This is a genomic window from Microbulbifer halophilus (genome assembly GCF_026183675.1).
GTDB lineage: Bacteria > Pseudomonadota > Gammaproteobacteria > Pseudomonadales > Cellvibrionaceae > Microbulbifer > Microbulbifer halophilus.
Map to the genome: position 1 here is coordinate 1 of NZ_JAPIVK010000011.1, position 115,343 is coordinate 115,343.

At 61.5% G+C, this 115,343-nt stretch carries 84 protein-coding genes and 1 pseudogene; 50 read left to right on the forward strand and 35 right to left on the reverse strand.

Going from position 1 to position 115,343, the window contains the following annotated elements; genetic code table 11:
• Positions 1–396, forward strand: a 396-nt coding sequence (locus tag OQE62_RS07460) for a transposase (protein ID WP_265721387.1), incomplete at its 5' end; no start/stop codon positions are given.
• 88 nt (positions 397–484) lie between these two features.
• Here OQE62_RS07460 and OQE62_RS07465 read toward each other — a convergent pair.
• The gene (locus OQE62_RS07465) at positions 485–733 is read right to left on the reverse strand and encodes a hypothetical protein (RefSeq protein ID WP_265721388.1); all 249 of its coding nucleotides are present in this window, start codon (positions 731–733) and stop codon (positions 485–487) included.
• Here OQE62_RS07465 and OQE62_RS07470 point away from each other — a divergent pair.
• The 6 genes and pseudogenes from OQE62_RS07470 (at position 733) to OQE62_RS07495 (ending at position 4,949) form a co-directional block, all read left to right on the forward strand.
• The gene (locus OQE62_RS07470) at positions 733–1,113 is read left to right on the forward strand and encodes a hypothetical protein (RefSeq protein WP_265721389.1); all 381 of its coding nucleotides are present in this window, start codon (positions 733–735) and stop codon (positions 1,111–1,113) included. The genes OQE62_RS07465 and OQE62_RS07470 overlap by 1 nt on opposite strands.
• Positions 1,068–1,265, forward strand: a pseudogene (locus tag OQE62_RS07475) (IS3 family transposase); the annotation flags it as partial. The gene OQE62_RS07470 and the pseudogene OQE62_RS07475, both read left to right, overlap by 46 nt.
• A 106-nt stretch (positions 1,266–1,371) precedes the next feature.
• Entirely contained in the window at positions 1,372–1,773 is a 402-nt protein-coding gene (locus tag OQE62_RS07480) for a TonB family protein (RefSeq protein ID WP_265721390.1), read from the forward strand.
• A gap of 427 nt (positions 1,774–2,200) precedes the next feature.
• Positions 2,201–2,557, forward strand: coding sequence for an MmcQ/YjbR family DNA-binding protein (locus tag OQE62_RS07485; RefSeq protein WP_265721391.1), 357 nt, complete (start codon positions 2,201–2,203; stop codon positions 2,555–2,557).
• A gap of 142 nt (positions 2,558–2,699) precedes the next feature.
• A complete protein-coding gene (locus OQE62_RS07490) occupies positions 2,700–4,145 on the forward strand; it encodes a catalase (RefSeq protein WP_265721392.1) in 1,446 nt (481 codons plus the stop codon).
• A 210-nt stretch (positions 4,146–4,355) separates the two neighbouring features.
• A complete protein-coding gene (locus OQE62_RS07495; protein ID WP_265721393.1) occupies positions 4,356–4,949 on the forward strand; it encodes an NUDIX domain-containing protein in 594 nt (197 codons plus the stop codon).
• Between the two features lie 13 nt (positions 4,950–4,962).
• Here the strand turns inward: OQE62_RS07495 and OQE62_RS07500 are convergent, their stop codons facing one another.
• Together OQE62_RS07500 and OQE62_RS07505 are read right to left on the reverse strand one after the other, a co-directional pair.
• Complete coding sequence (locus tag OQE62_RS07500; RefSeq protein ID WP_265721394.1) at positions 4,963–6,165, reverse strand: AGE family epimerase/isomerase; 1,203 nt, start codon at positions 6,163–6,165, stop codon at positions 4,963–4,965.
• A gap of 179 nt (positions 6,166–6,344) precedes the next feature.
• Complete coding sequence (locus OQE62_RS07505) at positions 6,345–7,340, reverse strand: LacI family DNA-binding transcriptional regulator (protein ID WP_265721395.1); 996 nt, start codon at positions 7,338–7,340, stop codon at positions 6,345–6,347.
• Positions 7,341–7,830: 490 nt separating this feature from the next.
• Between OQE62_RS07505 and OQE62_RS07510 the strand changes: the two genes are divergently transcribed.
• Genes OQE62_RS07510 through OQE62_RS07525 form a run of 4 tightly spaced genes read left to right on the forward strand, consistent with a single transcriptional unit; the run spans position 7,831 to position 13,827 of the window.
• Positions 7,831–9,711 (forward strand): sodium:solute symporter family protein, encoded by a 1,881-nt coding sequence (locus OQE62_RS07510; RefSeq protein WP_265721396.1) that lies wholly within the window; start codon positions 7,831–7,833, stop codon positions 9,709–9,711.
• Positions 9,712–9,754: 43 nt separating this feature from the next.
• Positions 9,755–10,930: a glycoside hydrolase family 130 protein gene (locus tag OQE62_RS07515; protein WP_265721397.1), complete on the forward strand. Its 1,176-nt coding sequence runs from the start codon at positions 9,755–9,757 to the stop codon at positions 10,928–10,930.
• Positions 10,931–10,951: 21 nt separating this feature from the next.
• Positions 10,952–12,232 carry an AGE family epimerase/isomerase gene (locus OQE62_RS07520; RefSeq protein ID WP_265721398.1) on the forward strand — a complete coding sequence of 427 codons (1,281 nt, stop codon included), beginning with the start codon at positions 10,952–10,954 and terminating at the stop codon, positions 12,230–12,232.
• Entirely contained in the window at positions 12,229–13,827 is a 1,599-nt protein-coding gene (locus OQE62_RS07525) for a glycoside hydrolase 5 family protein (RefSeq protein ID WP_265721399.1), read from the forward strand. The genes OQE62_RS07520 and OQE62_RS07525 overlap by 4 nt, the downstream gene beginning before the upstream one ends.
• A gap of 112 nt (positions 13,828–13,939) precedes the next feature.
• Here the strand turns inward: OQE62_RS07525 and OQE62_RS07530 are convergent, their stop codons facing one another.
• Positions 13,940–15,256: a glycoside hydrolase 5 family protein gene (locus tag OQE62_RS07530; protein WP_265721400.1), complete on the reverse strand. Its 1,317-nt coding sequence runs from the start codon at positions 15,254–15,256 to the stop codon at positions 13,940–13,942.
• Positions 15,257–15,687: 431 nt separating this feature from the next.
• Here OQE62_RS07530 and OQE62_RS07535 point away from each other — a divergent pair, with 431 nt between their 5' ends.
• A complete protein-coding gene (locus tag OQE62_RS07535; protein ID WP_265721401.1) occupies positions 15,688–18,600 on the forward strand; it encodes a TonB-dependent receptor in 2,913 nt (970 codons plus the stop codon).
• A 185-nt stretch (positions 18,601–18,785) separates the two neighbouring features.
• Positions 18,786–19,958, forward strand: coding sequence for a glycoside hydrolase family 27 protein (locus OQE62_RS07540; protein ID WP_377535896.1), 1,173 nt, complete (start codon positions 18,786–18,788; stop codon positions 19,956–19,958).
• A gap of 123 nt (positions 19,959–20,081) precedes the next feature.
• Here OQE62_RS07540 and OQE62_RS07545 read toward each other — a convergent pair whose 3' ends face one another.
• Positions 20,082–20,846 (reverse strand): DUF899 family protein, encoded by a 765-nt coding sequence (locus OQE62_RS07545; protein WP_265721403.1) that lies wholly within the window; start codon positions 20,844–20,846, stop codon positions 20,082–20,084.
• A 302-nt stretch (positions 20,847–21,148) separates the two neighbouring features.
• Positions 21,149–21,508 (reverse strand): hypothetical protein, encoded by a 360-nt coding sequence (locus tag OQE62_RS07550; RefSeq protein WP_265721404.1) that lies wholly within the window; start codon positions 21,506–21,508, stop codon positions 21,149–21,151.
• Between the two features lie 518 nt (positions 21,509–22,026).
• Here OQE62_RS07550 and OQE62_RS07555 point away from each other — a divergent pair.
• Positions 22,027–23,724: an outer membrane beta-barrel protein gene (locus OQE62_RS07555; RefSeq protein WP_265721405.1), complete on the forward strand. Its 1,698-nt coding sequence runs from the start codon at positions 22,027–22,029 to the stop codon at positions 23,722–23,724.
• A gap of 105 nt (positions 23,725–23,829) precedes the next feature.
• Positions 23,830–24,243, forward strand: coding sequence for a hypothetical protein (locus OQE62_RS07560; RefSeq protein WP_265721406.1), 414 nt, complete (start codon positions 23,830–23,832; stop codon positions 24,241–24,243).
• Between the two features lie 186 nt (positions 24,244–24,429).
• Here the strand turns inward: OQE62_RS07560 and OQE62_RS07565 are convergent, their stop codons facing one another.
• On the reverse strand, positions 24,430–26,313 hold the full coding sequence (locus OQE62_RS07565; protein ID WP_265721407.1) for an MFS transporter: 1,884 nt from the start codon (positions 26,311–26,313) through the stop codon (positions 24,430–24,432).
• A 76-nt stretch (positions 26,314–26,389) separates the two neighbouring features.
• Between OQE62_RS07565 and OQE62_RS07570 the strand changes: the two genes are divergently transcribed.
• Positions 26,390–27,487 carry a transporter substrate-binding domain-containing protein gene (locus tag OQE62_RS07570; RefSeq protein WP_265721408.1) on the forward strand — a complete coding sequence of 366 codons (1,098 nt, stop codon included), beginning with the start codon at positions 26,390–26,392 and terminating at the stop codon, positions 27,485–27,487.
• 166 nt (positions 27,488–27,653) lie between these two features.
• Here OQE62_RS07570 and OQE62_RS07575 read toward each other — a convergent pair whose 3' ends face one another.
• Positions 27,654–27,812 (reverse strand): putative zinc-binding metallopeptidase, encoded by a 159-nt coding sequence (locus OQE62_RS07575; protein WP_265721409.1) that lies wholly within the window; start codon positions 27,810–27,812, stop codon positions 27,654–27,656.
• A 144-nt stretch (positions 27,813–27,956) separates the two neighbouring features.
• Between OQE62_RS07575 and OQE62_RS07580 the strand changes: the two genes are divergently transcribed.
• Positions 27,957–28,505, forward strand: coding sequence for a sugar O-acetyltransferase (locus OQE62_RS07580; RefSeq protein WP_265721410.1), 549 nt, complete (start codon positions 27,957–27,959; stop codon positions 28,503–28,505).
• A gap of 144 nt (positions 28,506–28,649) precedes the next feature.
• Here OQE62_RS07580 and OQE62_RS07585 read toward each other — a convergent pair whose 3' ends face one another.
• Both OQE62_RS07585 and OQE62_RS07590 read right to left on the reverse strand, forming a co-directional pair.
• Complete coding sequence (locus OQE62_RS07585) at positions 28,650–30,725, reverse strand: M13 family metallopeptidase (protein WP_265721411.1); 2,076 nt, start codon at positions 30,723–30,725, stop codon at positions 28,650–28,652.
• Between the two features lie 151 nt (positions 30,726–30,876).
• Entirely contained in the window at positions 30,877–32,070 is a 1,194-nt protein-coding gene (locus tag OQE62_RS07590; RefSeq protein ID WP_265721412.1) for a TonB family protein, read from the reverse strand.
• 346 nt (positions 32,071–32,416) lie between these two features.
• Here OQE62_RS07590 and OQE62_RS07595 point away from each other — a divergent pair, with 346 nt between their 5' ends.
• The 4 genes from OQE62_RS07595 to OQE62_RS07610 all read left to right on the forward strand — a co-directional run bounded on the left by OQE62_RS07595 (position 32,417) and on the right by OQE62_RS07610 (position 38,583).
• Entirely contained in the window at positions 32,417–33,121 is a 705-nt protein-coding gene (locus OQE62_RS07595; RefSeq protein ID WP_265721413.1) for a Crp/Fnr family transcriptional regulator, read from the forward strand.
• A 382-nt stretch (positions 33,122–33,503) separates the two neighbouring features.
• Positions 33,504–34,688, forward strand: a complete 1,185-nt coding sequence (locus tag OQE62_RS07600; RefSeq protein ID WP_265721414.1) for an efflux RND transporter periplasmic adaptor subunit — start codon at positions 33,504–33,506, stop codon at positions 34,686–34,688.
• Entirely contained in the window at positions 34,685–37,852 is a 3,168-nt protein-coding gene (locus OQE62_RS07605) for an efflux RND transporter permease subunit (RefSeq protein ID WP_265721415.1), read from the forward strand. The genes OQE62_RS07600 and OQE62_RS07605 overlap by 4 nt, the downstream gene beginning before the upstream one ends.
• 125 nt (positions 37,853–37,977) lie before the next feature.
• Positions 37,978–38,583, forward strand: coding sequence for a hypothetical protein (locus tag OQE62_RS07610; RefSeq protein WP_265721416.1), 606 nt, complete (start codon positions 37,978–37,980; stop codon positions 38,581–38,583).
• An 81-nt stretch (positions 38,584–38,664) separates the two neighbouring features.
• On the opposite strand, the gene OQE62_RS07615 is transcribed toward OQE62_RS07610, so the two are convergent.
• From OQE62_RS07615 to OQE62_RS07630, 4 genes are all read right to left on the reverse strand, one after another.
• Complete coding sequence (locus tag OQE62_RS07615; protein WP_265721417.1) at positions 38,665–39,462, reverse strand: ABC transporter permease; 798 nt, start codon at positions 39,460–39,462, stop codon at positions 38,665–38,667.
• Complete coding sequence (locus OQE62_RS07620) at positions 39,459–40,064, reverse strand: ABC transporter ATP-binding protein (protein WP_265721418.1); 606 nt, start codon at positions 40,062–40,064, stop codon at positions 39,459–39,461. The genes OQE62_RS07615 and OQE62_RS07620 overlap by 4 nt, the downstream gene beginning before the upstream one ends.
• Before the next feature lie 13 nt (positions 40,065–40,077).
• Positions 40,078–40,530, reverse strand: a complete 453-nt coding sequence (locus OQE62_RS07625) for a DUF2214 family protein (RefSeq protein WP_265721419.1) — start codon at positions 40,528–40,530, stop codon at positions 40,078–40,080.
• A 94-nt stretch (positions 40,531–40,624) separates the two neighbouring features.
• The gene (locus OQE62_RS07630) at positions 40,625–41,305 is read right to left on the reverse strand and encodes an FMN-dependent NADH-azoreductase (RefSeq protein ID WP_265721420.1); all 681 of its coding nucleotides are present in this window, start codon (positions 41,303–41,305) and stop codon (positions 40,625–40,627) included.
• 116 nt (positions 41,306–41,421) lie between these two features.
• Between OQE62_RS07630 and OQE62_RS07635 the strand changes: the two genes are divergently transcribed.
• The 7 genes from OQE62_RS07635 (at position 41,422) to OQE62_RS07665 (ending at position 55,732) form a co-directional block, all read left to right on the forward strand.
• Entirely contained in the window at positions 41,422–42,315 is an 894-nt protein-coding gene (locus OQE62_RS07635) for a LysR substrate-binding domain-containing protein (protein ID WP_265721421.1), read from the forward strand.
• Positions 42,316–42,391: 76 nt separating this feature from the next.
• Positions 42,392–44,641: a DNA topoisomerase IV subunit A gene (gene parC / locus OQE62_RS07640; RefSeq protein ID WP_265721422.1), complete on the forward strand. Its 2,250-nt coding sequence runs from the start codon at positions 42,392–42,394 to the stop codon at positions 44,639–44,641.
• 315 nt (positions 44,642–44,956) lie between these two features.
• A complete protein-coding gene (locus OQE62_RS07645; RefSeq protein WP_265721423.1) occupies positions 44,957–45,388 on the forward strand; it encodes a MarR family winged helix-turn-helix transcriptional regulator in 432 nt (143 codons plus the stop codon).
• 23 nt (positions 45,389–45,411) lie between these two features.
• Positions 45,412–46,485, forward strand: a complete 1,074-nt coding sequence (locus tag OQE62_RS07650; RefSeq protein ID WP_265721424.1) for an HlyD family secretion protein — start codon at positions 45,412–45,414, stop codon at positions 46,483–46,485.
• A gap of 11 nt (positions 46,486–46,496) precedes the next feature.
• Positions 46,497–47,990 (forward strand): DHA2 family efflux MFS transporter permease subunit, encoded by a 1,494-nt coding sequence (locus tag OQE62_RS07655; RefSeq protein WP_265721425.1) that lies wholly within the window; start codon positions 46,497–46,499, stop codon positions 47,988–47,990.
• 1,024 nt (positions 47,991–49,014) lie between these two features.
• The gene (locus OQE62_RS07660; RefSeq protein WP_265721426.1) at positions 49,015–55,431 is read left to right on the forward strand and encodes an RHS repeat domain-containing protein; all 6,417 of its coding nucleotides are present in this window, start codon (positions 49,015–49,017) and stop codon (positions 55,429–55,431) included.
• Between the two features lie 10 nt (positions 55,432–55,441).
• Positions 55,442–55,732: a hypothetical protein gene (locus tag OQE62_RS07665; protein WP_265721427.1), complete on the forward strand. Its 291-nt coding sequence runs from the start codon at positions 55,442–55,444 to the stop codon at positions 55,730–55,732.
• 307 nt (positions 55,733–56,039) lie between these two features.
• Here OQE62_RS07665 and OQE62_RS07670 read toward each other — a convergent pair whose 3' ends face one another.
• The 6 genes from OQE62_RS07670 to OQE62_RS07695 form a co-directional block, all read right to left on the reverse strand.
• Positions 56,040–56,204, reverse strand: coding sequence for a hypothetical protein (locus OQE62_RS07670; protein WP_265721428.1), 165 nt, complete (start codon positions 56,202–56,204; stop codon positions 56,040–56,042).
• Between the two features lie 278 nt (positions 56,205–56,482).
• Positions 56,483–57,217, reverse strand: coding sequence for a hypothetical protein (locus OQE62_RS07675; protein WP_265721429.1), 735 nt, complete (start codon positions 57,215–57,217; stop codon positions 56,483–56,485).
• Positions 57,218–57,297: 80 nt separating this feature from the next.
• Positions 57,298–58,689, reverse strand: coding sequence for a carbohydrate-binding protein (locus tag OQE62_RS07680; protein ID WP_265721430.1), 1,392 nt, complete (start codon positions 58,687–58,689; stop codon positions 57,298–57,300).
• A 311-nt stretch (positions 58,690–59,000) separates the two neighbouring features.
• Complete coding sequence (locus tag OQE62_RS07685) at positions 59,001–59,417, reverse strand: DUF2147 domain-containing protein (RefSeq protein ID WP_265721431.1); 417 nt, start codon at positions 59,415–59,417, stop codon at positions 59,001–59,003.
• Positions 59,418–59,993: 576 nt separating this feature from the next.
• Positions 59,994–61,460 (reverse strand): protein adenylyltransferase SelO, encoded by a 1,467-nt coding sequence (locus OQE62_RS07690; RefSeq protein ID WP_265721432.1) that lies wholly within the window; start codon positions 61,458–61,460, stop codon positions 59,994–59,996.
• Positions 61,461–61,581: 121 nt separating this feature from the next.
• Complete coding sequence (locus tag OQE62_RS07695; RefSeq protein ID WP_265721433.1) at positions 61,582–63,066, reverse strand: Ppx/GppA phosphatase family protein; 1,485 nt, start codon at positions 63,064–63,066, stop codon at positions 61,582–61,584.
• Between the two features lie 99 nt (positions 63,067–63,165).
• On the opposite strand from OQE62_RS07695, the gene ppk1 reads away from it, so the two are divergent.
• The 8 genes from ppk1 (at position 63,166) to OQE62_RS07735 (ending at position 73,609) form a co-directional block, all read left to right on the forward strand.
• Positions 63,166–65,208 (forward strand): polyphosphate kinase 1, encoded by a 2,043-nt coding sequence (gene ppk1, locus OQE62_RS07700; RefSeq protein ID WP_265721434.1) that lies wholly within the window; start codon positions 63,166–63,168, stop codon positions 65,206–65,208.
• Positions 65,209–65,614: 406 nt separating this feature from the next.
• Complete coding sequence (locus OQE62_RS07705) at positions 65,615–66,049, forward strand: hypothetical protein (protein WP_265721435.1); 435 nt, start codon at positions 65,615–65,617, stop codon at positions 66,047–66,049.
• A gap of 187 nt (positions 66,050–66,236) precedes the next feature.
• Positions 66,237–66,806 carry a hypothetical protein gene (locus OQE62_RS07710; protein WP_265721436.1) on the forward strand — a complete coding sequence of 190 codons (570 nt, stop codon included), beginning with the start codon at positions 66,237–66,239 and terminating at the stop codon, positions 66,804–66,806.
• 49 nt (positions 66,807–66,855) lie between these two features.
• Complete coding sequence (locus tag OQE62_RS07715) at positions 66,856–67,278, forward strand: Tse2 family ADP-ribosyltransferase toxin (protein WP_265721437.1); 423 nt, start codon at positions 66,856–66,858, stop codon at positions 67,276–67,278.
• The gene (locus tag OQE62_RS07720; protein ID WP_265721438.1) at positions 67,268–67,480 is read left to right on the forward strand and encodes a hypothetical protein; all 213 of its coding nucleotides are present in this window, start codon (positions 67,268–67,270) and stop codon (positions 67,478–67,480) included. Before OQE62_RS07715 ends, OQE62_RS07720 begins: the two co-directional genes overlap by 11 nt.
• Before the next feature lie 586 nt (positions 67,481–68,066).
• Complete coding sequence (locus tag OQE62_RS07725; RefSeq protein ID WP_265721439.1) at positions 68,067–70,880, forward strand: TonB-dependent receptor; 2,814 nt, start codon at positions 68,067–68,069, stop codon at positions 70,878–70,880.
• A 269-nt stretch (positions 70,881–71,149) separates the two neighbouring features.
• Positions 71,150–72,589, forward strand: a complete 1,440-nt coding sequence (locus OQE62_RS07730; RefSeq protein ID WP_265721440.1) for an alkaline phosphatase PhoX — start codon at positions 71,150–71,152, stop codon at positions 72,587–72,589.
• A 150-nt stretch (positions 72,590–72,739) separates the two neighbouring features.
• Positions 72,740–73,609: an endonuclease/exonuclease/phosphatase family protein gene (locus tag OQE62_RS07735; RefSeq protein WP_265721441.1), complete on the forward strand. Its 870-nt coding sequence runs from the start codon at positions 72,740–72,742 to the stop codon at positions 73,607–73,609.
• 283 nt (positions 73,610–73,892) lie between these two features.
• Here OQE62_RS07735 and OQE62_RS07740 read toward each other — a convergent pair whose 3' ends face one another.
• Genes OQE62_RS07740 through OQE62_RS07750 form a run of 3 tightly spaced genes read right to left on the reverse strand, consistent with a single transcriptional unit; the run spans position 73,893 to position 78,289 of the window.
• Complete coding sequence (locus OQE62_RS07740; RefSeq protein WP_265721442.1) at positions 73,893–76,811, reverse strand: TonB-dependent receptor; 2,919 nt, start codon at positions 76,809–76,811, stop codon at positions 73,893–73,895.
• 3 nt (positions 76,812–76,814) lie between these two features.
• Positions 76,815–77,783 carry a FecR family protein gene (locus tag OQE62_RS07745; protein WP_265721443.1) on the reverse strand — a complete coding sequence of 323 codons (969 nt, stop codon included), beginning with the start codon at positions 77,781–77,783 and terminating at the stop codon, positions 76,815–76,817.
• A complete protein-coding gene (locus OQE62_RS07750; RefSeq protein WP_265721444.1) occupies positions 77,780–78,289 on the reverse strand; it encodes an RNA polymerase sigma factor in 510 nt (169 codons plus the stop codon). The genes OQE62_RS07745 and OQE62_RS07750 overlap by 4 nt, the downstream gene beginning before the upstream one ends.
• Before the next feature lie 481 nt (positions 78,290–78,770).
• Between OQE62_RS07750 and OQE62_RS19480 the strand changes: the two genes are divergently transcribed.
• On the forward strand, positions 78,771–79,181 hold the full coding sequence (locus OQE62_RS19480; RefSeq protein WP_449288959.1) for a GFA family protein: 411 nt from the start codon (positions 78,771–78,773) through the stop codon (positions 79,179–79,181).
• A gap of 181 nt (positions 79,182–79,362) precedes the next feature.
• On the opposite strand, the gene gcvA is transcribed toward OQE62_RS19480, so the two are convergent.
• On the reverse strand, positions 79,363–80,280 hold the full coding sequence (gene gcvA / locus OQE62_RS07755; RefSeq protein WP_265721445.1) for a transcriptional regulator GcvA: 918 nt from the start codon (positions 80,278–80,280) through the stop codon (positions 79,363–79,365).
• Between the two features lie 108 nt (positions 80,281–80,388).
• Here gcvA and OQE62_RS07760 point away from each other — a divergent pair, with 108 nt between their 5' ends.
• Entirely contained in the window at positions 80,389–81,489 is a 1,101-nt protein-coding gene (locus OQE62_RS07760; RefSeq protein WP_265721446.1) for a cellulase-like family protein, read from the forward strand.
• A gap of 48 nt (positions 81,490–81,537) precedes the next feature.
• Here the strand turns inward: OQE62_RS07760 and OQE62_RS07765 are convergent, their stop codons facing one another.
• Both OQE62_RS07765 and aceK read right to left on the reverse strand, forming a co-directional pair.
• Positions 81,538–82,092: a hypothetical protein gene (locus OQE62_RS07765; protein ID WP_265721447.1), complete on the reverse strand. Its 555-nt coding sequence runs from the start codon at positions 82,090–82,092 to the stop codon at positions 81,538–81,540.
• Between the two features lie 124 nt (positions 82,093–82,216).
• Positions 82,217–83,962: a bifunctional isocitrate dehydrogenase kinase/phosphatase gene (gene aceK / locus OQE62_RS07770; RefSeq protein WP_265721448.1), complete on the reverse strand. Its 1,746-nt coding sequence runs from the start codon at positions 83,960–83,962 to the stop codon at positions 82,217–82,219.
• A 102-nt stretch (positions 83,963–84,064) separates the two neighbouring features.
• Here aceK and OQE62_RS07775 point away from each other — a divergent pair, with 102 nt between their 5' ends.
• The 3 genes from OQE62_RS07775 to OQE62_RS07785 all read left to right on the forward strand — a co-directional run bounded on the left by OQE62_RS07775 (position 84,065) and on the right by OQE62_RS07785 (position 88,342).
• A complete protein-coding gene (locus OQE62_RS07775) occupies positions 84,065–84,673 on the forward strand; it encodes a MarC family protein (protein ID WP_265721449.1) in 609 nt (202 codons plus the stop codon).
• A gap of 109 nt (positions 84,674–84,782) precedes the next feature.
• A complete protein-coding gene (ybaL, locus tag OQE62_RS07780; RefSeq protein ID WP_265721450.1) occupies positions 84,783–86,495 on the forward strand; it encodes a YbaL family putative K(+) efflux transporter in 1,713 nt (570 codons plus the stop codon).
• A 230-nt stretch (positions 86,496–86,725) separates the two neighbouring features.
• The gene (locus OQE62_RS07785) at positions 86,726–88,342 is read left to right on the forward strand and encodes an MFS transporter (protein WP_265721451.1); all 1,617 of its coding nucleotides are present in this window, start codon (positions 86,726–86,728) and stop codon (positions 88,340–88,342) included.
• A gap of 11 nt (positions 88,343–88,353) precedes the next feature.
• Here OQE62_RS07785 and OQE62_RS07790 read toward each other — a convergent pair whose 3' ends face one another.
• Positions 88,354–88,698, reverse strand: a complete 345-nt coding sequence (locus OQE62_RS07790; RefSeq protein ID WP_265721452.1) for an antibiotic biosynthesis monooxygenase family protein — start codon at positions 88,696–88,698, stop codon at positions 88,354–88,356.
• Entirely contained in the window at positions 88,695–89,027 is a 333-nt protein-coding gene (locus OQE62_RS07795; RefSeq protein ID WP_265721453.1) for an NIPSNAP family protein, read from the reverse strand. Before OQE62_RS07795 ends, OQE62_RS07790 begins: the two co-directional genes overlap by 4 nt.
• Positions 89,028–89,106: 79 nt before the next feature.
• On the opposite strand from OQE62_RS07795, the gene OQE62_RS07800 reads away from it, so the two are divergent.
• Complete coding sequence (locus OQE62_RS07800) at positions 89,107–89,787, forward strand: ArsR/SmtB family transcription factor (protein WP_265721454.1); 681 nt, start codon at positions 89,107–89,109, stop codon at positions 89,785–89,787.
• Positions 89,788–90,369: 582 nt separating this feature from the next.
• Here OQE62_RS07800 and OQE62_RS07805 read toward each other — a convergent pair.
• A complete protein-coding gene (locus OQE62_RS07805) occupies positions 90,370–92,298 on the reverse strand; it encodes a PhoX family protein (protein WP_265721455.1) in 1,929 nt (642 codons plus the stop codon).
• 169 nt (positions 92,299–92,467) lie between these two features.
• Between OQE62_RS07805 and OQE62_RS07810 the strand changes: the two genes are divergently transcribed.
• A complete protein-coding gene (locus tag OQE62_RS07810; RefSeq protein WP_265721456.1) occupies positions 92,468–95,056 on the forward strand; it encodes a TonB-dependent receptor in 2,589 nt (862 codons plus the stop codon).
• 134 nt (positions 95,057–95,190) lie between these two features.
• Complete coding sequence (locus tag OQE62_RS07815) at positions 95,191–97,131, forward strand: phytase (RefSeq protein ID WP_265721457.1); 1,941 nt, start codon at positions 95,191–95,193, stop codon at positions 97,129–97,131.
• A gap of 203 nt (positions 97,132–97,334) precedes the next feature.
• On the opposite strand, the gene mnmH is transcribed toward OQE62_RS07815, so the two are convergent.
• Positions 97,335–98,426 (reverse strand): tRNA 2-selenouridine(34) synthase MnmH, encoded by a 1,092-nt coding sequence (gene mnmH, locus OQE62_RS07820; protein WP_265721458.1) that lies wholly within the window; start codon positions 98,424–98,426, stop codon positions 97,335–97,337.
• Between the two features lie 100 nt (positions 98,427–98,526).
• On the opposite strand from mnmH, the gene OQE62_RS07825 reads away from it, so the two are divergent.
• Positions 98,527–100,566 (forward strand): SLC13 family permease, encoded by a 2,040-nt coding sequence (locus OQE62_RS07825; RefSeq protein ID WP_265721459.1) that lies wholly within the window; start codon positions 98,527–98,529, stop codon positions 100,564–100,566.
• A 66-nt stretch (positions 100,567–100,632) separates the two neighbouring features.
• Here OQE62_RS07825 and OQE62_RS07830 read toward each other — a convergent pair whose 3' ends face one another.
• Positions 100,633–101,079: a CBS domain-containing protein gene (locus tag OQE62_RS07830; RefSeq protein WP_265721460.1), complete on the reverse strand. Its 447-nt coding sequence runs from the start codon at positions 101,077–101,079 to the stop codon at positions 100,633–100,635.
• A gap of 447 nt (positions 101,080–101,526) precedes the next feature.
• Between OQE62_RS07830 and OQE62_RS07835 the strand changes: the two genes are divergently transcribed.
• Complete coding sequence (locus tag OQE62_RS07835; protein WP_265721461.1) at positions 101,527–102,003, forward strand: hypothetical protein; 477 nt, start codon at positions 101,527–101,529, stop codon at positions 102,001–102,003.
• A 50-nt stretch (positions 102,004–102,053) separates the two neighbouring features.
• Here OQE62_RS07835 and cobB read toward each other — a convergent pair whose 3' ends face one another.
• A complete protein-coding gene (cobB, locus tag OQE62_RS07840; RefSeq protein ID WP_265721462.1) occupies positions 102,054–102,758 on the reverse strand; it encodes a Sir2 family NAD+-dependent deacetylase in 705 nt (234 codons plus the stop codon).
• Between the two features lie 146 nt (positions 102,759–102,904).
• On the reverse strand, positions 102,905–104,209 hold the full coding sequence (locus tag OQE62_RS07845) for an NAD(P)/FAD-dependent oxidoreductase (protein ID WP_265721463.1): 1,305 nt from the start codon (positions 104,207–104,209) through the stop codon (positions 102,905–102,907).
• A gap of 344 nt (positions 104,210–104,553) precedes the next feature.
• Between OQE62_RS07845 and OQE62_RS07850 the strand changes: the two genes are divergently transcribed.
• From OQE62_RS07850 to OQE62_RS07860, 3 genes are all read left to right on the forward strand, one after another.
• Positions 104,554–109,782, forward strand: a complete 5,229-nt coding sequence (locus OQE62_RS07850) for a DUF748 domain-containing protein (RefSeq protein ID WP_265721464.1) — start codon at positions 104,554–104,556, stop codon at positions 109,780–109,782.
• A gap of 118 nt (positions 109,783–109,900) precedes the next feature.
• Positions 109,901–111,847: an aconitate hydratase gene (locus OQE62_RS07855; RefSeq protein WP_265721465.1), complete on the forward strand. Its 1,947-nt coding sequence runs from the start codon at positions 109,901–109,903 to the stop codon at positions 111,845–111,847.
• 44 nt (positions 111,848–111,891) lie between these two features.
• Complete coding sequence (locus OQE62_RS07860; protein WP_265721466.1) at positions 111,892–112,809, forward strand: phosphoribulokinase; 918 nt, start codon at positions 111,892–111,894, stop codon at positions 112,807–112,809.
• A 93-nt stretch (positions 112,810–112,902) separates the two neighbouring features.
• Here the strand turns inward: OQE62_RS07860 and OQE62_RS07865 are convergent, their stop codons facing one another.
• Positions 112,903–113,664 carry a hypothetical protein gene (locus OQE62_RS07865; RefSeq protein WP_265721467.1) on the reverse strand — a complete coding sequence of 254 codons (762 nt, stop codon included), beginning with the start codon at positions 113,662–113,664 and terminating at the stop codon, positions 112,903–112,905.
• A 107-nt stretch (positions 113,665–113,771) separates the two neighbouring features.
• Here OQE62_RS07865 and OQE62_RS07870 point away from each other — a divergent pair, with 107 nt between their 5' ends.
• Positions 113,772–114,623 (forward strand): hypothetical protein, encoded by an 852-nt coding sequence (locus OQE62_RS07870; RefSeq protein ID WP_265721468.1) that lies wholly within the window; start codon positions 113,772–113,774, stop codon positions 114,621–114,623.
• Positions 114,624–114,692: 69 nt separating this feature from the next.
• On the opposite strand, the gene OQE62_RS07875 is transcribed toward OQE62_RS07870, so the two are convergent.
• On the reverse strand, positions 114,693–115,097 hold the full coding sequence (locus OQE62_RS07875) for a hypothetical protein (RefSeq protein WP_265721469.1): 405 nt from the start codon (positions 115,095–115,097) through the stop codon (positions 114,693–114,695).
• Between the last annotated feature and the right edge of the window lie 246 nt (positions 115,098–115,343).

Here is a 115,343-nt window from a genome sequence, read left to right on the forward strand (position 1 = left end):
TGGTTCAGGGGAGAATCCCGCAAAGCCAAAGGTAAAAGAACACTGGTTTTTGAAGGCAATCTGACCGATTGTCGCAGCTGTCACCTGAAAGACCAGTGCATGAGTAATCCAAGTGCCGCCGACACAAGGGAGGGGCACGGTCGCCAGGTATCGATTACAGCTACTAATGGCCACACCGCCACAGGCTGGATGAAGCGGCGTGTCGACAGCCAGGAAGGGAAATCGATCTACGGCCATCGTATGTCCGTGGTGGAACCAGTGTTCGGTAATACGGGAACCAATAAAGGTCTGAATCGGTTCTCGTTACGCGGCCGAGATAAAGTCCAGGGACAATGGCGGATGTTCTGCCTGATACACAATATTGAGAAATTGATGAATTATGGAGCGATTCAATGAGCTGACAGGCAATCGGCATCGTGAGCCAGTTTGCCGCGCTGACTGGATGACTATGTAAAAGGATTGTGTTTAAATCGATCAACAATGATCAATCGAGAATGTATCTGGAAGAGCTGTTTTCGAGAAATAGTTTTTCTACAGCCTCGTTCAGGCTGTAGAAAAACTCGAGTAATCCTGAAGCAGGTAAATTTTCCGTGCGGAGAGTGCCCTGAAATGCTTTTCGCAATGCAGAACTGGTCCAGAATTCACGTAGAATCGCGATTTTGGGTAAAATATGAACAGCAAGAAGAGGCCGGAGTTTTTCTACAGCCTCGTTAGCATCGACGTGAACTGCCAATGATCGTAAGTTTCTTCAAACGAATACCGCCTGCCATTTCAGTACCTGGCTTCTATATATTCTCGCTGGTCATTTACTTACTGCGTTTTTTACTTGGAACGGCTTTTGGCGCCTTAATTCTTTCAATTCTTTTGTACCAATATTTTCAGTGCTGTTCACAAATCACGCCTTTTAGTGTTGAAGGGTTATTTGACTGGTTTGCCCAACTTGACGCCGAGTACAAGGTTGCACTGTTTACGGCCAGTGTGACAGTTACAGGTTTTGTTGTTGCATTTCACACAGCTACTGCCAATTGGCGGAATCAAATGCTGGCTGAGCTAAAAATGCAAGCTGCCGGTGCACCGACAATGCGTATATGGAGTCATTCTTCCATAGCCTGAAAACCGAGCTGATACGTGGCAACTGCTTCGAGCGTGGAGCTGATTTGAGAGGATCATTGTCGGCATACATCAATCATTTTTATAACATCAGACGACTGCACTCTGGATTAAAGTACATGTCGCCCATAGAATATGAACAGTGCGTAGCTTAAAAACTCAGGTGTCCATTTTTTCGGGGGAGGATCAAACGCCTTTCCGCTCCTTCGTCGCTACAAGCCGTCCGAAGCTGCGGGCGTTATAAATTCGTGAGGAACTATTTTGAAAAATTTATTAAGAATTTCTATTTTTGTACTATTTATCAGTACGATGTTTGGCTGCTCATCTTCACCAGCACCAGTTGCTGTTTTAAATACAGATATAAAAATTATTGATCCTGAAGAATTGGATGATTACTGGATTCCGGAAATAAGAAGAAACATATCATATCCTCCAGAAAGGTATATGCCTCCGCAGGGAGTTAAAGGGTATGTAAAGGTTAAATATATTATTGACTCTAATGGTAATATTTTTAATGCGGAAGTTGTTGAGTCAGAACCAGAAAAAGTATTTGATGGTTTGGCGTTAATCTCGCTTTCAAACAAAAAATTTTCCCCTGCGGAAAAGAATAAAAATAGAATGCCTGTTAAAGTTGTTACGAAGATGAGATTCAATATCCGTTAATTTACAACTAGCATGTAATCGACGGCCAATTTTATTCACTTTTAAGTCGTCGTTATGCTCCATTGTCGCGCAAAAAGCGCACAAACTTATCCATGGCTGATTGCGACGATGCTTGTCACCGTTTCACAGCACAGCTTCCCGGAGTGTATGCAGAAGCAGCCCTGGGAATTCTGCAGGAGAATAGGGAGCCGGATCTGCTGGAGGAAGTGGAGGTCGATTCGGAGGTTTGCCCGGGCTGTGGCAGTACCGATACGTCGTTTTACCAGATAGGTCGCCGCTGGGCCTTTTTGGTATTTCTGGGATGTGGTTATCCCCTGTTTCCCGTCAAAAGGGGAATCAAGTGTAATCGGTGTGGGGATGTCTCGAGAATCTATTCTGAAAGCTCCACAGATAAGTAATAACGTCAGAAAGGATGCTGGTTGTCACAATGGACGTAGATCAAGTCAAAAAATATTGCAGTTCCTTCCCCGGAGCCAGGGAGGAGCTACAGGGGCATCCTGCCAATATCCTCTCTTACAAGGTCGGTGACAGGAAGTTTGCCTATTTCAAGACAAGCGATCCTGAGAAATGGCGCTTCAGTATTCGTGTTGAGCCGGATCTCTATATCGGGCTGACGGACCAGGCCGGCATCAAGCCGGCCCGGTATGTGCACCGGTTTCACTGGGTCACCATCGTCCGGGTCGATACGCTTCCCGAAGACCATTTGAAGGAGTTGATCCGCTGGTCCTACCACAAGGCGGCTTCCGCATTGTCCCGAAAGGTGCGGGAGGCACTCGGAGCCTAGCGCTGAATCCTGCATCGGGAAGAATTGCGCGCAGGCTTGCTCCTGTCTCTCTTCAATGCTGACAATCCTGCACTATCGTTACCTCTGTCTCATTCCCTCTTGATGCGGATGTATCAAGCGACAAAGCAGAGGATCCAGCGCAGTGAAAAAAGACGACGAGAACCGCACGACCAACGATGCCGGTATCCCGGTTGCCAGTGACGAATACTCCCTCACCGTGGGGCCGGACGGCCCCATCCTTCTGCAGGATCACTACCTGATCGAGCAGATGGCGAATTTCAACCGCGAGCGGATTCCGGAGCGCCAGCCGCACGCCAAGGGCTCCGGCGCCTTCGGCCACTTCGAGGTCACGAAGGATGTCAGTGCCTATACCAAGGCGGCGGCGTTCCAGCCGGGCACGAAGACCGAAACCCTGATCCGATTTTCCACCGTGGCCGGCGAGCGGGGCAGCCCGGATACCTGGCGCGATCCGCGCGGTTTTGCGCTGAAGTTCTACACCAGCGAAGGCAATTACGACATGGTGGGGAACAATACGCCGGTGTTCTTTATCCGCGATCCGATGAAGTTCCAGCATTTTATCCGCTCGCAGAAACGCCGCGCGGATTCGGGGCTGCGGGATCACGATATGCAGTGGGATTTCTGGAGCCTGTCGCCGGAGACGGCACATCAGGTCACCTGGTTGATGGGGGATCGGGGCGTTCCGAAAACCTACCGCCATATGAATGGCTATTCCAGCCACACTTATATGTGGGTGAACAGGGACGGCGAGCGCTTCTGGATCAAGTATCACTTCAAGACCGACCAGGGGATCGAGTGCCTGACGCAGGAAGAGGCGGACCGCCTGGCGGGCGAGGATGGGGACGCGCATCGCCGCGACCTGTTCGAGGCCATCGCCCGGGGCGACTACCCGAGCTGGACCCTGTATGTGCAGGTAATGCCGTTCGAGGAGGCGAAGGACTACCGCTTCAATCCCTTCGACCTGACCAAGGTCTGGCCCCACGGCGACTATCCGTTGCAGGAGGTGGGGCGGCTGACGCTGGATCGCAATCCCACCGATTTCCACACCGAAATCGAGCAGGCGGCGTTCGAACCCAACAATGTGGTGCCCGGCATCGGCTTCAGCCCGGACAAGATGCTGCAGGCGCGGGTCTTCTCCTACGCGGATGCGCACCGGGCGCGGATGGGCGTGAACTACAAGCAGATCCCGGTGAACCGGCCCAAGTGTCCGGTTCACGGTTACAGCAAGGACGGCGCCATGCGGGTGGAGAATGTCTCCGACCCGGTCTACGCGCCCAACTCCAAGGGCGGTCCCGAGGCCGATTACACCTACACCGAGAAGTGGGAGGCCAGCGGCGAGTTCATGCACGCCGCCTATACGCCGCACAAGGAGGATGACGACTTCGTCCAGGCCGGAACCCTGGTGCGAGAGGTGATGGACGATGCGGCGCGGGAGCGGCTGGTGTCCAATGTGGTCGGCCACCTGAAGGACGGCGTCTCCGACGAGGTGCTGAAACGCGCTTTCGAATACTGGCGCAATATCGACAGGGATATCGGCGACCGTATCGAGAAGGGCGTAAAGGGCGGCTGATGGCCGATCGCTGAGCTCTCCTTTGCGGGTGCGGCTGGCCGGGCTGCGGTGTCGATACACCGCGTGCCCGGCGCAGTTGCGCCCCTTCCCGCCTCTCCGGATTGATTCCCCTGTTGTGCCGCCGCGGCGGCTGCTGCAGACTCTTCATCGCGGCTTTTGCCGGTGGCGATTGCCATACCGGTGTATTTGCCTGTGCCGAATGAGGAATCCATGTCGAAAGAAAGTATCCGCAACCTGAACAGTGAGTTGATCTGCCGGAGCTGGTCCCGCCTGGAAAAATACTCCTTCGAGTATCCGCGCGCGAACGGCCGTTGGGAAACCCATGTCCGCGATGTTTACGATCGCGGCGATGGCGTGGTGGTGTTGTTGTACAACGCCGATACCCTGTCCGTGATCCTGACCCGCCAATTCCGCCTGCCCACCTTCCTGAACGGCAACCCGAGCGGCATGTCGATCGAGGCCTGCGCCGGTGCGCTGGAGGATCGGGATCCCCTCGACTGCGCCCTGCGCGAGGTCGAGGAGGAGACCGGATACCGGCTGGAGCGGGTCGACAAGGTATTCGAGGCCTATATGTCCCCCGGCTCGGTGACCGAGAAGCTGCATTTCTACCTGGCCGAATACCGCAGCGATATGAAGGTAGGGCCGGGCGGTGGGCTGGCCTCCGAGCAGGAGTATATCGAGGTGCTGGAGATTCCCCTGGAGCGGGCGCTGGCGATGGTCGCCAGCGGCGAAATCCGCGATGGCAAGACCATCATGTTGTTGCAGCATCTCAGGTTGAAACAGGGGGCCGATCAGCGGCCCTGAAGGCCGCGGGCTTTCAGCCGGAGACCGCTTCCACACCGGTCTTCAACGAGGCGGTGTAATCCGCCACTTCCGCGGTGGCCAGCAGCAGGTGGTAGAGCGTACTCGCCGGCGCCATGCCGCCGATCACGGTGTTGTCGGCGTCCAGCCGGTCGATATACAGGCCCGGTATCTCGGCGGAAAAATAGTATTCGAACAGCGCTTCGATGGCCCGGGCCGCGCGGGATTCCGCGTCCGGGTCGCCGCTGGCGGCGCGGCACAGGCTGGCCTTGACCAGTTCCGTCAGCGGCCAGCAGCGCTTGCTGCGTCTCAGGGGTTGCCCGGCAACGGTCACCGCGTCGAACAGCAGGCCGGTGTCTTTTTCCTGCCCCGTGTCGAGGGCGTTGTCGTACAGGGTGCGGGTATAGCGGGCCACGGGGGCGCCGCTGCGGCGGCTGTACTGGTACAGCAGCCAGACCCATTCCAGCATGTGGCCCGGTTCCACTTCCTGGCCCTCGTCTTCGGACAGGGGCGTCCAGTCGCGGTGAAAGTACTCCAGCAATACCCCGTTGCGGCTGTCGTAGAAGCGGCTTTCAAACAGGGTGAAAATCTCGCCGGCTCTCGCCAGCCAGCGGCCGTTGCGGGTGGCGTCGTAGAGCGCGATAAAGGCCTCGAAAAGATGCATGTGGGGGTTCTGCCGGCGGACGGGCGCGTCGTAGTCCCCCTCCAGCCAGCCGCCCCAGGGGCCCTTGATGTGGGTGTCCAGGTAGCGGGTGAGCGCCTCCGCCTCGCGCAGGGCCGCGGTCTGGCCGAAGGCGCGAAAACGCCAGGCACAGGCGAGCAGGAAGAAGGCGATATCGTAGACATCCCGGCGCGTGTCCGCGACCCGGTTGCGGTTGTCCAGGGTGTGTACATAGCCTTCCGGCGCGCTCGGGTGGCTGGCGTAGCGGGCGACGAACTGCTCGACGCGGGCGACGCGCCACTCACCGTCGGCGATCCAGCCGCGCAGGCTGGCGTTGGCAAGCACGAACATCTGCCGCGCCTGGACCCGCACGCGCCTGGCGCAGTCCCGGTCCGCGCGGCCCCGCCCGTCCAACTGCTCGTGGGCGCCGCCGGTCTCCGGATCGAAGCCGCGGTGCAGCCACAGCGGCAGCGCCGAGCCGGCCATCCACTCTTCCAGGCGTTCGGACCAGTGGAAAATAGCGTTGGATATGGGCTTGCGCCTGGCGGGTGTCGACATAGCTGTAACTGGTTACAAGATTTGATTGGCTCTGTTCACTGATCGTCGAGACGATGATTGTGTGGCTTTCTGTAACCGGTTACAAGTTCCGGCGCAAAAATCGGGGATCGGGGGCGCCTGTGGCTTCGCTTTCGTGGGGACGGGTTGTGGAGCGCCGATTCGCGGCCGGGTGTGCCCCCTCAGCGCCGCAGGGCCGGGGTGCTCTTGCGCACCACAAACTCGTAGGGCAGTACGGTTTCCGTCTGCTGCAGTTCCTTGCCCTCGATCAGTTCCAGCAGGGTGTTGAAGCTCGCGCGGCCCAGTTCCTCCGCCGGCTGGGCGATGGTGGTCAGTGGCGGGTCGCTGTAGCGGGCGAACTCGATATCGTCGAAGCCGGTGATGGACATCTCCTCCGGCACGCGGATACCGGCGGACTTGAGCCCCTGGATACAGCCGATGGCCATCTCGTCGTTCATGGAGAAAACAGCCGTGGGCCGGTCCTTCATGCGCGCGAAGTGGCTGGCGGCCATCTGGCCGGAGCCCATGGTGAAGTCGCCGTTCACCAGCAGATCCGGATCGAAGGGGACCCCGGCATTCTCCAGGCTCTGGCGGTAGCCCTGCAGGCGGTCGTTGGAGTGGGGGTTGTCCGGCAGGCCGGCGAGCACGCCGATGCGGCGGTGCCCCTGGGTGATCAGGTAGTCAACGATCTCCCGCGCGGCGCCGGTGTTGTCGATGCGCACCGAGGGGTAGGGCGTGTTCTCGCAGCCGCAGGCGGAAACCATCGGCATGCCGCTGTCGGGTTCCAGCGACTTGCCCGGCGTGTGCGGGCGCAATTGCAGAATACCGTCCGCCTGGCGGGTTTCCACCAGGCGCGTGTACTCCTGCTCGCGGTCGTGGGAGTCGCGGGTATCGCCCAGCAGCACGGCGTACCCCTTCTGCTGTGCGGCGTCCTCGATGCCGCGGATCACCGTGGCGAAGAACAGGTTGGAGAGGTTGGGAACCAGCACGACGATGGAATAGGCGCGCACGGCGCGGAAATTGCGCGCCATCATGTTGGGCCGGTAGCCGACCTTCTCGATCGCCGCGTAGACCTTCTTCAGCGCCGTTTCCGACACCTTGTCCGGGGAACTGATGGCCCGGGAAACGGTGGCAATAGAGACTCCGGCTGCTCGGGAGACTTCCCTGATATTCGACATGCTGCTCGATCACCGCTGACTGGAATGCCTGGACTGGCCGGCGGAAGCGGCCATGGAGCCGGAGAAAGTTACCGGAATTTGGGGGAAACCGCTAGCCAATTCGTTTGTAACCGGTTACATTAGTCCCCGATGATCGCCGGGATCCGGAGGCTCAGCCGTGGAAGTAGGGCGGTAGGCGGCGCCAGGCACGAGATCCCGCAAACCCGAATAAAAATTGAAGTTTCGGAGTCTGCGGTGCCTGCGGGTGGCACAAGCTGGAGCGGGGGTGCGCCTTTCTGGGACTGTCTGCGAGAGGGGCCGAAGGCGCCGTGAATACCTGGAGCGGCCGGGACACCTCGCAGACAAGCCTACAGGGACGTATATACGGCGGGGGCGCCTAGCCGTGTCCCAGAAAGGCGCACCCCGCTCCAGCTCCCTGAACAGACCCCCGAAGCTTGAGTAAAAAAAGCACCCGTTTCAGCGGTGCCAGAGATAATAAGAGAGAAGCGCGATGAGTCTCGCACCCGTGGATCTGCTGGTCATTGGTCTCTACCTGCTCGCCTCGCTGTTTATCGGCTTCTGGGTCTCTCGCAAGGCGTCCGAGAATATCCAGAGCTATTTCCTCGGCGGCAACCGGCTGCCCTGGTACTACCTGGGCCTTTCCAACGCCTCTGGCCAGTTCGATATTTCCGGCACTATGTGGATGGTCTACCTGCTGTTTATCTACGGCCTGAAAAGCGTCTATATCCCCTGGCTGTGGCCCGCCTTCAACCAGGTTTTCCTGATGATATTCCTGTCCCTGTGGCTGCGCCGCTCGGGCGTCATGACCGGCGCGGCCTGGATCCGCTTCCGCTTCGGCGAGGGGCGCGGGGCGGAGCTCTCGCACCTGGTCATCGTCGCCTTCGCGCTGCTGCTGGTGCTGGGGTATCTCGCCTACGGTTTCGTGGGTATCGGCAAGTTCGCCGCCGCCTTCATGCCCTGGCAGCTCTCCGCGGACACGCATACCAACGAAATCTGTTACGGGCTGATCTTCACCGCCATTACCGCCGTCTACGTGGTGAAGGGCGGCATGTTCGGTGTGGTGCTCACCGAGGTGATGCAGTTTGTGGTGATGACGATCGCCTGCATCGCCATCGGCCTGATCGCGATGTTCCAGGTATCGCCGGACATGCTGGCGGCCGCGGTGCCGGAAGGCTGGTTCAGCATGGGCGTCGGCCATACGCTCGACCTGGACTGGAGCGGTATTCTCGAAAGTGCCAACCGGCGCATCGTCGAGGATGGCTGGTCCCTGTTTTCCGTTTTCTTCATGCTGGTGCTGCTGAAAGGTGTACTGCAGAGCCTGGCCGGCCCGGCGCCCAACTACGATATGCAGCGCATTCTCTCCGCGCGCACGCCGGTGGAAGCGGCGAAGATGAGCGGCCTCGTCAGCGTGGTGCTGCTGTTCCCGCGCTATATGATGATCACCGGTCTCACCGTGCTGGCACTGGTGTTCTTTACCGATGAACTGCGGGCGATGGGAGACGGCGCCGATTTCGAGCAGATACTGCCGTTCGCGCTGGCCAACTATGTGCCGCAGGGATTGCTGGGGCTGGTCATGGCCGGTCTGCTGGCCACCTTCATGTCCTCCTTCGCCGCCACCACCAACTCCGCCCCGGCCTATGTGGTCAACGATATCTACAAGCGCTATTTCAATCGCGATGCCGACCAGAAAACCTATGTGCGCATGAGCTACCTGGTGTCCATCCTGTTCGTGCTGCTGGGCACCGGCATCGGTCTCTTCGCGCCATCGCTGAGCGATATCATCCTGTGGATCGTGGGGGCACTCTACGGCGGCTACACCGCGGCCAATATCCTCAAGTGGTACTGGTGGCGGATGAACGGCTTCGGCTACTTCTACGGCATGCTCGCTGGCATAGTCGCGGCCGTGCCGCTGATGTTCACCGACGTGTCGGCGCTCTACGCATTCCCGGCGCTGTTTGCGCTCTGCATCGCCGCGTGCATCGGCGGCTCGCTGCTGACCGAGCCGGACGATATGGAAACCCTGAAGGCCTTCTACCTGAAGACGCGCCCCTGGGGATTCTGGGCGCCGGTGTACGAATCCCTGAAACGGGATCACCCGGAAATCCAGCGCAATCCGGACTGTGTTCGCGATCTGGTCAACTGCGCCGTGGGTATCGTCTGGCACACCGCGCTGACCGCGGCGCCCATCTTCCTGGTGATACAGCGCTGGATGGAATTCTCCATCGCGCTGGCTGTGATCGCGCTGGCCAGCGGCTTCCTGTGGAAAAACTGGTACCGCCGGCTGCGCAGCGATCCGGATGCCGCAATCGATATCGACGAAGGCACAAAACCCGATGTTGCCGGCCAGCGCGGCTCGACAACTGCGGGTTAATACGGGGAACGAATGGCAATCGACAATCTTTGACAGGCTGTTTATGACGACTTATCTCGACAGGGTGCGCGACCTGATCGCGCAACAGGAACAATTGTTGGGCAAAGAAAATCGCCCCAGCGACGGTGGTAACGGTATCTACCGGCGCTGGCAGGACCCGGTAATCACGCGCGATCATGTGCCGGTGGACTGGCGCTACGACTTGCACGAATCGAGCAACCCTCACCTGATGGAGCGCCAGGGCATCAACGCCACTTTCAATGCCGGCGCCATAGAGCTGGACGACAAATACCTGCTGGCGGTCCGCGTGGAAGGGGTGGACAGGAAATCCTTCTTTGCCATTGCCGAGAGCGACAGCGGCGTGGATGGATTCCGCTTCTGGCGCAGGCCGGTGGAAATGCCCGAGACCGATGACCCGGATATCAATGTCTACGATATGCGCCTGACCCGGCACCAGGACGGCTGGGTTTACGGCCTCTTCTGCACTGAGCGCAAGGATCGCAGCCGGCCCGACGACGCCTCCGCGGCCATCGCCCAGTGTGGTATCGCCCGCACCCGCGACCTGCAAAGATGGGAAAGGCTGCCGGATCTCGTCACCCACAGCGGCCAGCAGCGCAATGTGGTGCTGCACCCGGAATTTGTCGACGGAAAATACGCGCTCTACACGCGCCCACAGGACGGCTTTATCAGCGTCGGCAGCGGCGGTGGTATCGGCTGGGGGTTGACCGATTCCATGGAGCGGGCCGAAGTTCTCGATGAAACTCTGGTGGACAGCAAGGAATACCACACCATCCGCGAAACCAAGAACGGCCAGGGACCGGCACCGATCAAAACCGATAAGGGCTGGCTGCACCTGGCCCACGGCGTGCGCAATACCGCCGCCGGCCTGCGCTACGTGCTCTACCTGTTCATGACCGACCTCAATGCCCCCTGGAAGGTCATCCACCGGCCCGCCGGCCACCTGATTGCGCCCCAGGGCGACGAGCGTGTGGGCGATGTCTCCAACGTGGTGTTTTGCAATGGCTGGATCGAGGATGAGGGCAGGGTGTTCATCTACTACGCCTCCTCGGATACCCGCCTGCATGTGGCCACCAGCAGCGTCGGGCAACTGGTGGATTACTGCATGCATACGCCGGAAGACGGACTGCGCTCGGCGGCTTCCGTGGACGCGAGAATCGGGCTGATCGAGCGCAATGCCGCGGTACTCAGGGATCTCTGAGTGATGGAAATGGAGAAGGAATTGACTCAATCAACGGCAGTGGAAGAAAAGCCCTGCCCGACACGGCTGCTGCCGGAATTCGATCGCCAGTTGCTGTCGATTGCCGAATGGTGGAAAAGCCACGCCCCGGACCGGGACTGCGGCGGTTTCTACGGGGAAGTCAGCGTGCAGAATATTCCGCGCGCAAAGGCCGACAAAGGCATTGTGCTGAATGCCCGCATCCTGTGGTTTTTCAGCGAACACTGCCTGTATCTGCAGCATCATGAGTGTGCTGATAGCGGATACCGGGAACTGGCGGATCGCGCCTGCGACTACCTGCTGGATCATTTCGACGATCGGGAATACGGCGGCGCTTTCTGGTCGCTGGATTACCGCGGTGCCGTAAAAGAGAGCAGAAAGCAGACCTACGCCCAGGCGTTCTGTATCTATGCGCTCTCCAGCTACTACCGCCTCACCGGCAGCGAGCGCGCGCTGGAAAAGGCGATGCAGTATTTCCGACTGATCGAGACGCACTGTGTCGATCGCGAACGCGGCGGCTATCTCGAAGCGGTGGCGCGTGACTGGAGCAATGTCAGCGATTACCGCCTGAGCGAAAAGGATCTCAACGCGCCGAAAACCATGAACAATCACCTGCACCTGCTGGAGGCCTTTACCGCGCTCTACCGCGTCCATCCCGGCGGGGAAGTGCGGGCGGCGCTGCGCAACAGTATTGTCTGGTTCTGCGAACATATCGCCGATCCGCACAGCGGTCATCTGCGCCTGTTCCTGGACGAACGCTGGCAGGATATTTCCCCGGGCTACTCCTACGGCCACGATATCGAGGCGAGCTGGCTGCTGGTGGAGGCGCTGGAAGCGCTCGGCGACGGTGGGCTGGATCGGCGCTATCGGCCGCTGGCACTGGCGTTGGGTGAATCCTGTCTGCGGGAGGGCGTCGGCAGCATGGGCCAGTTGCTGGACCACTTCGATTTTGCCAGCCGCTCGCGCTGCGTCGACGCCGAGTGGTGGGTGCAGGCGGAGGCACTGGTGGGCTTCCTGAATCTCTGGCAGATGAGCGGCGAAGACCGCTACCGCACCGCCTTCGAAGACGTGTGGAAATTTATCAAGACCTTCCAGGTGGACCGGGAGGACGGCGAGTGGCTCTATCACGCCTCGCTGGTAACGGCGGTCCGCACCGACCAGCGCTACAAGCTCGGTTTCTGGAAAGGCCCCTATCACAACGGCCGGGCAATGATGGAGGCCCGCCGCCGGATCGAAAAAATGTCGATAAAAAATACCCAATACCCGGGAGGTGAACAGCCGTGAAACACTGGATTGGCATCGTCGCGCTCGGCCTGGCAGCGAGCGCCTGCGATTCCGCCGCGACAGACCAACTGCCACAGCACTGCCGCGTGCCGGAAACACCCGGCGGCGAACAGCGCGCGCAGGCGTTCGGGGGATTCGAGCACTTCGTCACCCGCGACGGCTATCGGCTCATGGACGGCGAGCGGCCGCTGCGTTTTATCGGCCTGCACGCCACCGAATTGCACCGCATTGAAGACGACGTGGCCTCCGCGGCCAGCATCATCGGCAAGGCGGATCACTTCCGCTGGCCCACTGCGCGCGAGCAGGACAACTGGATCAGGGCGCTGGTCTACAGCGGCCATACGGCGACCCGTATCTACACCCTGTCGGTGGACGATATCGCCCTGCCGCAAACGGTGCGCGCCAATATGCCGGCGCACATAGTGCAGAGCCCGGACACCGGCGAGATAGCACTCAACGAAACCGCCATGCGGGTGTTCGACCGCATGGTGTACCTGGCGGACCAACACGGCCTGCGATTGATCGTGCCGGTGATCGATCACTGGAGCTGGTGGGGCGGCAGGCGCGAACTGGCGAAAATGGCTGGCGAGGCGGAAGGGGATTCCGAAGGTCCCGGCCCGCTGTACGATACCGACAGCGACACCTACGCCGCCTACCGTCGTATCGTCGAGCAGTTGCTGACCCGCAAAAACACCTGCACCGGGCGCGAGTACCGCGAGGAAAAAGCCATCATGGCCTGGGAAACCGGCAACGAACTGCGCGGCACCAACCGGGCATTTCTCGCCGAAACCGCGGCGCTGTTCAAGCGCCTGGCCCCACAACAGCTGCTGATCGACGGCGACCAGCAGGCGGACGACAGCCATTCGCCGGACGTGGCGAACGTGGAAACCGGTGAATTCCTCGGCCTGCTGGATCCGAATGTGGATATCCAGTCCAACCATTTCTACGGCAGCTATATGTCGCCGGACGTGGTGCGCCGCCAGGCGGCCCTGGCAGAGGAGTTCAACAAGCCGCTGTTTATCGGCGAGTATGGCCTGGAAAGTGTGGCCGATATTCGCGCGGTAACCGAGGCCCTGGCCGCGGAGCCGGCGGTGGCCGGCGGGCTGGTATGGGGCTTCCGCGGCCGTCGGGAGGCCGGGGGCTTTTACTGGCACAAGGAATTCAACGGGCACATGAGCTACCACCTGCCCGGATTCCCGGCCAACCGCGGGAATCGGGAGGAGTCGGTAATCGATCTTGTCCGCGAGACCCAGGCGCAGATTTCCAACGACAAACGCGCCCGCACCTTCGCCACCCGCTGGCCGCGGCCCGAAGCGCCACTGCTGCACCCGGTGGGGGACAACGGCGAGATCAACTGGATGGGAGCGCCCACCGGCCAGCGTTATCGCCTGTACCGTTCGCAGGACGGTGGCGAAAACTGGGCGCTGCTGGAAGATAAACTCACCGATGGCCGCAACGGCTGGAACCCGGCGGAGATGAACCTGTACCGGGAAGAGTCGGTGCCGGAAGAGGGCTGCTATCGCTACCGGCTGGTGGCCGTCAACGAATCCGGCGAGTCGCCACCGTCCAATATACAGAGCTATTGCCGCAATTGAATTGTAGGGTGCACCGTGCGCACCAATGGCCGTTGGCACCATTGCCAGACAACGAAACGGTGCGCACGGCGCACCCTACGCCGGTGTTTCGGCCTGCAGGCGAAACGCAATTCTATTGTTTTCCGCTCACGGCATCATCGGCGCGCAATGCCTGCGCATGCGCCCGGATAATCCCCAGCGTCTCCGTATCCGTATCGAACACGGAATTCAGGCCCTGCGCCTCCTGGGGCGGGTCGCCGAGGAAATCGTCGCCCGGTCGCCAGCGGTAATCGTCGTTGCCGTTGCGACCGTAGCCGCCGAAGGTCCAGATATTGGAGCCCACCAGCGGGCCGCCCTCTCGACTGTTGCGCTCGATAACGCCGTAGATTTCCCGCAGGAAGGCGTCCCGGTAATCGGTGCTGCTCCGGGGCGAGAAATTGCCGCCGTCGCGCTCCACACCGAATTCTTCCAGCACCAGCGGTTTTTTCAGGTCGCCGGCGATTTCGATATGCCGCTGCAGGTAATCGCGGGATTTTTCCAGCGCGCCGGGAAAAGTTTCCTCCGCATTTTGAATATCAAACCAGCCCCAGTTCTTGATCCACAGGTGCACGGTCAGGTAATCGATGGCCGGGGTGTCATGGGCGTCGACATAAACGGATCGGCGCTCCTGGCTGCCGAAGATGCCTTCGCTGCCGCTGCTGACCAATTGCCGCGGTGCCATCTTCTCGATCGCCCCGGCGGAGCCCTGGACCCAGTCGATATAGTCCTGCGCTTTGTCCGCCTGAAAACTGGAGCCGCCGGGCCTGGGTTCATTGGCGAGCTGCCAGGCCATGATGGTGGGGTCGTCCCGGTAGCGGACGCCGTTGAGGGTGTTTTTCCGCCCGGTCAGGGTGCGGGTGGCGTCGAGGTACTGGCGCTGGCAGGGAGGGCAGCGGTAAAAATCCGCGGCGCTGTCCATATAGGCATCCCATTCGCCGCTCAGGTCCGGATCGATGATCTCGGTGTCCTTGTGCCAAGCCAGGTACTGCGTCATGCCGCCGGACCACTGCCAGAAATTGGTGAGATAGAGCACGGCCTTCATGTCGCGCTCGCGGAGTTCCACCAGTAGCCGGTCGAGTCCCTTTTGCAGCGTTTCATCGAACTGGCCGGGGGCGCGGATCACGGTCGGGGAGACGCTGCGGGATTGGGCGCTGCTCTCCGACAGGGCGAGCACCCGCAGGTTGGTGATCTTCTTTTCCCGCAGCAGGTCGAGTTCGCGCTCCAGGCGCTCGGGATCGGTGGCCGCCAGATAGCCGCCGTGCCAGTAGTTGGCACCGGCAAAACGGTAGGGCGCACCCCCGAGTGTGAAGTGTCCGTCTTCCACCTGTACGAACTCCGCCGGCGCCGCCGCCAGCAGCTTGCCGGCCAGCAGCAGGCCCGCGGTGAAAGACAAGAGCTGTTTTATTGTCATCTTCTTTCCTCTCCAGTCGCTGGCGGCGATACCTGCGTCGGTCACCGCATCCATTCCGGTACAGTCATTTAAACAGATTGTGTAACCGGTTACATCTTTTGGCGCGGAATTCATGGTTATTCCTGGTGCCCGGCGTTTTTGCAATTGCACTGATGCGGTGCCTGTAATAGAGTCGAAATGGAACCGGTTACATTTTGTCTGGTTTTGTTGAAGTTGAGGGAGGGAGAGCGAATTCGGGCTCTCCCCCGCGCCAGGGTGCCCCGCCGGGGACTTGGGCGCCGGAGCTGCGAATGGGCGGTAAAGTCCGACTCGAAATGTAACCGGTTACAATGTGCGCCGTAGCAGTCCCCATGCGCACGCGATGATGCGTTACCCCAGTGCCCGGAATTGGTGCACTGCCAAAAGCAAGATAATAAAAGAGGGGAGTCAAAATGTTGACCGAGAAACCTGTGTCCGATCGATCGTTCAAGCGGGCCTTCGCCCGCACGGCACTCGCAACGGGTGTCGCCGCCTGCAGCCTCGCGGGCACCGCCGGCGCCGCAGCGCAGGAGCAGCAGTCGGGCGCCATGGAGGAGGTGGTGGTCCAGGGGATCCGCCTGTCCCAGGAGACCGCCATCAGTACCAAGCGCAATGCGGATTCGATCGTCGATTCCATCGTCGCCGAGGATATCGGCAAACTGCCGGACGCGACCATTTCCGATTCGCTGCAGCGTATCACCGGTATCCAGATTCGCCGCTCGGCGGGCGAGGGCAGCGCGATCAATGTCCGGGGTATGCCGCAGGTGCTGACCACGCTGAACGGGGAATCCTATCTGGGGGCCGGTTCCGTCACCACGGTGCAGCCGAATTTCAACGACATTCCCGCGCCGCTGTTTGCCGGTGCCGATGTGCACAAATCGCCCACTGCTTCCCATCTGTCCGGCGGTATCACCGGCGTGGTCGACCTGCGCACCCACCGGCCGATGAATTTCGATCGCGGAGTCACCACGTCGCTCAGCCTCGAGGGTCAGACCGGCCGCGATTCGCAGGAGAGCGACAGCGCATTGTCCGGCCTGCTGGCCTGGCGCGGCGAGCGGGTGGGGGCGCTGCTGTCGGCATCGCTGTCGAATGTGAACCTGGCGAATTATTACATGGGGCTTGCCGGTGGAGGCTCCCATGCCGGCTGGTCCGGCATGCCGTCGGAAGCGGGCGACTGGGGTCGCGACGTCAATGGCGACGGCGACACGGACGACAGCTATATCGCCTACCAGGGACATACCGCCTACAACCAGTTCACCGAGCGCGAGCGTTTCGGTCTGAACGGTTCGCTACAGGTGGGCCTGGGGGCGGGCCTGGACCTGGTGATGGATTATTTCTACACCGATATGGACGAATACGACCGCCGCGCCGGTATTTCCATTTCCGACAAGTGGCAGCAGTGGAATTGGGCCACGCCGCAGGTTTCCTCCCCGGGAACCGATACCATCAATACAGTGCAGGTCTACGAGGCCAACGGCCGCCGCCTGAAATCCTATTCGGAAATGCGCGGCACGGAATCCGGATCCAGCAACGTGAACGTCGAGCTGGACTACGACAACGGCGGCGCCTTTACCGGCAGCGCGCGCCTGGTTTACGGCGAGGCGGAGCAGAGCAAGCTGAACAGCTATGTGGATGTGGATATGGCCGATGGCAGCCAGTGGGGCGTCGATATGCCCCACTACCCGGGCGGTCCCCGGGCCAGCAACCCGGGTGGCTATGCCGATCCCTTCCAGTCCCTGGTGATCGACTACCGGGGGAATGCGCCCCGCTGGAGCGGCGTGCCGGGTCTCGTCGACAATCTCGACGGCTACGCCATCGGCGCCCTGTCTTCGGAAAACAACTACGATCGCGAAGGGGACCTGACGGTAACCCGTTTCGACGGCACCTACGAGTTGGCGGGCGACAACTTTTTCCAGTCGCTGGATGCCGGCCTGCGCTATTCGGACCGCAATGCGGAGAACGAGCAGTACCATATGCTGGCGCCGATCGCCGACGAGGGTTGCCTGGTGCGCTGGAAGGCGACCGATGTAGTGCTGAATGGCAGCGCCTGTTCCGCGGGCGACGGCAACGGCAACTACTACACCGCCGGCCGGCCGATTCCGCTGTCGGCTTTCGGCGACGACGTGCAGTGGGTGACCGACTTCGGCGGGGTCAGCGGCATTCCCGGCGTCTATGCGCTGGACCCGTCCGCGATGGACGATGTGCTTTCCTTCCAGAATTCCCTCTACCCGGACAATCGCCGCGGTGTGGTGCCGGGCCAGAGTTACGCCGTCAACCTGGAGGAGACCTCCGCCTATTTCCAGGCCAACTTTGCCACCGATATCGGCGTGGCGGTCAGCGGCAATATCGGCCTGCGTGCGGTGCGCACGGATCTGGAAGTAACCCAGCGCGTGGTGGGATCGGCCCGCGATTACGGCGCGCCGGAAGTGGACGAGGGCCCGCTGGTAACCGAGCGCTCCTACACCGATATGCTGCCGAGCCTGAACCTGGCCTTCGATCTGCGCGAGGACCTGAAGCTGCGCGCCGCCTATGCCAAGACCATGTCGCCACTGAACCTGGAGCAGTGGGGCGGCGGCCTGTCACCCTCCTACGCCCTCAGTTCCGAAACCGGTATTTTTGAGGTGATCGGAGCCAACTCCAACGGCAACCCGGAACTGGATCCGTGGCGGGCGGACAACTTCGACCTGTCCATGGAGTGGTACAACGGCGATTCCGGCATGGTGAGCGTGGGCCTGTTCCTGGTGGAGGTGGAAAGCTTTATCGAGAGTGGCTCCATTGCCATGGAACTGCCGGACCAGGATGGCGTGGTGCGCCGCACCACCGATGTACAGACGAATGTGCAGGGCGACGGCGGCGAGCTCAGCGGTATCGAGGTGGCGGCCAAGCAGGCGTTCGACTTCCTGCCGGGTAACTGGGGTAATCTCGGTGTCGATGCCAACTTCACCTGGTCTCCCAGCGATTCCGGCAATGAAGATCTCGATGGCGAGGATCTGCCGTTTATCGACAACTCCGAGCGGCTGGCCAACTTTGTCGGCTGGTACCAGGGGGAGCGGTTGCAGGCGCGCATTGCCTACAACTACCGCAGTGAACGGGTGGTGGCTTTCAACCAGGTGTGGGGCACCGAGGGCCTGACCCTGATGCAGGAGCCCACCCGCTATGTGGATGCCTCGTTGAGCTACGACGTGACCGATGACGTCACTGTCTATGTCAACGGCTCCAATCTCACGGGGGAGACAGAGGAGTACTACCTCCAGTGGGAAAATCAGAAGGCGTGGCAGAGCGTCTATGAACCCCGCTATACCCTGGGCGTTCGCGCGCGCCTCTGATTGTGTTGTACGGCCGTGTCGCGCATGGCCGTTCTCTTCTTCCATTATGGATTGGCCTCCGGTTCGCCGGAGGCGTTTTTTCGGAAGGTGGAAACTCTCTCCCGATTCACTCGGAACAAGGTGAAAGTAAAATGTTATTTCTGATAGGCCGGGAAAAAATCCGCGGGTTTTCCGCCATCGGTCTGATGTTGGTCGCAGTGGCCGTTCACGCGGAAAAATTCCAGGGTGTCGCCGATACACCGCAGATGGGCTGGAACAGCTGGAATCACTTCGGCTGCAATATCGACGAGCAGATCATTCGCGATATGGCGGATGCGATGGTCGAGAGTGGCATGAAGGATGCCGGTTACGAATACATCAATATCGACGACTGCTGGCACGGCGAACGCGATGAACAGGGATTTATCCAGCCGCACGCGGAGCATTTTCCCTCGGGCATGAAAGCGCTGGCGGATTATGTGCACAGCCGGGGATTGAAGCTGGGGATCTATTCCGATGCCGGCGCCACCACCTGTGCCGGCCGACCCGGCAGCCGCGGTTACGAATACCAGGACGCACTGACCTACGCCCGCTGGGGAATCGACTACCTAAAGTACGACTGGTGCGATACCGAGAACCTCGACCCCGAGGGGGCCTACACCACCATGCGCGACGCCCTGCACGCCGCCGGGCGCCCGATGCTGTTCAGCATCTGCGAGTGGGGCGACAACAGGCCCTGGGAGTGGGCGGAAGACATCGGCCATTCCTGGCGTACCACCGGCGATATCTATCCCTGCTGGAACTGCGAACTCGGCCACGGCTCCTGGTCCTCCTGGGGCGTGCTGCCGATTCTCGATCAGCAGGATGGCCTGCGCCAGCACGCCGGTCCCGGACACTGGAACGATATGGACATGCTCGAGGTGGGCAACGGCATGAACGCGCAGGAGGATATCGCCCACTTCTCCATCTGGGCCATGCTCACCTCGCCACTGATTGCCGGCAACGACCTGCGCAAGATGAGCCGGCAGACGCGGGATATCCTCACCAACGAGGCGGTCATTGCGGTGAATCAGGACAGCCTGGGTATCCAGGCGATGAAATTTATCGACGAAGGGGATTTCGAGGTCTGGGTAAAACCCCTGGAAGAGGGCGACTGGGCCTTCATGTTCCTGAACCGGGCCGACAGTGACATCCGCTATCGATACGACTGGAAGGCGCACCGGGTGGAGGACGATATCAGCGATCACGCGCTGGATTTCAAGCGCGAGAGCTTTGCCTGGCAGGGCCTGTGGACCGAAGCCAGTGGCGACACCCGCTCGCCGTCGGAACTCGAAGTCCCGGCGCACGGCGTCAGGCTGTTGCGGCTGACGCCGATGTAAAACCGCATTCCCGCCCCGAACGCCCCCCTCTCCCGCCGGGAGAGGGGCCGGGGGAGAGGGCCTCGAAGAGCCCGGTGGTATCTACCGGCCCAATACAGGGGGCGGCAAGTCGACCCTGGCGAATCAGCCTCCGGCCGATCGGCCCCCACCGTGGCAGCAGCTGTAGTCGATCTGCTCACAGGCGTCCGGCCGCCCGTCGGGCGTGAGGTCGAACAGCGTCCACACCGGCTCGACGGTACCCAGGTGCCGCATATCCTGGCCGGGATCGGCGGGCTCGAATACCAGCTCGGAGGCCCAGTGCAGCCGGATGCGGCCGTCGGGCCAGCGCTTGAACACGGTCAGGATGGGCACCTGCTGGCCCTTGTCGTCCTCGCCGCGATAGTCGCGCTTGAAGTTGTTGTGCGCGGCCGACAGCAGGCGGAGATGTTTCCATCCCCTGTCGCGGGCGAATGCCGCCACGCGTTCGATCGGTGCCCCGGCGACTGCGGCCAGGTTGCCGCCGAGGCCCTCGAAATGGGGGATTGTCCCCTCCCACATGTCGAGCAGTGCCGTGCACGAGGGGCAGGGCCCCTCGGCCAGCGGCAACCGTGACGCCGAACCGGTCGTCGGCCCCGGTCGATCGTCCTGAATATGGCGCGGGAACATGAAGTGGTAGAGCATCAGGGTGTCGCCCCCGCGGAACAGCTCCGACAGCTGTACCTGTGTGGTGCGACCGTCCGCGTCGATACCGTCGAACAGGTAGTCCTCCGGTACCTCGCCGCCCGGCGGCAATGCCCGCAACTCCCCGGCGACGGCCTCCATCTGCCGCCGCAGTTCCACCTCGCGCTTCAGCAGTGCATCGCGTGCAACCCGGTACTCCGCGGTTTCATTGGGGAAGGTCACACCCATGTTTCCTCCTGATATTCCGGCCATTGGCGGACGCAGGGTTTTGAGCATTCAGGCTAGCAGAGGGCCGGCAGGGAGGGGTATACAGGTGCGCCACTTTCAGGTTCCCGATAACGGCCGAGTTGGATGAATGGGGCCAGGGGTATCGCCATTTTCTTGAATACAGAACCCGGAACAAAACGTATGGCCAGTTTCGGCATGGCCGTACATCCGATGTCCATGGCAGAAGTCTCGGCAACCATCTGCTGAAAGAGGCAACCGCACTTTCCGGAATGTTATTGTTGCGCCGTTATCTGTTGACCGCGCTATTGATATGTCCATTCCCCGGTCTCGTCCACCAGCGTCTTGCCGTTCCGCTCTACCAGCAGGCGACCGGAGTCAAACACGGTGTAGGTGGTGTTCCCGTTCTTGAATTCGTAGCCGATAAACTGGCAGGGAGTCTCCCGGTCGGCGCACATGCGGGAAAGGGTTTTGCCGGTCAGGCGCAACTGGTTGCCGGATTTGTGGGATTTGGAGTGATAGCTGACGTCGTCGCAGGTCACGTAGCCCTCACCGCAGTTCCGCTGGATCTCGATCGTATAGTTTTCAGTGACCAGTGTATCGGCAACGGCGGGGCTGGCCAGCAGGAAAACAATTGCGGTGAGGAGGATTCTGGAACCGGGCATAGGGCCTCCTGGGTATCAATCTGATGGAGTTGTGAGAGGTGGTCAGTATATCAATAACTGTAGCGTCCCAATGCTGGCGGACCAATAGTCGTCAATGGGGAATCGTGGCAATCCGTTTTATGATATCGGCGCGATGTCATTGGTTTTTCGGGAGTCGTCGATTATTTTTCAATTGGCCTGCAGAGCTCGCGTACAGCCTCAGAACAGCAGGCAATGGGCCTAATGCCGGTCAGTTAAGCGGCTTGAGGCTTGGAAGGTGAAGCTGGCATTGGGGCGGTCCTGCTACCGGGTGCAGCCTCTCGCAGGCAGTCTCGCAAGGCTGTACCCGGTATCAGGACCTTTGCCGCGACAGGGCGGCTTAACTGACTGGCATTAGGCAATGGGCCCGGTTGTATGGGCGCTACGTCTGGATCAGCTCCTATATAGAGAATTAACTATTTATAAACTAGGCTCAGGCTGTCTCGACAAGCAAAGAGGTATCAAGGATGAAATCGCTGGTGTCTACGGGGACATTACTGATGGTATCCGCCGCAGTGGTGGCTGGTCCATCGGGTTCACCGCCGGAAAGGCCCGCCCCGCTCTGGAATTGGAGTGGATTCTATGCCGGTGTACATGGCGGCGGTGGCAGAACGGATATCAATATCGGAAAGATGCCCGGACGGGCCATTTTTGGTGACAGGGTGGAAATGCCCCTGTTCCTGTTCGGCGGGCAGTTAGGTTACAACTTTCACTTCCGCGAGCGCTGGCTACTGGGCTTGGAGGCAGACGCCGCCTGGGCCTGGTCGGAAGGCATGGGCACCTGCGGTGCTTTTGACGGGGATTTTGTCTCCTTCAACTGTCGTGCCGATACCGACAGCGTTGCCACCATTGCCGGGCGCGCCGGCTATTCGCTGGGTTCCGGAGGCCGCACTCTGGTCTATGCCAAAGCCGGTGCGGCTAGGATCTCCGGTGATCTGGAGATTTACAGCACCAACCAGCGGGACCCCAAGGGCAGCACTCATAGCGGCCTGTCCCGCTGGGGCTGGACCGTCGGTGCCGGTATAGAGCAGGCCCTGACACCGAACTGGTCGCTGAAGTTTGAGTACAACTATCTGGATTTCGACGACAAATCCTTCACCACACCGCCGAGCGCTTTCGTCGATCAGGGGCCGGACCCCGATCAACCCGACCAGTCGCAGGTGCAGCTTCGGGATGCCCCCCCGCTGAAAGCCGAAGCGCGACAGAAGCAACATCTGTTCAAGGTGGGACTCAACTACCACTTCGGCGATGCATCGCGCCGCGCCCGGCCATCCGGGCCCGAGCGGGAGAGCGGCTGGGAAGTCGCTGGCGGGGTGCGCTACCTGCGCAGCAGCATAAAAACCCAGTACGACTACCAGGGGCAGGGTCGCGGGGATCTGGTTTCGCGGCTGACCTTCGATCACATGCACCTGAATGCCGGCGAGCTATTTGCCCGTGTGGACAGCCCCTGGAACCTGTTTGTGAAAGGTTATGTGGGGCTCGGCCATATGGACAGCGGCCGGCAAAACGACGAGGATTGGGCAGCGAATGACAACGACTTTGGCTACTCGAATACCATCTCCCGAGCGCAGGGCAACAGCCGCTACGCCACCGCCGATATCGGCTACAACTTCTTGCGAAGCCCGGAATACAGGGCGGGGCTCTTTGCCGGCTACAGCTATTACGATCTGGAAGTGGATGCCACCGGTTGCGAGCAGATCGGCAGCAGTGAGGGCGGTTGTACCCCCGACGACGATTTTGCGGTACCCGGCAGATTGATCATCCACAGGCCCGACCGGTGGAAGGGCATCCGCCTGGGGGCCGACGGCCAGGTGGCGCTGAACGATTGCCTGACCCTGGGCGGGGAATTCGCCTACCTGACCCGCGTCCACTTCGATGGCCGGGACCATCACCTGCTGCGACAGACAACCACCTATTTTTACGAGCGGGCGAACAAGGGTGAAGGGGTGCAACTGGAAGCGCGGTTGTCCTACCGTTTCTCGGAAGCGTTCAGCGCCAGTCTGGGAGCCCGCTACCAGGCGCTGTGGAGCCGGGGTGGCCACCAGCGGGCGGTGGCGTTTACACCGGCGAAGGAGTTGAAGCCGGGCGATGGAGCCGATCTTCCCGGGGAGTTTGTCATCGACGATCCCACCGGAGAGCGCCATCGGATGGAGAGCCTGGGTGTCTTCCTGGAGGCGTCCTACGCCTTTGGGCACTGATTCCAGCGCCGGCAAGGGTTGTGCGTTTCGCGCTGACACCACACTAGGCTATTCACAATAGCGTGCCCTCCCCGGCACGCCGGGTCTGTGTACTGGAGGTAGCAAATGTTCATATTGGATTGTCGTACCGGGCCCGCGGCGGTATGGAAAGTGGCGAGCTTCCTGGTCCTGTATCACCTGGCCGCTGCCGCCTGGGCCTGTGAGGGTGTGGATACGGCGCTCACGGATGCGAGAAAGCAGGAGTACGCCAAGCTGGTCTCCGCGGCGACGGACGGAAAGGCGGCTCCCGCCACTGTCTCCATCGGCGCCTTCATGAAGAGCGGAGACTGGAGTGCGGTCTACGCCTCCACCCAGATTGCCGACGACGGAGTCTTCTTCTTTCGCAACGGAAACTTCGAGGACGTCTGGGGTGGTATGGCGGAGGAATCCGAGCGGGGCGAAGTGGTGGCCTGGGCGGAGAAACTCGGCGCGCCGGCCGGTCTGGCGCGGTGCTTTGCCGACACGGTGATCGGCGACTGAAGGGGCACGCCCGAATGGCGCTGACCTGACTGAGCTATGAGAGGATGGGCAAAGCGAAGCGTGCCCATCAAAACCGCGGATGATGGGCACGTCGCTACGCTTCTTTGCCCATCCTCCGCGAGGTGGCCACGCTTTAAGTCAGTGCCCCACATCCGGCAGTCCGCCGGGTGCAACGACCGGGTGTCATTATCGCTGTTCGTCGCGCAGCCCCAGCACCTGCTCCTGCAGCGTCTCCGCCCGTGCCGCCGTCGCATCCAGCGGTTCGCCCGCCACCACGCTCACCTTCGACCAGAAGCGCCGCGGCAAAGTGGTAAAGGCATTGCCACCCCTGTGGCTGAAGAAACTGCCCCAGAGGCCGCGCAGGGCCATGGGGACCACCGGCACCGGGGTGCGGTCGAGGATCTTTTCGATCCCGGCCCTGAACGGCTGCAGTTCGCCGTCTCTGGTCAGTTGTCCCTCGGGGAAGATGCACAGCAGGTCGCCGTCTTTGAGCCCCTGCTCGATTTCCTCGAAAGCCTGTTCGTAGCCCTCGGGATCCTTCTGCCGGGAGCAGATGGGAATGGCGCGGCCGGTCTTGAAAATAAAGTGCAACACCGGAATCTCGTAGATGGGCTTGTACATGATAAAGCGGATCGGGCGGCGCACGGCGCCGGCCAGCAACAGAGCGTCCACATAGCTGACGTGGTTGCAGGCGATGATTGCCGGGCCCTCGGCGGGAATCTGCTCCAGCCCCTGGTGTTTGACCCGGTACAGGGTGTGGGACAGCAGCCAGATCAGCAGGCGCATGGCAAATTCGGGCACGCGGTTGAACACGAAAATTGCCACCGCGGCGTTCATCAGCGCGATCACCATAAAGAACTGCGGAATGCTGAAGTCCAGCACACTCAGGAAAACGATACCCAGTATTGCCGAAATCACCATAAACAGGGAGTTCATGATATTGGTCACGGCGATCACCCGCGCGCGCAGCTTTTTGTCGGTGCGTTCCTGGATCATGGCGTAGAGGGGCACGATATACAGGCCGCCGAAAATACCGATCAGTGCCAGGTGGAGCAGGAAGGTCTTGGCACCGGGGCTGGCCCAGAAGGCGCTCAGGGAAACCTCGGTGAGCGGCGCCAGGTTGCCGCCGATCAGCGACAGGGCGATACCGGCGTAGGTCAGGCCGGCGGCGCCCAGCGGTACCAGCCCCAGCTCGATGCGGCCGCGGGACAGGCGCTCGCAGGCGAGGGAGCCGATGGCCACGCCGATGGTGAAGCTGCACAGCAGCAGCGCCACCAGCGGTTCGTTGCCGCCCAGCACGTTTTTGCCGAAGCTCGGAATCTGGGTCAGGTAGGCGGCGCCCAGCAGCCAGAACCAGGAGATGCCGACGATGGCGTAGAAAATGGCCGGTGTGCGGGTGACCTCGCGCAGCATGCGCAGCGTCTGGCGGAAGGGGTTCAGGTCGATCTTCAGCTCGGGTACCGGCGCGGCCGCATTGGGGATGGCGCGGCACACCAGGTAGCCGACGAGGGCAATACCGATGATCAGGCCGCCGATCCACTGGCTGTCGCTGTTCGCGTCGCTGGCGCCGGAGAGCACGGTGCCGACGATGGTGCCGCCGAGGATGGCGGTAAAGGTGGCCATTTCCACCAGCGCGTTGCCGCCCACCAGTTCCGATTTGCGCAGGTGCTGCGGCAGTATCGCGTACTTGATGGGGCCGAAGAAGGCGGACTGCACGCCCAGCAGGAACAGCACCACCAGGCAGAGCGCGTTGTTGCCGCCGAGCAGCGCCACCACGCCGACGATGCTGATGCCGATTTCCGCGAGTTTGATACGGCGGATCAGCAGGCTCTTGTCGTATTTGTCCGCGAGTTGCCCGGCAGTGGCGGAAAACAGGAAGAAGGGCAGGATAAACAGCCCCGCGGCCAGGTTGTTCAGCGCATTGGCCTGGTCTGCGGCCAGGCGGAAGGCGATCATCACCATCAGCGCGCTCTTGAACACGTTGTCGTTAAAGGCGCCGAGGAACTGGGTCAGGAAAAACGGTAGAAACCGGCGGCTCGCCAGCAACTGGAACTGGTTTTTTTCGGCCATGGGCGGAGCTCCCTGTGAGTCAACAGGCTCCATGGTACTAAGCTTTGCTCTGTTGAGGACAGTTCCGGAGGATAATGTGCCGAACAATGGACGTTGGTACCGATTTGGTCCGCTCCTGCTGTTGATGCTGGTTGCCGGGTCGTTCGCCCGGGCCCAGGAAGCGTCGGAGCCGGCGCCGCGGCAGATGGATGTAGGGCTCTATATCAGCCCGCCGTTTGTGATGGAAGAAGATGGCGACTACCGGGGGCTGGCCCTTGACCTGTGGCGGGAGGTCGCTGCGGAGCAGAATCTGCAGTCGAACTATCGGACCTTCGATACGCTCGGTGATCTGGTAGAGGCCACCGCATCCGGCGATATCGATGTCGCCGTCACCAACCTGACCATTACCGAGGGGCGTGCCGAGCGCATCGATTTTACCCAGCCCTGGTTCGACGCCGGCCTGCGCATCATGGTGGACAAGAGCCAGGGCGGCGGCTTCCTGGCGGTGTTCCGCGGGCTCCGGGATTCCGGGCACCTGGAGGGCTACCTGTGGCTGATCTCGATCATCCTGCTGTTCACGCTGCTGTTCACGCTGTTCGATCGCCGTTTCGACAGCGAGTTTCCGCGCCGCTGGCGGGAGGGCCTGGCGGAGAGTTTCTACTCGGTGATGTCCATTGCCACCTCGGGGCAGATGATGCGCAAGAACCTGTTCGGCTGGATCGGACGCATCTGGGAGGGGCTGTGGCTGGTGTGTGGTGTGGCGGTGGTGTCCTATATCACCGCGTCGGTGACCAGCGTGATGACATCGATCAGCCTTACCAGCCAGATCAACGGCCTGCGGGATCTGCCTGGCAAGACAGTGGGGGTGTTCAGCGGCAGTGTCGCAGAGGAATTTGTACAGCAACAGGGAATCGCTTCGAGGGGATTCAAGGATATCGACGAGGCGGTGCAGGCGCTGTCGGACGGGCGGGTCGAGGCGATCGTCGGCGATGCGCCAGTGCTGGCCTACTATGCGCATACTCATCCGGAGCTGCCGTTGTTGATGGTGGGCAAGATTTTTCAGCCGGACAAGTACGGTTTCGGGCTGGCTCGACACAGCGAGCTGCGGCGGCCGATCAGTGTGGACATCATCGGTGCCCGGGAGAGCGGTCGGATACGGGAGTTGCGCGAGAAGTATTTCGGCCAGCCGCGCTAGTGGTCCATTCGGTAAATTCTGTAACACTATCTCTTCGCCACAGGCCCCAGTGCTGCGTTGAAAAAGCTTGAATTAGCGCTACTAGCCCTGCGCTTTGCGATGCCCAGGTGGCGGTAGCTGTCCATCATCGCCGTCAGGGAGGCGTTGCGAATATCCACCGGCGGTATCAGTTGTTGTGGTTGCCGAAGGTGGCAATGCAGCTGTCCTCGCAGCGGTCCATGACCAGCAGATCCCAGTAGTAGTGACCGATTTCGTGGCGGAAGTGGCCGATCAGTGTGCGGTGGCCTCCTCCAGCTCCAGGCGCATTTCTGCAGCAGTGCGCCACAGTCGACGTTGCCGCAGATGCAAGTAAAGGTTTTCATGCAGATAAGGTTAGTTGGTAGACATCAGCCCGGCAGCGGGGAGGATGGCGGCGGTGGGGATTGCCAATAAGCTGGCAGGCAAACGGTACCCAGGGGAGTTGAAATCAATGCAGTCGGAAAAAGACAAGATGCTGGCCGGGCAGCCCTATGTGGCCACGGATGCTGAGCTGGTGGCGGCGCGAATGCGAGCCAAGTCTCTGTGCCATCGTTTCAACATAGCCGATCCCACGGACCTGCCGGCGCGCATGGCGCCGCTGCGGGATTTACTGGAACTGGCGGGCGAGGCGCATATCGAACCCAATTTCTTCTGCGATTACGGTTTCAATATCTGCATCGGGGAAAGCTTCTACGCGAATCACAACCTGACGATACTGGATGTCTGCCGTGTAGAGATAGGCGCAAATGTACTCTTCGGCCCCGGCGTCATGCTGTCCGCGGCCACGCATCCGCTGGATCCGGTGGAGCGCCTGACCACCGAGTCCGGCGCGCCGATCCGTATCGGCGACAGTGTCTGGCTGGGGGGCAATGTGGCGGTGCTGCCGGGAGTGACGATTGGCGACAACTGTGTGATCGGGGCGGGCAGTGTGGTGAACCGGGATATCCCGTCGAATACGCTGGCAGTGGGGAATCCCTGTCGGGTGGTGCGGGAGCTTTGAGGCGTCGATGCCAGTGGCGATAAAAAAACGGGTAGGGTGCGCCGCGCGCACCGGTCCCGTACCGGCACACACGGCGCACCCCACAAAAAAAGCCCCGCGGTTGCGGGGCTCTCTGTCTTCGGTCTTCTGACTTCAGTCCTCCGGCTACCAGATAACGACGCGCTCGTCTTCCGGCAGGTACATGTCGTCGTCTTCCTTCACCTCGAACGCGGTGTAGAAAGCGTCGACATTCGGGAGTACACCCAGTACCCGGTATTTGCCCGGGGAGTGCGGGTCGGTTTTCAGTTTGGTGCTCAGTGCCTCGTCGCGGATCTTGCCCCGCCAGACCTGGGCCCAGCCCATGAACAGGCGCTGGTTGCCGCTGAAGCCGTCGATCACCGGTGCTTCACCGTCGTCCAGCGACATCCGGTAGGCCTTGTGGGCAATGCCCAGGCCCGAGAGGTCGCCGATGTTCTCGCCCAGGGTCAGCTCGCCGTTGATATGCTCGTCCGGCAGCGGCTCGAAGGCGTTGTACTGGGCCACCAGTTTGCCCGTGAGCTGGTCGAAGTTCTCGCGGTCGGAGTCGGTCCACCAGTTGTTCAGGTAGCCCTTGCCGTCGTACTTGCTGCCTTTATCGTCGAAGCCGTGGCCGATCTCGTGGCCGATCACGCCGCCGATACCGCCGTAGTTGACCGCGTCGTCCGCTTCCATGTTGAAAAACGGCGGCTGCAGGATGGCGGCCGGGAAGACGATCTCGTTCATCGGCGGGTTGTAGTAGGCGTTCACCGTCTGCGGGTTCATGTGCCACTCTTTGCGGTTGAGCGGCTGGCCGAGTTTGTCGCGCTCGTAGTCGGCTTCAAACTGGCGCGCCGCCAGTACATTGCCCACCAGGTCGTCGCCGCTTACGTTCAGGTCGCTGTAGTCGCGCCACTCGTCCGGGTAGCCGATCTTGGTGGTGAAGTTGGCCAGCTTGGTCAGGGCCTCTTTCTTGGTCTCCCCGCTCATCCAGCTGAGGGATTGGATGGAGTCCCGGTAGGCGGCCTTGAGGTTGTCCACCAGTTCCAGCATGCGGGCCTTGGCTTCCGGCGGGAAGTGCTTGGCCACATAGCGTTTGCCCACCAGCTCGCCGGCGGAGCCGTTGACGAATTTCACCGCGCGCTTCCAGCGGGGTTCCATTTCCTCGACACCCTGGATTTCGGTGCCGTAGAAGTCGAAGCGGGCCCGGGCCAGTTCGCCGTGCATGTAGGGCGCCATGGAAGTCAGCAGCCTGACCTTCAGGTAGCGTTTCCAGGTGCCGAGGTCGGTGTCGGCGATGATCTGGTTGGCGGCGGCGAAATAGTCCGGCTGGCCGACGATCACGTTTTCCGCGCTTTCAACCTGGGCGGTCGGCAGATATTGATCCCAGTTGATTGCCGGCAGCATCTCCGCCACTTCAGCCAAGGTTTTCTTGTTGTAGGTTTTGTCCGGGTCGCGGTTGTCGACGCGGGTCCACTGGTGTTCGGCGAGGCTCTTCTCCAGTTGGTAGACGGTGTCCGTCATGGCGTCGGCGTCTTCCAGACCGGCCAGTTGCTGTACCTTCACCAGATAGTCCCGATAGGCCTGTTGCAGCTTCCGGCCTTTATCGCTGTCGTCGAAATAGTAATCGCGGTCGGGTAGGCCCAGGCCGGACTGCCAGAAGTGGGCGATGTAGGATTCCACGTCCTTCGCGTCCTGGTTGATGAAGACACCGAAGGGCGCGTCGTAGCCGATGGCATCGGCGTAGGCGAAGTAGCGGGACAGGTCGCCGCGATTTTCGATCGCGTCGATTTTCGCCATCTCGCCGTCGAGGGCGGCCAGGCCGCGTTCCTCGATCTGCTCCTCGTTCATGAAACTGTTGTAGAGGGCGCCGATCTTCTTCGCGTCGGTGTTGTCGGCGTGCTCGCCGGCTTCCATGATCAGGGCCTTGACCTGTTCCGTGCTGCGGTCGCGCAGCAGGTCGAAGGCGCCCCAGCGGGACTTGTCGGACGGGATTTCGGTCTTGTCCATCCAGCCGCCGTTGACGTAGGCGAAGAAGTCATCCTGCGGGCGGACTGCGGTGTTCATGGCGCCGAGGTCGATACCGGAGCTCAGCTCGGTGGGCTGCACGGCGGCGGTGGTGGCAGAATCGGCGGTTTGCGCCCCGGCCTGGTCGGCGGGTGCCTCCGATTTGGAGCAGCCGGCCACCAGGCCGGCGATGGCGACAGAAAGCAGTAGTTTGTTCATATCGGGCCTTTCTTGCGGATCGTTAGGCTGATTATTCCCGTCGGATATTACGCCGCCGTGGCTGCGGTGGGCAACCGGGCCTGCGACCGGGTAGCGGCCGGAAAGGGCGGCCCGAATGAAAAAGCCCCGCGGGGCGGGGCTTTCGGTAGGGTCAATTCGACAGCTGGAAGGTGATGGGCAAGGTAAAGCGGAATTCATCCTCAATCAGCTGCGACGGCGCCGTGGGAAAGGGGCTGGCATCCTCCACGGCTTTGCGGGCGGCGCGGTTCAGGGTGGCGTAGCGGGAATCCTGCACCGTCTGCACATCCCTGACTTCGCCCCGCTGGTCGATGGTGACGTTCAGGCGCACGCTGCCTTCCTGGCCGCGCTCCTGGGCCCGCTGCGGGTAGCGGATATGGCCGTAGGTATGGCGCAGCAGTTGCGAATGGTAGAGCTGGCGCGCGAGGATGAGGTCGGCGGTCAGTGTTTCTTCCTCCTCCTCTTCTTCCATTTCCGGCGGCGCGCTGCGTTTGGCGGCCTCCTGCCTGGCGGGCTTGGCCGGCTCCGGCTGGCTCGGCTCGGGGGCGGCTTTCTCGGCGGCCCCGGCCGCTGCGGCTGCCGTCTCATTCGCGGAAGCCAGGGAGGGTTTCGGCACTTCGGTGGCGGCCAGTGTCGGTTTCTCGACCTCGGGATCTTCGGCTTCGGGCTCGGTCGCGGCGACTTCCTCCTCGACCGGCTCTTCGGAGGCTTCGGCCTCGCGGGCCTCGAGCTGGTCCTCGATCTCGGCGATACGCTCGGCGGTCGGTTCCAGGGCCTCGTAGCGGCCCAGCATGGAGGATTCGACATCGCCGTCGGCCAGCAGTCCCTCGCGGAAATCGGAAGACGGCGGCACCGGGCCCACCCAGGCACGCAGCAGGGTGTTGAAGAATTCGCGATCTTCGATCTGGCCCAGCGGCAAGCCGTTCAGGGCGACGCTGGTGGTGCCGGTATCGACGGCGAAGACGACATCCAGGTGGTCGCCTTTGTAGAAGCGGCCCTGGAACAGGTTGGCGAAGGTCACCATGTTGTCGGCCTGTTCGGTGAGCAGGTCGCCGGGATTGTTGATGGCGATGCCTTCCATCCACTGGTTGCGGAAGCGCCGCGCCGAGAGCCGGTCCGCGACGATGCGAATCTCGAGGCGGCGCGGCATGTCGTTGTCGAGCAGGGCGCTGGAGTTGGTGGTGAGATTTTCGGAGTAGACCGCAGCAATGTAACGGTCCTTGTTGAATTGCTGTTCGAGGGCGAGCCCGTTCAGCAGCGGCGCAGCATGGGCGGACAACGCCGTCGCAAACGCCAGTAGAGCGGTGACGAGTTTTATCGGTTTCATTGTTCTGCGGTATCTTTGTTTCCGGATGGGGTGGATCCGGCGGATAAGACTTTGGCACCCCCCTCCCCCTAGGCGTGCCGACCAGAATAGTTTTGCTGTTTGGCACTATCGACCAAATTAATCTGGACTCTGCCTAACTCTACTGTAACTGGAATGGAGTTCAAGTCTGAAATAGGTAGAATGTCTCGTTTTCTCGAATGGGAGCGTGGTGAGAGAAGACAGCCATCACTCTGTCGATAGAATGCGCTGGCTCGATGCGGCCGAGACTGCTTCCATTGTCCTCCTCTGTTTCGGCAGCGGTCCCGCCCGAAACGGGCCAAATTTTGAAAATCTTAATAAGTACCGAATGGATACCAAACCGCTCAGTGATTATCCGCGGGATGCCGTGGATCGTCTGTTAAATGTCATTCATCTTTTTCGTGATATTCGTGCAACCAGCGAGTGGCAGTACGATGTATTGCTGAAACGCTCCCGCCTGGTCAGTCTGGAGCAGGGTGAACAATTATTGAGCGCGGGAGACGTGGATCAGTGGCTCTACTTCCTGTTGCGCGGTGAACTGTATGTGCAAATGGAGGCGGAATCCCCGGCGCCGGCCGCCGACCGCCCGCTGGCGGTGATCCGGCCGGGGGAGCTGTTCGGCGATCTGTCGATGCTGCTGGCCGAACCGCGCAGCGCCACCGTCGTCGCCAGCCCCGCCAGTCGCGACACCCAGGTGCTGGGAGTGGATTGCACCCTGTTCAGCGACCTGGACGATTTCTCCCTGTTGCACCTGCCCACCAAACTGGTGTTCTACCGCAATATGGTGCACTCGCTGCGCTGGAAGCTGGAGGTCTACCGCTCCAAGTACCCGGAGCACCAACTGGCGGACAGCCACCGCAAACTGAAGCTGTATACCGGGCCGAAGAACTGTCGCGAGGAGCTGGTGGCGCAGGCGGACCAGGCCCGCGCCCTGGCGCGTATCCTGCTGAGCTGGAATGCCGAATTCGGCAGCGGCGAGCTGATGGACGACGAATCGGACATGTCGGATTTCCTCGAATCCATGTTGTCCTGATTTTTTGAACAGGCGGTGGCCGGGAGCGCTGTTCCGGCACCGCGTGACCTTCCCGCTCCCCCTGCAGCCGGAATTCGCTTCACTCCGTCCGGGCTGCGCCTCGGTTCGACGATTTGTCATCCTGTCGCAATCCCCGTATTTGAAAATTACCGCGGTTCCGCCAACACTAGTGAGCTCAAGTTTCTGAGTGCGGTGTCGTGCCCGATGGTGCGCCTGCTCCGGAAACTGTGCACCCCGGAATCTGGGTTGTGGATTTCACAATCCGACAGCGATTGTCCTGCGCCGGGTGCGCGCTGTCATTACAATCTGTCCCTCGCCGGAATACGGAGGTTCCGGTGCCGTTCGGGCTTTCTCTCCGCATTGCGCAAAGGTTTTTGACGGCATGAAGATTCTTGTATCCCTGTGGCAGCACCGCAATTACCGCGTGGCCGCCATCGTCGCCCTGCTGGCCCTGCTCTGGCTGGCCAGTGGCCTGCTGTTCTCCCCGTCCGGCGAGGATGATGCAGCGCAGGAGACCGGGGCGGAAAGCGATACCGGTGGCGAGCCCCTGCGGGTTCGCGCCCGCATCCTGGAGGCCCGGCCCTACACCAGCCGCGCACTGGTCAATGCGCACACGGAAGCCAACCGCAGCGTGCGGCTGAAGGCGGAACAGGACGGCGCCATTGCTGCGTTGCCGGTGGCCGAGGGCCGGTCGGTGCGCAAGGGCGACGTCATCTGCGAGATAGACCCGGAGGATCGCCCGGAACAACTGGAGCGGGCCAGGGCGGCGCTGCGCAAGGCGGAGCTGGATTTCAAAGGGGGCCGGCGCCTGGAGCAAAAGGGCCTGCAGTCGGACACCGCCATGGCGGAGCGGGAGCTGGCGCTGGCGGATGCCCGGGCCGAATTGGAACGCGCCCGGGTGGCGGTAGAAAAACTCAAGATCCGCGCGCCCTTCGATGGCGTGGTCAACCGCCGGGCCGTGGAGCTGGGGGATTTCATTCGCCGCGGCGAGGAGTGCGCGACCCTGCTGGACCTGGACCCGCTGCTGGTGGTGGGGGAAGTGTCGGAAACCCGGGTCGGCGACCTGACCCTGGGTGGTTCCGCCAGCGCCGAGCTGCAGCGGGGCCGGCGGGTGACCGGGCGGCTGCGCTATATCAGCCAGCAGGCCAGCGATACCACCCGCGCCTACCGGGTCGAAGTGGCGGTGGAGAATCCGCGCGGCGAACTGCGCGGCGGTATCAGCGGCCGCCTGGCGCTGCCCATCGGCGAGGTGATGGCGCACCGGATCAATTCGTCGCTGCTGACACTGGACGACCGCGGGGAACTGGGGGTACGCATTCTCGACGGCGCAAACCGCGTGCGCTTCGCCAATGTGGAACTGGTCGGGGAGGGCGACGACGGCGTCCGGGTCAGCGGCCTGCCCGACCGGGTCACCCTGATTACCGTGGGCCAGGAGTATGTCAGCGCCGGCGAAACCGTGGTCGCGGAAATGGAAGCCCCCGCACGGGAGCTGTCGCCGCCCGAAGACGCGGTGGCGCAGCCGGCGCTGGAGAAGGTGCGGCTCCCCGGTAAGGGGGAAACGCCATGAAACTGCTCGACAGTGCAATCGGCCGCTCCCGCAGCACCGTCAGCCTGATGCTGCTGGTGTTGCTGATCGGCCTGGCGGCGCGCGCCGGCATGACGGTGGAATCCAGCCCGGAGGTAACGCCGCCGTTCGTGATCGTGCAGGTCACCCACGACGGCATTTCCCCGGAGGATGGCGTGCGCCTGCTGGTGCGGCCGCTGGAGCAGGAAGTGCGCGCGATCGAGGGCGTGAAAGAGACGATTTCCACCGCGCGCGAGTCGCTGGCCTACCTGGTGATCGAATTCGATTCGGCGGTGGACGTGGATCACGCCCTGAACGAGGTGCGCAACGCCGTCGACCGCGCCAAGGCGGAACTGCCGAGGGATGCGGACGAGCCGATTGTCGAGGAGGCCTCGGCGCAGCCGTTTCCCGCCATCGTCGTCACCCTCGCCGGCGAGCAGGTGGGCGAACGGGTGCTGCTGCACAGCGCGCGCCACCTGAAACGCAAAATCGAAAACCTGGGCCAGGTGTTGTCCGCGGATATCAACGGCAACCGCGAGGAGGTGGTGGAAGCCACCATCGACCCGGTGCGCCTGGAGCATTACGGTGTCACCGGCGGCGAGCTGGTCAACGCGGTGCTGGGCAGCAACCTGCTGATTCCCGCCGGCGAGCTGGACACCGGCCGCGGCCGTTTCTCGGTCAAGGTGCCGGGCCTGATCGAAACCGCGCAGGATGTTTACGCCATCCCGCTGAAGCGTTCCGCTACCGGCGTGGTCACCCTGGGGGATGTCACCGATATCCGCCGCACCTTCAAGGACGCCTCCAGTTATACCAGTGTCAACGGCCGCCCGGCGCTGGCGATCAATGTGGAAAAGCGCAGTGACGCCAGTTCGGTGGCGCTGGCCGACGCCGTGCGCGAAATCGTCGACGCGGAGCGGTCCGGCCTGCCCCGCGGCGTGAAGGTGGACTACGTCTTCGACCAGTCCCAGTTCGCGCGGGATATGGTCAGCGAAATGCAGGGCAATATCCTCACCGCCATGCTGCTGGTGATGGTGATCGTGGTAGCGGCGCTGGGTTTCCGCTCCGGCATGCTGGTGGGGCTGGGGATTCCGTTTTCGCTGCTGTTCGGCTCCATCATTACCTGGTATCTGGGCTACTCGTTCAACTTCATGGTGATGTTCGGCATGCTGCTGGCGCTGGGCATGCTGATCGACGGCTCTATCGTGATCACCGAGTTCGCCGACCGCAAAATGGCCGAGGGCCTCTCGGCCCGCGTGGCCTATCTGCTTTCCGTGCAGCGCATGTTCTGGCCGGTGGTAGCCTCCACCGGCACCACCCTGGCCGCTTTCCTGCCGATCATGTTCTGGCCCGGCGTGGTGGGCGAATTCATGCGCTACCTGCCGGTGACGGTATTTTCGGTGCTGGCGGGTTCGCTGCTGTACGCGCTGTTTTTCGCCCCGGTGCTGGGCTCGCTGTTCGGCAGGGGCAGGCTCGATCCGGGCACGCAGCAGTACCTGAGGCAACTGGAGATGGGCAAACCCACGGGGCTGCGCGGTATCACCGGGCGCTACGCGCGCCTGCTGGAATCGGTCGTGCGACGCCCGCTGACCGCCTTTGCGGTGACCATACTGGTGCTGGTGGGGATCTTTATCGGTTTCGGCCGCTTCGGCGCCGGGGTGGAATTCTTTACCGAGACCGAAGAGCAATACGGCAACGTGGAGATCCGCGCGCAGGGCAATCTGTCGGTGGCGGAGAAGAAGGCGCTGGTACAGGAAGTGGAAAAAGTGGTGCTGGCGGTACCCGAGGTGCGCGTCGGCTACACCGCCATCGGCTCCGGCGGCCTGTCCGGCAACACGGACCGGGCGCCAGACCGCATCGCCAACATGCTGGTGGAACTGCTGCCGGCGCAGCAGCGCGAGCGCAAGAGCCGGGAAATCTTCGCCGATATCCGCGCGCGCACCGCCGACTTCGCCGGTATCAAGGTCGGTGCCAAACTCTTCGAGGGCGGGCCGCCGGTGGGCAAGGATATCGTGCTGGAGATGCGCTCGCGGGATTACGACACCCTGCTGGCGGAAACCTGGCGCCTGCAGCGGGCGCTGGAAAGCGGGTTCGAGGGGTTGCGGGATATCGTCAATACCGCACCGCTACCCGGTATCCAGTGGGAGGTGCAGGTGGACCGCGCCAAGGCCGCGCTCTACGGCGCCGACCTCACCCAGGTGGGGCGCGCGGTGCAGCTGGTCACCAACGGCGTACTGATGGCCGAGTACCGCCCCGACGATACCGACGAGGAAGTGGATATCCGCATCCGCTACCCCGAGAGCGCCCGCGGTATCACCGCACTGGACCAAATGAAGGTCAATACCGGCCGGGGCGCCGTACCCATGGGCAGTTTCATCAGCGCCGAGGCCAGACCCAAGGTGGACAAGATCGAGCGCATCGATGGCGTCACCCGCATGCAGGTGAAGGCCGATGTGGAGGAGGGCGTGCTGGCCGACGACAAGGTGCGCGAGATCCGCGCCTGGCTGGAGGAAAACCCGGTCGATGGCAGTGTCGAACTGCTGTTCCGCGGCGCCGACGAGGATCAGAACGAATCCCTGAGTTTTCTCGGCATCGCTTTCCTGCTGTCGCTGTTCCTGATGTTCATCCTGCTGGTGACCCAGTTCAACAGCTTCTACCAGTCCCTGCTGATCCTGTCGTCGGTGGTGATGTCGACGCTGGGGGTAATGCTGGGGCTGCTGCTGACCCAGAGCACTTTCAGCGTGATCATGACCGGTGTGGGAATCGTGGCGCTGGCCGGTATCGTGGTGAACAACAATATCGTGCTGATCGACACCTATAACCATGTACGCGCGAGCGAACCGGACCTGACGCGCGCGGCCGCCGCCGTGAAAGCGGCGGCGCAGCGTCTGCGGCCGGTATTCCTGACCACTGCCACCACCATTCTCGGCCTGCTGCCGCTGGCGCTGGGAGTGAGTGTGGATATGGTGGGCCGCAATATCGTCGTCGGTGGCGTGATCGCCTCTTTCTGGGTCAAGCTCGCCAGTGCCATCGTCTACGGCCTGACCTTCTCCACCGTGCTGACCCTGATCGTGACGCCGGTGATGCTGGTACTGCCGGCGCGGCTGCGGGAATTGCCTTCCGCATTTGCTCCGTCGCGGGTGCGCAGTGCCCGGATGCGGGAGGGTTGATCCCCTGTCGGACAACCCTGTGATGTCCGTCGCAATATCGGCGGACGCTGTTCGTATTAATTGAAATTTTCTCGGCTACTCCCTCTAATTGCCGCTCCTTTATTTTGCACTTGGGGGAAGTTTCAATGAAAAACCATAAGAAACTGTTGGCCGCGATGATTCTGGGCAGTGTGTCCTGCGGCGCGGCGGCACAACCAGAAAGTGGCGCCGCATACAGGAGCACCTGGGGGATGAGCGGCGAATTCCTGAGTCTCAATGCCGACGTGGCTGCGGCCAATGGCATTGCGGATAACGGGCTCGGGCTGGGCTTCAGTTACAGCGGTGAAAAGGGGCTGTTCAATTTTACCGCCGGAGCCAGTTTCTTTTTCATCGACGATGAAGCCGAGTTCAGCCAGCGGGTGGAAAACGACTGGACCGGGGACCAGTCGACCGAGGACTCTTCCATCGATGCCGGCTCCCTGTATATCGATGCGGGTGTACAGTACCCGTTCAGCGGCAGGTTTGCGCTGGGCCTGAACGGCGGCTACCGCTACTTCAGTATCGACCGCAGTATCACCAACTGCCGCGACTGCTACAGCGAGGATATCGCTGTCGATAGCGATACCTATATCAAGCCCTTTGCGCGTTTCGGCTTCAACGAGCGGTGGTCCGGCACCCTGGCCTACTTTGCCTACACCGGCGACAAGGGCGCGGAGAACTCGCTGCAGCTTGAGGTGAATGTCGACTTCTGATCGACCGGTAGCGCACCCGCCGGAAAATGGGCGGGCTTCGCTTTGCCCGTCCAGCCGGCCTGTCCCGGTGCCAGTCGGGAGTCACCCCGCCGTCAACCGATCCACCCGCAATCGCTCGCGATCGTCGAACAGCCGGCGCGCGCAGGTGGCGACGGCGGCGAAGGTGCCGAAGCCGGTGCCAGCGGCGATGGTGAACATGACCAGTATCTGGTATTTCACTGCCAGCGCCGGCGGGCTGCCGGCCAGTATCTGGCCGGTCATCATGCCCGGCAGGGAGACGATACCGGCGGCGGCCATGGAGTTGATGATGGGCATCAGTCCCGCACGCATGGCCTCGCGGCGGAAATCGCTGCAGGCATCCGCCCAGGTCTCCCCCAGCATCAGCCGGTTCTCGATGATATCGCGCGAGCGGCGCGCGCTCTCGGTGAGCCGGTCCAGGCCCAGCGACACGCCGGTCATGGTGTTGCCCAGCAACATGCCCAGAAGCGGAATGGCGTATCGGGGGTCGTACCAGGGGTGTGGATCTATCACCGCCAGCAGCGTCAGCACCGTGACACTGAAAGCGGAAATGAACATGGAGACGGTGCCGATCGCAAAGCTCCAGCCGCCGCGCAGCCGGTATTTCTGTCGCGCCACCACCTCCCGCCCCGACAGCAGGAGCATGGCGATGCCCATCAACGCCACCCAGTGCAGGCTGCCCACCGCGAACAGCGCCTCCAGTACCAGGCCGATCAGCGCCAGCTGGATCGCAGTGCGGGCCGCGGCCACCAGCAGGGACCGGCCCAGCCCCAGGCGCGCGAAATGGGTGCAGGCCGCCAGGGCCACTACCAGCGAGGAAGCCAGGACCAGTTGCCACCAGGACAGTTCGATCGCGTTCATGTCCGCACCGGTTCCTCCACCAGCCGCGCGCCCTCGATGCGAAAGTGCCGGCCGGCCAGCCGCCGGATCTGCTCTCCGCCGTGGGCCACCCAGAGTACCGGGAGGCGGCGTTTGCGGATCAGGGGCAGCAGCCAGTCCTCTAACCGGCGCGTGGTCGTTTCGTCCAGGTTGGCGGTGGGTTCGTCCAGCAGCAGCGCCCGGGGCTCGCGGGACAGGGTCCGTACAAGGGCGAGGCGTTGCTTTTCCCCCGAAGACAGGCGGGACACGGACCAACTGGCTGTTTCATCACTGAAGCCCAGAGCCTCCAGTGCCTCCGGCATCGGTTTGTGCAGGTGTTCGCCGACGCTGTCGAACCACCAGGCGCTTTCCGCCGGTACCATCATCACCGAGCGCCGCCAGCGGTGGCCGGCCACGGCCCCCTGTTCCACACCCCCGAGGCGCGCTGTGCCGCCGTGGGGTTCCAGGTCCGAGACCGCGCGCAACAGCCGGCTTTTGCCGGAGCCGGAGGGGCCGGACAGGCAGACGATTTCCCCCGGCGCCACATCCAGGTGGATATCTTTCAGTGCACCGACTGCGATTCGCTCGAGGGTGAGGCCCGCCAATGGTTTTCCCCGTTCAGCTGAACTGGCCGATGCCTTTGGCCATCATTGCCGCGGCTAGCAGAATGCCCACAATCGCCGCCAGCTCGATATGCACAATCCGGCGCATTGTTTTCCACTGGCGTTCGCTGACATCCGGCAGTTGTCCCTGTTTCAGCGATTTGCCCCAGGCGATGAAGCGCAGCGTCGGATAGATGGAAAGGAAGGCGGCCAGGAAAAACAGGGTCAGCTTTGCGTGGAAGGCACCGTTGCTGAAATAGTAGGCCGCGCCTTTCTCGAACAGGAAAACCCGCAACAGGCCCGCCACCAGCAACAGCCCTGCGGAAATGCCCAGTACCCGGTCGACGATCTGCAGCTTGCGCGCGTTCTCGAGCGTGAACTTCTGCCCCAACAGCACCAGTTCAATGGCGATGGCGGCCACCAGGGCGAAGGCGGCCAGGTGGTGCAGGAAAGCGAACAGGGTGGACATATTGGTCTCCGTTATTGGTGGAGTTTTTCTGGCAAAGGGGAATCTACCACAGGTTGATGAACACTTTTGCCTTCCCGCTCCGGCGGAGCGGCCCTCAGGCCGCCGGCAGTATTTTCCCACTCAGCATCTCCACCAGTCGATCCGTTGCACGATAGGCCCGGTCGATCGACTGCCGGTGTCGCTCGTCACCGAACTCCTGGTACTCGATGCGGATCTCGCGGAAGTCCTCGACGCCCAGGTAGTGGCTCAGGGTGCGCAGGTGTGGCCCCAGGTGATTCATCGACTCGCGGATACCGCCCGGCTCGAAACCGAATTCGCCGCTGGTCGACAGCAGCACCAGCGTCTTGCCGGAGAGCATCGGCTGCAGCGGGAAGTCGCCCCGCGCCAGGTCGAAGGAGAAGGTTTTGCCGATCCGCACCACCTGATCGAACCAGGCCTTGAGGCTGGCCGGCATGCCGTAGTTGTACATGGGGGTGGCGATCAGGATCAGGTCCGCCTGTGCCACTTCGTCGATCAGCCGGTCGGAAAGGGCGAGCAGGGCCCGCTGTTCCGCGTTGCGGTCTCGCTCCGGGGTGAAAACCGCGGCGATCCAGTCCTCGCTGACAAAGTCCGGCGGCGTCGCACCCAGGTCCCGATAGATGAATTGATCTTCACCATTGTGTTCGCGCCAGCGCGCCTCGAAATGCCCGGAAAGGCCGCGTGAAAGGGAGCGGTAGGCGGGTACTTCGTGGTCTGCTCTACGTGCACTGGCGTCTATTTTCAGTATCTTTTTCACAGTTTCCTCCGGGGTTGTGTGTGATTGGGGGTTGCCAATATGGGCTCCGAAGGGGGCGTTGACAAAGGGTCAATATTCACATATAGATGAATTTTAATCATCTTGAGGGAGAAAGTGTGTTCGATCGGCCGGGCAGCCTGAACAGTATCCGCGTATTCGAATCCGCCGCGCGCCGGGGGAGTTTCAAGGAGGCCGCGGAGGAACTGCATATCACGCCGACAGCGGTCTCCCACCAGATCCGCAACCTGGAGGCGCAACTGAATGTGGCGCTGTTCGAGCGCCGCACCCGCGCCGTCTTCCTGACCGAGGCCGGCACCCGGCTGGCCGATGCGGCGCGCCTGTCGTTGCAGACACTGGCGGATGCCGTCGAGGAGATTTCCGGCCGGCCCGGCACTCTCACCATCAATACCACCAGTGCCTTTGCCACCCTGTGGCTGGTACCGCGGCTGCCGTCTTTTTACCGCTGCTGTCCGGACCTGTGGGTGGTGGTACAGTCCGACGAACGGCTGGTGGACCTGAAGCGGGAGCGGCAGGTGGATATCGCGATCCGCTATGGGCGCCCGCCGGGCGAGGGCGGGGCCGAGCCGCTGCTACAGGAGAATTTCGGCCTCTACGGCAGCGCCGACAGCCTCGCCCGGTTGCAAAAGGGCGAATCGGTGCCCCTGTTCGAAACCCGCTGGCAGAACCGCCGGCTGCCGCCGGTAACCGCGGCGCAGTGGCTGGAGCGCTTCGCGCCGCACGGGGAAAAGGTGGAGCACTACCACTACGACCAGGAGCTGCAGGTAATCCAGGCGGCGCTGGTGGGGCAGGGCCTGGCGTTTGCCAGCGAACTGCTGGTGGAGTCGGCGGTGCGGCGGGGCTGGCTGCGGCCCTATCGCGGGGCCTGCCAGTTGCCCGGCTTCGGCTACTATCTGCTCACCGTCGACGGGGACAGGCGGCCGAAGGTCGCGCGTTTTCGCACCTGGCTGAAGGAGCAGTTGTCTGCGGCGGCCGGTGACGGCGGTGACTGAAAGGTTTTTTGAATCGCTCGCGAATCGCCGCCATAATTCGCTCCCTTCCTGACAGAATAACTGAGACCGACGTTGTATGACCGATACCTCCGTCTACGAGGCCAGCGAGCGGCAGTCGCTCGCGGACTACACCGAAAAGGCGTACCTGGACTACTCCATGTACGTGATCCTGGACCGCGCCCTGCCCAATATCGGCGACGGCCTGAAGCCGGTGCAGCGGCGTATCGTCTACGCCATGAGCGAGCTGGGTCTGAAGAACACGGCCAAGTACAAGAAGTCCGCGCGCACCGTCGGCGACGTGATCGGTAAATACCACCCGCACGGCGACAGCGCCGTCTACGAGGCCATGGTGCTGATGGCCCAGCCCTTTTCCTACCGCTACCCGCTGGTGGACGGCCAGGGCAACTGGGGCTCGCCGGACGATCCCAAATCCTTCGCCGCCATGCGTTACACCGAGTCGCGCATGGGCAAATACTCCGAAGTGCTGCTGTCGGAGCTGGGGCAGGGCACCGTCGACTGGCAGCCCAATTTTGACGGCACCATCGACGAGCCGTCGGTGCTGCCGGCGCGGGTACCCAACATATTGCTGAACGGCACCACCGGGATCGCCGTGGGCATGGCCACGGATATTCCGCCGCACAACCTGCGCGAGGTGGTCGATGCCACCGTGACCCTGCTGGAGAATCCCAAGGCCACGGTGTCCGATCTGTGCGAGCATATCCAGGGGCCGGATATGCCCACCGATGCGGAGATCATCACGCCGCGGGCGGATATCCAGAAGGTCTACGAGACCGGCCGCGGCTCGGTGAAAATGCGGGCCATCTGGAACGAGGAGGATGGCGATATCGTCATCACTGCGCTGCCCTACCAGGCCAGCGGTGCCAAGGTGCTGGAGCAGATCGCGGCGCAGATGCAGGCCAAGAAACTGCCCATGGTCACCGACCTGCGCGACGAGTCCGACCACGAAAATCCCACCCGCCTGATCATCGTGCCAAAGAACCGGAAGGTGGATGCGGAACAGGTGATGAACCACCTGTTCGCCACCACCGACCTGGAGAAGAGCTACCGCATCAACCTGAACATGATCGGTATCGACGGCCGCCCGCAGGTGAAGAGCCTGGACAAGATCCTGGGCGAGTGGCTCAGTTTCCGCACCGTGACCACCCGCCGGCGCCTGCAGTTCCGCCTCGACAAGGTGGAAAAGCGACTGCACCTGCTGGCGGGCCTGTTGATCGCCTTCCTCAATATCGATGAAGTGATCGAGATCATCCGCACCCACGACGAGCCCAGGCAGGCGCTGATGGAGCGCTTCGAGCTGACCGAGGTGCAGGCGGAATATATCCTCGACACCAAGCTGCGCCAGCTGGCGCGCCTGGAGGAAATGAAGATCCGCGGCGAGCAGGCGGAGCTGGAAAAAGAGCGCGAAACCCTGAGCAAAACCCTCGATAGCGCCCGCCGCCTGAAAACCCTGATCAAGAAGGAACTGCTGGCCGCCGCCAAGGAGTTCGGCGACGAGCGCCGCTCGCCGATCGTCCAGCGCGAGGAGGCAAAAGCCTTCAACGAGGCGGACCTGCTGTCCTCGGACCCGATTACGGTGGTGCTGTCCGACAAGGGCTGGATCCGCTCCGCCAAGGGCCACGAAATCGATCCGGCGGCGCTGAACTACAAGGCCGGCGACAACTTCAAGTTCGCCGCCCGCGGCAAGAGCAACCAGCCGGCGCTGCTGCTCGACTCCACCGGCCGCAGCTACGCCATCGCCTCCCACACGCTGCCGTCCGCCCGCGGCCAGGGCGAACCGCTGTCCGGCCGCATCAACCCGCCGTCGGGCGCCACCTTCGAGGGCCTGATGATGGGCGGCGACGAGGAGCGGGTGCTGCTGGCCTCGGATGCCGGCTACGGCTTTATCGCCAGACTGGCGGACCTGCAGACCCGCAACAAGGCCGGCAAGGCGATGCTGACGCTGCCCAAGGGCGCCAGGGTGCTGCCCCCCTGCGAGGTGGAGAATCCGGAAGAGGCGCTGCTGGCCGCGGTGACCAGCGAGGGCCGCATGCTGGTGTTCCCGGTCTCCGAGCTGCCGGAACTGGCCAAGGGCAAGGGCAACAAGATCGTCAATATCCCCTCCGCCCGCGTTGCCAGCCGCGAGGAGTTCGTGATCGGCATCGCGGTGCTGCAGGGCAGCGACCAACTGGTTGTCCACGCCGGCAAGCGCCACACCAGGATCAAGATTTCCGAGATGGATCACTACCGCGGCGAGCGCGGTCGCCGGGGCAACAAACTGCCGCGGGGTTTCCAGAAGGTGGATCGGATCGAAGTACAGGAGAAATAACCCCGCCATTCCCACCGCACTCTACAGGGGCGCTTCCGGCCGCCCCTCTCCCGAACCCTCTCCCGGTGGGAGAGGGGACTGATGCGGGGCCCGAGAAAGCCCGATGGGCTGATCCGCCCCGGCGTTTCCGATATAGCTCCCCTCTCCCGCCGGGAGAGGGGCCGGGGGAGAGGGCATTGAAGGGCCCGGTGGTTTCCTAGGCCCCGATGTTGGACCTTACCGTCATTATTGTCTCCTGCGGCGCACCCTACCCCAGTCCCCATCTTGCGATAACTATAAGCATGCTTATAATCCGCGCCCTTCAACGGAGGGGCCATGTTCGCGCAAGACAAAGAATCACAGATGAGCTTCGAGCTGCACAGCGCGGCGCATCTGCTGCGGCGGAATTTTGACCGCCGCGCCAGGGCGCACGGCCTCAGCCGCTCCCGCTGGCAGGTGCTCTGGCACCTGGCCAGGGAGGAGGGGCAGAAACAGGCGGAGCTGGCGGAGCGTATGGACGTGGCGCCGATCAGCCTGGCGCGCCAGGTCGACAAGCTGCAGCAGGAGGGGCTGGTGGAGCGCCGGCCGGACCCGGAAGACCGGCGCTGTTTCCGTGTCTATCTCACCGCCGCGGCGGAGCCCGCGCTGGAGATCCTGCGCGGCCTGGCCACGCAGACCCGCAGCCAGGCGCTGGCCGGCTTTTCCGACGAGGAAACCGCGCAGTTGCAGGGGCTACTCGAGCGCCTGAAGAAGAACCTGGCGGAGTAGGCCAGCACCCGAGGAGTATTGAAGTGGTAGAAAAACTGGGGAAATTCACTCCGCGCCGCGTCGGCTTCGCCGCCGGTATCGCCGTGGCGCTGGCGGTTGCCGGCTGGTGCCTGTTTGGCGGTGGCGGCACCGTGCACACCGAGAATGCCTATATCAAGGCGGACAAGCTCTCCCTGGCCGCGGAAGTCAGCGGCGTGGTGGCCGAGGTCGCTGTGCGCGCGAACCAGCCCGTGGAGAAGGGTGACCTGCTGGTGCAACTGGAGAAAACGCCCTTCGAGCTGGCAGTGGCCGAGGCCGAAGCGCACCTGGGCCAGGTGCGCAACAAGCTGCTGGCGCGCCGCGCTGCCTACGCCGAGGCGGAGGCGGCGCTGAAACAGGCGCGCGAGGATGCGGACTTCTACCGCCGCCAGCTCAACCGCAACGAGAAACTGGAGGAAATGGCGGTCTCGGAAGCGCAACTGGACGAGGCGCGCCAGAAACTGAACCGCGCCCTGGCGCAGATCGATATCAATACCGAAAAGCTCGCCAGCCTGCGCGCCGAGCTGGGCGGCAACCCGAAGATCCCGCTGGAGGACCAGGCGGACCTGAAGGTGGCCCAGGCAAAACTGGACAAGGCGCGCTACCAGCTCTCGCGCACCAGTATCACCGCGCCGGTGGACGGGCTGGTTTCCAATGAGGTGCCCCAGGCGGGCGAGATGGCGCCGGCCGGGCTGAGCCTGATCAGTATGCTGGGTACCGAGGGCATCTGGGTCGAGGCCAACCTGAAGGAGACGCAACTGGCGAGGGTGCGTGCCGGCCAGCAGGCGGAGGTCACCCTGGATGCCTATCCCGGCTTCCGCTGGAAGGCGCAGGTGGACAGCCTGAGCCCCGCCAGCGGCAGCGAATTCGCGCTGATTCCGCCGCAGAACGCCAGTGGCAACTGGGTCAAGGTGGTGCAGCGGGTGCCGGTTCGGCTGCGTCTGTACCCCACCAAAAAAGCGCCCACGCTGCGCGCGGGCATGAGTGCGGAAGTGCGCATCGATACCAGCGAGGACGACAAACTCGTCGCCGCGCGGGTCTCCGGCGGCGAAGGCAGCCGCGTCGTCCTGTCCCCGTGAGCGCGGCCTGAATGAGTGCCGCCGCCAAAGACAGCACCAGGACCCTGATGGTCACCGCCAGCATCATGCTGGCCACCATCATCCAGGTGCTGGATACCACCATCGCCAACGTGGCCCTGCCGCATATGCAGGGCAGCCTCAGCGCCAGCAGCGACCAGATCACCTGGGTGCTGACGTCCTATATCGTCGCCGCGGCCATCATGACCCTGCCGGTGGGCTACCTGTCCCAGCGCTTCGGGCGCCGCAGGCTGTTCCTGTGGTCGGTGGCCGGCTTCACCATCACCTCGATGCTCTGCGGCCAGGCCGGCAGCCTCAACGAGATGATTCTCTGGCGACTGCTGCAGGGCGTGTTCGGCGCCGCGCTGGTGCCGCTGTCCCAGGCCACGCTGCTGGATACCTACCCGCGCGAGAAACACGCCTCGGCCATGAGTATCTGGGGCATGGGGGTGATGATCGGGCCCATCCTGGGGCCGACCCTGGGCGGCTGGCTGACCGAGTACTATTCCTGGCGCTGGGTCTTCTACATCAACCTGCCCCTGGGCATTCTGTCCTTTATCGGTATCTGGCTGTACGTGGGGGACGGCGAGACCCGCAAGACCCGCTTCGACGCCCTGGGTTTCGGCCTGCTGGCACTGTCGGTGGGCGCGCTGCAGATGATGCTGGACCGGGGCGAGCAGGTGGACTGGTTCGAATCCCTGGAAGTCCAGCTCTACACCATCGCCTCGATACTGGGGCTCTACCTGTTTATCGTTCACTCGCGTACCAGCGAGACCCCCTTCCTGTCGCCGGGGCTGTTCCGCGACAGGAACTATGTGGCCGGGGTGCTCTTCATCTTCGTGGTGGGCATCATCCTGCTGGCCACCATGGCGCTGCTGCCCTCCTACCTGCAGGAGTGGAAAGGCTATCCGGTGGTGACCACCGGCCTGGTGCTGATGCCCCGCGGTGTGGGGGTGATGGTGGCGATGATGCTGGTGGGCCGGCTGGGGCGCCTGGTGGACGGCCGCGTGCTGATTGTGCTGGGTATGCTGCTGGTGTGCTGGTCGCTGCACATCATGGCCGGGTTCAACCTACAGGTGAGCCGCGACACACTGGTGTGGACGGGGGTGCTGCAGGGCTTCGGCCTGGGGCTGGTATTCGTGCCCACCTCCACCCTGGCCTATGTGACCCTGCCGAGCCACCTGCGCGGCGAGGCCACGGCACTGTTCAGCCTGTCGCGCAATCTGGGCAGCAGTATCGGCGTGTCCATCGTGATGTCGGTGCTGTCGCGCAGCCTGTGGATCAACCAGCAGCAGCTGGGCGAGCGGGTACAGGCCTCCCCGCAAATGCTCGCCGGCCTGGCCGGTGGCGGCGATCCCATCGCGCTGCCGGGGGCGATCTACGAGGAGGTGTCGAGACAGGCGGCGGAAATCGCCTATGTGAACGACTTCCAGTTGCTGATGTGGATCAACCTGGCGGCGATTCCGCTGGCCTTCATGCTCTCCAATCCCAAACTGGAAGATATCTAATATAAATGCCGTCTTCCCGGAGCTTGATAGTCATACGGTATAACTCTGCCTGGTCGAATCTCAATGGCGATCATCGCCAATTTTCTGGAGTTGAGCGGCGATTAAGTTGTCCTCATTGAGTTCACCCTGACCGTTATCAGTCAATCGCAGAGAAGGATAGCCGTGAGCAAGATCTTTAGACCCACCTGTCCATTAGGTCTAGTATGTAATTTCGTGTAATAAGATAAATATATACAAACGTATAATTTGTTGCTAGCTTTCCCAGTTAAATGTGATGGCGCTTTAACTCTATTCGAGCTGCGTTTTGTTCAGTGGAGTCAGCCATTATCAATAATAATATTGGGTTCTTATTATGCTTTGGGGAAGGCTCTCTCTACCAATCTGTCTTGTCGCGTTTCTAATATTCAGTATTTCCAGCCCTTCAGTAGCGATTCCACCGCCGCCGGATGACGATTGTAGTGGCGGCACTGCGTTGAGGATTGGTTCCGTATCTATTACCTCGCCCGATTCCCATGGGAACTATAGTCTGAGTTTTTATCTTGCTCGCCATGGAATAGACGACCCAATGTGTAGCCGGGTTCAAATCCAGGAGAGCGTGGATGGTAGTGCGTACAATACGATTTATACCGACATGCCATGGGGTGGAACAGAGACGAAGAGCTTCAGTGAACAGCCTTCTGCTACCTACAGGTACAGGGTAAGGCATTACTTTACGGGAGGAAGCTATAGCACCTGGGTTTATTCCAAGCGGGTTACAGTTGCTAAGAAGCCAAATACCCCAAGCCGAGCCTATTTTTTGAATAATGAAGGAGGCCCGGACAGGGATGGCCGCTTTAAGTTGAAGTGGGAGGCTGACAGCACTCCACCGAAAGTTACCGGCTACCACGTAGCCAAGTGTAAAGGGGAGGTCTGTACAGGAAGCACGGGTAGCTGGAGTCGTGTCTACACTGGGGCCGATCCAGAAAAGGGAGGTATAATCCAGGGTGCTTCCACGCAATTAAAGGGAGGAAAGTACCGTTATCGTGTGCGTGCTTATGTAAAAATTGGCTCCACAGTCAAGAGAAGTAGTTGGCGTTATTCTTCTTATATTACGGTCAACCGAAAACCGGGTGAAGTTGAGGATTTCACCGCCCCGGGGCCCGGTGTACAAGACAAAACCAGTTTCAGCGTCACCTGGGATGCTGTCACTGGTGTCTTTGACAAAGTTACCAAGTATCAATTGCAGTGCAGTATCAATGGCCAGCCTTTTTCCAGCAGCGGTTGTGGCAATGATGATCTTGGAACCAAAACTACAATGACAGTGTCGTTACCTGAGGGGGCAAAGGGCGAGTACAGGTTTCGTGCCAAGGCTTGCAACAGTCAAGGCTGTTATAGGAACTGGACCAGGCCTGCCTATCAGAAAGTAGTTACGGTAGACATTCCCTTGACAAACCCCGATGCGATTTCCTTCGTGGGATTTGAAGAAGAGGGTCGCCTTGACCGGAATGGTGTGTTTACCCTGAATTGGAATCCCTCCAGCAGCTCACCAGAAATAACAGGATATCAAGTAGAGCAGTGTAGGGGCGAGGGAGCAAATTGTGCTTCCACCAGTGGTAACTGGAGCCGGGTATACTCTGAAGCCGATGATAGTACGCGAAGTGTTGCCCTTCCTTCTGCAGGGGGAAGGCTCACAAGTGGAAAGTACCAGTACCGGGTCCGCTCCTATGTGGAGTTGGGCGATTCCCCTACTTACAGTGAGTGGTTGTATTCCGCCATTGTCACCGTCAATAGAAAACCCGATGAAGTTGCTAGTTTTATAGCGCCAGAATCTCTGGAACAGACAGAGGGTTTCTCTGTGACCTGGGCCGGAGTCAGTGGCGCCTTTGATAAAGTAACCAAATATCAGTTGCAATGCAGTATCGAAGGGGGGCCTTTTAATTTCTCAAACTGCTCTAGCAGTGACTCTGTCAGAAACCTTGGAACAGAAACTTCGGCTAGGATTTCCCCATCCGAGGGCAGTGAGGGGCAGTACAGATTTCGTGTGCGCGCCTGTAACAGCGAAGGTTGTGGTTCATGGACGGCATCGGGAAACCAGAAATCTGTCTACGTAGATATCCCTTACTCCGCTCCCAAGCCACCGTACTTCGTAAATTTGCCGGAAGATACAGAGACTGGCGACTATGACGTGCGATGGAAAATGCCGAATAGTCCCGGTGAGTATACCGCTTTTGAACTAAAGCGGCGGTGCAAGATGGGCGCGGAAAGTTGTGGTCACGATGGTTGGGGAGCGGCGATTCCCCTGGCCGACGCGCTGGATACCACGTTTCCGGCGCGAGGCGATAACGAGGATAGGTTCCAGTATCAGGTTCGAGCTTGCAACAAAGATGAATGTTCATCTTGGAGAACTAGTGCCTGGGTCGACGTACACAACTTGAATGGTATCCGTTCCGTAGTCCCCTTGGCCACGGCAACTAAACCCGGGAATACCACCTACAAGGTGGAAGTGACTCAACAGGGCGACGCTGTTATCAATATTCCCGTTAAGGTGGCTCCGGGAGTCAATGGGCTTTCGCCTGACGTAGGTATCAATTACTCCGGTGCCCGCTACCTGGAGCGTAGCACTCAGGTACTGCCGGAGGATACCCTCGGCTATGGCTGGCGCCTGAGTGGATTTGGAGAAATTCGCCGCTGTGTAGTTGATCGGCCCAATACCGATAGTATCCAACTAGATTATACCGATTCAGTTTGCCTTGACGGTGAACCACTGGAATTGATTTCCGGCGCTACCCCCTGGGCGCCTGGCGCACTTCTTCGGACCAAGCGGGATGATTTCAGCCTTATAAAAGTAATGTCGGAACCTACCAGTCATAAATGGTTTAAGGTGCTGACGCCTGACGGCCGTGTAATGGAATACGGTAATACAGAGGGTAGTCGCGTTAGGGTGGGTTCCTCTACGCCATTTGCCTGGAGTCTGAACAAAGTTACGGATACCTTCGGTAATTCCATCGAATATAAGTATCACCGTGATACGGTGGAGGGGATCAACTACCCCCTGGAAATTATCTACGGAAACGATGGTGATGCCAGGGTAACCTTTGAATACAGTACTCGTACTGATGCACCACCACAGCCTCTTGGCCCGGACGGCATACAGCAGGAGCAATTGGTGCTTTTGCATCATATCAATGTCTATCTCGACGACAACCCTATACGTGAATATCGTCTTATCTCGGAAGATGAGGGGGAAGTGGCGGATTATCGCCGTCTGGAAGCGGTACAACTTTGTGGTTATGATAAATTCGGCTCAACCTCGGATTGCCTGAACCAGTTGGAGTTTGAGTGGGATACGGATACCGGGGTCGATGTCGATACTGGCATCTACCAGATTACCGATGGCCTGGGTAAAATCACGGAATTTGACCTCACTCCAGTCGATGGCAGTCAAAGCCCCGCGCTGCTTGGCGAGGATGAGCGTCCTTTTGGAGATGGTATAGTCCCCTATAATGCCAGCCCAATGGTGGTGGAGAATGGAAGTTATCGCTGGGTGGTCACTGAACTGCGACATTCCAATGGAGAGTCCGGCGGTTGGAATCGGACTACTTACGCCTATCAGGGCTCGGGCTTCGTCAGCGACTATAACCGAGGGTTCCTAGGCTACTATGCCCAGAAAATCCATGACCAGGAATCGGACATTGTTACTTACCGTCAATTCCGACTGGACTTCCCCCACTATGGCCGGGTGGCTCGTGTCTACCGCTACAAGGGCAGTTACCCAAACTATGAACAGGTGCTAAGCAAGCGTCAGTACCACTACGAAGACATCTCCCTGTCTTCCGGTGATGGCAGCACCCACTACCCGGTAATGAAACAAAGCCTGGAAACACTCTATGAGCAGGATCAGGTCCTGGGGTACCGACTTACCGAGAATATCTATAGTCCGGAGAGCTATGGCGCAGAATCCGGGGACCTGATCGCTGGTATCGCACAGACCGTAAAGATTGCCACTGCGGCAGATGTATCCACAGAGCAGGGATTCTGGGGAGAGGTGAAGCCGGCCAGCGTTAGTGGTGTGCAGAGAAGTACCGAGACGGTTACCAGCTACCTCAACCGCACCGGAGCCTGGTTGATTGGCTTTGTCTCCGGTAAGGCAATTAGCCACTTCGATGGCGATATCGAAGGAAGTGCGGATAGCGTCCAGACGATGACCGCACACCCATGGCCCGGGAGCAATAAGCCTGCCAGTATCACCCGTTTCCCCGGGAATCCGGATAACGAGCTGGAGGTGGCCTATGAATATGACGGTCAGGGCAATCTGCTCAAGGAGACTACCAGTGGCGCGAATATTGAAACACGCGAGACTCTTGCCAGTGGCTATGAGACCCTGGAGGGCGACAGGCGCTACCCCACCACCCTTACCAATGCCGAAGGCCAGACAATGCAGATCAGCTATGATTCCCGCTTTGGTTCTGAAAACAAGATTACAGACGCCGACGGCCGTGATACCAGGGTTTCCTACGATGCTTTCGGACGGGAAATAAGCCGTACCAATGATACGGATAACGTGACCTTCACCACTACTTACAGCTTCTGTTACGCCGGGATCTGTCCGGATAATCAAGGGCAGTTGGCGGCCTACAAGGTAAGTACAACATCCAGCCCCAAGATCACGCCGGATACGGAAACTTACTATGACCTGATGGGAAGGCCTGTTCGAGAGGACACGGAGTCCTTCGATGGTAGTGGCTTCATTCGGCGAGAATACAGCTATGATGCGCAGGGACGCCTACGCGAGGAAACAGCGCCTTTTATCGCAGGTGAAGACTACAGACCACTCACCGTTTATCACTATGATCTACGAAACCGGGTGGCGAAGGTGGTCAGGCCGGATGGTAGCGAGTTGCGTACCACCTATAGCGTGCCTTCCGGCACAAGAAAGGTGAAAATGCGCATTGAAGAAGATGTACTCAGCAGCGAAGGGGTTTTGCAAGACACCCTGGTTAAGGAAAAGTTCTATGCTCTTACCGGTGATCTGGTAAAGGCTGTTGATGCCCAGGGAACCGACGATGAGGTGATTACCGAATATACCTACTACGGTAGCGGATTGCTGCATAAGGTTAAGGTCAATGGCGATACTTCCACAGAATCAGAATTTTCTTATGACGATGCAGGAAATCGCGATAGCCTTGTTTCCCCGAGCGTGGGAACGGTCATCAGCATGCACGATGCCTTGGGTCAGCTTATCGGCCAGACAGACAACAAGAACCAGAATATAACCTACCAGTATGACAAGTTGGGCCGCCTCGTTGAACAGGTGGATGCGGATGGAGCTGCGGAATGGGAATATGACCCGCCCAATGCTACTGGAAGCATTGATAATTGCATCTACACGAAAAATGGTGTAGAGGTGTTCAGTGAGACCTATAGCTACGATGATGATGGCAAGCTGCAGACTACCGACACCCGTCTGGTGGCCGGGGGGCTAACAAAAAGTTATAGCCACAGCTACGGCTATGATGCCCAAGGGCGTTTGGATAGAGTTACCTACCCCGACACTGCCAATGGCGTAGAGGCTCACTACGAATACAACACCCAAGGGTATCTGGAGAAGATCACCGATGGTGTCAACCCGTATAAAACATTCGAGGATCTCAATGCCTTTGGTCAGGTAAAAGAAGAAATCTACGGAAACGGGGTGATTACAAATCGCACCTATAACGCCAACACGGGCCGATTGGAAAGCATTAGTACTGGAGTTGACAGTGGTAATGGGCTCCAGAACAATGAATACTACTGGCGCTCCAATGGGACCCTTGAGAGCCGCTTGGTCTACAGCAACGGCAACACCCAAGAAGAGAAGTTTACCTACGATTCCCTGAGCCGCCTGACCAGGGCCAAAACCTGGCTAAATAATAGCCTGCAACGTACCCTGACCACCGAGTACAACAAACTGGGTAATATCCTCGAGAAAACGTCCACTCACTCCAGCGATACTGATGTGGACGGCTACCAGTACGGCGAATTCGGCAATGCCGGCCCCAATGCCGTCAGTAATGTGAATATCGGTGGCACCGCCCACAGTCTCCACTACGACCAGAATGGCGCGATCACCCGCTACGACGCGGTCAGTGGAGACGACAAATGGGTGACTTGGAGTGCCCGGAAGCTGCCCATCGAGATAGTTGTCGGCACCAGCAAGACTACACAAACCCCGACGGCTCGGGACCGTTTCAAGTACGGCCCCAATGGGCAGCGCTACTATCGTGAAACCAGTTGGTGGGATGAGGAAAAGCAGAAGCTTCAAACGGAGAAGGCGTTTATAATCGGCAGCTATGAAGAACTGTTACCGGCCAATGATCCGGACTACCAGAGCATCGAGAAGGTCCGCATAGACAGAAATATTGTCCATATTGCGGCTACTGATTACGCCGGTATCACCGTCGACACCGTGGAATACCTGCACAGGGATCACCTGGGCTCCATAGAGAAAATCACCGACGAAAGTGGTAACCTGCTGGTTGGTGCTGTAGGCGAGCTGGCTTTCGATCCCTATGGAACCAGAAAAAAGGCCGATTGGAGCAGTGCACTCGAAGAGTCGGATCTGGAAGAGCTGCTCGAAGGGGCAGGCCTCAGTACCAGGCGTGGCTTTACCGGCCACGAGCATCTGGACAGAACCGGCCTGATCCATATGAATGGACGCATCTATGACCCGACGCTTGGGCGATTCCTGAGCCCGGATCCGATAGTGCAGGCCCCGACATACAGCCAGAACTGGAACCGGTATAGTTATGTGGTGAATAATCCGTTGAGCTTTACCGATCCCAGTGGGTACAAAGTTCATAATGGCTGCAAGACTAGATGGACTTATAATCATAGTCTTAATATGTTGGAGAGTTCAACTCGTTGCGGTGGTGGAGGTAGATCCATTCACTATCCAAAGCCTAGGGATAACCATGACCGGGATCATGATATTGATGACCTTCCGGGGTTGCCTGTGCCTGTGAATCCAGTATCTGGAGGCGGGCAAGGAGGTGATACGGAGAAGGCGAAGGAAAAAGCTAATAGCTGGGGTGATGGAAAAGACGATTCGGATCTTCGCTGGTCAGTTGGTTTGCAAGGAGGAGCTAAATTTGGAGTAAAAGGTATTTTCGGCGGGGCAGTAGGTATTCAAATCCCACTAATTGAAACGAGTCTTGTTACAGGAAATAGATACGCTTCTGAGGAGTACGCGTTTGTTATAGATATTGGGAAATGGTCATTTGGGTATGAGGCAAAGCGATCGATTCCTGTTGGAAAAAATGAGGTTATGGCTGGTAAAGCGCTTCGTGGAACTCCATTTGAAGGTGGGTTTAAATTTGGATCTTACGGGGTTAGTTCTTCTGAATTGGGTGTTTTTTCGATAGGACTTAAAGCTATAATTGGTGTTGATGCAAAATTCGATTTTTCAGATGGGATTGACTGGTAGAGTATTAGCAATGAAAGTTTTTGGGGTTAGTTTTTTAGCTTTTTCAGTAGTGTTTTTATTGGTGTACTTTTTTTCTGTATATGGCGGAGGGCCAAGTGTCGGTGATGAGGGGTTGCCACTTTGGAAAATTTTCTCTGGGTTTTTTATAGTTGTATTTTCTTTTAGTTTTTGGATGACGATGCTAGTGGATTGTCTTTCTTCGGGTAAAGTTGATAACAGAATTTTTTGGGGTGTTGGTCTTTTTTTATTTTCTTGGTTGGCTGCAATATTATATTTTTTTGCTGTTTATAGAAAAAGATAAGCATCGGATTGAAATAAGCCTCGTCAGTAAAATCTGTGGGACATCTCCGGTACTGGCAGCCGCCCAAGCGCATGGTATAGCGCTATTTCCAGGCGCCGGTAGGTCCTGAAACCGTAGTGATTGATGTACATATAAAGTGGATATAGAAGAGATTTGGTGGATTCGGCCGACAAGCGCATCAACGGACATGCCGGGCTTTGTGCCGGCTAGGCCAGGCAATTCTTCCAGGATTTCATCATGATAGGAGCGCACATCCTCTGCTGTGAGGTGCGCGAGGTCGTCCACGTTGACCATTTGGCAGTCCCTTTTAGTTATCTTTTAGGATGTTCAGAGCCGTGCTGTACTTGGAGATGATGTTCTTGCTGGTTGCCTTGGCGTGCTTAGAATCGACCACCTTCACCTGGCGGCCGTCGATGATTTTGACCTTCTGCCTGCTCTTGGTCACGGATGTGTTGGTCACTTGAACGGTCATGGGATCCTCCCTAACTAATTGCGCTATGCGCATATCTGATCGAATTGTATCACCAGCTATTGACTACTGCGACAAGATGCATAGATGAGCGGGACAGTGCCGGGAGCTCTGACAGCGCTCTCAGTCGCTTTCCACTCTAAAGCTGTGTGCTGACACGCCCTGAACGGGCAGTCAGCGGATGAACGACTTCCAGTTGCTGATGTGGATCAACCTGGCGGCGATTCCGCTGGCCTTCATGCTCTCCAATCCCAAACCCGAGAACGATTGACTCGACCGGTCTACTGCCCGGACCCGGGGGCGGTCCCGGGCGGATAGACCGCGTCGGTCTCGCCGCTGGTTTCAAACAGCGAGCCGCTGGAAGCGATCCAGCCGGCGTCGCCGTGGGCCTGTAGCTGGAAGTTGCCGTCGGGGGTGTCGATGCCGCCGACGGTGAGGCTTTCGCCGCGGGTAAAGCTGACCTGGTAGCGCTGGCCGTCGTTGCCGTCGATATGGCCGTACCAGCTCACGCTGTCGTAGTCGTGCTTTTCTATCCGGTCGATGGTCACTTCGTAGGAGGTGTTCGCCTCGGTGATATCGATCGCCACCCGGTCGCCGGCCTGCAGGCTCTCGAGTTTCAGCGGGCTGAACTGGATCAGTTGCCGGCCATCGTGCAGGTCCTCTTCTTCCAGGGGAATCCTGTCGGTGGCGACCTCCTCCGTCGACGACCACATATCGCGGCGCTCCATTGCCCGCTCTACCTCCTCCGCGGTGAAATTCCTGTCCGGCCGCCGGGCATTCATGGCCCGCGTGCGTTCCAGTACCCGGCCGGGCACCGCCCGGGTTTCCGTATCGGATGCCGCTTTGCGGTCTTTGCCGGGATCTTCCGGGGTTGAGCCATCGGTGGCGCGAGTGGAAGCCGATGTGTCGCGCGGTTTCGGAGTCGGCGTATCGGCGCTGGGGTCGAGCTCCAGCGACGACCAGATACCGCCGATCACCGCGATTGCCAGGCACACCGGGATTGCATTTTTTTTCATGGTTGTTTTATTCATGTTTTGGGGACCTGAAAAAATAAAGTGCCCGGCAATAAAGCCGGGCGTGTTTGTGGTGTGAAACCTTAACGGCTGATGCGAATCCAGTTCAGGTTCCAGCCGCCGGCCTGGGCGTAGATGCCGAGATTGTAGGTTCCGGCCTGGACATTGACCGTCTGGCTCACGGTGGTCCAGCTCTGCCATCCGCCGGTGGTGGGCAGGGCGAGTTCGCCGAGGACGGTTTCACCGCCGTTCAGGTCCAGGGAGAGCCGGCCGCCGCCATCGAGACTCGCCACGCGGTACTCCACGGTATAGTTGCCGGATTCCGGGAAGGTGATGCCGTTGTAGGCCATCCAGTCCCCGGTATCGATCCAGCCGACGTTCTGGCCGCCGCCGGTGTCACTGGTGGTTTCGAGATCGACGCCGGCGCTGGAAAAGTAGTTTTCCGCCTGCAGCGTGTGGCTGAAGCCGCCGGTGGTGGAGACGATCAGGGAGCTGGCCAGGTCGTTGATGCCGTCGTCCACCAGGCAGTTATCGTCGCCGGTTTTGCTCACCAGGTTGCCGGCGAAGCCGTTGTCGGTAAACAGGTCCGCCTTGTAGCCGCTCTGTACGCGGATCGAGGAAATATCGTCGTTGAGAATGCCGCGCCGGTTGAGTTCGGCCAGGTCGTAGTTGCCCGCGGGCAGGCCGACGCTGTAGCCGCCGAAGTCGCAGTGTTCGGACACAACCACCGGACCGCTGGTACCGGCGGTGGGCCGGAAGGCGGCGATTTCATCGCGCACATTGTGAATGGCGAGCGCGCCGTAGGCTTCCTGCGGGTCGCCCACCGGCACGCCGCAGGGATAGCCGCGGCAGGTGAGGTTGGGGTTGGAGAAACGGTTGACGCGGGTGGTATTGAATACGCCCTCGTAGGCCATGATGTCCACAAACACATTGTCCACACCGTAGCCGACGCCGTAGCCGAAGCGGATGCCGCCGGTATCGCCCTGGCGGCGGGAGTGGTTCAGCCCCATGTTGTGTCCCAGTTCGTGGGCCATGACCATGGGCCCGCAGCCGGCGTGCACCACGTTCCAGGTCCAGTTGGGATCCACGGCCACATAGCCCACACCACAGGCGCCGGTGCTGTGCATCTGCGAGACGAAATCGGCCCCGAGTTGGTTCCGCAAGGATTGAACGGCGTTGTTCTGTCGCAGGTTGTTGAGTACCTCGCCCATATCCGCGCCCACTTCTTCATTGTGGCGAACGCCCACGAGGCGCAGTTGCAGGTCAATCTGGCTGTCGCTGTAGGCGGCATTCATCTGGTTGACCCAGTTGGCCATGGCCGTCTGGGGATCGCCGGAGAAATAGTCGGAGGAATACTGGTCGTACAGCACCAGGAGATCGACCGTGGCCGCCTGCGCGGTGGCTGTGAAGGCGAGGCAGGCCGCCGACAGGTAGCGCGTCAGTCGTTTTAGGGTTTTCCTTCGCGTAAGGTTCATAACGGTTCCCTATTCTTATTGCTTGTCAGTGTTGTTGAAGAGTGCCAGTACGCAGGTGCAGACGCGGTGGCACAAAAAAGCTAGCACCGTGCCAGTTACGCTGTATAGAAGGTTTCGGGGAAATGGAATCCCACTTTAAAGTGGGACATGGGCAGCGGGAAAATACCGGGAATTAAAAATGGCAGGCCGGAATCAATATTAAAAAATATTGAAAAATAACAGGGAGAAACAGTGAGGGCAGAGTCAACTATTCGCGGAATACTTTGCTCTGCCCTCAATTAGCGGGTTGGCTGTTGTCGCAATAACCGATTTTAATTGGCTTTGTACCAGGTCTGGGTACGGTAGAAGAAACCCACGTAACCGCGCACCTTGAGCTGGTTGCCCTCCAGCCAGAGTTTGCAGTCGTAAACCTTGCCCTTGGTGGGATCCAGGATCTCGCCGCCCTCGTAGACATCGCCGTTCTTCACCATATCGGTAATGATATCCATACCCACGATCTTTTTGCCCTTGCGGTCGCCGGGACATTTTTCGCAGACGGTGTCGTCCGGTTTCATCAGCAGATCCACCACGCGGCCGTAGTATTTGCCGCCCTTCTGGTAGATCTCGACGATAGACTTGGCCTGGCCGGTCTCGTCATCGATGGTACGCCATTTGCCCAGTACGTCCGCGGCACTGGCCTGCAGCGCAAACAGCAGGCAGCAGGTGGCCATCAGCAGGTTTCTCATCATTTCCTCACCCCTTTTAGTGCATATGACCGGGATCATACACCAGGTCACAGGAAAAATCGGGCATCTTCTTGCAGTGTAGCTGTGGCGAGGGGGCGCTGTACGCAGGTTGGACTTCGCTGCGCTCACTCCAACCTGTACCCCTCTCCTGGTGGGAGAGGGGACTGGTATGGGGTTTAAGAAGGCTCGATGGGCGATTTGCCCCCGGTGTTTCCGATATAGCTCCCCTCTCCCGCCGGGAGAGGGGCCGGGGGAGAGGGCGGTGAAGGGGCCCGGATGTTGGACTTCGCTGCGCTCAGTCCAACTACGCCCTCTCCCTAACCCTCTCCCGGTGGGAGAGGGGACTGGTATGGGGTTTGAGAAGGCTCGATGGGCGATTTGCCCCCCAGTGTTTCCGGCATAGCTCCCCTCTCCCGCTGGGAGAGGGCGGCGGGGCCCGGTGGGTGGAGGTGAACGCCTCAGGACGAACAACTGANTTTGAGAAGGCTCGATGGGCGATTTGCCCCCCAGTGTTTCCGGCATAGCTCCCCTCTCCCGCTGGGAGAGGGCGGCGGGGCCCGGTGGGTGGAGGTGAACGCCTCAGGACGAACAACTGATCGGCATATGCTTGCCGCTCTCCGGCGGCGCCGCGGCCCAGGTCTCGTGTTCCGGGTGTTCGTCGAAAGGGGTCTGCAGCAGCTCGAACAGGGTCTGCAGCGGGCGGTAGTCGCCGCCCTCGGCGGCATCGATGACTTTCTGTACCAGGTAGTTGCGCAGCACGAATTTGGGGTTGCTGCGCAGCATGGCGCGGTTGCGGGCGCTGGAGTCGCTGTCTTCCCGCGCCAGGCGCTGGTCGTAGTGATCCAGCCACTGTGCCAGTGCCTCCTGCTGCGCCGCCGGAACCAGTTCGTTCAGCGCCGCCGGTGGGCGCTCGCCGCGGTAGTGGGCCAGGGCGCGGAAGAAAAGGGGGTAGTCGGCACGGCTGTCCGCCAGCAGTTGCAGCAGGTCGGCGCACAGCTTGCGGTCGCCGTCCTCCTCGGTCGCCAGCCCCAGCTTGCTGCGCATGCGCGCGGCGTAGGCGTCCACCAGGTGCGGCTGGAATTCCTCCAGGCAGTCTTTCAGGGAGTCGGTTTCCACAAAGGCGGAAAAGGCGTGGGCCAGCGCGTTCAGGTTCCAGAGCACCACGCCGGGTTGCTGCTCGAAGGCGTAGCGGCCGGTGTGGTCCGAGTGGTTGCAGATGAATTCCGGCTCGTAGTCGTCGAGAAAGCCGTAGGGACCGAAGTCGAAGGTGTCGCCGATGATCGACATGTTGTCGGTATTCAGCACGCCGTGGGCGAAGCCCGCCGCCTGCCAGCCGGCGGCCAGGTCGGCGCTGCGCTGCACGGTAAAGCGCAACAGCGCCTCGGCCTTTTCGTTGTCTGGCAGTGACTGCGCCTCCGGCAGGAAGCGCTCGCAGGTGAAGTCGATCAGCTGTTTCAGCGCTTCCAGCTGCCGGGTGTAGAACAGGTATTCGAAGTGGCCGAAGCGGATATGGGTCTCGGCCACGCGGATCAGCATGGCGCCGCTCTCGATCCGCTCGCGGGTCACCGGCTCGTCGCTGCCCACCAGGCACAGTGCGCGCGTGGCCCTGATGCCCAGGCCGTGCAGCGCCTCGCCGGCGAGGTATTCGCGGATGGTGGAGCGCAGCACCGCACGGCCGTCGCCGAAACGGGAGTAGGGGGTCTTGCCGGCGCCTTTCAGGTGCAGGTCCCAGAGCTTGCCCTTGTGTTCGAGTTCGCCCAGCAGGAGCGCGCGGCCGTCGCCCAGGTCCGGGTTGTAGACGCCGAACTGGTGGCCGGTGTATTTCATCGCGAAGGGCCTGCTGCCCTTGAACGGCTTGCTGCCGCAGCCCAACCGGGCCCAGTCGGGATTGTCTGCCTCGCTTTCGTCGATGCCCAGCAGTTCCAGCACTGCCGGGTTTACGTGGATCAGTTTCGGGTGTTCGAACGGTGTGGGGTCGATCCGGGTGCCGAAGGCATCGCCGAGATCGGCGTAGTGGTGGCTGAGGGTGACTTCGTTGAGTTTCATCTGGTCATTGTAGGGTGGGGAGGCGCCGGGTATCCACTGCCCCGTTGCCCTTGAAATCCCACCGTAGGATGGCCAGAAAAAGCGTGCCCATCTGCATCGATCGAGGGGCGGGGCGCGGATATCACACCGCCTCCAGCTCCAGGGGCACCGGCTCGTTCCGCCAGCGCTCCACCTCCTGGTAGAGCAGGTCCTCGATCGCCGGGTGCTGGTCCAGCCAGGCCTGTTCGGCGCGCAGGCGGTAGTGGTTTTTGTCGCCGCCGAGCTGCAGGCCCCGGGTGCTGCGATCCGTGTGATCGCGGTGCACGATACAGGCCAGCCGCAGGCACAGGGTCAGGGCCGGGTTGGGGTGAAAGCCGTAGTGTTCCCGCGGCGGCTTGAGGCGGCCGCGCTGGTTGCGGACCAGGTGTGCCAGGTGTTCCTGCTCGGCGCGGGCGAAGCCGGCCATATCCGCCTGTTCAATCATATAGGCCCCCAGCTTGCGGAAACTGCTGTGGGACAGGGCCAGGCCGAATTCGTGCAGCCGCGCGGCCCAGCGCAGCCGCTGCAACTGTTCGCTGCTGCAATCCGGGCACAGTTGCAGCAGCAGGTCCTGGGCGGTGTCACCGACGCGGCGCGCCTGGTCCATGTCTATCTGCCCGCGCTGCATCATGTTGGCGACCGTATCGGCGCGGCGGTCGCCGCCGTGCAGGCGCCCGGCCAGGTCGTGGACGATGCCCTCGCGGATCGCGTAGGGGGAAACCTGCATTTCCTCGATGCGAAGTTCGCTGAAAATCCCGTGCAGTATCGCCAGGCCGGCGGCGAATATCGGGCGCCGCGCCTCGTCCAGGTTGGGCAGGTCCAGGTCGTCGATGGTGGCGGTGGCGGCCACCCGCTCCGCCAGCTCGTCGATATCGGTGCGGTGGATCGGCTCCAGGTCGCCGCCGTTCAGTACGCGCGCCACCGACTTCACCGTTCCCGAGGCGCCTACCACCTCGGCGCTGTCGGCCAGGTGCTGCAGCCCCTGCAGCTCCGCGCGGGCGGCGCGGCAGGCGCGGTTGAAATTGTTGCCGCTCTTTTTTTTGCCCCCGTTCTTGCCGGCGATGACGCCGTCGGCGAAGAAGCGCCGGTGGTAGGAGACGCAGCCCATATACAGGCTCTGCAACTGCTGCGGCACCTCGCGCCCGCGCACCAGCTCGGTGGAGCCGCCGCCGATATCGACGGTGCAGCGCAGCCGTGGCGGACCGTCCGCGGCGGCCAGCACGCCGGTGTAGATCAGCCGCGCCTCCTCGATACCGCTGATGATCTCGATCGGCGCGCCGAGAATGGATTCCGCCGTCTCCAGGAAGCCGTCCGCCCTGGCGGCGCGCAATGTGTTGGTGCCGACAACGCGGATATGGTCGGTGGGGAGCTCCGCGAGCACCGGCTGGAAGCGGCGCATTGCCGCCAGTGCCCGCTCCGCCACGGCCGGATCCAGGTTGCGTTTTTCGTCCAGCCCCTCGGCCAGGCGCACCATGGCGCGATCAGTGTGCAGGCGCACCATACGCTGGTCGCGGAACTCCGCCAGCAGCAGGTGGAAACTGTTGGATCCCAGATCCAGTGCGGCGTAGCGTTCGGTGTCGCGCTCCATCAGCTATCCTGTCAAAAAGTTGTCATGAGAATGTAGCAAACTGTCCTGCCGAAAATTTCCGGAATCGCCGATTCCTATCCGCAAAAAAGCAGTTGATACATGTCCGATAATACGCCGCTATACCCCAAAGAGCTAAGCTGGCTGTCCTTCAACGAGCGTGTGTTGCAGGAGGTCGAGGACGAAAGTGTACCCATCATCGAGCGGGTGCGCTTCCTGGGGATCTTTTCCAACAACCTGGACGAATTCTACCGCGTACGCGTGGCGGATGTGCGCCGTCTGGCGACTTTCACCAAGGGCGGCAAGAAAAAGGAGCGCTTCTCCGCACTGCTGGGCAGCATCAACGAAAAGGTGTTGCGGCTGCAGCGACGTTCCTTCAGCGCCTACTCCAAAGTGCTGGCGGACCTGGACCAGCACAATATTCACCTGGTCAACGAAAAGCAGCTCACGCACCGGCAGCGCGTTTTTGTCGAGGACTACTTCCACCGGGAGGTGTTGCCGGAGCTGGAACCCTTCTTTATCGATGGTCGCCACATCATGCCGCTGCTGAACGAAGCGAGCATTTACTTTGCCATCTACCTGCAACTGGAGGGCAACGCCGAGCGCTTCGCAGCCATGGAGATTCCCACCGATGTGCTGCCGCGTTTCGTGGTGATACCGCCGCGGGAGGGCAAGCGCGAGAAAGTCTATATCGTGGTGGACAATATCATCCGCGCCTGTCTCGCCGATGTCTTCCGCAATGTGCTGCCGATCGAGAAGGCCGAGGCCTATATGTTCAAGATCAGCCGCGACGCAGAGCTGGAGCTGGGCGAACATATCACGCAGAACATCGTCGACCGGGTGGCGAAATCCCTGAAGAAACGCAAGAAGGCCGACCCGGTGCGCCTCGCCCACGACGCCGCCATGCCGGAAGTGTTGCTGAAGCTGGTGAAGAAGAGACTGAACATGGGGCGCTACGACAGCTATACCCCGGGTGGGCGCTACCACAACTCCAAGGACTTCATGAACTTCCCGGCGGACTCCGCCCGCCACCGCTACAAGCCCCTGAAAACCCTCGCCACGCTGCCGGACAACGAGAGCGTCTTCGACCAGTTGAGCCGGCGCGACCTGTTCTTCTACTACCCGTATCACGACTTCCGTGCCATCACCAACCTGCTGATCAGTGCCGCCATCGATCCCCAGGTAAAGGAAATCCGCATCAACCTCTACCGGGTGGCAAAAAACTCCCGCGTGGTGGCGGCGCTGGTCAACGCCGTGCGCAACAACAAGAAGGTGATCGCGGTAGTGGAGCTGCAGGCGCGATTCGACGAACTCGCCAATATCCACTGGTCCAACGAACTGCGCGATGCCGGCGTCCATGTGATCTACGGCGTGCCCGGACTCAAGGTACACTGCAAGCTTATTTCCATCGTGCGCGAGGAAGGTGGCGGAGAGCGCTTTTACAGCCACTTCGGCACCGGCAACTTCAACGAGAGCACCGCCCGCGTCTACTGCGATTTCAGCCTGCTCACCAGCGACCAGGGCCTGGGGCGCGACGCCTACGATGTATTCGAGTTCATTCAATACCCCCACCTGCGCCCGGAATACCGCCATATCGCGGTATCCCCCTACACCAACCGCCCGGCACTGCTGGAAGCCATCGATCGGGAGATACAGGCCGCAGAGGCGGGAAAACCGGCGGCACTCTTCTTCAAGTGCAACAACCTGGTAGATAGCGAAGTGATCGAACGCCTCTACCGCGCCAACGCCGCCGGCGTGAAAACCCGCATCATCGTGCGCAGCATGTGCTCCCTGGTGTGCGAGACACCGGGCCTGTCGGACAATATCCGCGTAATCAGCCTGGTGGACAAATACCTAGAGCACGCCCGCGTCTACATCTTCCACAACGGCGGCGAAGAAAAGATCTGGCTATCCTCGGCAGACCTGATGACCCGCAACCTGGACCACCGCGTGGAAGTCACCTTCCCGGTGCAGGACGAACAGCACCGCAAGACGGTCCGTAAGATCATGGAACTCCAGTGGAGCGACAACAAAAAAGCGCGGGTCCTGGATGCCGAGCAGAGCAATACCCGTATTGCCGACAATACCAGCCGGGGATATCGGTCGCAGGATGCGATTTATCGTTATCTTAAAAGGTTGAACTGAGTTCTGTCGGGGAATCTGAACAAAGACGGTAGCGAAGGAGTGCTGCCGGATCTCCCTCAGAAATGCCTTCCCCTCCTTCCGTTGGGCCAGTATATCCAGTCATCATTACACCCGCGGAGCAGTGAACCTGGAAGGAAAACAATCGTCTGAGCCGATATTTTTGGCTGTGGGTGGCTTTTCCCAAAAGAGCAGGAATAGCAACTGTTTAGAGGTTGGTGGAGAATATGGGGTATGAGGCATGGTGATTGTTATTGCCGTGGAGTACGATAGTACTACTTTCGCCAAAATCTTGACGGTGCGGGCGTTGCAGAGCATTCTTGGTAGAGTTGTCTCAATTGAGATATGAGACGGGATATACTGGATATATCGGTTGTTACGACTACGATTTAAATGTTAGAGCATACATATGGCTACTGAGTTATTAACAGCAATCATAACTGCGTCAGGTGCTGTTGCTGTGGCTGGAGCAAGTTATTGGTTCACGAAGAAGCGTGAGCGTGAGGCTGAACTACGTAAAGAAAAGTTGGCTCACTATAAAGATTTCGTCGCATGCTTAAGTGGCGTTATTAGCGGAGAATTTACACCAGATGGTCAACGAGCCTTTGCACTTGCCTGTAATAAATTAAACTTGATCGCTCCGCAATCCGTGATTCGTGCGCTGCAAGAATTCCAGGAAGAAATCAAAATCTCGAATGACACGAAAAGCCAGGAAGCTCATGATCGTCTAATGTCAGAACTACTCTTCGAAATGCGAAAGGATTTGGGAGTAAAGCCAGGAGATGAAAGAAGTTCGTTAACCGTTGGCTTATGGGAATCGGGACAGCTGCCCGCGAAGATCTGACAATGCCAAGCACAGCGAGGGCTTTTCCGTTGCGGCTTAAACTTCACTACAAATTCGCACGTGTTGGCGGCGTTAAACCCAAGGGAGGCTCATGGCAGAGTCTATATCTATCACAATATCGTTTCTGGCCTTACTCATTTCTGGAACAACCGCTTGGCTGACATTATTCCAGCGAGGCACTGTCCGAATGACGCAACCTACTGTCATTTTTTTCGGTCCAGATGCCCCGCGAACTCCCAGCGAGGAGGGGGCGCCGAAGATTTATCTCCGTACGTTGCTGTTTTCGACGTCGAAGCGCGGTCGGGTCATCGAAAGTATGCACGTCACGCTGTCTCGTAATGAGGCTAAGCAGAACTTTAATATTTGGGTTTGCGGTGAGAGTAAATTAGCCCGTGGTAGCGGACTTTACGTCGGCGAGAACGGTATATCCGCAAATCATCATTTTCTAGTTCCGGATGACGATTCTAAATCGTTCCGATTTCGGAAAGGAAAATATCGTTTAGAAGTTTTAGCTCATATACTTGGCGATAAGAATCCGAAGCGACTTCACTTTCAGGATTTAGAAGTTACTGCCGAGTTGGCAGCGCAACTCGAAGAAAAGGGGGGCGGTCTATATTTTGATTGGGGTCCAGACTCGGAAGAGTATATTCCACATATTGAAAGCCGACCTCCATCCCCTGATTTGGCGGAGGTTTCAGCCTTGCTGGGTTTAACAGGTCGCTCAACTGGACGCGCGGCCAAGCCACGCTCCGATTAGCTTGGCGTTAGAAAACCGAGTTATCAAGACTAGGAAAGGAGGATCAGGAATGATCGCAATGGAAGATCTTTATATCATGGATGTGGCAGAATTTACCAAGGATCTATATCGCATGGGGAATGCAACTTGGCCAGCATTCACAGAAGATAGGGCTAGAAGGGATGTTCGTATTGTGGTCCAAGATGGGATTGAAACGGTAGTAGCTGATGGCAATGGATTCTCGGCCTTTGACCACATGACAAAAATAATGTCAAAGCCAGGGAAGAAGGTTTGGAAGATAAAAAAGGGAGCGGTTATTCCTCCAGAGCTAGTTTTAGTCAAAGATCAAAGACCCGGTCACGAAGGTCATTATATGATAGCCCCTTCCAGGAATATGCCTCTCAAGAAATATCTGGGCGCTATGGAAGAGCTGGGCCTTGATCGCACTAGAGTTGAATTGTTGATTGCAGGGAGTGGTATTAATGCCGTCTAAAGGTTTTCATCCAATCGTTAGTGAGTACCATATTCTATGGGAGGCGCTAAAACACTATGAAGATCGTCTGGAAAAACTTTCTTCAATGGAAACAGATGAAGATAAGCAGCTTACATATGACGAGAAGTTGCAAGACTTGGAGGGAGTTTTGAATTCCCTGAAGGTTGCAGCTAAAGAGGATTATGGTATGGACCTTGAGTAGCCCTTTCTTTGATCAGCCGCCCCAAGGTGCATTGCCCGCTCTTGGGTTGGGTGTTCGGGCTGTAGAAAGTTCGAGCATGCATTCAGTACATAAGTTTTCTGCAGAGAGTGTTATGAAGTGCTTTGTCTCGAGAAGCACTATCAGCCGTCTCCGGGCGCAAAGCGCTATCTGCCGTTATTCTCGTAATCTGGGTTGAGGTTTCGGCCTCATCCCTTTTTCTCTCCTGTATTCTTCTTTCCCTTTTCTCCTCTCACTGTCCTTTTATAAGGGCTCATCGTTGTATTAATCGCTATTCCGGATCAAGTCGGGCATGGCAGACGATCTGGAATCCGGACAGTTTGGGGCTCTTTTTCTGGATCCCGTGTCAAGCCCGGGATGACGATTACGAAAGGGTGTGGAAGCGGGTAGCTATCCAGTATAGAAACGTATTGTTTCATTTTGATTAAGAGATCGAAATAGGGAAAGAAATAAAATAATTGTCCCCCTCCGCGCTGTTTTGATCTCTATGTCAGCAGCGGATGAAAACCGCGCATTGATGGCCGGTTTTTCCGACCGTTGACTGACCTTGGGAGCTGAGGATTTCAAAATGAAGCGCATAGATTTCAGTAAAAAGCGCCTGGCGCAGGCCGTACCGTTGGTGAGCAAGCTGGGCCTGATGGCGGGTGTCTCCGGTGCTGCGCTGTTTGGTGCCGGGCCCGCTGCCGCGCAGGTGGAGGTGGACGAGGATCGTATGGAGACAATCGTGGTGACGGGCACTTTCGCCGGCAGCCTCGATCGTTCCCTCGATGTGAAGAGAGATGGAGAGTCGATTTCCGATGCGGTTGTTGCCGCCGATATCGGCAAGCTGCCCGCGGTAAACGTTGCGGAAGCGCTGCAGCGGGTGCCGGGCGTTACCATTGTCCGCGAAGCGGGGGAGGGCCAGTTTATCAGCGTGCGGGGCCTGGGGCCGAACTTCCAGTCGGTGACATTGAACGGCATGCCGCTGGCCTACAACGAGAATATCCGCACCTCGGGCCAGTCCGGCCGACAGTTCCGGTTCCGGGTGTTGCCCGCAGACCTGATCGATGGTGTGGTTGTCTCCAAGGCGCCTACCGCCGATATGACCGAGGGCGGTATCGGCTCCTCGGTGGAAATCCGCATGCTCGATCCGCTCGATCGCGATCCGTTTGTCTCCACTTCCTTTGAGGGCAGCTACGAAGAGCTCGCCGATACCCTGTCACCGAAGAGCGCGGTTTCCGCGAGCTGGCAGAATGAAGGCGGTACCTTCGGCGTTTTGGGCGGTGTGTCCTACCAGGAGCGGGAAGTCCAGTTCGAGCGCTTCGGCAACGGCTGGGGCGAGGTCACCGAAGAGGATGTCACCGATGCCGATTATCTGCACGGTGTTGCCGTGCCGGGCGATATGCAGGTGACCCTGGAGCAGGAAAAGCGCGATCGCATGAGTGCTGTCGGCGGTGTGCAGTGGCGGCCGTCGGAGAATCTGGAGTTCGATCTGGATATGCAGTACTCCCAGTTCAACAACGAAATTGCGGAGCGCCGCCTGACCTACCAGACATGGGGCTACTGGGATAATCTGGACCAGAGCACCGCCGTTATCGAGAACGATCGGCTGGTTGCCGGCACCATCAACGGTGGGCGTATCCGCAATACCACGGAATTTTCCGACCAGGCGCATGAAAATACCATCGTAATCGCCGGTGCCGAGTACGATGTGGCGGCGTGGACCTTCGAGCCGAAAGTGAGTTTCTCCCGCGCTACCTCGGATCTGGAGACACCGCTGCAGCGCATCGAGTACCGCACGGCGGAAGGCGTGGGCAACACGACCTTCGACCTGGGTGGGGATGCCGTCGGGGATGCGGAGATCAACGCCCTGTACACGGATCTGGACCTGACCGATCCCGCCACGGTGCCGTTCCGTCGCTACCGTATCCGCCCGATGAATTCCGAGGACGAGGACGTCACCTTCAAGTTTGACGCCACGCGCGAACTCGACATGGAGTTTGCCGACGTCTCCCTGACCCAGCTCAAGACGGGGATCCAGGTTTCCGACCGCTCCCGCGATTACCAGCGCCGGGATCGCAGCACCACCACATTGCGCGACGGTCTCAGCCTGATCGATGACTTCAACGATGTAATGGTTCCCGGCAACACCTTCGATCAGGTTGTCGGTCAGGGGCAGCTCTGGACCTCTGCAGACTGGGACCTGTGGCGCGAGTCTTTCGTCATCGACGGCGAGTTTGATGGTGTGGAGCCGAGTGCCGATCAGCTGGAGCCCACTGCCGCAGACATGCGCAATTCATACGGTATTGACGAGGAAATAACCGCTGTCTACGCGAGGCTGGACTTCGCCTCCCAGGTGGGTGAAATCCCGTTTTCCGGTATTGCCGGCCTTCGCTATGTGGAGACCGAGAGCCTGGTAGAGGGAACCCTGGCCAGCGCCGAGACTGACGGGCAGGGCAATGTCAGCACCGTGACCACTGCTCGCACGACGGATAACACCTACAAGGAACTGCTGCCGAGTGTAAACCTGAACTTCGATCTGCACGATGACGTGATCATGCGTCTGTCCGCGAGCAAGACAATGACGAGGCCCTCCCTGTCCGAGCTGCGGGATGTTGTGGTGCCCAACAGTGGTACCGTCTCGGATATCTTCGTACAGGGCGCCGCAGCGCTGGACGATCCGGGTCTGGTCCTGACGGCTGCGGGTGGCAACCCCTACCTGGAGCCCTACACCTCCTGGAACCTGGATATGTCGCTGGAGTGGTACTTCAACGACTTCGGGGCCTTCTCCGTTGCGGGCTTTTACAAGGATGTGGACAACTACATTGCATCGGACTTCGAGACCCGCACATTGCCGTTTGCCGTGAACGATGGCTCCACCCTGCCCGTGGATGTGCTGGTCAGTTCCCCGGCCAACGTCGGCGACGTGGCCATCTCCGGGCTGGAGCTGGGCTTTACCGGTCGGCTGGATATGGGGCTCGGTATTGCGGCAACGGCGACCTTCGCCACCTCTAAGCTCGAGCTGGACAAGTCGGGTGTGGGCCTCCAGACCGCCGGTATCCAGGGGATTTCCGATCAGAGTTTCTCCATCTCGCCCTTCTACGAGGCCGGGCCGTTCGAGGTCAACCTGAGCTACACATGGCGGGATGACTATCTCACCGATGCCGGTGTGACAGTCACCTCCCGTCCCACCGAAGAGGATGCGACACCCTTTTACCAGAAGGGATATGGCACGCTGGATATGGGGGCCAGCTATACCTTTGCCGAGAATTACGAGGCTTTCATGCAGGCTGTCAATCTCACGGAAAATCGCCCCTCTACCTATGTGGGCTCCGATGATCGCCTGCACCAGATTCACAATTACGGCCGCACGGTGAATTTCGGGGTGCGTGCGAAGTTCTAAGAATCGCGGCCCGTTACACATTCGCCTGCAAGCAGGCTCCTACAGAGGCATTCGGTAGGGTGCGCCGCGCGCACCGGCGGATGTTGGCACGGTTGCCGGGCAACGAAATGGTGCGCACGGCGCACTCTACTGGCTGTAGGAGCCTGAGATGCAGCCGAAAAAACAGAATCCTGGTCCCTACGGAACGATTGCTGATCGTATCCGGACGCTTCGCCGTACCCCCCATCGGGGTACGGCCTTTTTTCGTATTAAAGAGAGGTAACAAGACCATGTTGAGTCGACGTGTTTTTCTGCAGCGTGCCGGGGCCGCTGCACTCGCCTTTGGCGGTCTTGCCAGTGCGCCGGCACTGGCGCAGAGCTACCGGATTGATCCCGTGCGGGGGAGCCGCGGGTTTGGCGATCTTGTCGGCGGGGAGGGGGATATCCTGCACCTGCCCCCCGGTTTCAGTTACCGGGTGCTGTCGAACACCGGCGACAGCATGAGCGATGGCCTGCTGACCCCCAGCGCGCCGGATGGCATGGCTGCATTTCCTGCGGCCGGCAATGCCCACCAGTGCCTGCTGGTGCGCAACCACGAACTGGATTCCATCGGCGAGGAGGTGGGGCCTTTCGATGGTAAGCCCGAAGCTGCGGCCGGGGTTTCATCGCGGGTGTTCGATCTTTACCGCAACGAGCTGCCGGTCAAGGGTGGCACCACCACACTGCTGTACGACCATCGCAGCGGCAGCATCGAGCGTTCTCACCTGAGCCTCAGCGGCACGGTGCGCAACTGTGCCGGCGGTCCCACGCCCTGGGGCAGTTGGCTGAGTTGCGAGGAGACGCTGGCGGGTCCGGCGGACGGTTTCGGCCGCGACCACGGCTATGTGTTCGAGGTGCCGGCGGATTCGCGCGGGCTGGTGGAGCCGGTGCCGCTGCGGGATATGGGTCGCTTTACCCACGAGGCGGCGGCCGTCGACAGCAGCAACGGCATTGTCTACCTGACGGAGGATGCCGATGGCTCGGTGTTCTACCGCTTTATTCCCGATACCCCGGGCGAACTGGCCAGGGGCGGCCGCCTGCAGGCCCTGGTGATTCGTGGCCGGCCCGGCGCCCAGACCCGCAACTGGCCGGAAGACGAGGGCGAGCCGATCACTACCGATCAACAGTTCGACTGCGACTGGATCGACCTGGAAGGGGTCGACAATCCCCACGGCGACCTGGCGCAGCGCGGCGTGGCCGACGGTGCCGCGAGCTTCTGTCGCTGTGAAGGGGTCGCCTTTGCGCAACGCGAGGATGGCAGCCGCGAGATCTTCTTCGCCGCCACCGGCGGTGGGCCAAAGAAGATCGGCCAGATATGGCGCTATATTCCCAGCCCCGATGAGGGCACCGCGACGGAACGCAAATCGCCGGGCAAGCTGCAGCTTGTCTATGAAACCCGCGACCGGGCCATCATGGAATCCTGCGATAACCTGGCCGTGGCCCCCTGGGGCGACCTGATCGTCTGCGAGGACAGCTACTCCGCGGCCCCGGATATGCGCAACTATATCCGCGGCATCACCCCCGAGGGAAAAATCTATACCCTGGCAATGAACGCCCACTCGGACAAGGGCGAATTCTGCGGCGCCTGTTTCTCACCGGATGGCTCCACACTGTTCGTCAATATCCAGCGACCGGGATTCACGCTGGCCATTACCGGGCCCTGGTCTTCCGCCCGGGCCAGGCGCGCCTGATGAATCGGGGATAACAAATCGGAAACCTTTTTGCCGCGATAAATTCATGCAGATTCCTGTCACCTGAAGACGCCTTTCTCCCTCAATAGAGGTGTCCGGAAAATATTTTCCGGACATCCAAGATTGAAAGAAAGATAAAGGAGACTCTGCATGAAATTTCTGATCGGTTTTCTGGTGTTGGTGCTGAGTGGCACTGTCACCGCCCAGCACAGCCTGACAGTGCTGACCTACAACGTGGCCGGCCTGCCGGCCTTCCTGAGCTCGGGAAACCCGGCGGAGAACACGGCGGCAATCAGCCCGCTGTTGAACGACTACGACGTGGTGGTGGTGCAGGAGGATTTCAGCTATCACGACGATCTCGTCAGCGGGCTGAACCACAGCTACCAGTCGCCACACTCCGGCGGTGTGATTGTCGGCGACGGCATGAACCAGTTTGCCTCTGTCGACGTGGGCGGGTTTTCCCGCATTACTTGGGACGACTGCTACGGGCTCTTTTCCAACGGCGCCGACTGCCTGACACCCAAGGGCTTTTCCTTCTCCCGCCTGCAGTTGGACGGCGGTGCCGTAGTGGATCTCTACAACCTGCATGCGGACGCGGATATCGATGAGCAATCCAATGCGGCGCGGGCGAGCAACCTGCTGCAACTGCTGGCCTATATCGAACAGCACTCCGCCGGGAATGCCGTGATCGTTGCCGGAGATACCAACTCCCGTTATACCCGCTCCCCGGACAGGCTGCACGACTATATCGACGCGGGCTTTGCCGATGCCTGGGTGGAAATGTCCCGCGGCGGCGACTATCCCGCCAGCGGCGCCCCGGCACTGACCGACTGCGCGGATAAAAACAGCGGCAGCTGCGAGCGTGTGGACAAGATTCTCTACCGCAGCAGTGCCTCGGTCACCCTGGAGCTGCAGGATGCCCATGTGCCATCGCACTTCGTCGACGAATCCGGCGAGCCGCTGTCGGATCACGATCCGGTACTGGCCAGCTTCGATTACACCGTCAACAGCGGCCATTAGACGTGCTGTGAGCGACCGTCATTCCGGTACCGGGATGACGGTCCTGCGGGTTAACGGTTCTAAAGGGGGGCGTCAAAACCTAGTATTGGTCGCCTCAAAATTTTTCTGACCAAACTCCACCCTCCGGGTCGTCATCCCGGACTTGATCCGGGATCCAGCGGAGGTGCCCCGTCGGCCTGGATTCCGGATCAAGTCCGGAATGACGGTTCTGAGGGATGACAGTCCTGAAGGTGGGGTTTGGTCAGAACAATTCTGAGACGACGTGTAATAACCGAAAGGCCAATCACTCGAAATGCAGCTTCACCCCGGCGGAGATGCGGCGGCCGTAGTAACTGTAACCGGCAAACTCCCCGCCGGTGACATACTCCCGTTCCGCGGCGCCGGTGAGGTTGATGCCTTCGAGAAAGAGCCCGATATGGTCGTTTAGCGAGAGCGACAGGTAGGCGTCCAGGGTGCCGAAGTCCCTGCTGTTCCGGGCCGAGCGGTTGCCATCGTCCGGTTCGCTCAGGGAGTCGTCCCGCCAGCTGTACTGCAGGCGGGAGGTCAGTTTGGGCGAATCGTAGAATATACCGAAATTGAAAGTGCGCCGGGCGACGTCTTCCAGTTGATCCTGCACAGTGCCGTTTTCGCGTTGGTAGTGGGCGCGGGAGTCCGACAGGGTCAGGTTGGCCTGGGCCCCGAGCCGGTTCCAGGGTGGCGGCAGCCAGTGCATGTTCTGGCGGTAGTCCAGCTCCAGCCCGCTGACCTGCGCCCTGCCGCCGTTGACCCGGGTGGTCAGTTTGTAGGTCTCGCCGTCGATCTCCGCGGGTGCGATATCTCGGTGAATGAATCCGTCCAGGGATTTATAGAAGGCGCCGACGCCGATCATGCCGCCCTGTGTGCCGGCTGCCCCGGGCAGGTAAAACTCAATGCCGGTGTCCAGCTGCCAGGCGGTGACCGCGTTCAGTTGCGGATTGCCGCCTTCCGCGGTTTTTTCCTCGCCGGAATTCAGTGTCAGCCGCGGGGCCAGGTCCTGCAGGTCGGGGCGCTTGAGTGTGCGTGCGGCACCGATACGCCAGAGCGATTGCCCGGGCAGTTCCACGGCCAGGTTGGCCGCCGGCAGCAGTTGTCCGTACCGCGCCGAATGAGAAACCGGTTCGGCGGTGTCGGCGCGGCTGTCCAACCGGTGTCCGCGGGCCCGGTGCCGGGTTTCCGCGTAGCGCAGGCCGATATTGCCCCGCCAGCCAGCGCCATCCAGGTCGAGCTGCGCATAGGCCGCGCCCACGGTTTCGTCCACGCTGTAGGAGTTCACCCGGTTCTGTTCCGACAGCAGGTTGTCGGCGATAGTGTCGGCATCCACATGGCGCCAGAAAAGGGATTCGTCCGGCACCAGCCATTGCTGCGGCAGGCCGCTGTCCGCGCTGGAGAGAAAGTCGTCGACTGCCAGGGTGCCGAAGTGGTCCGGCGGAAAATACTCGCCCTCTATTCCCCCGGTGATGATGGCGTCGGTGCGCCGGTAGTCGCGCATGCGGCGCTGCATCTTGATTCCGGTCTGCAGATTGGAAATAAAACCGCGATCGATATCGCGGGTGGTGGAGAGTGCCGCTGAGTAGTTGCTGTCCCGGGTATCGTTGCGCCGCCACTCCAGGCGCCGCCCGGGAAACGCGGCGGCGTCGAGCAGGGACAGGTCGGGGTAATCCAGCTGTGGCAGCCGCTCGCTGTCGGCGCCGGGGAGCTCGAACCCTATAGCGGTATTGTCTTCGCGCTGCAGGCGGGTGCGGCGGATGGGATCGTCGTTGTAGCTTTCGGCATCGGAGGCGGCCGCCGACAGGGTGTAGGACCAGTCGCGGTTCCAGTCGCCCTCCAGGGTGAAATCCAGCGCGCGGCCCAGGTCCACCAGGCCGGCGGTCTCGCGGCCGATCTGCACCGAGCCGGCGTCGGTGGCGCCGGTGACAATCGCCTCGCCGCGCAGGCCGATACTGTCCGGGTTCAGCGCGGCGATATCATAGTCGGCGCTGTAGCTGTATTCCCGGTAGTCGATATCCTGCTGCAGTTGCAGGAAGTTGAGCGCCCAGGCGGTGCCGGATTCACTCTCGCGCTGCACGGCGAAACTCAGCCCGGAGCGCTCGCGCCTCTCCTGTTCCAGTGTGGGCCGGATACTGCCCGGCGACATCAGCGCTCCCTCCCGGCCGGGGAAGGGATTCTGTTCTGCCCCCAGTTGCTGCCAGCCGAAATTCATCACCCGGTCCTGGCGCAGGTTGAGCCGGCTGCGGGTGCCGGCGAGGAAAATTCCCAGGTCGCCGGCGGTGTTCACCCAGTTTGCGATCAGCGAGAAATGGGGATCCCGCCGCTGTGCCAGCCGGGATTCGCCGGCGGAAAAATGCAGGTCCAGTTTGTTGTGGCCGATATCCAGGGGGCGGAAAGTGCGGATATTGACACTGCCGCCGATGGAGCCCTCGTCGTCCGCGGCGCGCGGGGATTTTTTCACTTCCACCGCCGACACCAGCTCGGGGGGCAGGGTGTCGAAATGAAACTGGCGGCCGTACTGGCCCGAGGTGCGCACGTTTTCGTTGGTGGCCACCGGGTTGCCGTTGAGGGTGAGACGATTGAAGCGGGTGGGCAGCCCGCGAATGCTGACAAACAGGGCCTGGCCCCGGTCGCGCACGACGGAGACGCCGGTGTTCCTGCCTAGGGCATCGGCGATATTCCCGCCGGGGGATTTCCCGATCTCGCCGGACAGCAGGATATCCAGGTGCTGGTCCGCATCGCGCTTCAGCGCCAGGGCACTCTGCAGGCTGCGGCGATACTCGCCGGTGGCGACCACTTCTTCCAGCGGCGGGTCGTCCCGGATATCGGCCGGCGGGTCGGCGCTGTCGCTCTTCGCAGTGCGGACCAGCCAGCCCTGCTCGGTGTGTGTGGCTTCCAGGCCGCTATCTTGCAGCAGCCGCGCCATGGCTTCGGCCGGTGCAAGGCGACCGTTTACTGCCGGCGACGACAGGCCGGCAACCAGTGCCGGGTTGAACAGCACCGTCTGCTGCCGGAGGCGGGAAAAGGCGAGCAGGGCGTCGCCCAGGGGCTGCGGGGGAATGGTGAAGTCCGATTTTTTCTCTTCTTCCGTCTTTGCGCCCGTGTCGATATCCGCCGCCGCGGCGGCGCCGGCCGCGGCCAGTGTCAGCAGGCATGCAAGGTATCCGGCGAGATAACCGCTGCCCCGGCAGTGCATGGTTCAGGGCGTCCGCGCGCTGATCACTATCCGGCCATCGCGGTGGGAAACCTCCAGCGGGTAGAGTTCGCCGAGCAGGCCCAGTGTCGCGCCGGTATCCCGCAGGTCAAAGCGGCCGGCGATGCGCAGGGAGCGCAGCGCCGGGTCATTCAGGGCAATGGGCCTGCGGCTGTAGCGGGACAGGTGTTCTACCAGGTAGTGCAGCGATTCGTCGTCGATATCCATCCAGCCGGAGCGCCAGGCCCCGCGGCGGGAGGGGGTAAAGTCGCGGACGTCGATGCGGCCGTCGCCGTGCAGCCGCAGCTGCTGGCCGGCGGTCAGAATCCGCGGCTGCGGCATGGATTCCCGCCGCACCCTGACCGTGCCCTCGTGTACCCGCACATCGACGCCCCGGGCGATGCGATCGACGCTGAACTCCGTGCCCAGCGCCTCCACGCGGGTGGTGCCGGCGACGACGGTGAAAGGGCGCCGGCGATCCCTGGCCACGGCAAAATAGGCAGCGCCGCGGTGAAGGCGGATGTGACGGGCGCCGGAGAGATACTGCACGTCCACGGCGGTATCCGCTTCCATCGACACTTCCGAGCCGTCTTCCAGCGCCACTGATTTTTCCTCGGCGATGGCGGATTCATAGGCGAGGGGTTCGGCCGCATCCGGCGGGAAGAAGCGCTCCTGCCCGAACCAGGCCAGCGCGCACAGCAGGCAGGCCGCGGCGGCCATGCCGGCGGCGCGCAGCGGTCGGCGGCTGCGTTTCGGCGTCGGCGCCTCGATTGCACCGGCGGCGGCCGCCAGCGCCGGGTCACCCCAGGTGGCGAGCATACGCTCGAACAGTTCGCGGTGGCCGCCGCTGCGCAACCACTGCTGCAGCCGGCGTTTCTCCGCCCCGTCCAGCGGCCCCTCCGAGAGCCGCTCCACCCATTCGGCGGCCTCGGTGTAGGGATCTGTGGCAGTCTGGATAGTGTCGATCTTGTTCATACTGTCTGCTGGTCCCGCTGCTGCCGGTCCAGGTGGCGCTGGATGTCGACCAGGGCCCGGGTCATGTGTTTTTTCACGGCCTCCCGGCTCAGGTTGAGGGCGCGGGCAATTTCCTCGCGGCTCTCGCCGTGGATCCGGCGGCGGATGAAGACTTCGCGCCGCAGCGACGGCATGGCTTTCAGGGCGGCGGACAGGCGTTCAACCCTCTGGTTGTAGCTGTAACTGTCCTCGGGGGAGGGGCCGCTGCAGACCGGCTCATGCTGGTCGAGGGGCTCCTCGCGCACGCGCCGGCTCATCAGGTTGCGGGCGGTGCGGATGGCATAGGCGACGGGATTGTCGATGCGGCGGGCCCGGGCCTGCTCCAGCACCCGGGTGACGGATTCCTGGTAGACATCGGCGGCATCGCCGGGGTCCGCGGTGTTGCGGCGGACATAGCGCCGGATCTGCGCACTGCCGTCGAGCAGTTCCTGCACTAGCTGCCGCGGTAGTCGCCCGGATTCCGGCATTGGCGAGAGTCCCCCCGATGATTGTTATCCCGGGGAGAGTCTAGTGGCGGAATGTTACAGGTATGGGAAAAATCGAATATCGAGCCCGGAATTGGTGGGATGGCAAAGTGAAAGCAATGGTCTAGTGGTCCATGCGGTAAATTCAGTAACACTATCTCTTCGCCACAGGCCCCAGTGCTGCGTTGAAAAAGCTTGAATTAGCGCTGCTAGTCCTGCGCTTTTTCGCCTTGCCCTGGAACCTGTGGCTGTGAGCTAGAGTCACCGAATTTACCGCATGAACCACCAGAGGAGGCGTCGAAAACGGGGATCGTAGTCGCTGTGATCAATTACCCTAATTGATACGTTTAGATTGATCTCTCTGAGGCCTTGACGATATGGGGGAGGTGCAGTCATTCTGGAAGTATTTCGACTGTGGACATCGTTCAGGGTTATTGTCGTGGCGACTGATATACAAATGTTAAACATCAATCAGGAGGCTAGTATGGATATCTCAGGAAGTTGCCTTTGCGGATCGGTTAGATACACGAGCTCGGGTAAAGTCACAATGGCTGGAAATTGCCATTGTATTAATTGCAAGAAGGCGACAGGAAGTGGCTATGCGCCGGTGTTATTTGTCCCGAAGGACTCCGTAGAGATAACCGGAGATGTCAGGTACTACCAAACAACGGGAAAGCGTGGATTTTGTCCGAATTGTGGATCTTCGTTGTTCGAGGATCCTGCAGTCGAGAACCCCGGAGAGTTTCTTTCAGGGATGCTTGGGATTTGTGCAGGATCACTTGATGATCTTTCCCAATACAAGCCTGAGATTGACATTTTTACTAGCCGGTCGGCTACGTGGGAATGTATGGATCCGAATCTTCCGAAATTCAGCGAAATGCCCTCACCGGATTGATGTCTAACGAGGCGCTCCAGCCGACCGTGTAGTTAACCCGCATGGACCACTAGCATGGGCTGCCGGCGGCTGAGCTTGAGCGTTATCCAGATGCTATAGATTTCCACAAGGGAGCTTTCACTATGCCACTACACTTATGTATCAAACTTGAACTGTGACAAACACACCCCGGCCACCAGGCTCACTTCATCCGCTGTACCTCGCCCGATACCCACTGGCGAAGAGCCCGCACCCCTGGCTCTTCGCCGCTGTTCTCCGGATAAACCAGGTGATAGGCATACTCCTCCGCAACGCTGACTCCGATATCGAACAGCCTCACCATTCGTCCCTGGGCCAGATCGTTTTCGACCATCTCCAATTCAACCAGGCCAATGGCGTTTCCGTCGGTGACCGCCTGCACTACATGGCTTGAATCCGTAAAGGCGACACATCGGCTGTCGTCGAAGTTGTCGATGCCGGCTGCGGCCATCCAGGTCGACCAGCTTGGCCAGACCATGCCTTCGGTCTGGCAGTCGACATGGCACAGGGTGTGGTGGAGAAGGTCCTGAGGCTCTTTTGGGGTGGGGCCGGTTTCAAGCAGTTCCGGACTGCACACCGGCACAACAAGGGTGTCGAACAGGCGCTCCGAGCGCGTCCCCGCGTAGTTCCCGGTACCGAAGCGGATGGCGGCATCCACGTCGTCTATGTCGAAGTCCCGCACCCGATCCGTGATATCGAATGTGAGTTCCAGATCGGGATTCGCCTCCCGGAATCGCGACAGGCGGGGCAGAAACCAGTGGGTGGCAAACCTCGCACCCAGGGAGAGGCGCAGGTGTGTGGCGCCCCGGGCCATTTTCTGGGCGCGGCCGGTGGCCTGGTGCAGATTGTCCAGGGCATCGCTGGTGGCTTCGAACAGGACGGTGCCGGCCGACGTGAGCAGGATCTTGCGGCTGGTGCGTGTGAACAGTGTTATGCCGAGCTGGTCCTCGATCTCCCTGATCTGGAAGCTGACCGCCGCAGGTGTCAAACCCAGCTCCTCGGCCGCGCGGGTGAAGTTCAGGTGTCGACCGGCGGCCTCGAAGGTTCTGAGTGCCCGGGTTCCGGGGAGCATTCGTCGCATAAGCTTTCAAGAATTTCTTGATGATCTGTCGAAAATTACTCGTTTCTCAGCGCCGGATCAATGGCACATAGTGGCTGTCACCAATTGATCTGTTGAAGGAGCTTGAAGATGCTGATATCCGAAGTGACCCGTCCACTCGCGATCGCGATGTGGGATTTCTCCTGGCTGGAGCGCCGATGGCCCGGCGCCGGCTACGAGGATTGGGGCAGGGCCCTGGATGAGCTGCAGGAGCGGGGCTACGATGCGGTTCGTATCGACGCCTATCCTCACCTCTTCGCCGCCGACCCCCGGCGCGAATGGGAGCTGTTGCCCGTCTGGAACCAGCACGATTGGGGTAGCCCGGCGCTGACCCGGGTCAGGGTGGAGCCGGCCCTGAATCAATTTATCGGCATGTGTGCGGAGCGGGGTGTGAAGGTTGCGCTTTCGACCTGGTTTCGCCAGGACAGGGACGACGTGAGGATGCGAGTCCATTCCCCGGCGGATCTGGGGCGGGTCTGGAAGAGCGTCCTGGATTCCATCGACGGGGCGGGGTTGCTCGACAATATTCTGTGGGTGGATCTCTGCAACGAGTGGCCGGCCCCCCTGTGGGCCCCATTCCTGGAGGCCGGTTCGATGCCGTCGCGTACCCGCCCCGAGATAAGGCAGTGGATGGCGGATTCCATCGACGTATTGCGGCAGGCCTACCCCGGTCTCGACTACTGCTTCTCCTACACCGCGGAGTACACCAACTGGCGGGAGCAGGATGTCTCCTTTATGGACCTGCTCGAGCCCCATATCTGGATGGCGCAGGCAGAAGTGAGCGACTTTGAGGAAAGGATGGGGTTCGACCTGGGGCGGGCCAGCTTCGATCCAGGGATGTACGAAATCCTGGCCCGGAATGCCGAGTCCCTTTACCGGAAAGACCCGGATCACTGGAAAAATTGCCTGAAGAAGGGGATCGACCTGTTGGCGGACTGGTCCCGCCACACCGACAAGCCCCTGATCACCACGGAAGGCTGGGCCCTGGTGGCCTATAAGGATTGGCCCCTGCTGGACTGGGACTGGGTAAAAGAGTTGTGCGCCTTCGGTGTGGAGGAGGCATCGAAGACCGGCCGCTGGACCGCGCTTTCCACCAGCCACTTTTGCGGCCCGCAATTCGAGGGTATGTGGCGGGACGTCGAGTGGCACAGGCGCCTGACCGACCTGATTCACGAGGGGCGAATCGGGTAATCCTGCAACCAGCCGGGACATTCCACGATGTCCCGGCATTCTCTATGTTTATTGACTGAATCCCACCAGCTTGCCGTGGCTGAAGGAAAAGCGGAAGCGCTCGCCGACCTCGAGTTTTTCATCGCAGGTGGACTGGATGGTGATGCGGGGGAACTGGGGGGTAACCACCCAGGTCTGTAGATCGTCCCGGGGGCCGTTACCGATCAGCCAGTAGTGGTCGCCGCCCTCACAGGTACCGGCACTGGTGCACTGGTCGTATCCCCAGACGTAGGCGGAGACATCGAACTGGGTGGGCGCGCTGTCGGCCTCGCGGAAGGGAGCTTCGGAGTCGCCGGTTTCCGTGTAGAGGTCGCGGAAGGCGACGCGTCGGAAGCCTTTCGCGGGAGAGTTGCAGTCGACCGTGTGGGGCTTGGCCTTGATTCGCGCGTGGGCGGGGCGTCCCGATTGTTGCGGCGCGGCTTTGGTTTCTGCCCGGGCGGGGGACTCGGTTTTTTCGGCCTCTTCCCCCTCGGGCTCTGCCATTTCGCTGGGCAGGTGGCCGCAGCCCTGCAGGGAAACCAGTGCCAGTACGCCCAGGGCCGTTATTGCGCCGTTAAACCGCACAGTGACTCCTTTGCAATCGAAAATCTTCTTCCACTATAGCTCAGGCCCGGGGCCTGCCGACACGCCTCCCGCTTCTACGATAGGCAGGCTGCGCTTTGCCCATCATGCGGCAGCGCGGTGCCATTCAGCTTTTGCGGCCGGAGCGGCGTCTGAAGCGCCATTTGCGGCGGTAGGGGAAGGCGCTTTCGATATGGCCGGCGCGGATGCGGTCCTGCAGCCGCTGCCAGTAGTGGTAGTCGTAGAGATCGTTGTGTTGCTCCTCGAAGGCCCTGCGCGCGGTGGGATTGCCGGAGAAGAACAGGCGGAACTCTTCGGGGAAGATGTCCGCTTCGTCCACTGTGTACCAAGGCTGGTCGGACAGCTCCTGTTCAGCGGTCTGCGGCTCCGGCAGTTTGCGAAAGTTGCACTCGGTGAGCGGGCAGAGTTCGTCGTAGTCGTAGAAGACAACGCGGCCGTGGCGGGTCACCCCGAAATTTTTCAGCAGCATATCGCCGGGGAAGATGTTGGCCGCGGCCAGTTGCTTGATGGCGTTGCCGTACTCCTCCATGGCCTCGCGGATCTCCTCGTCGCTGGCGTTCTGCAGGTAGAGATTGAGCGGCTCCATGCGGCGCTCTACATACAGGTGTTTGATGATTACCCATTTGTCGTCGATATGCAGCTTCGAGGGCGCCAGTTCTTTCAGCTCCTCCAGCAGCTCGTCGCTGAAGCGGTTGCGGTAGAAAATGAAGTTGGTGTATTCCTGCGTATCCGCCATGCGGCCCACCCGGTCGGAGCGGGACACGAACTTGTATTTCTCGCGCACTATCTCCTCGGTCACGGTTTTGGGGCGGTCGAATTTGTCCTTGATCACCTTGAACACTACCGGGTAAGAGGGCAGCGTGAACACGCTCATCACCATGCCCTTGATGCCCGGGGCGATGATGAATTTGTCGTTGCTGACCTTCATGTGCGCGAGGATATGGCGGTAGAACTCCGTCTTTCCGTGCTTGTGGAAGCCGATGGAGTTGTACAGTTCGGAGCGCTCTTTTAGCGGCATGATGGTGGACAGGAAGCGCACGAACCGCGACGGGATAGGCGCGTCCACCATGAAGTAGGAGCGGGTAAAGCTGAAGATGATACTGGTGGAGTCGTTGCTGTAGAGCACCGTGTCCACGAAGATGCTGCCGCGACCGTTGTTCAGGCAGGGCAGTACCAGCGGCACCACCTCGCCGCCGAACATCATGCGGCCCACCAGGTAGGCGGCCTTGTTGCGGTAGAACACCGACTCCAGCATGTCCACCCGCAGGACCTTCTCGTTCTCCAGCCCCGCCAGTGGCTCGGCGCGCAGTGCCGCGCAGATATTGGCGATATCCCGCTGCTGATCCTCCCAGGGGGCGGAAAAGCCATAGTCGTTGAGGATGTCCTCGATCATGTACTCGAGGCCGTCGCCGGCGCTGTAACTGATATAGATGCTGTAGTCGCGCAGCGGTTTGTCGTCGGGCGGGCGCGAGGGTTTCACGAAGATATTGCTGTCGTGAATATGTTCGTGTTGGAACTGGTTGCAGAATACCGAGTTGAAGAAGGTCTCGGCAATCTCGTAGTTACTGTGGTTGGCGATCAGCTGCGCGTAGGTGGCGCGGGCGTCGCGCCACAGCTCCAGCATGCTGGTGTCCTTGCTGGTGACCGAGTGGACCAGTTTCAGCACCTGGTTGATCTTGGTCTTGTAGAGGTCTATGCGCGCCTTGTTGGCCTGGTGCCCCTCCTGCCAGGCGGCCCGCTCGAAGCGCGCCTTGGCGCCCAGGGTGATGTTCTGGAAATCGGCGAAATAGGCGTCGAATCCATTGAGGATGGTCTTGGCGATGCGCCGCGCGGTCGGTGAGTGGTTGGTCATGCGCTAGACTTTGTGTTCGGGGCAGAATTCACGGGAGTGGCCCGCGGGCCTTTCCTGCAGTCAAGTTTAAGCCGATATTAGCACGGTCCGCCGGAGCGTCCCTTGAACGATTGGATCAGCAGCTTTGTCTTTTTCTTTGCCGTGATCGACCCGGTGGGCACGCTGCCGGTGTTTATCGCCGTCACCGCCCAGCACGCCGAGTGGCAGAAACGCAAGATCGCCATACTGTCGGTTGTGGTGGCCACCGGCATACTGCTCTTCTTTCTGATCGCCGGCCAGTACCTGCTGGAGACCATCGGCGTGCCGCTGTCCGCCTTCCAGGTGGCCGGTGGTGTGGTGCTGTTCCTGTTTGCGTTGACGATGATCTTCGGTGAAGGAAAGCCGGAACAGGAAGTGGGAATCATTCAGAAGGGGAACGAGACGGCGATCTTCCCGCTGGCGGTCCCCTCGATCGCGTCCCCCGGGGCCATGCTGGCCGCGGTGGTGCTGACCGACAACTATCGATTTGACATCATTCACAATATGTCCACCGCCACGGCCATGATCGCGGTGTTGGGAATCGTATTGGTGGTTCTGCTCACCGCCAACTGGATCTACCGCTGGATCGGCAATGCCGGAGCCAATATCGTCAGCCGGGTGATGGGGCTGATCCTCGCCTCGGTGGCGACTACCAATGTACTGCTGGGAATCCAGCAGTTCTTTTCCATCTGAAGCGGCTCCGTTGAGGATTTCCCCGCTTGCCCGGTGAATCGGGATGGAAAATTCTTGGTGTAGAATGCGTGGGTTTGTGAAGTTCAAGGATTAAAGGAACTCCCCGATTTTGCATCACAATATCACCCTGATTACCACTGTTTCGGTCGGCCTGGGCCTGGCACTGATCCTCGGCTTTATCGCCGCGCGCCTGCGCCTGCCAGCCCTGGTCGGCTACCTGATCGCCGGTGTCCTGATCGGTCCCGCCACGCCGGGGTTTGTCGCCGACGTGGCACTCTCCCAGCAGTTGGCGGAAATCGGCGTGATACTGCTGATGTTCGGTGTGGGTCTGCACTTTTCCATCGCGGACCTGATGTCGGTGCGGCGGATCGCCATTGTCGGTGCCCTTGCCCAGATCGTTGTGGCCACGGCACTGGGGGCGGCGCTGGCAACTTACTGGGGCTGGCCGCCGGGCTCCGCGGTGGTATTCGGCCTGTCGCTGTCGGTGGCCAGCACCGTGGTCCTGTTGCGCGCGCTGGAGGCGCGCGGGCTGCTCGATTCCATCAACGGCCGTATTGCCGTGGGCTGGCTGGTGGTGGAGGACCTGGTGATGGTACTGGCGCTGGTGGTGCTGCCGCCGCTGGCCGGCTGGCTGGGCGGCAGCGGCGACGCCGTGTCGGAAGGGGATCTGCTGACCACGGTGTTGGCGACCCTGAGCAAGGTGGCGGTATTCGTGATGCTGATGCTGGTGGTGGGGCGGAGGCTCTTTCCCTGGTTTCTATGGAAGGTCGCCCGCACCGGCTCGCGGGAGTTGTTTACTCTCAGTGTCATCGCCACCGCCATGGGCATTGCCTACAGTGCCTCGATGGTGTTTGGAGTCTCCTTTGCGCTGGGGGCCTTCTTTGCCGGCAGCGTGCTGCGGGAATCGTCACTCAGCCACCGCGCCGCCGCCGAATCCCTGCCGCTGCGAGACGCCTTCGCGGTACTGTTTTTTGTCTCGGTGGGGATGCTGTTCGATCCGATGATGCTGGTGGAGCAGCCACTGCGGGTGCTGTCGGTAGTGGCGATCATCCTGATCGGCAAAACCCTGGCCGCCTTCGCACTGGTGCTGCTGTTCCGCTACCCGCTGAATACCGCCCTCAGCGTATCCGCCAGCCTGGCGCAGATCGGCGAGTTCTCCTTCATTCTCGCCGCGCTGGGCGCCTCGCTGGGCCTGCTGACGATCGAGGGGCAGAACCTGATTCTCGCCGGGGCACTGTTTTCCATTGCGCTCAATCCGCTGTTGTTCAACGCGGTGGAACCCCTGCAGCGCTGGATCCGCTCGCGCTCGCGGTTGGCGCGCGCCATGGAGCGGCCCGAGGACCCGCTGGCGGAGCTGCCGATGACCGTGGATCTGGAGAAACTGACCGGGCACGCGCTGCTGGTGGGCTTCGGTCGGGTGGGCTCGCGCATCGGTCGCAGCCTGATGGAGCAGGGGGTGTCGGTGGTGGTTGCGGAGCAGAATCGGGAAGTCGTCGAGGAGTTGCGCGCGGCCGGGATTCCATCGGTCTCCGGGGATGCGGCGGAACCGGAGGTTCTGATCCAGGCCCATGTGGCGAGGGCCCGCATACTGATCGTCGCCATACCCGACGCGCTGCGCGCGCGGAAAATGGTGGAGATAGCGCGCATGCTGCAGCCCGAAATCCGCACCCTGGTGCGGGCGCACAGCGACGAGGACGCGGCGATGCTGCACCGCGAGCAGGTGGGCCAGGTGCTGTTGGGGGAGCGCGAGCTGGCGCTGAGCATGACCCGCTACGTGATGGAGTACCTGGCCGAGGGAGGCGCTGCCGAACGACAGGCCTGAGACCCAGGCGGCACTGACTCGAGCGCAATTTCGGTATCGATGGCGCTCTACGGAGATTGCAGGGATTGAGGCGGTGCCGTTCCGGCCCGGATACCCGGTTTTCCCTTCCCGATGACGCCGGCGGTTTGCCGGGACTGTCCGGTGGCGGGAGGAAGTCATATTATTGTGTGTCCTGGCCAGGGAGCGGCGGTTGCCTGTATATAGAAATCATAAGATCGAGCGGTAACTCCATGAAAACCCCGGGTATCTCCTTTCACCACCCCGTCGCCTTCTGGCTGGGCTGCCTCGGCATCACCGCCGGGGTGCTTTCGCATATCCCCATGTTCCTGCGCGCCGCCCCCATGGGCTTCCACATGGCGGGTATGCCCATGGATACCACCATGCTGGCGGGTATGGCGCTGATTCCGCTGGGGCTGTTGCTGGCGGCTTTCGGGCTGATGCCGCGCGCCGCGGCCCCGGGCGGCGGCGAGACGGTGGATTTTCATGTGGCAGACGGTGTGGCCCTCAACCGCGAGCACTGGAAGCTGGTGCTGGTACTGCTGGTGACCGTGGCGGTGGACGTGATGAAACCGGCCACCCTGGGCTTCGTGCTGCCGGGCATGACCGTGGAGTACGGCATCAGCTCGCAGAGCGCCGGCACCCTGGCGCTGCTGGCCCTGACCGGCACCACCCTGGGCTCGATACTTTGGGGATTGGTGGCGGACCGCTTCGGCCGGCGCGCGGCGGTGCTGCTGGGCGCGCTGATGTTTATCGGCACCGCCATCTGCGGTGCCATGCCGTCGTTCGGCTGGAACCTGGCGATGTGTTTCCTGATGGGGCTGTCCGCCGGCGGCCTGCTGCCCATCACCTTCGCGCTGATGGCCGAATCCATTCCCGCCGCGCACCGCGGCTGGCTGCTGGTGGCCCTGGGGGGGCTGGGCACGGCCGCCGGCTACCTGATGGCCTCCGGCGCCGCGGCGGTACTCGAGCCGCTGTTCAGCTGGCGCATCCTGTGGATACTGGGTCTGCCCACCGGTCTGCTGGTGATTTTCCTCAACCGTTTTATCCCCGAATCCCCCCGCTACCTGGCCAGCCGCGGCCTGGTGCGCGAGGCGCGCGGGGTGCTGGCGCGTTTCACTGGGAAGGGCGGCGAGTCGGTGGATCAAGTGGTGGCGGAGAAGCCGCCGGCGGAGCAGGGCGGGCTGCGCCTGTTGCTGCGGGGACCCTACGCCGGCATCACCCTGGGGCTGGTGGCGGCGGGGCTGGCCTGGGGGCTGGTGAACTTCGGCTTCCTGCTCTGGCTGCCCACCAACCTGCGCGCCCTGGGCCTGGAGGGGCAGGCGGACGCGCTGCTGGCGCGCTCGGCGCTGCTGGCCCTGCCCGGTGTGGCGCTGGTGATCTGGCTCTACCACCGCTGGAGCAGCATCTATACCCTGGCCCTGTTTGTCGCCTTTACCGCGACGGCGCTGCTGGTTTTCTGCCTGTGCCTGTGGCTCGGCCTGCACAGTGCCCTGGCTGTGTCTGCGGCGACGGCACTGTTGCTGGTCAGTGCCAGCGGGGTCATTGCCATGCTGATTCCCTATGCCGCGGAGATCTATCCCGTGCACCTGCGCGGTACCGGTGCCGGTCTGGTGGCCGCGAGTTCCAAGGCTGGCGGTATCCTGGGGGCCGGCCTGGGTGTACTGGGATTGTTCGAGGATATGATCCTGTCCGCGCTGCTGATCGCGGTGCCGCTGGCCGCTGCGGCTGCGGTGTTGTGGAAAAATGGCATCGATACTCGCGGGCTGCGCCTGGAGGATATTCAGGCGCTGGTGTCGAAGCGATGGGCCAGATCTGCCGTGGGCGGTGCGGCCGCCGAGCTGCGCTGAGGGGCGCTTGCTCAGCCGTGCACCTCGCGGCTGTCCCGCGGGGCCTCCTCGCGTTCTCCCCCCGTATAATCCCGTACCACCTGCGCCACGCGCAGGCGGTAGCCGGCGAAATAGCCATTGCGACCCAGGGCCTGTGCCCTCCTGTGTTCCGGCAACCGGCGCCATCGGTGGATGGCTTCCTCGCTTTCAAAAAAGCTCAGGGACAGGATCTTGCCCGGTTCGCTCAGGCTTTCGAAACGCTCGACGGTAATAAATCCGTCGATCGACTCCAGCAGCGGCCGCAGTCCGGCGGCCTCCTCCAGATAATCCTCCCGGTGTTCCGGTTCCGGCCATACCTCGAAGATGACTGCGATCACGCTTTCACCCCCGTCCCATGGGGCGCGGAAACCAACTTCAGGAACTGTCGCTCTTCCCGCAGCAGGAATTGTTCCCGCTGGGCAAAGCGGTAGTTCTCTTCACCCAGCGGGTCCTGTGCGAGGCGGGCGCGATAGGCTTCGTAGGCGGCGAGACTGTCGATGTTGTAGATACCGTAGGCGGTGGTGGTGGAGCCCTCGTGGGGTGCGAAGTAGCCGACCAGGTCGGCGCCGCAACGGGGAATCGCCTGGCCCCAGTTGCGCGCGTACTGTTCGAACGCGGCCTTCTTGTGGGGATCGATTTCGTAGCGGATGATACAGGTGATGGGCACGGTCATTCTCCTTCTGTCTGCAGAACGGATCCGACAGTACACCGGAATGCCCGACCGATAATTCGATGGAGAACGAATTGTGGATACGCCACCCATTGCCTCGATCAGTGCCCTGATCGGCGAGCCGGCCCGCGCGCTGATGCTGGATGCGCTGATGGACGGCCGCGCGCGGACCGCCTCCGAACTGGCCGATCGGGCCGGTATCACACGGCAGACCGCCAGCGCTCACCTGGCCCGCCTCACCGACGGCGGCCTGCTGTCGCTGGAGCGGCAGGGGCGCCACCGCTATTTCCGCCTGCACGGGGAAGAGGTGGCTGAGGCGCTGGAGGGCTTGATGCGGTTGGGAGAGCGGCGCCGGGGCGAAGTGGCGGTATCCCGGCCGCAGTCGCCGGAGCGCTGTGCGCGCAGTTGCTACGACCACCTCGCGGGGCGGCTGGGTGTGGCGCTGCTGGACAGCCTGCACGGGAGCGGCTATATCGAAACCCGCGGCACCCGGTTGTTGCTGTCGCCGTCCGGGGAACGACTGTTTGCGCGGATGCATATCGACTGGCGGTCGCTGCAGCGCCGCCGGCGCAGCTTTGCCCGGCTGTGCCTGGACTGGAGCGAACGCCGCCACCACCTGGCCGGTGCGCTCGGCGCGGCGCTGTTGGCACATTTCCTGGAATACCGATGGCTGTTGCGCAGCGACGATTCGCGGGCGCTTGCGCCTACGGACAGGGGGCGGAGAAATTTTCGGGAGTGTTTCGGGATCTCTGTTTAGCCGTGTCCATCGAAACCGGCGTCTCTCCTTTCCCGGAGGGGGAGGGGACCGGTACGGGGCTTGAGAAGGCTCGATGGGTTGATTCGCCCCCGGCGTTTCCGACATAGCTCCCCTCTCCCTAACCCTCTCCCGGTGGGCGGGGGGACTGGTACGGGGCTTGAGAAAGCTCGATGGGCTGATTCGCCCCCGGCGTTTCCGACATAGCTCCCCTCTCCCTAACCCTCTCCCGGTGGGAGGGGGGACTGGTACGGGGCTTGAGAAAGCTCGATGGGCTGATTCGCCCCCGGCGTTTCCGACATAGCTCCCCTCTCCCTAACCCTCTCCCGGGGGGAGGGGGGACTGGGACGGGGCTTGAGAAAGCTCGCTGGGCTGATTCGCCCCCGGCGTGTCCGACATAGCTCCCCTCTCCCTAACCCTCTCCCGGTGGGAGAGGGGACTGGTATGGGGCCTGAGAAAGCTCGGAGGCTGGTTTGTTCCCCGGTGTTTCCGGCTTAGCTCCCCTCTCCCATCGGGAGAGGGGCCGGGGGAGAGGGCGGCGGAGGGGGCCGGTGGCTTCTGCGGCCCCGATATTGTGCGTCCGTGTCAGCTCCCCACTGGCTTACCATCGTTCCGGCGAATGGCCAGTACCGACGGCCGCGGCGGTAGCTTCGGGTCGTTGTCCGGCCAGCGGTGCATGGGGTTGTCGAAGGTGGAGTGGCCGCCGTCGGCGGGATGCTGCACGGCGACGAACAGGGTGCTGCCGTCCGGGGTGAACTCCGGGCCGCAGACCTCCGCACCCTGCGGACAGCCGAAGAAGTGTTTTGGCGCGGCGCGGTTGTCGCCCTCGGTGGCCATGGCCCAGAGGCCGTCGTGGAATCCGAAACTCTCACAGCCGTCGGTGGCGATCCACATGTTGCCGCTGTTGTCGAAGGCCACATTGTCCGGGTTGGCGAACCAGCCGCTGGCGGAGATGGCGGTGGGGGATTGCTGGCCGTAGGCGCCGCGCTCGTTGGGATCCTCCGCATTGGGATTGCCGCCCAGCAGGAAGGTATTCCACTGGAAGGTGTCACTGCTGTGATCGCGCTGGCCGTACTGCCCCGGTGGCACGATCTCCAGCACATGGCCCATGCGGTTGCGGGCGCGCGGGTTGGCGGCGTCGATCTCCCCTTTCTTGCGTTTCTTGTTCTTGGTCAGCATCACATAGGTACAGTCGTTGACCGGGTTGGTCTCCACATCCTCCGGGCGGTCCATGGGCGTGGCGCCGAGCAGAGCCGCGGCGCGGCGGGCGTCGATCAGCACATCCGCCTGGTTGCGAAAGCCGTTTTCCGGTGTCAGGGGGCCCTCGCCAAACTCCAGTGCCAGCCAGCGGCCGCTGCCGCCTTCATCGAAGCGGGCCGCGTAGAGGGTGCCGTCGGTCAGCAGCGTGCGGTTGCCGGTATTATCTGCCGGGTCGTAAGCGGCCCGGGAAACATAGCGGTAGACGAACTGGTGTTCGTCGTCGTCGCCGCCGTAGGCCACGATCGGCCGGTCGGGCTTGCTGACCAGGGTAAAGCCCTCGTGCTCGAAACGGCCCAGGTTGGTGAGCTTGCGCGGGCGGGAATCCGGATCGTAGGGATCGTATTCCACCATCCAGCCGAATCGGTTGGGCTCGCGCGGCTCAACGCCGATATCGAAGCGGCGGTCGTGATCGCCCCAGTTGCGGTTGCCCGGTTCTATACCGAAGGCGTGGTGGTTGCGCGCCTCCACCGGGTCGGCAATGTTGTCCGGGTCACCCTGGAAGGCGCCGCCGAAACCCTCTTCCGCCACCAGTACCGTACCCCAGGGCGTCTTGCCGCCGGCGCAGTTGCCCACGGTGCCGAAGACCTGTTTGCCGGTGGGGTCGGCCTTTGTCTGCAGGCGCGTATCGCCGGCGGCGGGGCCGGCGATATCCATGGCGGTGTTGAGAGTGATGCGGCGGTTGTAGGGGCTGTTCAACACTGGCTGCCAGCCGTCTGTTGTTTTCTCGATCTCCACCACGGCGTGGCCGCAGGCTGCCTGTTCTATTGCCACGTGTTCGGCGGAGACACCCCGGGTGGCACTGTGCTCGTCGTGGTAGCCGGAGAACATCAGGTGCGGCTGGGTGTACTCGTGGTTGACGCACAACAGGCCGCGCCCGCTGTTGTCACTGCGGCAGTGGTGCCCGCCCTCGCCGGGGCCGGCGCCGGGATCCAGCGGCATAAAGGCGATGAAATCGTTGTTGTAGCCGAAGCGTTTTTCCTGCTCCCCGGCGGTGAGTGCCGCCGGGTCGAAGTCGCCGACACCGTCGATCACTGGGTCGCCCCAGCGCAGCAGTACGTCGGCGCTGTAGTCCGATGGCAGGTGGTGGAATCCATCCAGCGCGTGGGGGATCTCGGTGAAAGAGAGGTTTTCTGCACTGCCCTGGTTTTTGCTGCCGCAGCCGGGGAGCAGGCTGGCGGTGGCGCCGGCGGCGGTGGCTGCACCGACCGCTTTGAACAGGGTGCGCCGGGAAGGGTTGCTCGGTTGTTCGCTCATGGTGATCTCCCGTTGCGTGATCCGGTTGGGTTACTGCCGGCCATCTTATGGCGCGAATATGACAAATTTAAAAAAAGCGTAACGTAAAGTTCACATCTTCTGACTAGCCTGCGCCCCATTCAAAAGAACGATCACGTCCGACAATACTTGATCTGGGAATGGGGATTCCATGAACGACAAAACCATCAGTGTGCCTGTACTGGCACTCGCCGCCGCAGTGACTGCGGCCAACGCCGTCGCCCAACAGGGCGATCCGATAGAAACCATCGAGGTGACAGCCCAGGCCGCCAATGCCCGCAGCGATATCCAGCGCCAGCGGGATTCCGACAAGCTGATTGCGGTGCAGACCTCCGACGCCATCGGCGAGCTGCCGGACGCCAATGTCACCGAGGCGCTGCAGCGCATGCCGGGCGTCTTTATCACCCGCGACCAGGGCGAGGGCCGCTTCGTGGGCGTGCGCGGTATCGATCCCAACCTGAACGCCGCCACCATCAACGGCATGGCCCTGCCGGCGCCGGAGAGCGACAGCCGCGCCGTGGCCATGGACGTGATTCCGTCGGACCTGCTGGCCAGCCTTGAGGTGTCCAAGACTCTGACCCCGGATATGAGCGCCGATTCCATCGGTGGTGCCATCGAGATCAAGAGCCTCAACGCCCTGGATCACGACGGCCGCAATTTCAAGCTCAGTGTCGAGAACAGCTACAGCGAGCTGCAGGAAGAAAATAGCCCCAAGGTAGCCGGCAAGTTCACCGAGGTGTTCGAGCTGGACGGCGGCCGCGAGCTGGGTGTGGCCATTGCCGCCAGTCATCAGGAACGGGAATTCGGCTCCGACAATATTGAAACGGACGGTGCCTGGGAAATGATGGAGGCGGCGGACGGCAGCGCGGCTTTCGGCGCGCCGGAGATCGAGCAGCGCGACTACACCATCGCCCGCGAGCGCACCGGCCTGGCGGCCAATTTCGACCTGCGCCTGTCCGAGACCAGCCTGCTCTACCTGCACAGCCTCTATTCCGATTTTTCCGATACCGAGGAGCGCCAGCGCAACGAGTACAAGCTGGACAAGGGCGAACTGCAGAGTATTTCCGACAGCTCCGCCAGCTGGTCCGATGCGCGACTCAAGAAATCCCTCAAGGACCGCTTCGAGGAGCAGCAGATACTGTCGCTGACCGCCGGCGGCGAACACGACCTGGATCTGTGGGGTGTCGAATATGCACTCGGCTACTCCCACTCCGAAGAGACCGAACCCCACCGCCGCGACACCGATTTCGAGCAGCGGGGCCTGGAACTGGGCTACACCAGCGCCGGCAAGATCCCGAATCTGGCCATAGGCGACGTGGATGCGGCGATGAACCCCGCCAATTACGCACTGGACGAAATTGTCATCGAGGACAACTTCACCGACGACGAGGAAGTCAGCTTCCGCATCGATATCCGCCGCGATATTCAGCTGGCCGGCAATCCGTCCGAGTTGAAGTTTGGCCTGCAGCAACGCAACCGGGAAAAGACCGGCGACCTGAACGCCACCGTGTACAGCGGCTTCGGCGGCGACTATACCCTGGCGGACTTCGCTGCCAACAATGTCGACTACGGCCTGGCGCCTTTTGTCGGCACCGGTGTCGACATGGGCGCGCTGAACGGCTTTATCGATGCCAACCTGGGCAGCTTCGAGGTCGAGGAGGCCGATACCGCGCTGGACTCCGCCCGCGACTACGTGATGAGCGAGGACATCTCCGCGCTCTATGTCATGAACAGCGTCGACTTCGAGCGCGCCAGCCTGGTCTACGGTGTGCGCTACGAGCGCACCGACTTCGAAGCCTCCGGCAACCGCGTGATCGAGTCCAACGAGCCCATTCCCGGCGCCGAGGAAGTGGCGGAAGACGTCTACGTGAGCCCGGAAACTTCCGCCAGTGACTACAACCACCTGTTCCCGAGCGTCAATTTCAAGTACGACTACAACGACAATATCGTGTTGCGCGCCGCCTACACCGAATCCCTGTCGCGTCCCTCTTTCGGTTACCTGAACCCCTCCGCCAAGGAGACCGAATACGACGAGGGCGAGCTGAAAGTGGAGGCGGGCGACCCGGAGCTGGATCCCTACGAATCCCGGAACCTGGATTTCTCCGCCGAGTACTACACCGACGACCTGGGCATGTTCTCCCTGGGGCTGTTCCACAAGCGCATCGACAACTTCGCCGTGGTGGCCGACGTGACCAGCACCATGAATGGCGATTTCAGTGAATACGCGGGCAGCCTGCCGGTGGACGACGCCGAGATCCTGCGCCCGATCAACGGCGACACCGCCACCCTCAGCGGCGCCGAGCTGTCCTGGACCCGGGCCTTCGACAACGGCCTGCTGCTGCGCGCCAATGCCACCTTCACCGATTCCGAGGCCAGGCTGGGCCTGGGGCCGGACGCCGGGCGTAGCGACAAGGCGCCCCTGCCGTTGCAGTCGGACCTGGTGGGCAACTTCATCGTCGGCTACGAGCGCGACGCCTTCAGCCTGCGCCTGTCCACCAGCTTCCGCGGCGAACGCCTGGACGAGGTGAACACCGAGGACGCGGCGCTGGACAAGTACGAGGACGACCACATGCAGGTGGACCTGTCGGCCAAGTACGACTTCGCCAACGGCGTGCAGCTGAGTTTCAGCGGCGTCAACCTGACCGACGAGCCCATGTATTTCCACAACTCCGGCTTCAACCAGCAGTACGAGGAGTACGGCCCCACCTATGTGTTGGGCGTGAGCTACAGCACCTTCTGATCTGTCAGACGGGCGCGAATAAACCCGACCGCCCCGGCGGCCGGGTTTTTTTTCAGCTTTGCCCAGGCGGAAACATCGTTGCCACACAAATGGCGTAAATTTGTCATCAAATAGACTTACCCAGAGTGAAAAACATGGATATCAAACCTCTTCAGACACTGATTCCGGCCGCAATTGCCCTCGGCCTGCTGGCGGGTTGCGGCGCGAAGACGGAGACGGCGGGCGAGCGGGCCGACACCCGGGCCGCAACCCTGGAAGCCGCGCAAACCCTGCCCCTGGCCAACGTGGTCGCCAACCAGCTGGCACCACTGACCCTGGACGGAAAAAGCTATCTGCTGCTGGCCAGCGAAGAGCGCGGCCTGGTACTGGTCGATGGCGACGGCAATGAGGCCGCCTCCCTGAACGGCGGCGAAGTGGAGCGCTTCGCCGTGCAGTCCCGGGAAGACGGCAGTTGGCTGGTGTCGGCCTACGAGGATGGCAGTGGCGAGATACAACTGTTCTCCCTGGCGGCAGAGGGCGAGCGGCCGCAGTTTTCCAGGCTGGGCGCGCAGGCCGCCAGTGCGCCGATGGAAGCCCTGTGCCTGTCCCGCCAGGGCGGGCGCCCGCACCTGTTCGCCATCGACGAGGAGGGCCTGGGCAGCGAGTATGTCGTCCATCCCCGGGGGGAGCGCTGGGTCTTCAAGGCCGTGCGCCCGCTGTACTTCGGCCAGGAGGTGACCAGCTGCGCGGTGGACGACGTGCGCGGCAGGCTGCTGGTGACACAGCCGCCGCTGGGTGTGCTGAGCCTGAATGCCGATGCGGAAGCGGACGAGCAGCGGCGCATTTTCGCCGCCGCGCCGGAAGGGGAGTTCGGCGGCCTGTGGGTGGATGCCGAGGCGGGTCACTTGTGGCTCAGCGCCGAGGACGGGGTTCGCGCCTACGACCTGGCCGCGGGTGGGGAAGCCGCGGCACCGGTATTTGCCGCCGCTGCGCAAAGTCCCGAGCCGGTGTCCGCCGTTGTCTCGGGCGGCGACCTGTTGGCGGTGGCGGACGAGGCCGACGCGGTACAGCGTTTCGAGCCGGAGTTGCCGGCCCCGTCCGCGCGCATGCAGGCCCTGCGCCGGCGCGGGGAAATGTCGCGGGTGACCGCGCGTGGGCAGACGCAACCGGTCGCCTCTCCCGGCGATGCCGCCGACGATCCGGCCATCTGGGTCAACCCGGCGGACGCGACCGCCAGCCTGGTGTTCGGCACCGACAAGCAGGGCTTCCTCAACGTCTACGATCTCTCCGGCGACCTGCTGCAGGCCTTCCCGGAAGGGCGGATCAACAACGTGGATGTGCGCAGCGTTGAGCACCCGCGGTTTGCCGCCGTGGCCGCCGCTTCCAACCGCACCACTCCGGGTATCAACCTGTTCGGCATTACCGCCACCGGGAAGGTGGAAAGTCTCGGCCTGCGCCCGCTGCAACTGGAGGATCCCTACGGCCTCTGCATGTCCAGCCGCAACGGTGAGCTCTTTGCCTGGGTCAGCGATAAGGCCGGCAGCGTCTTGCAGCAGGAGATCCGCCTGACAGACGATCCGTTGCAGTGGCAGATGGAGGAGCGCGCCAGGGTCCGGGTGGACACCCAGGTGGAGGGCTGCGTCTCCGACGATGCCCGCGCCTCCTTCTTCTTCGCCGAGGAGGACCGCGGCGTCTGGCGCCTGGACCTGGCCGCCTTCGACGCCGGCGAGGGCCGCCCGCGACTGGTGATGGAAGTGGACGGCGAGCGGCTGGTGGACGACCTGGAGGGCATGGCCCTGTACGCCGATGGCGACAGCGGCTACCTGGTGGTCTCCAGCCAGGGCAACAACAGCTACGCCCTGCTCAGCCGCGACGGCAGCGAGTTTGTGGGCAATTTCCGCCTGGATATGGACCCCGCCCGCGGTATGGACGGCGCCTCGGAAACCGACGGCCTGGAAGTCACCAGCGCGCCGCTGGGTGCGGATTACCCGCAGGGGCTGCTGGTGGTGCAGGATGGTCGCAAGCGCATGCCTGCAGGCAACCAGAACTTCAAGCTGGTTTCCTGGGCGGATATCGCCGACGAGCTGCAGCTGTAGTGCAGCGTTGACCCGGCCCTCTCCCCCGGATCAAGTCCGGGGCAGGCTCTAACCCTCTCCCGGTGGGAGAGGGGACTGGTCCGGTGGACGGATTTGCCCCCAGCGTTTCTGACGTAGCTCCCCTCTCCCGTTGGGAGAGGGGCCGGGGGAGAGGGCACGGAAGCGCCCGGTGGCTTCCACGGCCCCCACCCATTCCGCACTCCTCATTCATCATTCCACATCCCATCCAGCCACTCCCCAACCTCCGCATGGTTGCCGCGAAACAGCACCTCGCCCTCTCGCTGGCGCATCTGGTGCTCGTAACTGCCGTCGTAATAATCGGTCAATAATGTCGTCACCACCGGAATGTACACCTCGGCACTGCCGCCGCGGGCCAGCTCGGCGTTGGCCTCCCGCAGTCGCTCATCCAGTTGCCGGTAGCGCAAGCCGCCGAGACGTTTCTGGATCCGGCCCAGGTTGCCGCGCAACTCCTCGCCCAGCCCCTGCGCGGCGCTTTCCCGGTTCTCGCCGAAACGTTGCAGGGCCTCCTCCACATAGTCGCGAACGATGCGCCGGGCGCGGTCGGCCACCGGCTCCTCCACCAGTACCCGCGGCGCCGCCCTCATCGCCTGCTGCAGCACCGGCGGCACGGCGCTGCGGCCGATCAGGCGGCTCTCGTCCTCGATAAATACCCGCCCCGGCCGCTGCGCCAGCTTGAGCAACTCGATACTGACGCGATTCTCGAAATCGATCTGCGCCGGCTGCGGTTCCCCGGTGCGGCCGAAGCTGGAGCCGCGGTGGCGGGCGATGCCCTCAAGGTCCACCGCGCGGCGGGCGCGGTGAATCAGTTCAGTCTTGCCGCTGCCGGTGTGGCCGGCGATCACCACGAAGGGCAGGGAGGTGCATTGGTGTTCCAGCTCTTCCAGCAGGAAGTTGCGCATTGCCTTGTAGCCACCCTCCACCAGGGGATAGTCGATACCCTCGGCGCGCAGCAGTTCCTGTGTGGTGCGCGAGCGCAGGCCGCCGCGGAAACAGTACAGATAGCCGCGCGGGTGTCGCCGGATAAAATCGCCCCAGGCCCCCAGCCGCTGCGCCCGTACCTCCGGCGTGGCCAGGCGCCAGCCCAGGTCGATGGCGGCCTGCTGGCCGCGGCGCTTGTACTCGGTGCCCACCATCTGGCGCTGGCGATCGTCCAGCAGCGGCAGGTTTTCAGTGTGCGGAAAGGCGCCGCGGGTGTATTCCACCGGCGCGCGCGTGTCCATCATGGGTGTATCGTCGAGAAATAGCCGGCGGTAGTCGGCGGTGTTCTGGCGCAAATTCAGCCTCCCCAAAATTTCATGCCAGTGTAACCTGAATAGGCGGGAGCGTAATGCCGCCCTCTTTGCCTGAACTTTGCGCCAGCAGGATGCGCCATAGATGACCGTCGATCAGCTGATCATCCTGATTATTCTCGCCGTTACTGTCGTGCTGTTTATCTGGGGGCCCTGGCGCCACGATATGGTGGCGCTGGCGTCGCTGCTCGCCTGTGTGATGACCGGGCTGATCGAGCCGGCACGCGCCTTCAGTGGTTTCGGCCACCCCGCGGTGGTGACCGTCGCCTGCGTACTGATCCTCAGCCGCGGCCTGCAGAACACCGGTGCCATGGATGTACTTGCGCAGCGCGTGATTCCCAAGGGCGCCAATATCACCCTGACACTCTTCTCCCTGACCGGTCTCGGCGCGCTGATGTCCGGTTTCATGAACAATGTCGGCGCCATGGCGCTGCTGATGCCGGTGGCCACGGATATCGCCGACCGGCACCAGTTACCGCCGGGCAAGGTACTGATGCCGCTGTCGTTCGGCACCATTCTCGGCGGCATGACCACACTCATCGGCACCCCGCCCAACCTGATCGTGTCCGGCTTCCGCGCCAGCGCCGGCGGCAGCAGTTTTGGCATGTTCGATTTCACTCCGGTGGGGCTGGTGGTGGCGTCCGTGGGGGTGGTGTTCGTGGTACTGATCGGCTGGCGCCTGGTGCCCGAGCGCACCCAGGCCGGCGCAGCCACTTTCGATACCGGTACCTACCTGACCGAGGCGCTGGTGCGGGAAAAGAGCGCCGCGGCGGATAAAACCGTGCGCGAGATCATCCACATGCTCGAGGATGAAGACGCCCAGGTGGTGGGGGTGGTACACAACGATGCGCGCGTCTCCCCGGCCACACCCTGGCAGCGGATACGAGCCGGCGACATCCTGGTGATGGAGGCGGAACCGGAGTCGCTGTCGGCGGCGATTTCCAGCCTGGGCCTGAAACTGGCCGCGGAGGTCGAAGAGGAAGAGCGCCAGAAACGGGAAAAGGAGAAAGAGGAGCGGGACCAGAAAGAAGAGAAGGAAGATCGGCGAGTCGGGGCGGAGGAAGATCAGCAAGCCGGGGTGGAGGAAGAAAGCGAACGGGAGAAAGAGCAGGGGAAGGGGAGCGAGAAAGAGGGCAGGCGTAGAAAGACCCGCGAGGAGAAAACCGGCAGGCGCCGCCGCGAAAAAAGGCAGAAGCGCACAGGGAATGGTGTGGAAGATCGGGATGAAGGAAAGGAAAAGAAAAAGGAAAAAGAGAAGGCGACCATCGACGAAGCGCAGTTGCGCGAACTGGTGGTGATGCCGGACTCCAGCCTGATCGGCCGCACCGCCCGGCTGCTGCGCCTGCCGGGGCGTTACGAGATCAACCTGCTGGCCCTGTCCCGCCAGGGGCGCCGCTCGGTGCGCCGGCTGCGCTCGACCCCGCTGCGCGCCGGCGATGCGTTGCTGATGCTGGGCACCGACGACAACCTGAACAACTTCGCCTACGAACAGGGCTGTGTGCCCCTGGCGAAGCGCGATATCACCATTCCCAACAAGGAGAAGGCCGCGGTGGCGCTGGTGGCCATGGCGCTGGCAGTGGCTGGCGCCGCCTTCGGCCTGTTGCCCGCGGCGATCTCCTTTGCCACCTGTGCACTGGCCTTTATGGCCCTGAAAGTGATACCGCTGCGCAGCATGTACGAGGCCATCGACGGCTCGGTGATCGTGTTGCTCGGCGCCCTGATTACGGTGGCGGGCGTGATGGATTCCACCGGCGCCGCGGACCTGGTGGCCCAGGGGATGCTGGAGAACCTGGCCAGGGGCAATCCGGTAGTGGCGGTGACGCTGCTGCTGGTGATTACCATGACCCTGTCGGACTTCATGAACAACGCCGCCACCGCCGCGGTGATGTGTTCCATCGCCCTGAGCGCGGCCGGGCAACTGGGCGTGAACCCGGACAGCCTGCTGATGGCAGTGGCCATCGGCGCCTCCTGCGCTTTCCTGACCCCGGTCGGCCACCAGAACAACACCCTGATCCTGGGCTCCGGCGGCTTCCACTTCGGCGACTACTGGCGCATGGGGCTGCCGATGGAGATCCTGGTGGTACTGGTCAGTATTCCGATGTTGTTGTGGATCTGGCCGCTTTGATCAAAGATCAAATAACAGAATTAAATATCGAAGACAGTATTCCTGCTTCTGGCATTTGATCTCTGTTCAGGCTACCGAGTCATCCGCCGTCTGCGCCAGCTCCGCCAGGTAGTTGCCGCAGAAGCGCAGGGCATCGGTGACCGTGACTATGCCGGCCAGTTCGCCCTCGCGCATGACCAGCACCGAGCCGATACCAGTATCCGCCATGGCCTGCAGTATCCTGTCCAGCGGGTCGTGAATGTCGGCGATATAGGGTCGCCGCGCGCAGAGATCGTGTACATACAGTTGCTGTTCCTCCAGGCGGTGGCCCGGTGCGTTGGCGCGCTCGATATCGCCGCGGGAGATGACCGTTTCCAGGTCGCCGTCGCGGGTCACTGGCAGGTGGTGGACGCCGTGGGCCTCCATCAGCGCCAGGGCCTCCTCCACTGTGGCATTTATATCGATATGGTGGGGAAATGGCGTCATCAGTGCCGCCAGGGTGGGGATATGGTGTATATCGTGGGGTTTCGACATGATCTGAACCGGTATTGGATCTGGCTTTTCAAGAATAGGCCGGACCAGGCTGTTCCCCAAAGGCTGCGGCGCAATTCATTTCTACCCGTTTATCTAACGATATAACCAAATTGAGGTTGATATTTATCGGTGAGGCCTTATCATTCGCGACCTCGGCCGCAGGGCGCGATAGCGCGCGAACTGCATAGAGCGCCACTAGCCACTACCAGAAGGGTACCCCCGGATAGCCCGCAAATCAGCTTTTCGTCTGCAGGTGGGAATCAATACGGTATTGCAGTGTCTGTTATTGCTGAATCATATTGATCAATCCGGATATAACACTGCCACTGTTTGTGTGGAAAAGCGCTTATATTGCGTTTATATCGCATAGTTCCGTAAATAGCGCGATATCGATCGGGATATGGCGCATATCGTTGTGTAATAAATGAAACCTCAGGGGTTTATTGAATGTTCCAAGAGTACGATCAGATTGAACAAAAAATCGCCGAGCACCAGGCCATGATAGAAGAACTGCAGGAGCAAAGGGCCCAGGCCGAACGCAAGAAAGAAGGTGTAATCGCGTTCGACAAGGCGCTGGTCAATATCGCCGCCGAATACCAGATGGAAGAGGAAGAGCTGTACGTCGCCCGCGGCGAACGGATTGTCGAGTGGCTGCTGGGCCAGCTCAAAGAGGGAGATGCCCCGGATTATGTCCAGACCCTCAAGGCCCGCGTCGCCCGCATCCTGAAAAAGAGCGACGCCCCCCGCCGCGGCCGCCGCACCACCACCACTTCCACCAAATCCGCCGAGCCCAAACTGGAAGTCGGCCACTACCGCAATCCCTACACTGGCGGCACCGTGGAAAAGAAAAAGCGCAATCCGAAGCAGCTGAACCAGTGGATTGAGGAGTACGGGCTGGAAACTGTAAAAGAGTGGAAGATCTAGATCTGACCGGGTTTTTCGCGTTTAGAAAAGGCGGAGAGATTCCGCCTTTTTTAATCCAGTAATTCGCGAATATAACCGCTGACCACCTCCGACGCCGGTCCGTGCCGGTGCTCGGCAAACGCATCGCCCACACTGCTGCGCTCCAGGTTCAGCTCCACCGTGTGGGCGCCGGCCGCGTTTGCCGATTCCACAAAGCCCGCCGCCGGATACACGTTACCGGACGTCCCGATACTGATAAACAGGTCGCACTCGCTCAGTGCCGTGTAGATACGCTCCATTTCCAGCGGCATTTCACCGAACCAGACCACATGCGGACGCAGTGTGCCGCTGCGCAGGCAGCAGTCGCAGGGCGCTGCCGTGTCCAGGTCTTCGCGGATTGAAAAGAGTTGTCCGGAACGGTTGCAGCGCACTTTCAGCAGTTCGCCGTGCATATGGATCAGCTTTTCGCTGCCGGCGCGCTCGTGCAGGTCGTCGATATTCTGGGTTACCAGCAGGAGTTCGCCGGGGAATTCCCTTTCCAGTTTCGCCAGTGCCAGGTGCGCGGCGTTGGGGGCGATATCCGCCGACAGCAATTGCCGGCGCCGCGCATTGTAGAAGCGCTGCACCAGTGCCGGATCCCGTTCGAAGGCCTCCGGCGTGGCCACGTCCTCGAGTCTGTGTTTTTCCCACAGGCCGTCGGCGTCGCGGAAGGTGCGGATACCGGATTCGGCGGAGATGCCGGCGCCGGTGAGGATAACGATGCGGTGGAATTTCACCTTGCCCTCTCTCTGTGAAATTGGCGTAGGTTGGACTGAGCTCTGCGAAGCCCAACATCATCGGGACGGTGGAAGCCACTGGGCACTTCCATGCCCTCTGCCCCTCTCCCAGTGGGAGAGGGGAGCCAATCTATTGAGTCCCGACCTCAATGCATCTTCAACCGCGGTTTCACAAACCGGTTCGCCTGTCCCACCAGGTAGATCAGCATCGCCTTGGGCCAGCCGTGTACTGCGGCCAGGTGCATGCGGTACAGGGAGCGGTAGGCGAGCCCGGCGATGCGGCCCTCAACGGTGAGGCTGCCCTTGACCAGCGCGCCCATCAGGTTGCCCACGGCGGTATGTTTGCTCAGTGACACCAGCGAGCCGTAGTCGCGGTAGCGGTAGTCCTGCAGTGGGCGGCCCTCCATATCGGCGATCAGGTTGTGCGCCACCGTGTCCGCCATCTGGTGGGCGGCCTGGGCGCGGGGCGGGACGCGGTTGCCGGCGCTGTCGATACAGCCGGCGCAGTCGCCGAGGGCAAAAATATGCGGATCGGTGACCGACTGCAGATCCGGTTTGACCTCGATCTGGTTGAGCTTGTTGGCGTCGAGACCGAGCTGCGCGAGAAAATCCGCGGCCTTGACGCCGGCGGCCCAGACGCGGATGGACGCGGGGATTTCCTCGCCGCTGGCGGTGGTGAGGCCGTCCCTGTCCGCCCTGGCCACGGCGCAGCCGGTAATCACGCGCACGCCCAGCCGCGTCAGTTCGCGCTCGGCGTTGTTGCCCAGCCGCGCCGGCAGGGCCGGCAACAGGTGCGGGCCGGCCTCGATCAGGGTCACGGCGAGGGAGCCGCTTTTGATATGGCCGTAGTTGCCCATCTGTCGGGTGGCGTCCGTCAGTTCCGCCGCCAGCTCCACGCCGGTGGCGCCACCGCCGACAATGGCGATACGCACGGTTTCCGCGGTGTGGGTTTCCAGTTGCAGGAAGCGGTCCAGCAGCAGGCTGTGAAAGCGCTTCGCCTGTTCGCTGCTGTCGAGGAAGACGCAGTGTTCGCGCACACCGGGTGTGTGGAAGTCGTTGCTCTGGCTGCCCAGCGCCAGTACCAGATAGTCATATTCCAGTTCCCGCGCCGGCACCAGTTGGTGGCCGTCACTGTCGATCACCGGTGCCAGTTCGATGGTGCGTCGCTCGCGGTCGATTTTCTGCAGGCTGCCCAGTTCGAAATTGAAGCCGTTGCCGCGGGCGTGCACCTGATAGTTGAGTGCATCCAGGCTGGAATCCAGCGCACCGGTGGCCACCTGGTGCAGCAGCGGCTTCCAGATATGGGTGCGGTTCCTGTCGACCAGGGTGATTTCGGCCGCGGGGGATTCCCGGCGCCGTTTGAGGAAAGGGGTGAAATTGAAGTGGTGCCCGAGCCGGGTGGCCAGTTGCAGGCCGCCGGCGCCGCCGCCAACGATGACGATTTTTTTCATGGGTGGTCTTCCTTAGCTTTCTGAAAAAACCGACTCCCCGCTGCGAAGACCATTTGTTGTTCTGTGCGGCCGCTTGAAAAACGGCGCGCTATTTGCCTGACAGTATCCCGGGAAACCTCGCACAAGTCCATAGCTGAATGGCTGCGAGGGAGCCAGTCCCGCCATCGAAATGGGTGAATAGTAGACAGGCGAAGCGGCACTGCGTCCGATTCGGCGGCACGCCCCGCAATTGGGGCGAATTGTAGCGCCAGCTTGCAGAAAATCCGTGTCGCTGGTCTTTAATTAGTGGGCGTATCTGCGGCCAGCAATATCGCGAAATTCATTTCCCGGCAACGAATTCCATAATGCCACCAGAAGCCTCCGCGCCAATCGATTCCGTCCGCCGCCTGCTCTGGTGGCTGGTGGCCGGTTTGTTGCTGCTGGGAGCGGTGTCGGTCGGCGCCTCGACGATTCTGGCGGGCAAGATCGAGCAGTGGCTGGAGCGGCGCGACCTCAGCGCGCAGATCGACTACCTGCAGGTCTCCGTTCCCCGTCTCAGCCTGGTCGCCCGCGGTGTGCAGGTGGAAAATGCCGATGGCCGCGGTTTCCGCGCGCGCGAGCTGCTGCTGGACTACAGCTGGTGGCAGTTGCTGCGCGGTCGCTGGCACTTGCAGCGGGCCTCCCTGGACGGCGCCTATATGGACCTGGAATCCAGTGCCGGCGAAGACGGCCGCCGCTGGGAAATCGGCGGCTGGGTGCTGGGGCAGGGGCCGCGCCGGGACCGCGACCTGCAACTGCTGTTCGAGCGGCTGCGCATTCGCGACAGCCGCCTCTGCTATCGCCACCGCCCGGCGTGGCCGGTGCCCGGTTGTGTGCGTTTCGGCGAGCTGTCCGCGCGGGACTTCCAGCTCGGCATGCGGCGCAGCGGCGACGAGCCGCTGAATCTGACCATTGGCGCAGATAAGCTGGGCCTGCGCAACCTGTTGATGGAGGCGAAGGGCTCGGATTTTATCAACACCGCGCTGGTGGAACTGGAGTTGTCCAATGCGCGCTATCGTCGCCCGGACAACCGCATTGTCGCGGATACGCTGGCGCTGCAGATGTTCGGCAGCTGCCCGCCGGAGCGCTGGGCCGGGGCGCTGCCGGCACTGGCCCGCCTGGTGGGCCACTGCGCCACGGCGCGGCGGCTGCAGTTGGAGGGGGATCTGCAGTTCAGTTTCGGGGGCGGGGCCGAGGTGCGCTGGCACCGGGCCAGGGGGCAGGAGATCGCCCTGCGTCACAGCAACCGCCGCTGGCAGAACTGGCGTGCGCAGGCGCTGACGATTGACGACTTCGATTACCGGCGCGAGCAGAGCCGCATCACCTGGCAGAAGGGGGGCGCCAGCGCTTTCGACTATTGCCCGCCCGCCTGGCGCAACCGCGGGCACCATTACTGCGTGCGCGCTGGTGCGCTGGAGTTGCCGGATCCGGTGCGCCTGGACTGGAGCGACGGGTTCAACGCCGATGTCGGCCCCGGCCGCCTGCAGCAGACCCAACTGCTGGACCTGGCTGGCGACAATCCCGATCCGCTCACCCTGCACCTGGTCTCACTGGGCGAGCTGGCCTACCGCGGCGGGGAGCGCCTGCTTTCCGTCGACGGCCTGGACCTGGAGAGTGCCACCGGCTGTGTGCCCGGCGGGCTCTGGCAGCAGCCGGATTACTGTGCGCGCCTGGCGGGCCTGCACAGTGTGGAAACCGTGCAGTTGCGTTTCCCGTCGGCAGCGGCACAGCGCGGCTGGGGTTTTGCCAGCGGGCCGCTGCAACTGGCGCAGTTTCGGCTGGAGGGCGACAGCCGCTCGCGGCTGGAATTGCAGCAGATGCACTGGCAGCACATCGACCTGATCGGAGCGAGCGGGCCGTTGCTGTTACAGGATTTCGGCCTGCAATCCCTGTCCGGCTGCGTGCCGGCACCCCTGCTGCCGCAGCGCTGGCGACCGCTGTGTGCGGATCTCAGGCGCCTCGAGGGAAACGGTCACTTCGCCTGGGACGGTGGTGACGACAGCTACCTGATTTTTGGCGAGCTGCAGTTGCAGCGGCTGCTGCTCTCGGACCGGCTCGACAGCGGGCGCGGTCTGCTGCTGCAGCAACTGGCGGCCGGCGAGGGTTTTTACCGCCGGCGCAGCGACGGCGACAATCCCTGGATCGACAGCGGCGATATGCCCGCCGATATACTGCCGATCACCGCCGGTACCGGTGCCGGCAAAAGCGGGGGCGAAGACGCGGATATCGGTGCGGAAAAGGGCCTGCTGCCGGAGGAACTGGCGCGGCGCCGCGCCGCCACCGCTTCCGGTGACGGCGAAACCCCCAGCGTCGACAGCCCGAACCTCAAGCTGGAGTCCCTGTCCCTGAACCGCCTGGACGGTTGCCTGCCGGGTGCCTGGGGGCGTCTTTTCTACAAAAAACCACAGCGGATGCCCGGTTGCTTCGATCTGCGCAACCTGCGCCAGCTCGAGCCGCTGCTGCTGGCCTGGCAGGGCGGCCTGGACCTGGCGGCGGCGGAGCTGACGCTGCAGCGCGCGGAGGCGCGCACGCCCGCCGGCGAAGTATTGCTGCAACTGTCCGAGCTGCAATCGCCCAGGGCGCGGCTGCGCTACCTGTCCGCCAGTCGCAGCACCCATGTGGCACTGCCGGATTTTTCCCTGGGCGACTTCTACGCCTGCCTGCCGTCGTCGATGGAAAAAACCGCGCTGGATATCCGCTGTGCCGACCTGCAGGCACTGGGCTTCGGTGAAGCATTTGCACTGGATATCGACAGCCGCGGCGTCTCCGCGAAACTGGATGGCACGGTGGCGCAGCGCATCCTGCTGAGCGGCGCGGAGGAGCAGTTTGTCGCCGACATACAGGCATTGAAAGCACCGCAACTCGATATCGACTGGCCGCGCGATGGCGATCGCAGCACCCGGCTGCGGGTCGACAATTTTTCCACCGCGCTGCTGGAGGCCTGCCTGCCGGCGTCATTCAGGCTGCGCCCCGGCCTGCCGCGATGCCTGTCGACGGAGAACCTGCGCAGCACCGGCGAGCCGGGGCGCAGCGGTATCGCACTGGGAGAGACCGAAATGAAAGCCGCACCGGTGGCGGAGCCGCTGTGGCGCATCGGGTCGATTCGGGCACAGCGGCTCGCGCTGACACCGCAGGCGCTGGAAGTGGATGGCCTGCATTTGCAACGGGTGTCCATGTGCGGGCTGCGGACACTGCTGCCGGGCAATGCGCGGGAGCTGGGCCTGGCCGATTGCGTGCGCGCGCAGGATCTGGACTTTATCGGCGTCAGCCGCATCGGCCTGGTGCCGGCCGTTCCGCGGCTGCAACTCGCGCAGTTGAAGTCGGCGCCCATCTCGCTCTGGCAGGAGTCCGGTGCCTATGCGCAACTGGGGCTGCAGAGTCTCGGTTGGCGGGCAGTGCAGTGGGACGGCGGCGCGATTGTACGGGTCACCGACCTGGACGTTCGCGGCTTTCGCGGCTGTCTCGAGAGGCCGGTGGCACAGATGGCCGAAGCGGTCGCCGGGAGGCCGGCGGCGCGCTGTGTACAGTTGGGCGAGTTGCATCTGCGCGGCACCCAGACGCTGTCCCTGGCCGCCCCCTTTTCCAGCGATGGCGCCATCGAACTGGTGGGGTTGCGCGTCGGCAATGCGTCCGGTGATCCGTGGAAGTTTTCCCGCATCCGGTTGGACCAGCTCGCCTACGGTGGCGACGGCGTTTCGGTGGGCAGCCTGTCCGGTCTCAGCGGCTGCCTGCCGGCGGCCTGGTTCGGCGACACGGGGCTGTCGCCCTGCTACCAGTTGGGCGCCGTGCGGGTGGGCGGTATCGAGCGCGTCGATACCCCGTCCGGCCGCGTCACCCGGCTACACCGTTTCGCCGTCGAGGGAGTGCAGATGATCCAGCCGGACTTCCCGGCATCGCTACCGGCGCAATTGTTGCAACTGGAATCCCTGCGGACGGGAGTCCTGCAGTTCGGGGGCGGGATCGTCGATGCGGAGCAACTGGAGATCGACGGTATTTCAGGGTGCCTGCCCGAAGGTTACGTCCGGCGGCTGGATCACTGTGTGTCGATCGGAAAACTGTCCGGTGGCGGTCTCTACCGGGCGGAGGGGCAGAGCCTGGATATGCGTGAGACAGTGCTGCAGAAGATCCAGATAATCGGCGGCAAGGGGCGGCGGCTGGTGCGGGGCGAAAAGATGGTAGTGGGGAACCTGCACCGGGGGCCGGGGGGAATCCGTTTCGACTGGCTGGAGGCGGATACCTTCAGTCTGTTCGGCCGCCGCGAAACTGCGCCGGAATACGACCGCCACGCCTGGACCGGCGAACTCCGGCAATTGCGTATCGATGGGCTGGATTACGCCAGCGCGGCGCGGCAACTGGATATCGCCAGTATCAAAATGCTGCACCCGAAGGGCATCCTGATGCGCGACGGCGAGGGCAATTTCCCCGCGGGCGCGCACTTCGAGCGGCTGACCGGCAGTGAGGAGCGGCCGCGGACGCCGGTGCCGGAAGATACGCGGTCGTTTCGCTACCGCGTCGCCGATCTGGCGCTGGAGCACGGCACCTTTACCTGGGTGGACCGGCAGGGGCACTATCGCGGGCGCCTGCCGGTACGGCATATCAACCTGCGGCTGGAAAACGTCAGCAACCACCCACACCACGATCCGGCCACGATACTGGTCAACGCGCGGCCCGGCGGTTTCGGCGAACTGCAGTTGGCCGGCAATATCGACTATCTGGAGAGCAAAAAATGGAATGCGGAGCTCACTGGCTATATAGAAAATGCCAACCTGATACCGGCCACACCCTATATGGCCAATCTGCTCGGTTACAAGATATTGCAGGGGCAGCTGGACGCGGTGCTGGATATTGGCATCCGCGCCAACCGGGTGAAGGCGCACGCGGATATGAAGTTGAACCGGATTCGCGTGCGGCGTGTCCGCGAAAGTGATCAACTGCCGGTGAAAAGCACTTTTATTCCGCTGGGAATTGCGCTGGCGCTGTTGAAAGATGGCGAGGGAAATGTCAGGTTCGATATGCCGGTCTCGGGCGATCTGCACGATCCGAAATTTTCCTTCCATTATATTTTCAGCCACCTGCTGCAACAGGCGATCATGGAAGCACTGTTTGCCTACTTTACACCGATCGGCTTCTACACCCTGGCCGAGTTTGCCTGGGCCCGCTTCAAGGCGGTGGATTTTGACCCGATCGAGTTTTCCCCGGGCAGTGTCGAGCTGAGTGAGGAGGGCAGGCAGCAGCTGCGGGAAGTCGCGCAGGTACTGCGGGAGAAACCGGACGCGCGCCCGGGAATCTGCGGTACTGCCACCGCCCTGGATTGGCGCGCGCTGCATCCGGAGACCACGCCGGGCATGCGCGGCAGCCGCAAGGCGCGGGAAACCTTCTACCGCTACCCGTCCATCGAACTGCACGAGGAGCTGGAGCAGCTGGCGCAGCGGCGCAGCCGCCGGGTGGAGTTCTTCCTGCTGCGCAAGGGAATTTCCGCCGACGAGTTTATCCAGTGCGCGCCGGACTACAATGGACGCAACTTCGACAATCCGGTCGTGGAATTTTCGCACTGATGGAGCATCAAGACTCCAGTTTCGGACTTGGAGGTGCCCGCCGATGGCACCCCGCACCGGCTCTCACAAGGCCCCCGAAACTTGAGATCAAAAACGCAGAACCAGGAGGCATGACGATATGGCCAGGAACCTCGCCCAGAAGTTGATCGAATCCCACCTGCACAGCGGCTCCCTGGAGCCGGGCAGCCCCATCGAACTGAAAATCGACCAGACCCTGGCCCAGGATGCCACCGGCACCATGGTGATGCTGGAGTTCGAATCCCTGGGCCTGCCGCGAGTCAAGACGGAAGTTTCCGCCCAGTATGTGGACCACAACCTGCTGCAGACGGATTTCAAGAACGCCGACGACCACCTGTTCCTGCGCAGCGCCTGTCGCAAGTTCGGTGTCTGGTATTCGCGTCCCGGCAACGGCGTCAGCCACCCGGTGCATATGTCCTGTTTCGGTATTCCCGGCAAAACGCTGTTGGGGTCCGACAGCCACACCTGCGCGGCCGGATCCATGGGCATGCTGGCGATCGGTGCCGGCGGCCTGCAGGTGGCGCTGGCGATGGCGGGCACGCCCTTTGCGCTGACCATGCCCAAAGTCATGGGGGTGAAACTCGAGGGCGAGTTGCCGTCCTGGGTCAGTGCCAAGGACATCATTCTGGAGATGCTGCGCCGCCACACGGTCAAGGGCGGCGTCAACAAGGTGATCGAGTACTACGGCCCCGGCCTCGACAAACTCACCGCGATGGATCGCCATGTGATTGCCAACATGGGCCAGGAACTGGGCGCCACCGCCAGCGTTTTCCCCGCCGACAGTGCGGTAAAAGCCTTCCTGCGCCAGCAGCAGCGCGAGTCGGATTTTGTCGAGTTACAGGCCGACGGGGGCGCCAGCTACGACGAGCAAGAAACAATCGACCTGTCGAAACTGGAGCCGCTGATCGCCTGTCCGTCGAGCCCCGACAAGGTGGTGCCGGTGCGCGAGGTGGCGGGCCAGCCCATCTACCAGAGCTATATCGGCTCTTCCGCCAACCCCGGGCTGCGGGATTTCGTGATCCCCGCGCGCATGGTGGAGGGGCGGCTGGTGGACGACGCCGTGTCCTTCGATATCAACCCCACATCGCGCCAGCTGCTCGAGGAAATCAGCCGCAGTGGCGACCTGGGCAAACTGCTGGAGGCCGGTGCGCGCCTGCACCAGACCGGCTGCAACGGCTGTATCGGCATGGGCCAGGCGCCGGCCAGCGGTCGCATCAGCCTGCGCACCGTGCCGCGCAATTTCCCCGGTCGCTCCGGCACCAGGGAGGACCAGGTTTACCTGTGCAGCCCCGAGACCGCGACCATCAGCGCGCTGAAAGGGGAGATTACCGACCCCCGCGACATGGACATGGATTACCCGGACTTCAGCGAGCCGGATGAATTGTCGGATATGCGCCCGCTGCTGCTGGCGCCGCAGGAGATTCCAACCGAGGTGGAACTGGTGAAGGGGCCGAATATCGAGCCCCTGCCGGATTTCGAGGGGCTGCCGCGGACACTCACCGGGCCGATACTGCTGAAGACCGGCGACAACGTCTCCACCGATGAAATCCTGCCCGCCGGCTCCGATATATTGCCGCTGCGCTCCAACATCCCCGAAATCAGTCGCTACGCCTTTTGCCGCCTCGACGAGCAGTTCTACGACCGGGCCATGCAACTGAATGGCGACTGTTTCGTGGTGGGCGGCGAGAATTACGGCCAGGGCTCCAGCCGCGAGCACGCCGCCATAGCGCCGCGCTATCTGGGGGTGCGCTGCGTGATTGCCAAAAGCATGGCCCGCATCCACCGCCGCAACCTGATCAATTTCGGCATACTGCCGCTGCTGTTCGACAACCCGGGGGACTACGACCAGCTCGAACAGGATGCCGAACTGGAGCTGGACAACCCGGTGGGGCAGCTGGAGCCGGGAAAACCGGTGGAACTGAAAATCGTCTCTGCGAACAAAACCCTGAGCCTGCGCCACGACCTGTCGCCCGCGGAGATCAAGACGCTGGGTCACGGCGGCCTGATCAATGAGACACGGGAGGAGCACCCGGATATCGATCGGTAGCGGGATAGTGTGCGGCCCGGGTTTCAGAAAAGGGGAGGGGAGCGATGCGCAATAGTTGGCCGCGGGCGATTGGCGAGCGGGCGACGGAGATGTACCGGGAGCTGGATACCGCGATCGGCGAGTTTATCTCCGAACACCGGCTCCCCGACGGTTTTCGCCAGGTAATCCGCGACTACTACCTGCCATTGGCGCTGTGGCTGGCGGAACAGCGGCGCAGCGGCGGGACGCTGGTGGTGGGTCTCTGCGGCGGCCAGGGATCGGGTAAGTCCACACTCACCGCTTTCCTGCAGCGGGTCTGGTCGCAGTTGGATCTGCGCAGTGCCGGCTTCTCCCTCGACGATATCTACCTCACCAGAAACGAGCGGCGCGAGCTGGCGCGCAGGGTGCACCCGCTGCTGCAAACGCGCGGTGTGCCCGGCACCCACGACGTGTCGCTGGGCCTGGACACCATCGCCGCGCTCAGCGGGCGCAGAGGCGCGGGTGAAGTCGCCATTCCCCTGTTCGACAAATCCTCCGACGACCGCGCGCCCGAATCGCAGTGGCCCCGCCGGCACGCGCCGGTGGATATTCTGCTGTTCGAGGGCTGGTGCGTCGGTGCGCGGCCGTGGCAAAACGCGGAGCAGCCGGTCAACGCCCTCGAGCGGCGGGAGGACCCGCACGGTACCTGGCGCAATTACGTCAACGGCCGCTTGCGCGGTCCCTACCGGGAGTTATTTGCGCAGCTCGATATGCTATTGATGCTGAAAGTGCCGGACATGGCGTGTGTATTGGAGTGGCGACGGTTGCAGGAGCGTAAATTGCGCGCGCGCGGTGATGGCGGCATGGAAGACGCGGAGATAGAGCGCTTCGTGCAGCACTACGAGCGGGTGACCCGCAATCTGCTGCGGGAAATGCCGGCGCGGGCCGATTGTGTGTTCGAGCTGGGGCGAGATCACCGAATAGAGGGGCTCCGGCTCTCGTGAGTGGGTGGTGATGAGTGGCATCTGGTGGGCATTGGATTGATCCGACCACAGACCACCAGCCACAAAAAACCCGGCCGGAGCCGGGTTTTTTGCTTACTTGGCTTTCCGCGGGCGGCCTGGGCCTCTCTTCGCGGTTGCAGCCTTCTTGGGCCGGCCGGGAGCTTTCTTCTTCGCAGCGGCCTTCTTGGGGCGACCCGGGCTCTTCTTGGTCTTGGCTGCCGTTTTTCCGGTTGCAGCCTTCTTCGGGCGGCCGGGACCCTTTTTGGCAGTGGTCTTCTTGGCCTTGGCTGCGGCTTTCTTCTTCGCTGCGGCGGCCTTCCTCTTCTCTGCAGCCGCTTTCTTGCGGGCGGCGGCAGCGGCCTTTTTCTTCTCGGCAGCAGCTCTCTTCCTGGCTTTGGCAGCCTCTTTCTTGGCTTCCGCAGCGGCTTTTTTCCTGGCCTGGGCGGCCAGCTTCCTGGATACGGCGGTCTCTTCCTTGGCTACAGCCTTGGCAACCTTGGTCGCCATCCGGTTGTCTTCCTTGATGGTGGCCAGCTCGGCCTTGGCTTCCCGGGCGGCCGCCTTGGCGTTGTCGGCCACTTTTTTCGCCGCTGCAGCGGCGGTCTGGGCCGCTTTCAGCTGCTTCTGCTGGGCCGCGGTCTTCTTCTTGGCGCGAGTGGTTTTTACCTTGGCAGCGGCCTTCTTGGCTTTTTCGGCGGCCCTGGTGGCGTCCTTGGCCAGCTTTTCGGCGTTCCTGGCCGCGTCTTTTTCCTGCTTCTCGCGGGCCTTTTCCAGTTTGCTTTTGAGAGAGCTCAGCTCCGCTTCCAGTTTCTTCACGGAGGCGGCTGAGTCAGTGCTAGTTTTTTTAGCAGCCATAAAATATCCCTGTAACTAAGAATTTTTTGGATGTGTGAAAAACATCGCGCTAATTGCAGCTTATTTATATACTGAAAACAAGTGTTTTTGGGCATTTTTACCTCGCAATGAATAAATTTAAGGGCTTTTTTACCCTGTTTTCTTTTTTCTGGCTCTGGAGCTGCGGTTTCTGGGCGATTTTCCAGTGGTTTGTCACCGGCAAAATTGCCTGGTTCGGATTGCTGATAAATGCCTGGGCGCTGCCGCTGTGGATACTGTTTCGGTTCCGGAATCCGCAGAGATACTCTGGCGATCTGCGCGAGACACCGGCCTTTGCGACAGTTCTGGCAGGGGTGGCAGTCACGTTGCTCACCGACACCGACAGGGGGCAGCCGGTCTACCTGGCGATTGCCAACCTGTTTGCGGTATTGGTTTACCTGTTTCACCTGAGTTCATTGAGACAGCCGGCGATGCCGCGGTCCGACAGTGTTTTTCCCGCACTGGGCACGGCGGGCGGTGAAAACTGGGATGCGGCGGAGTTTTGCCGGCGACAGGGCGCGGAGGGGGTGTTGCTGGTTTTCCTGCGCGGCAGCTTCTGTGCCGACAGCCGCGCTCAGTTGGTCCAGTTAGCTTCGATCGAGAGGGCGTTGCACAGCCGTCGCGTTCGACCGGTGTTGCTCAGCACCGAACCCGCCGATAATTGGCGGCGCCTGTGGCGAGGCGGGTCCGCTGCGGAAATCGTGCAGTTATGTCCGGCGGATGAGCGCAATCGGCAGTTTGTCGCCGCGGCCGGTGCGCCTCCCTGGCTGCGATTGCTGAGCCGGCTGGCGGGTGGTGGCGGGCCGTCGGCCGCCTGCCGCCCGGGGTGCTGGTTGCTCGACGGCGAGGCCCATGTCGTCTGGCGGTACCTGCCGGAAAATTATCGGTTGCCGGGCAGTGGGGAATTTATTCGCGGGCAGTTGGTAAGGCTGGAGGAGTGACGTGGTGAGTGGTCAATGTGCTGCCGGGACCGACCACTGACCACCAGGCACTATCCACGAACCGCCAATTCAAAGCGGGCCGTAGGGCAGGTAGCGGTTGTCCGAGTGTTGCTTGATCCACAACAGCTGCTCTTTATCCAATGGCGTTTTGCGCCGGCGCAGTGCTTTGGCCAGTGGAATGACCGCGGACTCGGCGCCGGCATCCCAGCCCGGCAGTTGTTTCTCCGCGAGGGTAAAAAAGCGGATCAGTTGCCACAGTTGCTCGCTGTCCCAGGCTTCGCTCTCCTCGAGCCAGCGCTGTGTCGGCAGCCGGATCAGGTGCGAGGCCTGCATGTCCGCGGTTTCCAGGCTTTCGCCCAGGGGCTTGTCTGCCCGCGCCGCGGCGATATAGCGCCGCAGCAGTTCCCGCTCGATGGGCTTCTGCGTTTTGTCCTGCGCGGCGGTTTGATCTGGTTCCCAGGCTCCGACACTCATTTTATGACTTCCTATTGGTTGATGATCGCCGCGCATTATAGAGGTCGGACCGGGCCCCTGCCGAGCCCATGGCACTTTCGTTTCCCCATCGAATGGCGCGACCCCGAGGGCAGGCTCCTACAGAGGCTACGGGAATGCAGGGTGCGCCGTGCGCACCGGCAGTCATTGGCACAGTTGCCGGGCAACGCAACGGTGTGCACTGCGCGCTTCGGGCAGTCGGATGGGCAAAGCGCAGCCTCCAATTTA

What these genes read in the sequence shown, in the direction of transcription:
- OQE62_RS07595 (WP_265721413.1), top strand. Translation starts at nt 32,417, where the DNA reads ATGGATACCAAACCGCTCAGTGATTATCCGCGGGATGCCGTGGATCGT.
- OQE62_RS07670 (WP_265721428.1), bottom strand. Translation starts at nt 56,204, where the DNA reads ATGACCGTTCAAGTGACCAACACATCCGTGACCAAGAGCAGGCAGAAG.
- OQE62_RS07535 (WP_265721401.1), top strand. Translation starts at nt 15,688, where the DNA reads ATGTTGACCGAGAAACCTGTGTCCGATCGATCGTTCAAGCGGGCCTTC.
- OQE62_RS07605 (WP_265721415.1), top strand. Translation starts at nt 34,685, where the DNA reads ATGAAACTGCTCGACAGTGCAATCGGCCGCTCCCGCAGCACCGTCAGC.
- OQE62_RS07735 (WP_265721441.1), top strand. Translation starts at nt 72,740, where the DNA reads ATGAAATTTCTGATCGGTTTTCTGGTGTTGGTGCTGAGTGGCACTGTC.
- OQE62_RS07855 (WP_265721465.1), top strand. Translation starts at nt 109,901, where the DNA reads ATGGCCAGGAACCTCGCCCAGAAGTTGATCGAATCCCACCTGCACAGC.
- OQE62_RS07725 (WP_265721439.1), top strand. Translation starts at nt 68,067, where the DNA reads ATGAAGCGCATAGATTTCAGTAAAAAGCGCCTGGCGCAGGCCGTACCG.
- OQE62_RS07750 (WP_265721444.1), bottom strand. Translation starts at nt 78,289, where the DNA reads ATGCCGGAATCCGGGCGACTACCGCGGCAGCTAGTGCAGGAACTGCTC.
- OQE62_RS07645 (WP_265721423.1), top strand. Translation starts at nt 44,957, where the DNA reads ATGTTCGCGCAAGACAAAGAATCACAGATGAGCTTCGAGCTGCACAGC.
- OQE62_RS07830 (WP_265721460.1), bottom strand. Translation starts at nt 101,079, where the DNA reads ATGTCGAAACCCCACGATATACACCATATCCCCACCCTGGCGGCACTG.
- OQE62_RS07540 (WP_377535896.1), top strand. Translation starts at nt 18,786, where the DNA reads ATGTTGGTCGCAGTGGCCGTTCACGCGGAAAAATTCCAGGGTGTCGCC.
- OQE62_RS07715 (WP_265721437.1), top strand. Translation starts at nt 66,856, where the DNA reads ATGATCGCAATGGAAGATCTTTATATCATGGATGTGGCAGAATTTACC.
- OQE62_RS07545 (WP_265721403.1), bottom strand. Translation starts at nt 20,846, where the DNA reads ATGGGTGTGACCTTCCCCAATGAAACCGCGGAGTACCGGGTTGCACGC.
- parC (WP_265721422.1), top strand. Translation starts at nt 42,392, where the DNA reads ATGACCGATACCTCCGTCTACGAGGCCAGCGAGCGGCAGTCGCTCGCG.
- OQE62_RS07505 (WP_265721395.1), bottom strand. Translation starts at nt 7,340, where the DNA reads ATGTCGAATATCAGGGAAGTCTCCCGAGCAGCCGGAGTCTCTATTGCC.
- OQE62_RS07850 (WP_265721464.1), top strand. Translation starts at nt 104,554, where the DNA reads ATGCCACCAGAAGCCTCCGCGCCAATCGATTCCGTCCGCCGCCTGCTC.
- OQE62_RS07675 (WP_265721429.1), bottom strand. Translation starts at nt 57,217, where the DNA reads ATGAAAAAAAATGCAATCCCGGTGTGCCTGGCAATCGCGGTGATCGGC.
- OQE62_RS07665 (WP_265721427.1), top strand. Translation starts at nt 55,442, where the DNA reads ATGAAAGTTTTTGGGGTTAGTTTTTTAGCTTTTTCAGTAGTGTTTTTA.
- OQE62_RS07805 (WP_265721455.1), bottom strand. Translation starts at nt 92,298, where the DNA reads ATGAGCGAACAACCGAGCAACCCTTCCCGGCGCACCCTGTTCAAAGCG.
- OQE62_RS07690 (WP_265721432.1), bottom strand. Translation starts at nt 61,460, where the DNA reads ATGAAACTCAACGAAGTCACCCTCAGCCACCACTACGCCGATCTCGGC.
- OQE62_RS07655 (WP_265721425.1), top strand. Translation starts at nt 46,497, where the DNA reads ATGAGTGCCGCCGCCAAAGACAGCACCAGGACCCTGATGGTCACCGCC.
- gcvA (WP_265721445.1), bottom strand. Translation starts at nt 80,280, where the DNA reads ATGCGACGAATGCTCCCCGGAACCCGGGCACTCAGAACCTTCGAGGCC.
- OQE62_RS07835 (WP_265721461.1), top strand. Translation starts at nt 101,527, where the DNA reads ATGTTCCAAGAGTACGATCAGATTGAACAAAAAATCGCCGAGCACCAG.
- OQE62_RS07555 (WP_265721405.1), top strand. Translation starts at nt 22,027, where the DNA reads ATGGTATCCGCCGCAGTGGTGGCTGGTCCATCGGGTTCACCGCCGGAA.
- OQE62_RS07565 (WP_265721407.1), bottom strand. Translation starts at nt 26,313, where the DNA reads ATGGCCGAAAAAAACCAGTTCCAGTTGCTGGCGAGCCGCCGGTTTCTA.
- aceK (WP_265721448.1), bottom strand. Translation starts at nt 83,962, where the DNA reads ATGACCAACCACTCACCGACCGCGCGGCGCATCGCCAAGACCATCCTC.
- OQE62_RS07560 (WP_265721406.1), top strand. Translation starts at nt 23,830, where the DNA reads ATGTTCATATTGGATTGTCGTACCGGGCCCGCGGCGGTATGGAAAGTG.
- ppk1 (WP_265721434.1), top strand. Translation starts at nt 63,166, where the DNA reads ATGTCCGATAATACGCCGCTATACCCCAAAGAGCTAAGCTGGCTGTCC.
- OQE62_RS07785 (WP_265721451.1), top strand. Translation starts at nt 86,726, where the DNA reads ATGAAAACCCCGGGTATCTCCTTTCACCACCCCGTCGCCTTCTGGCTG.
- OQE62_RS07615 (WP_265721417.1), bottom strand. Translation starts at nt 39,462, where the DNA reads ATGAACGCGATCGAACTGTCCTGGTGGCAACTGGTCCTGGCTTCCTCG.
- OQE62_RS07600 (WP_265721414.1), top strand. Translation starts at nt 33,504, where the DNA reads ATGAAGATTCTTGTATCCCTGTGGCAGCACCGCAATTACCGCGTGGCC.
- OQE62_RS07515 (WP_265721397.1), top strand. Translation starts at nt 9,755, where the DNA reads ATGACGACTTATCTCGACAGGGTGCGCGACCTGATCGCGCAACAGGAA.
- OQE62_RS07745 (WP_265721443.1), bottom strand. Translation starts at nt 77,783, where the DNA reads ATGAACAAGATCGACACTATCCAGACTGCCACAGATCCCTACACCGAG.
- OQE62_RS07625 (WP_265721419.1), bottom strand. Translation starts at nt 40,530, where the DNA reads ATGTCCACCCTGTTCGCTTTCCTGCACCACCTGGCCGCCTTCGCCCTG.
- OQE62_RS07810 (WP_265721456.1), top strand. Translation starts at nt 92,468, where the DNA reads ATGAACGACAAAACCATCAGTGTGCCTGTACTGGCACTCGCCGCCGCA.
- OQE62_RS07815 (WP_265721457.1), top strand. Translation starts at nt 95,191, where the DNA reads ATGGATATCAAACCTCTTCAGACACTGATTCCGGCCGCAATTGCCCTC.
- OQE62_RS07550 (WP_265721404.1), bottom strand. Translation starts at nt 21,508, where the DNA reads ATGCCCGGTTCCAGAATCCTCCTCACCGCAATTGTTTTCCTGCTGGCC.
- OQE62_RS07585 (WP_265721411.1), bottom strand. Translation starts at nt 30,725, where the DNA reads ATGAACAAACTACTGCTTTCTGTCGCCATCGCCGGCCTGGTGGCCGGC.
- OQE62_RS07730 (WP_265721440.1), top strand. Translation starts at nt 71,150, where the DNA reads ATGTTGAGTCGACGTGTTTTTCTGCAGCGTGCCGGGGCCGCTGCACTC.
- OQE62_RS19480 (WP_449288959.1), top strand. Translation starts at nt 78,771, where the DNA reads ATGGATATCTCAGGAAGTTGCCTTTGCGGATCGGTTAGATACACGAGC.
- OQE62_RS07710 (WP_265721436.1), top strand. Translation starts at nt 66,237, where the DNA reads ATGACGCAACCTACTGTCATTTTTTTCGGTCCAGATGCCCCGCGAACT.
- OQE62_RS07590 (WP_265721412.1), bottom strand. Translation starts at nt 32,070, where the DNA reads ATGAAACCGATAAAACTCGTCACCGCTCTACTGGCGTTTGCGACGGCG.
- OQE62_RS07680 (WP_265721430.1), bottom strand. Translation starts at nt 58,689, where the DNA reads ATGAACCTTACGCGAAGGAAAACCCTAAAACGACTGACGCGCTACCTG.
- OQE62_RS07695 (WP_265721433.1), bottom strand. Translation starts at nt 63,066, where the DNA reads ATGGAGCGCGACACCGAACGCTACGCCGCACTGGATCTGGGATCCAAC.
- OQE62_RS07740 (WP_265721442.1), bottom strand. Translation starts at nt 76,811, where the DNA reads ATGCACTGCCGGGGCAGCGGTTATCTCGCCGGATACCTTGCATGCCTG.
- OQE62_RS07705 (WP_265721435.1), top strand. Translation starts at nt 65,615, where the DNA reads ATGGCTACTGAGTTATTAACAGCAATCATAACTGCGTCAGGTGCTGTT.
- OQE62_RS07720 (WP_265721438.1), top strand. Translation starts at nt 67,268, where the DNA reads ATGCCGTCTAAAGGTTTTCATCCAATCGTTAGTGAGTACCATATTCTA.
- OQE62_RS07845 (WP_265721463.1), bottom strand. Translation starts at nt 104,209, where the DNA reads ATGAAAAAAATCGTCATCGTTGGCGGCGGCGCCGGCGGCCTGCAACTG.
- OQE62_RS07865 (WP_265721467.1), bottom strand. Translation starts at nt 113,664, where the DNA reads ATGGCTGCTAAAAAAACTAGCACTGACTCAGCCGCCTCCGTGAAGAAA.
- OQE62_RS07760 (WP_265721446.1), top strand. Translation starts at nt 80,389, where the DNA reads ATGCTGATATCCGAAGTGACCCGTCCACTCGCGATCGCGATGTGGGAT.
- OQE62_RS07610 (WP_265721416.1), top strand. Translation starts at nt 37,978, where the DNA reads ATGAAAAACCATAAGAAACTGTTGGCCGCGATGATTCTGGGCAGTGTG.
- OQE62_RS07875 (WP_265721469.1), bottom strand. Translation starts at nt 115,097, where the DNA reads ATGAGTGTCGGAGCCTGGGAACCAGATCAAACCGCCGCGCAGGACAAA.
- OQE62_RS07860 (WP_265721466.1), top strand. Translation starts at nt 111,892, where the DNA reads ATGCGCAATAGTTGGCCGCGGGCGATTGGCGAGCGGGCGACGGAGATG.
- OQE62_RS07510 (WP_265721396.1), top strand. Translation starts at nt 7,831, where the DNA reads ATGAGTCTCGCACCCGTGGATCTGCTGGTCATTGGTCTCTACCTGCTC.
- OQE62_RS07485 (WP_265721391.1), top strand. Translation starts at nt 2,201, where the DNA reads ATGGACGTAGATCAAGTCAAAAAATATTGCAGTTCCTTCCCCGGAGCC.
- OQE62_RS07530 (WP_265721400.1), bottom strand. Translation starts at nt 15,256, where the DNA reads ATGACAATAAAACAGCTCTTGTCTTTCACCGCGGGCCTGCTGCTGGCC.
- OQE62_RS07495 (WP_265721393.1), top strand. Translation starts at nt 4,356, where the DNA reads ATGTCGAAAGAAAGTATCCGCAACCTGAACAGTGAGTTGATCTGCCGG.
- OQE62_RS07470 (WP_265721389.1), top strand. Translation starts at nt 733, where the DNA reads ATGATCGTAAGTTTCTTCAAACGAATACCGCCTGCCATTTCAGTACCT.
- OQE62_RS07825 (WP_265721459.1), top strand. Translation starts at nt 98,527, where the DNA reads ATGACCGTCGATCAGCTGATCATCCTGATTATTCTCGCCGTTACTGTC.
- OQE62_RS07580 (WP_265721410.1), top strand. Translation starts at nt 27,957, where the DNA reads ATGCAGTCGGAAAAAGACAAGATGCTGGCCGGGCAGCCCTATGTGGCC.
- OQE62_RS07685 (WP_265721431.1), bottom strand. Translation starts at nt 59,417, where the DNA reads ATGATGAGAAACCTGCTGATGGCCACCTGCTGCCTGCTGTTTGCGCTG.
- OQE62_RS07500 (WP_265721394.1), bottom strand. Translation starts at nt 6,165, where the DNA reads ATGTCGACACCCGCCAGGCGCAAGCCCATATCCAACGCTATTTTCCAC.
- OQE62_RS07870 (WP_265721468.1), top strand. Translation starts at nt 113,772, where the DNA reads ATGAATAAATTTAAGGGCTTTTTTACCCTGTTTTCTTTTTTCTGGCTC.